This window comes from Enterococcus sp. E4-223, from assembly GCF_035727065.1.
Taxonomy (GTDB): domain Bacteria; phylum Bacillota; class Bacilli; order Lactobacillales; family Enterococcaceae; genus Enterococcus_B; species Enterococcus_B faecium.
This window is the reverse complement of sequence record NZ_JAPMLH010000001.1, coordinates 230,687-346,029: the sequence shown is the minus strand read 5'-3', so window position 1 is coordinate 346,029 and position 115,343 is coordinate 230,687. Positions and strand designations below refer to the sequence as shown.

The window sequence follows — 115,343 nt, the reverse complement described above, 5'->3', positions numbered from 1 at the left end:
CGATGTTCGTCAATCCAATCATTATCGCTACTTTTGCCGGCCTTTTCATTTGGCTGTTCCAAGGGTATCTGCCACAAGTGTCAGTTACAGGTGCAGAAGGAGAGATAAGCCAAGTAGCGTTTTTGCGAATTGACCAGACTGCACCGTGGCTATTTCAGCCGATGGATTATTTAGCTGGTTTAAGTTCACCATTGGCGTGGCTAGCAATCGGCGCAACATTAGGTGAAGTAAGCTTCAAAAAAGCTGCATCTGAAAAAACTTCATGGTATTACAGTCTAGTCAAAGTGGTATTTGTACCTGCATTGAATATCGTGATTCTAGCAGTTTTGACGGCAACGAATATTCTACCAGTCAATTTTGAAGCACTGGCAACAATCGTTATCATGATGGCTACACCAGCTGCAACAGTGGCAGCAGCCTATGCTATCAGTTTTGATAGGGAGGCACTTTTAGCCTCCAATGCATCCTTACTGTCAACTATTTTTGCTGTGGTACTGACACCTGTATGGATCGTTGTATTACAAATGATTCATGGCATAGGTTTATTTTCATAAGAAATGGAGGAAGAAAGTATGAGAATCGCATGTTACGGTGTTCGTCCGAACGAGATAGATTTTTTTGAAAAATTGAATATTTACCATTATGATCTCAGTCTTTATGAAGAACTGTTGACACATGACAATATCGTGTCAGCAAAGGACCATGATGCTGTATTGTTGAGGGGAAATTGTATAGCAGATGAGACCAATCTTGCAAAAATGCAGGAATATGGGATTTGTTATGTTTTTACACGGACTGTGGGAGTCAATCATATCGATCTACAAGCGGCAGCTGATTTTGGTATGACAGTAGCCCGTGTACCATCGTATTCGCCAAATGCGATAGCAGAGTTATCTTTGACTTTTGCCATGATGCTTTTGAGAAATACTGCGTATACGACGATCCGAACATCTTTCAAAGATTTTCGAGTGGATGAGCAAATGTTTAGTCGTGAAATCAGAAATTGCACAGTAGGGATCATAGGAACAGGCAGGATAGGGTTGACGGAAGCTGTTTTGTTTAAGGGACTAGGAGCCAAAGTTATCGGCTACGATATTCATCAGACAGAAGCTGCTAAAAAAGTATTGACGTTCCACTCGCTTGAAGAGTTATTAGCCAAAAGCGATATCGTCAGTATTCATGTACCTCATATCCCAGGTGAAAACGATCAAATGATCAATGAAGGATTTTTAGCTCAAATGAAAAAAGGCAGCATCTTGATCAATACAGCCCGTGGAGAGCTTCAAGATAATGAAGCTATTTTAAGAGCTTTGAAAAGCAATCATTTAGCTGGTTTTGCAACCGATGTTTTTGCAAATGAAACAGAGGTTTTTTTCCGATCCTTCAAGCCATGGGAGACGATTCCAGACCCTGCTATCCAGCAATTAGTAGAAATGTACCCTAGAGTTCTTGTAACCCCGCATGTAGGTTCAAATACAGATGAGGCATTATCAAATATGATTTCGACAAGTTTCGAGAACTTTCGTGAAATAATAGAAACTGGAAAAACGAAAAATGAGGTATCTCTTCCTAAAGCCCGTCAATTAAGATAAGAAAACATGGATATTCGTCAATAAAATGTTTAAAAATAGTCCAAGTAAACAGTTGTTACTTCTGTATACTTGGACTATTTTGTATGGGATAATTCGATGACTCAACAGTAATCTGTGAGCTTTTTCCGCCCATTCTTTGTCAATTCATAACAGGTTAGCGGCCGGCCGATTTCCAAATATTTGATTCTTTCGTTCAATATATCTTGCTCTACCAAAAAATTCAAATATTTCTTGACTGATATACGTGACAGTGAGCTTTTTTGAGCCAGTTCTTTTGTTGAAAAAATAGTATCTTCTTTTAGAATAAATGCACTTATTTTTTTAAAGTCAGTTTTGACAGACCTTTAGGCAAATCGATGAATGATGGTATTTCGTGAATGGGAGTGGTGTGGTTGAATACTTGATCGATCAATTTCTGATCGGCTTTTTCAGTCGTTTGGATTGTCTGAGAGAAAGCAAGATACTTTTCGATCGCCAGCTGAAAACGTTGCAAAGTGAACGGTTTGATCAAATAATCTAAGGCACCGTAGCGGATCACATTCTTTATGGTTTCGATATCATCTGCAGCAGTGATCAAAATCACTGGGATATCATTTCCTTGCTGTCTAAGCCAAGATAAAAAATGGATACCACTTTCGCCAGGCATGTATACATCAAGCAGCAGCAGATCTGCGTTTTTTTGTCTGAAATATTTTTTTCCTTCTTCTACATTTCTGAAACTTTCGATTACGTTCATATTAGGGATGCTTTCCACAAAAGTACGATTCAATTCTGCAACCATTGGATCATCTTCGATTATCAGGACATTTGTCATCATTTTGATCTTCCTTTTTTGGTAATTCTAGATAGACGATTGTACCGCCATTTGTTTGTTTAGAAAATTCTAAAAATCCACCGTGGCGTTTGACGATTGAATGGATGAGATTCAACCCAAACCCACGATTGATTCCCTTCGTCGAAAAACCTAGCGTAAATATTTTTTCTGAGATTTCTTCTGATATCCCGACACCGTCATCGCAGACGGTCACGATGAATACTTCAGCTTCTGTGTCATAGTTTAAATGAATCCGGACCTGTCCGTTTCTTTCATGTTTTTGTAGCACGGCTTCTTTTGCATTATCAAGTAAGTTCCCTAACACTTGCAAAAGTGAATGGATGGAGTCATCCATCTCCATTTTAGGGATAAAAGAATCGCTTTCTAACAGCATTTCAACAGATTGTTCTTTGGCTTCGTTTATTTTGCCTAATAAAAAACCGGCAATTGCAGGAACTTTGATCAGACTTGAGACTTGGCCAATCTCTTTTTTATAATTTTGATTTAGCTGCTGGATAAAATGGGTGACTTCTTCATACTTCTTCAAATCAATCAAACCAGAAATGACATGAAGTTTATTCATGAATTCATGGGTTTGAGCTCTCATGGAGTTTATATATTGTTTCGTCCCCCCAAGCTCCTCCATTAATTTCATTACTTCTGATCGATTTCGTAAAGTTGCGACTGCTCCTAAAAAACGGTCATTGCTAAAAAGAGGTGTAACGCTAGAAATAGTTTCTATCCCATTTAAATACATGGATTGAGTCCGAACGCTCGTTTGATGCTCAATCGTCTCTTTAAACAAAACGTCATATAGATTATCACTGATTTTTTTTCCTACTTCGAAATCCAATAGCTGCTCTGTTTGGTAGAAAATGTTTTTTGCAGGTGTATTGATCAAGAGGATAGTTTTATCAGAAGAGATGGCTAAGATTCCTTCATCTACTTCATTTTCGATAATCGTTTTTTCACTTAACTGTTCTGCTATTTCTTGTGGTTCAAGTCCAAGCAGTACTTTTTTCATTTTTTGGGCAAGAAAAACGGCGCCTATGATGCCTACGCTAAGTCCGATAATCAATGAAAAAACAATCATTTTTTGTCCATCTTTGACTTGATTGTCAATCGTGTTGTTTGTTAAGCCAACACAAACTGCACCAATAATCTCTTGATCATAATAAATAGGGACGAAATAGCGGAAGCCGAACCCTAACATTCCTTCTTTTTCAGAGAAAAATTCTTGTCCTCCAATCACTTTTTTCACATCTTCATGACTTGAGAAAGAAAGACCGATGTAACTTGGGTCTGCGTGAGAATATCGAATGCCTTCAGGGTCCATGACAACGATAAAATCTAAATTCGATGCAATCATGATTTCATTTGTTATTCCTTGAATCGCATGTGTCGGGTCACCAGTCTGCAGCTTTTTTTGGATGAGTTTATCATTGGCAACGATTTTAGCAATGCTAGAGATTTTATCTGACACACTAGATCGGTTCATCGAAAGAATAAAATTCCTGATCAATATGGCAGAAACAATCAAAGAAACGAATGTGGAGAAACAAACGACAAGGATGATCGTGTTCTGGAGCTTTAATGGTTTTTTCTTAAAAAAAGGAAACATAGGCTACCTCGAAAGAATTTATTGTGAAAATTTTAACATGAAAACAAAAATTTAACAAATTGTCAACGATAAACACAACCTTCCTATAAAAAACACCACTGAGTCGGTAAAAGAAGCTATACAGAGTTTTCAAACATTGGTATGATAGACGTAGAAATGGAAGGAGGCGTGTATATGATAGGGGGAATCGCACTTGAGACGATTTATTGGTATACATTGCTGATTTGTGCAGGATTGGCAGTCCTATTGATTATTTTTGGAGATGTATTCGATTTTGATGGCCCGCTTGATCCGATGCTTATTATCCCTTGGTTAACTTTCACAAGCTTGTTTGGTTTTCTAGGTGAGCGTTTAACAGATCAATCATCTTTATTTTTATTTATTGCTAGTGGAGGCATATCGATAGTGTTGGTATTTTTGCTTAATTTCTATATATTGATGCCGATGAAACATGCCGAATCAACGATGTCGTCTTCTGAAAAAACTCTGGAAGGACAAGTAGCTGTTGTGATCACACCGATCCCTATACGAGGTATGGGAGAAATTCAGTTGAAAAGTGTTACCGGTTCCATTAGTCGTCCAGCTTGTTTTTACAGCCCCCAAGAACAGACAGCTGAGCGGGGAACGAAAGTATTGATCATTGAGATCAAGGAAAGAATCTGTTATGTCATGCCTTATGAAAGCATGATAAAAGCTTAAAGGAGCGTGTGTTAAATGGAAATACCAGTTGTTTTTATCGCGATCGCAATTGCAGCTTTGATTTTACTGATGTTGCTGATCGTCTTTGTAGCGAAGTACCAGACAGCAAAACCGGATGAAGCGTTGATCATCAGTGGAAGTTATTTAGGAAGCAAAAATGTGCACATTGATGAAAGCAATAACAAAATCAAAATTGTGCGTGGAGGTGGCGCATTCGTCTTGCCGGTTTTTCAACGTTCGAATCGGATCAGTCTATTATCGAGTAAATTGGACGTCTCCACCCCTGAAGTGTATACGGAACAAGGCGTACCGGTGATGTGTGATGGTACTTCGATCATCAAAATCGGTTCATCTGTAGAAGAGATTGCTACAGCAGCAGAACAGTTTTTAGGCAAGACAAGAGAAGAACTGGAAAATGAAGCAAGAGAAGTATTAGAAGGACACTTGCGCTCGATTCTTGGTTCTATGACTGTAGAAGAAATCTATCAAAATCGCGATAAGTTCAGTCAAAGCGTACAAGAAGTCGCTTCTGTAGACCTTGCAAAAATGGGGTTGATCATCGTTTCTTTCACTATCAAAGAGGTCAGAGACAAAAACGGTTATCTTGACTCTTTAGGGAAACCAAGAATCGCCCAAGTCAAAAGAGATGCAGATATAGCAGAAGCGGAAGCTCTAAAAGAAACGCGTATCAAAAAAGCTCAAGCAGAAAAAGAATCACAAGCAGCTGAATTACAGCGACAAACAGAGATCGCAGAATCATTAAAAGAAAAAGAACTGAAATTAGCAACCTACAAACAAGAACAAGATGTTGCTAAAGCAAAAGCAGACCAAGCCTACAATTTAGAAAGTGCCCGAGCACAACAACAAGTAATCGAACAGGAAATGCAGATTAAAATCGTAGAACGTCAAAAACAAATCGAACTGGAAGAAAAAGAAATCACACGTCGTGAAAAGCAATATGATTCGGAAGTGAAGAAAAAAGCAGATGCCGATCGGTACGCTAAAGAACAAGAAGCACAAGCTCAAAAAGTCAAAGAAGTGACTGAAGCCGAAGCAGAACGATTCCGTGTGGAAGCACTGGCAGAAGCGGAAGCCAATAAGACACGTTTAGCTGGACAAGCAGAAGCCGAAGCAGCACTAGCAAAAGGAAAAGCCGAAGCCGAAGCAAAACAAAAGATCGCCAATGCCTTCAAGGAATATGGCGAAGCAGCTGTCTTGAGCATGGTTATCGATATGTTACCGCAATTGATGCGCGAAGCAGCACAGCCGCTAGGAAATATCGAAAAAATCTCTGTTGTCGATACAGGAAGCAGCTCAGGAGAAACCAGTGGAGCGAACCGAGTGACAAATTATGCTACAAACTTGCTTTCTACTACTCAAGAAACATTAAAAGCGACAACAGGACTTGACTTGAAGGAAATCGTAGAGAATTTGTCGACACGTGGGACTACTAGCCAAGTAAATATGTATGAAGCACCAAAAGAGGCAGAACAAAACTCGATGAAGGAAGAATAAAGTAGTACACTTCACCGTTCAATCAAAAATGGAGGAAGACTTTTTAAAGTTCTTCTCTCCATTTTTTTATTTTATTGCAAAAGAAAATTAGTCCTCGCTATTTTTCTTTTGTTTCTGGATCTTAGCTTCTATCTCTTGTAAATTTGTTCTTAGCAATCGTTCTTTCTTTTGGAGTTCGACCAAATCTTCTGATAGTTCTTCCTTCTTTTCTGTTTCAGGAGGACGAAGAAAGAAATTGATACCGATTGCAATGAATGTCCCTATAAAAATATCTAGTACACGTTGGATAGCATACAAAGCGGATTCGCCTTGAGGGATGCTCAACGCAATCAGCAACAACGTAGCGATTGCGGAAATGATACCGGAATTATTGTTAATACCATCTGACACGACGATCACAATAATAACTAGAATAGGAAGCAAGATCAATTCTACCAAAAAATCATTGTGAAAATAGCTTTTGACAAAAAAATAAATGATAGCTAATGTACCACCTAATGTATTGCCGATGATCCTAGACTTTCCAAAAGAAACGGTTGTAGTCAAGTCCTGACGCAAAGAAAAAACAGCAGATAATGCAGCAATCATCGGGATTCCTCGTTGAGTCAAATGAAAAAACAAGATACATAAAAAAACAGCTAAGGCACTTTTGATCGTACGCATACCTAGTCGAAAACGGCCAAATTGCATAGAGATTCTCCTTTTTGGTCTTTTTACTATCATACCTAAACTTTTGTCTGATAGCTAGTTTTTCATTATTCAAGTATAATTAAAATAAAAAAAGGGGGAAGTAAATGCGTATAGGAATGCGAACAGTCAAAACAGTGATCAGTGTCTTCTTTTCGATGGTCACAGCGGGTAGCTTATCGCTGTTGTATTGGCCAGCTGCAGGGATCATTGCATTATTAAGTATAGGAAATACCAAGCGCTCTACATTGCGTACGGGCATGAATCGAATCGCAGCTTTTATATTAGCTACGGCAACAGCACTGTTCAGTTTTTTTGCTGTTGGGTATACTATTTTTGGCTTCAGTCTTTTTTTATTCCTGTTCATCCCGCTTGCCTCTCGCTTCAAATTAACCGAAGGGATCGTAGTAAATTCGGTTTTGGTCACTCATTATTTAGTGGAGGAAAACATGTCTTGGCAGCTGATCGGCAATGAAGCGGGATTAATGGCGATTGGATTAGTATTTGCTTTGCTTGCAAATGTTTACATGCCAGATCGTACGAAGCAGCTGAAGGAAAACCAAATACAGATCGAAAAAGAATTTCGAAATATTTTGAGACAAATGGCAGAATTTCTTTTATCAGAAAATAAAGAAGATGTGCAGATCAAATGCGAACATTTACTGACATTCATTCGCGAAAGCCAAGAAGATGCCAGAGAACATCAAGAAAACTACTGGCTCAGACAGCCGCTATACTACGAAACTTACTTCTCTATGAGAAGAGCACAGGCCAATGTGATTAAAGACATGCTGGAAAATCTAGAGAGAATCCAGCAACCAGCTTATTATGGAAAACATATCTATGGTTTATTGATTTATACTGCAGAAACATTTTCAGAGTCAAATGATGGCAGACAAATTTTAGCACGTATTGAAGAAGTTTATGTATTGTATCGGCAAATGCCTCTGCCGACTAGTCGCCCTGAATTCGAGGATCGAGCAGAATTGTTCCAGTTTTTGCAGTCTTTTAAAAGTTTTATTGAAATCAAGGCAGAATTCTCCCAACAAAAAATCCAAAAATAGAGGTTGTGAATTCAGCTAATATTCAGGTCAAAAAGCTGATTTCACAACCTCTTCCTTAAACGGTGTTCTCCTGCCAACTCCTCGGTCACAAGTTACAATATTCAACAAACATGAGAAGCTGTTTTTTGAAATTGCTCCTTGTGACTCGGAGCTGAACGGCAGGCTCACGACCTCTTCCTTAAACGGTGTTCTCCTGTCAACTCCTCGGTCACAAGTTACAATATTCAACAAACATGAGAAGCTGTTTTTTGAAATTGCTCCTTGTGACTCGGAGCTGAACGGTAGGCTCACGACCTCTTCCTTAAACGGTGTTCTCCTGCCAACTCCTCGGTCACAAGTCACAATATTCAACAAACATGAGAAGCTGTTTTTTGAAATTGCTCCTTGTGACTCGGAGCTGAACGGCAGGCTCACAACCTCTTTCTTAAACGGTGTTCAAAAGCTTGCCTCTGCGGTAATAAGTCCAGCCAAACGAAAAATAGGAGGAGCTATTTTTGTTTGGCTGTTCTTATTACTTGATGCAGAACAGCTTTTTCACAACCTTTTAAAATTACATATTTTTCCATAGAACTTGCATTTGATCCAAGATTTCGATGACATCTTTTGTCAAGAAGAGAGAGCGATTGGGCAAGTCACCTTCAATCATGTGTACCATATTCTTTATTTCGTAATTCATTGCTTCAGATGTATTCCCGCTTTCGATGAATTCCTTTGTACCATCTGTAAATAAGATCTCCGCACGATCAGCACGCGGGTAATCTGCAATCGTCACATAACCGTTCTCAAAGGCAACGATACCGACTTTTGGCATTTTTGCCTGAAAAGTCAAGCTGACAGCAGCAAGTTCATTTTCTTTGTTACGCAAGATAGTGACGGATTGTTCGTCCACGCCTGTTTCAAAAGGAACCATTGTAGAGGCAACTACTTCAGGTTGAGAGCTCAAAAAGAAACGAGCGAAAGATACAGCATACGTACCGATATCCAACAGAGCTCCTCCAGCTAATTCTGGATTGAAGAACCGGTTTTTAGGGTCTGGTTCTTTGTAACTGCCGAAAGGTGCTTGGATCATTTTTAAAGCCCCCAGTTTTCCTGTATCCATTATTGAGCGTAACTGCTGATAAAGTGGCATGTTGAAGATTGTCATCGCTTCTGCTAAGATCAAATTCTTTTCTTCTGCTAAGCGCATAGCGTCAGCCAGTTCTTTTTTATTCATCGTGATGGCTTTTTCACATAGAACGTGTTTGCCTGCTTCCAATGCTGCCAAGATATGGTCGATATGCTGTCTATTTGGTACAGCAATGTACACGATGTCGATTTCAGCATCGTCTAACATTTCTTGATAGCTTCCGTAAGCTTTTGGAATGTTGTAACGGTGAGCGAAGTTTTCCGCTTTTTCTGAAGTTCTGGAAGCAACTGCTGTTAGTTCGCTCGTCTCTTGATTGAAGCTTTCGGCAAACTCATGTGCAATGGTACCGAGACCCACGATTCCCCATTGATATTTTTTCATCTGAAAACGCTCCTTCATAGTTGGATTGAGTTTCTTGTCTGTCTATTATTATAACAAAAATCACGAAGAATAAAGGGGAGAGGACTTGAAACATTAAAAAAAATGAAAGCAGCGATTTAAGAGGTGCTTTTTGATCAAAACTTAAGTAGAATAGTTAAAAGGAGGGGATAAACGTGCATCAAGTATATATTGATCTTATTATGAGTGTATTATTAGAACAGTTTGAAACTGAAAAAAATTTTTTAGATGAATACTTGCTGATCAGTCCAGAACAATGGCAAAAATGGAAAGATGGCGAGAAAAACCTGCCATCTGAAGCGATGCAGAAAGTAAAAAATCTTTTCACTGATTATGAATGGATGCTAACGCAAAAGATTTTGCGTCAAACGATTATTTTTCCCGAAAAACGAAACGTTGCCGTTGCAGAGTACAAGCAAATCAAAACACGCATCGCGCAAAAATGGCTTAGCAGCAAAGCAGCAAAAGTCGAGCTGATCCCTTTGAAAAATAATCAGCAGGCTGGTAGATACCTTGACTTGAAAGTAAGTATTCAATATGATGAATGGGGCTATGATGATATTTTGAATTTTCGTCTGCCAGCAGATGTTCAAAAACAGATCGAAGGAGAAAAAATCGAACTTCTCGATTGGGTGAATGAAAATCTGGAAGAAACTTACGTTCATGAGGCGAATGGGGAACGTGAAGAACAACGAAAGGATTTTTCAAGTGAATAAATTTTTAGGATTTGGAGCAGTTGTGATTATGATCGCAGCAATGGGCTATGTTATTTTTAGCGATGATGATTCGCATGTTCAAGCCGGCAATCAAGCAGTCGAACGAACAAGCACCAAAACAACTGCTAGTAAAGAAAAGAACAGTCAAACAACCAGCAGCAAGGTAAAGGACAAAGAAACAAAAGATCGTACGTCCAAACAATTGCCAGATGTTAAAACAGACGATTGGAAGCTAGTTTTGGTTGGTCCAGATCACAAATTAGAAAAAGAAATCGATGAGTCTACTCAATTGGCATCATTAAGTAACGGATACTTGATCGACAAACGCATTGCTCCAGAATATGAAGCATTTGCCAAGGCTGCTGAAGCAGCTGGATTTCCATTAGTGATGGTCTCAGCTTACCGGTCTGTATCATCCCAACAACAAGTTTTCGAACAAAATGTCCAAGATGTGATGAGTCGTCAAGGTGTATCAGAAGAGGAGGCGACAAAGATTACTAAAGAAACGATTACGGAGCCAGGATACAGCGAACACCACACAGGTCTGGCAGTCGATGTCGTCGATCAAAACTGGTACAACAGTTATCCTTCTACTGTATTGGATGCAAGTTACGGAGATCAGCCTGGAGCTAAATGGATCGCAGATAATGCTGCGCAGTATGGATTTATCGTTCGTTATCCAAAAGGACACGAAGATATAACTAAGATCACATATGAACCTTGGCACTTACGTTATGTCGGTAAAGAAAATGCTGAGTATATCACCAAACACCAATTGACGCTAGAAGAATATCTGAATGAATTAAATGAAAAGTAGGAATTGATCATGGCGAAAAAAAAGTGGAAAAAGCAAAAGCGCAAGAATATCCGTTGGCCAGCAGTGGTTGCCGGTGTAGCAGTGATACTCTTAGCCTTTGTTTTTTCCTTGAAGAATCTGTCTTCTCCTTTTACTGATAATCAGCAAGAAAATGAAGCGCAATCCCATCAGCAATTTATTGAACGGCTTGTTCCGCATGCCCAAGAACTACAAGATGGTTATGGAGTGCTTCCTAGTATCATTTTAGGACAAGCTATATTAGAATCAAATTGGGGAAAAAGTACCTTGGCTAGCAAATACAATAATCTTTTCGGGATCAAGGCTTATGGGGATCAGAAGAAAGTAAGCCTGGAAACAAAGGAATTTGTTAACGAAGAATGGATAACTATCCAAGGAGACTTCAAAGTGTATGATTCATGGGAACAGTCCATGGATGACCATACACAACTGTTCGTCCAAGGAGTAGATTGGAATCCTGCGCTGTATGAAAAAGTGATTACGGCCACCAACTATCAGGAAGCCGCACAAGCATTGCAAGATGCAGGTTATGCGACAGACCCCGGTTATGCGCAAAAAATCATCCAGGTCATCGAGACGTATCAATTGAATCAGTATGACCGGAGATAGCAAAGGAGAAGTGGCTGATGGCAGAACAATTTACGCCAGAAATCATGACGGAATTGAGAAAAGATATCGTAAGAGTACCGGAAATCATTTTAGAAGCAAGCGGGATCAAGATATTTGGAAAATTGATCCGTTCGATCATCTTTACTACGGATATTGCGATCATACGTAATACAAATGCGAATGCAGTAATTGCTGTGTATCCTTTTACACCTCATCCAGCGATTACTAAAAGCATTATTGAGGCAGCTGACATTCCAGTTTTCTCCGGTGTAGGTGGTGGTTTGACACAAGGTGCTCGTTCTTCCTACATGAGCATGTTCGCAGAAGCGCAAGGTTCGTTAGGGGTCGTTTTGAACGGTCCTACGCCTTTAGAGACAGTAAAAGAAGTTTGTCGAGTAGTTGATATTCCAGTTATCAGTACGGTAACGTCGAAATATACAGAAATAGATGAAAAGTTAGCAGCTGGTATTTCGATTATCAATATCAGTGCAGGTAAAGAAACTGCAGACGCAGTACGCCATTTTCGTAAAAAATATCCTGAACTTCCTATCATTGCGACAGGTGGTCCAACGGAAGAAAGTATTGCTGAGACCATTCAAGCAGGAGCAAATGCCATCACATATACGCCACCAAGTAGCGGAGAGCTTTTTAGTCGTAAAATGGAAAAATATCGGGAAACTGAGAAAAAGAATCATGAATAACAGGTGAGAATCAAAAGACGAGGAAGAGCAGATAGTGGCTCTTCCTCGTCTTTTGTACTCCAGTACTATTTGTTCAGAATTCAAAAAAAAGAGAAATTTTTTTGTTTTTTTATCTGTAATGTACATAAGAAGAGTTAAAACCTTTTGTTATTATTAGCATTCTAACAAAAAAATGTCTTGATTTATTGAAGCGCTTTCTATAGAATGAAAAACGAATAAAAACTAAAAAAGGCACCCGACAATTTAGTAGCAGCTAAATTGTCGGGGCTTGAAAAGTCAGCGGGAACTGACCAATCAAGTTGCCATAGTCAATGCTTGTGCATCGACGTGTATATTGTACCTAATTTCATACAGAATTACTAGTTATTTTTCTGTTTTTTAGGGAAGAGCGTACACGAAGAAGCATGCTTATTTAGCTATGTCAAGGATATTGGGCAGTTGTCTGATATCCTTTTTTCTTTGCGTAATTATCCTCCCATCATTGAAGCAAGAAGTGTTTTTAGCGATGAAAGAAGAATCAGCACTATCTAATTTTCCTTGAAAGTATTGAGTTGTTCATCCTAGGCAGAACGATAAGGCAAGTCTTGGTTTTTATTCCCCTTGAAAAAGATCGTTTAATAAATATGTTCTGTATAAAAATACAGTATATTGAAAAATAACAATGGAAGTAGAGGTGCAGAGAATGAAGAAAAGAATGAGAATCATCTTAGCTTTAAGTGTTATGTTATTCTTCTTGACGGCTTGTGGGCAAGAAGATGACAAAAAAATCACGCTGAACATGGCTTGGTGGGGTTCGCAAGTCCGACACGATGCAACAGTAAAAGTAATCGAGCTTTATGAAGAAAAAAATCCCCATGTGACGATCGATTATGAATTTTATGATTATGAAGGATATTACACAAAATTAAGTACACTAGCAGCATCAGATGATATCTGGGACATTTTCCAACTGAACAATCAATTTCCTCAATACATCAATCAGATTGAACCATTAGATGAATATGTGGAGCAAGGGATAATTGATATTTCTAATGCAGATGAATCCTATTTAGCAACGACGACTTACGATGGGCAATTAGTTGGACTGTCTAACGGGGTGAATTCGTTTGCGATTGCTTACAATAAAAATATATTTGAACAATTAAATATCCCTGAACCTGCTTCAAATTGGACATGGGATGAATTTGAACAAATCAGCTATCAAATCACTGAAGAATTAGGAATCTATGCTATTTCAAGATTCGAAGATTTTATAGCTGGCTGTATTATTCAAATACCACAAGTTGAGAAAGGATTGAATTTTTATAATCGGGAAGATCTATCTAACAGCTTGGGATTTGAAAATCCAGACTATCTAACAGATTTTTTCCAGCTGCGTAAAAATCTGGTAGACAAAGGTGCCCATCCGGAACCAGGTGGTGGAGCTGCAAGTACGACGGATCTGTCTTTTCAGGCGGTTAGGGATAGAGAAGCGGCAATGGTGTTTCTATCAAGTAACCAGTTGACAGAAATATTGTCAGGAGCGCCTGAAGATATGGAGATTCAGTTGATTAATCCACCTCGCAGAAAAGCAGATGGAGAATCTGGTATCCCTTTACGTTCTTCGCAAATGCTGAGTATGGCAAAAAGCTCAGCCCATAAAGAAGAAGCTGCTAAGTTTATTGATTTCTTTCAAAACAGTGAAGAAGCCAATGAAATTTTAAAAGGAGAACGTGGTGTGCCAATCATGTCGAATATTCGAGAACAGCTCGCTCGTGCAGATGATGCAACTTTGCAAGCGACATTTGACTATTTAGAAATGATTTCCGATATGGACAACGGCGAAGTGAATGTCTTTGATAGTGCTTTGAATCCGGAAATTCAAGACCAATACAATCTTTTAGTTGAAAAAGTCATTTATGAAGAAGTAACAGCAGAAGAAGCAGCAGAGAGTCTTTATGAGTTTGCGTCAAACATTCTAGGATAGCAGCAGGAGGAAGGCATGAAAAAAGAAAAACTAAAACGGTTCTTGGATCAAGACAATGTGGTCGGTTACGTATTTGCTTCTCCATTCATCCTAGGATTTCTATTGATAACAGTGATACCGATGATCTTGTCACTTTATTATTCGTTCACCGATTATCGTTTGGGAAATCCAGTCTCATGGATCGGCTTGGATAATTATATAAAGATGCTGAGTGATGCCCGTTTTTTGAACTCCATCCGAGTCACTTTTCTCTATGTATTTGCATCTGTACCTGTGAAACTGATCTTTGGTCTATTGATTGCTTATCTTTTAACGAGGAATATCAAAGGAACGACTTTCTTTCGTTCTTTGTATTATGTGCCTAGTTTGATCGGTGGCAGTATTTCTATCGCTCTAGTTTGGCGGGAGTTGTTTTCTAAAAACGGGTTAGTGAATATTTTTCTGGAACGATTAGGCGCACCTGCGCTTTCCTGGTTTAGCGATCAAAAACTGGTCATGATCCCTCTTGTTTTGATGTCTGCTTGGCAATTCGGTTCGGCAATGATCATCTTTGCTGCAGGTATCAAAGAGATCCCAGGCTCGTATTATGAAGCGGCAGAGATCGATGGAGCGAACAAATGGCAGACGTTTTACAAGATTACGTTACCTCTTCTTTCGCCGATCATTTTGTATAACTTGGTTATGCAGACAATCGCGGTGTTTATGACTTTTACGCAGGCATTTATCATTACCCAAGGTGGTCCGAATGATGCCACGAACTTTTATGCTCTTTATGTGTATAACCAAGCTTTTTCTTTTAATTCTATGGGGTATGCTAGTGCTATTTCGTGGATCATGCTGTTGATTATGGGAGCTGTCACCTTTCTGATTTTCAAATCATCAAAAAAATGGGTCGTTGTGTGAATGAGAGGAGGAAGAAATGAATAATACAGTAACGAAATGGTTTCAATACGGTTTTATTTTGCTATTAGGTCTAGTCATGATTTATCCGGTCTTATGGATGATCGCAGGTTCTTTTAAAACGGATCAAGAGATTCTGAGTGGTTCGCTGAATTTGATTCCAGAGACTTTTCAATGGGAAAATTACGCAAAAGGATGGGCGGGGTTTGCTGGAATTTCATTTTTTACTTTCTTTAGGAATTCGTTTGTCATCTCTGCAGTTTCGACGATAGGGACAGTTCTGAGCTCGACTTGTATTGCTTACGCATTATCGAGAATCGATTTCAAAGGAAAAAGATTCTGGTTCGTCGTCATGTTAGTAACGATGATGATTCCTGCACAAGTGATTTTGATTCCGCAGTTTATTATTTACAATCGGCTGAATTTGGTTGGGACGTATGTGCCGCTGATTTTACCACATTTTTTTGGACAAGCATTTTTCATTTACCAGATCATGCAATTCATGGTCAGCATCCCCAAAGAGTTAGATGAATCAGCGATTATTGACGGATGCAGCAAGTATAGTGTCTTTACCAAAATTATTTTTCCTTTGCTGAAACCTTCGATCATCACGACGATCATCATCCAGTTTTATTGGAAATGGGACGACTTCATGGGACCATTGATTTATTTAAACAAGCCGAGATCTTACACGGTATCGATTGCCATCAAATTATTTGCAGACGCTGGATCTAGTACGACTTACGCGAGTATGTTTGCGATGTCTACGTTGTCGCTGCTACCGGTTTTTCTGATTTTCTTATTCTTCAATAAATATCTTGTCCAGGGGATCAGTACAAGCGGTCTGAAGGGCTGAATATGAAAAAGCCAATAGAAGAGATGTTTCTTTACAAGCTCAACTACTATTTCTGTCGGATTTTTTTAACCAGTCTTATCAGTAATGCTCTTTTCGCTTTAGTTCTAGGATGTTTGTTCACTTTAGGATTAGTGCTGTCTGCTCGTGTTGTCTATCTGATTTATTTTTTGATGATGTATCCTTCTTATTATCTATCTGTCCATTACTTGGCAGAAAAAAAGGTATGTTGGAGGAAAGAAAAAATCAAACGGTTGTGTTTCATCATTACGTTGTTTCAGCTGTTTGTCATTATTTTTGCAGTTGATTGGTATTTATTAGTGGGAAAGATTGGAGCTTGGTATCTGATTCCTTTTCTATTGTGTCTGTTGCTTTTTGTATCCCATAGTTTTTTTAGTACGCTAATTGATATCTGCAAAGAAGATAAAGCAGATAGTCTTGTTTATTTGATCAAAAGGAATATCTGGCTGTTGTCAAAAAACGTCAAAGGGTTTCTGTGGTATTTATGCCTTTTGTATGGACTGTTCTGGTGTATACAGCATGATTTTTTACTCACTGCATTACTGTATCCAGGGCTGCCGTTTGTCACAGTATTTTGCTTAAAAGAAAAGGAGAATGACTTTAAATGAAGAAAAAATATGTACAAGTCGGACTTGGTGGGAGAGCGCGTTTTTTTTATGAGGCAATTGCCTCTACGTATCATCAAACTTGTGAACTAGTCGGTTTTTGTGATGTATCTCAAACAAGGATGGATTATGCAAATCGGATACTTGTGAACAAGTATGGACAGAAAAAAGTAAAGACATGTATGCCATCACAATTTGAGCAACTACTGGATGACGTACGGCCGGCTGAAGTCATTATTACGTCAGTAGATCGAACGCATCATGATTATATCATTCGTGCAATGAAAAAAGGATATGATGTTATTTGCGAAAAACCTCTGACTATCGATGAGGAAAAAGCTCAAGAAATAATAACGGTCCAAAAACAGACGGGAAGAAGCCTGCGAGTCACTTTCAATTATCGTTATGCACCGTATCACACGAAGATAAAGGAACTGATAGAAAGTGATGTGATTGGTGATGTGTTTTCTATTCACTTCGAATGGCTGTTAAATACGCAACACGGGGCAGATTATTTCAGAAGATGGCATCGAAATAAGCACAATAGCGGCGGGCTTCTTGTTCATAAATCTACCCATCATTTTGATCTAGTGAATTTTTGGTTGAACAGCCGTCCCCAAAAGGTATTTGCATTCGGTGGATTAAACTTTTATGGGATGCATAATGCGGAGAAACGCGGAGTAGAAACATTTTACAGTCGATGCTATGGAAGCGAACTAGCTAAAGCTGATCCATTTGCTATAGACCTGTCAGCCAATGAGGAATTGCGAGAAATGTATTTAGAAGCAGAAAAAGACAGTGGATATATTCGTGACCGCAGTGTATTTTCCGATGATATCTCTATTGAAGATACACTAGGCGTAACGGTCAAATATGAAACTGGTGCGATTTTGACGTATTCGCTAAACGCGTATATGCCGTGGGAAGGATTCAATGTTTCTTTCAATGGCAGCAAAGGACGGATCGAAATGAAAGTGATCGAAAAGTCTTACATCAATGCAGGTGGAGATAAAAAGGATGAAGGAGCAGCCGTTCTTCAGTCCATCCATGTCTATCCGATGTTCGGTGAGCCATATGAGGTAATCGTCGAACAAGAAGCGGGCGGACATGGCGGAGGAGATCCGCGTTTATTAGATGATCTATTTGGTGAAGAAAAAGAAGAAGATCCGTGGAATCGGGCAGCAACTCACGTAGATGGTATTTTGTCGATTTTGACAGGAATCGCAGCAAATCATTCTATTGCTTCAGGAAAAGCAGTAGTGATTGACGAGCTTGTCAGCTTAAAAGAATAAGAATAGATTTACGGAAATTACTTCCCGTAGTTTATAAAATCTTGCCTTATTGCCGATAGGCTGTCTTTTGAACACTATTTATTCGGAAAAAGGGGCTATGACATGCTTTTTGTCATGCCTTCTTTTTATGTGGGCTGCTTTTTTAGATAAGAGAAAATAAAAATAACTATTTAAACCCGAACAAAAAGGAATAATGCATTAAAAATCATTAGATTTTACAAAAAAATAAGTAAACCACGTTGTCAGTTTCAGAAAGTAGTGTTAGACTGTTTTCAATATTTGAAACAACATTTTTTATTCAAATATGGCAAACTGCCTTCACGTGCAAAACAGTTGCAAGAAAATGAATTTACACTATTATTAGTTTTACATACCTACTTATATATCGTCATAATATGGATGACAGTTTCTAGCCAGTACCGTAAATGCTGGACTATAAGTAAAAGATTGGCTATTTCACCCTTCTTTTCTTATGATAAAGTGGAGGGTGTTTTTCTTTAACAGAAACATAGTAGGTTTTTGCACAAAAGCGGTTATTTCGGTATTAATAAATGATAAAGGAGCAAATAAAGTGAAAGAATTAGTTGAACGTATTCAAAAAGACGGACGTATATTAGGCGAGGGCGTATTAAAAGTCGACAGCTTCGTCACTCACCAAGTAGACCCTGTATTGATGGAACAAATGGGAAAACGGTTTGCAGAAGTATTTAAAGAACAAGGAATCACGAAAGTTGTGACCATTGAAGCTTCTGGGATCGCACCAGCTTTATTTGCTGCAAGAGAATTAGATGTTCCAATGATCTTCGCTAGAAAAGCAAAAAGTTTGACGATGGATGAAGAATTATTGACAGCTTCTGTTTATTCTTTTACGAAACAAGTGACAAGTACGATTTCTATTTCTCGTAAATTTTTATCTTCAGAAGACAAAGTATTGATTATCGACGATTTCTTGGCAAACGGACAAGCGGCAAAAGGATTGATCGAATTATGCCAGCAAGCTGGAGCGCAAGTAGAAGGAATCGGGATCGTCATCGAAAAGTCTTTCCAAGATGGACGTCAGTTACTTGAAGAAATGGGATTGAGAGTCGTTTCTCTTGCGCGTATTGCTTCCTTGACGAATGGACAAGTTGAGTTTCTTGAGGAGGACGCATAATCGTGGAAAAAGAAACACAAAATGGAAAAGCTGCGGTTTTAGGGCTACAGCATCTGCTAGCGATGTATGCAGGAGCAGTAGCGGTGCCTCTTTTGATCGGTACAGGACTAGGCTTTAATCAAGAACAGATGACTTATTTGATTTCAATTGATATCTTTATGTGTGGATTAGCGACATTATTGCAATTGACAGTTAACCGACTTTTCGGAATTGGCTTGCCTGTCGTTTTAGGATGTGCGATCCAAGCAGTAGCTCCACTGATCTTGATCGGAACCAATGAAGGAGTAGGAGCTATCTACGGATCTATTATCGCTTCTGGGATCTTTGTTGTGTTAGTTTCTGGTGTCTTTTCTAAAATTAAAAAACTATTCCCTCCTATAGTAACAGGAACGGTTATCACCGTTATTGGTTTGACTTTGATTCCTGTAGCAATCGAGAAAATGGGTGGAGGTAATGCAACAGCAGCTGATTTTGGTGACAAAACAAATCTGCTACTTGCATTTGTGACGATTCTCCTAATTGTAGGCGTGCAAATGCTGGCAAAAGGGTTCATTCGTTCAATCGCGGTATTGATTGGTTTAGTCGGAGGAAGCATCTTAGCTGCTTTCATGGGAATGATTGATCTGAGCGCGATTGGAGATGCGCCGTTGTTCCATGTTCCACAACCCTTTTATTTTGGTAAACCAACTTTCGACGTATGGTCGATTTTACTAATGATCATCATTTCCATGGTCAGCATGGTAGAATCAACAGGTGTATATTTTGCACTTGGTGACATTACTGGGAAAAATGTTGGAGAAGAAGAATTGAAAAAGGGATATCGTGCAGAAGGACTTGCCGTTATCTTAGGCGGTATTTTCAATACATTCCCTTATACTGGCTTTTCTCAAAATGTCGGATTGGTTCAACTTTCGGGAATCAAAACAAGAAAACCCATCTATTTCTCTGCATTCTTCTTGATTGTTTTAGGATTATTCCCTAAAATCGGTGCGTTAGCACAAATCATCCCTGAGCCGGTACTTGGTGGAGGAATGTTAGTCATGTTCGGGATGGTGGCAGTCCAAGGAATCCGTATGCTGTTGGAAGTTGATTTCAGCAATGATAAAAATCTATTGATTGTTGCTGTTTCTGTTGGATTTGGGCTGGGTTTCAATGTTACGCCGACATTATTCAGTCAAATGCCGCAAACATTGCAAATGTTCACTGGAAATGGCATCGTAATGAGTAGCATTACGGCTATCATATTGAATTTGATCTTTAATGGATTGAAAAAAGATGAAGAAATATTGGAAGAAGCCTTCAAGAAGTAATAGAGCAAAAGAAAGGTTGTGAAATCAGCGTTTTGACCTGATTGTTAGAGAAACAAACGGAAAAATAGTTCCTCGTATTTTGCCGTTTGTTTGAGCTAATACCGAGGGTCAGCTGATTGAACACCGTTGAAGGAAGAGGTCGTGAGCCTGCCGTTCATCTCCGAGTCACAAGGAACAATTTCAAAAAAAGCTTCTCATGTTTGTTGAATATTGTTCCTTGTGACCGAGGAGTTGGCAGGAGAACACCGTTTATCCATAAAAAGGAATGTGACCTAACTTTTGTCACATTCCTTTTTTTCATCTTTAATAAACACGAACAATAAAATGTTTTTCTTTGTTAACATTCGAAATTTCTTTGACATCAAAAAAAGTGATTGTTAAAATATGAATGTAGAAAAACTGGGAGGAAAAACAATGACAGCAAAAATCTCTGTGATTATGGGGAGTACTTCAGATTGGGAAACAATGAAAGAAGCATGTCAAATATTGGATGAATTCGGTGTGTCTTATGAAAAAAAGGTCGTTTCTGCTCATCGAACCCCAGATTTGATGTTTGAATATGCACAAAACGCTCGAAAAAAAGGAATCAAAATCATTATTGCAGGAGCAGGGGGAGCCGCGCATCTGCCGGGTATGGTCGCATCAAAAACAACTTTGCCGGTTATCGGTGTACCGGTCCAATCACGAACATTAAATGGTTTGGATTCGCTTCTTTCGATTGTCCAAATGCCTGGAGGAGTACCTGTAGCTACTACAGCAATCGGAAAAGCGGGAGCAATTAATGCTGGACTACTTGCGATACAGATGCTTTCCATGTATGATTTAGAATTGGAGGCTAAATTGGCTGAAAGACGTTCAATGTTGGCTAAAACTGTTATAGAAAGTAGTGATCAACTTGGTTAAACCTTTGTTGCCTGGTTCAACGATCGGGATCGTCGGTGGCGGTCAATTAGGTCGTATGATGGCGATTAGTGCAAAAGAAATGGGCTTTAAAGTAGGTGTGCTGGATCCTGTGAGCGATTGTCCAGCCGCACAAGTTGCAGATTGGCACATTGAAAGTGTCTATGATGACACCTTTGCGCTGAAAGAGCTTGCCAGAAGAACAGATGTCATTACCTATGAATTCGAAAATGTCAGTGTAGAGGCGTTAAATGCGATTTTACCCATGTCATTTATTCCTCAAGGGACAGACTTGCTTGCGATTACGCAAGACCGCCTGTTAGAAAAATCTTTTTTGGAAACGAACAACATCGTGATTGCTCCTTATGCAACGATCGTCAGTCCGACGGATATCCAAGATGCGATTGACGGGATCGGCTATCCTTGTGTTTTGAAAACCACTCGAGGCGGCTATGATGGCAAGGGGCAGTATGTTTTGAAAAGTCGGGCGGATCTAGCTCCTGCCATGGACCTTTTAAGAGAAGGAACCTGTGTTTTAGAAGCATGGATCCCGTTTGAAAAAGAGATTTCGATCATGGTGGCAGGAAATGGTCAAGGAGATTTCACGACTTTTCCGGTCGTGGAAAACATCCACCACAACAATATTCTTCATGAAACGATTGCTCCAGCCGCGATTGATCAGGATGTGATCGAGGAGGCTGAGCGTATTGCCCGTGTGATTGCAGAAGCAGTGAGCCTTTCAGGTGTTTTAGGGGTAGAAATGTTTTTAACAAAAACAGGCGGGCTATATGTGAATGAATTAGCTCCTCGTCCTCACAATTCTGGACATTATTCTATCGAAGCTTGTTCTATGAGTCAGTTCGATGCCCATATTCGAGGTATTTGCGGATGGCCATTAGGAGAAAAAGTGCGTCTGACAAGCAATGCAGTGATGGTCAATGTTTTGGGAGAACAACTGCTGGAAAGCTATCGCTTGATTGAGAATAAGCCAGACTGGCAATTCCATTTCTATGGAAAAAAACAAGCGAAAAAAGGTCGCAAGATGGGACATATCACTATCTTGACAGAAGATATCCAGCAAACGCTGGAAGAAATCAAACAAACGAATATTTGGGATTAGAGGAGAAAAAACATGTTAGAACGTTATACACGCCCTGAAATGGGGAATATCTGGACGGAAGAGAACAAATACCGTGCGTGGCTTGAAGTCGAGATTTTAGCAGATGAAGCTTGGGCAGAACTTGGTGAAATCCCGCAAGAAGATGTGAAAAAAATTCGTGAGCATGCATCATTTGATATCGATCGGATCTTGGAAATCGAAAAATTAACACGCCATGATGTCGTTGCGTTTACACGAGCGGTTTCTGAAACATTGGGAGAAGAAAGAAAATGGGTCCATTATGGTCTAACAAGTACGGATGTCGTAGATACTGCTTATGGCTATCTCATCAAGCAAGCAAATGATATTTTACGGGAAGACTTGAAACGTTTTACGGAAATCATTGGCGAAAAAGCAAAAGAACACAAATATACAGTGATGATGGGTCGGACACACGGTGTCCATGCTGAACCAACTACTTTTGGATTGAAACTTGCCACATGGTATTCAGAAATGAAACGGAACATCGAACGATTTGAACATGCGGCAAAAGGAGTAGAAGCAGGAAAAATCTCAGGAGCAGTGGGGACGTTCGCAAATATCCCGCCATTTATTGAAGAGTATGTATGTAAACAATTGGGGATCCGTCCACAAGAAATCTCTACTCAAGTTCTCCCTCGGGATCTACATGCTGAATATTTCTCAGCGATGGCGCTTATTGCTACAAGTATTGAACGTTTTGCAACAGAGATACGCGGATTGCAAAAATCCGAAACACGTGAAGTAGAAGAATTTTTTGCGAAAGGTCAAAAAGGTTCTTCTGCTATGCCGCACAAAAGGAATCCGATCGGTTCAGAAAATATGGCTGGTCTAGCCAGAGTGGTGCGCGGACACATGGTCACTGCCTATGAAAATGTCACATTATGGCATGAAAGAGATATTTCTCATTCTTCAGCAGAACGAATCATCTTGCCTGATACCACGATTTTATTGAATTACATGTTAAATCGTTTTGGCAATATCGTTAAAAATCTAACGGTCTTTCCTGAAAACATGAAGCGGAATATGTCTGCAACATTTGGTTTGATTTATAGCCAGCGCGTTATGCTGAAATTGATCGATAAGGGAATGACAAGAGAAGAAGCTTATGATCTTGTTCAGCCAAAAACTGCGTACGCTTGGGATAACCAAGTGCAGTTCCGCCCGCTGTTAGAAGAAGATCCAACCATCACATCGGTATTATCTAAAGAAGAAATAGACGATGCCTTTGATTATCATCATCATTTGAAAAACGTTGACGTGATATTCAAACGAGTAGGTTTGGAATAAAGAAGAGTGAGTTGCAAAATTCAATTAAAATAGAATAGCAAAAATAACCAAAAAAGAAGCAGATCCGTTAGCGGTTCTGCTTCTTTTAGTTTATTATATTTTCTTATCAATAATAGGAACCTGATTTTAAAAGCGGCTACCTCTTTACCGTACCTCTTTACATACAAAAAATAGAGGAATTAAGCGTAAATGGCTTGGCTATTATAACTAAAATGCTGGTTATGGAGATGTTGCAGCAAGTTTTCGAGAAAAGCGTATTCCATCTCTTGTCCATTGAATAAGATCTGGATACGATAATGATTTTTGAAACGCTTCTGTTCATGAATCTGACTGATTGAAAGTTCGCCTTTGTGTTCTGTCTGATAAAGAAAAGTCCTTTTACGGCATTCAGCACAGCGCTTGGTTGCTCGGCGGATTTTTCGGAATGTATAAAAACTAGTATCTTTATTGCATAAATAAACGTCTTTGATCGACAGCAAATCATTATATAGACAGGAACGTTCTTCAGCTGTTAATTCTGATAAAAAAAGCTGACCTTGTTTTATTGCATCTTCCATCGGCAAGTGCCTCCTCGAACCCATTATCCAAATTTTTAGTTAATTCTAATATACCATCATTAAGTATAAATGTAAACGCTTGTTGATGGTATAAGATTTTCGTTTCTGATAAAACACGAACATTAAAAGAATCTAATGCCTTAAATGTACATATTTTTGTTGATTTATAAAAAGATGATTGCTAAAATTTAAAGTGAAAACACGAACAAAAAACGATGTATTTGCTTTTAATGTAAATAAAAAGGAGAGACGTACATGGAGAAGAAAGAACTTCTGTATGAAGGGAAAGCCAAAAAAATATATCTTACTTCTGATGAGAACTTGATTTGGATAGAATATTTAGATCAAGCAACTGCGTTGAATGGCGCGAGGAAAGACCAAATAAGTGGAAAAGGAGAATTGAATAATCAAATCACAAGTGCAATTTTCCGTTATCTGACTCAAAGAGGAATAAAAAATCATTTTATTGAACAATTGTCTAAAACCGAACAATTAGCAAAAAAAGTACAAATTATCCCTCTGGAAGTGGTTATCCGAAATATTGCAGCAGGAAGTTTCTCAAAACGTCTAGGTGTTCCCGAAGGTAAAGAATTCATCAAACCAATCATTGAATTCTACTATAAGGATGACCAGTTGGATGATCCATTTATCAATGAAGAGCATATCTATTTCTTACAACTTGCAAAACCGGAAGAAATCAGTGAGCTGAAAGCCCAAGCGTTGGCTATTAATGAAATTTTGACCGAATTATTTGCTAAGGTCGGTTTGGTTTTAGTAGATTTCAAGCTAGAGTTTGGCCGGTCGAATGGACAAATTTTGCTTGCGGATGAAGTAACACCGGATACTTGCCGATTATGGGATGAACGTACGAATGAACATATGGACAAAGACGTTTACCGCAGAGATCTAGGTGATTTGATCCCAGTCTATCAAGAAGTATATAACCGTCTATCGGAACTAACTGAAGAAAAGGAGCGAGTATGATGTATTTCGTAAAAGTATATGTAACCTATAAAGATTCAGTGTTAGATCCTCAAGGGGAGGCAGTAAAAAAAGCAGTCCATCGTATGGGATATGAAACAATCGAAGATATCCGAATAGGAAAATACTTTGAGATACAACTTGCTGATGCAGAAGAACCAATCGATACAGTGATTGAAACGATTTGTGACAAGCTGCTTGCAAATGTAAATATGGAAACATACCGATATGAAATCAAAAAAATGGAGGAAGTATAACATGAAATTTGCGGTCATCGTTTTTCCAGGTTCAAATTGTGACGCAGATATGTTATGGGCAGTTCGCGAGATCATGGGTGCTGATGCCGAATTCGTTCGGCATGATGAGTCCTCTTTAGAAGGATTTGATGGTGTTTTACTGCCAGGAGGATTCTCATATGGAGACTATTTAAGATGTGGTGCGATTGCCCGGTTTTCTACAATCATGGAAGAAGTGATTCGTTTTGCTGAAGAAGGGAAACCAGTATTCGGTACATGCAATGGATTCCAGATATTGACAGAAGCAGGACTTTTGCCAGGTGTACTGAGACGAAATGAGTCTTTGCATTTTATTTGCAAAACTGTACCATTGGAAGTCAACCCCAAGACGGCCTTTACTTCAGAGTATGAAGCCGACGAAATAATCTATCTTCCAGTTGCTCATGGGGAAGGAAATTATTTCTGTGACGAAGAAACACTTCAAGAACTAAAAAAAAATAATCAGATTGCCTTTACTTATAATGACAACATCAACGGCAGCGTGGAAAACATTGCAGGGATTACGAACAAAGCAGGGAATGTGTTAGGAATGATGCCTCATCCAGAACGTGCAGTAGAAGACTTGCTAGGATCAGAAGATGGGAAACGGTTCTTTGCTTCCATTTTAAAAAACTTCGGAAAGGTGACCGTATAGATGAAAACATTGAAAGAACCGACAGCTGAAGAGATCAAGAAAAAAAGAATCTATGCCGAATGGGGATTGACTGATGAAGAATATCGAATGATCGAAGAAGATATCTTAGGAAGAATGCCTAATTATACGGAAACTGGACTGTTCTCTGTTATGTGGAGCGAACATTGTTCCTATAAAAATTCTAAACCGGTTCTACGCAAATTTCCTACTAGTGGACCTCATGTGTTGCAAGGCCCTGGAGAAGGCGCAGGCATCGTCGACATCGGTGATGGACTAGCAGTTGTCTTCAAAGCAGAAAGTCACAATCATCCTTCAGCCGTGGAGCCTTATGAAGGAGCTGCGACAGGAGTTGGCGGAATCATCAGAGATATTTTCAGCATGGGGGCTCGTCCAATTGCGTTGCTAGATTCATTGAGGTTCGGCGAATTAGATAATCCAAGAACGAAATATTTACTAGAAGAAGTAGTTGCAGGTATCGGCGGATACGGCAATTGTATCGGCATACCGACTGTAGGCGGCGAAATTGCATTTGATCCTTGTTATGAAGGAAACCCATTAGTCAATGCAATGTGCGTAGGTTTGATTGAACACAAACATATCCAGAAAGGGCAAGCCGCTGGCGTCGGTAATTCGATCATGTATGTAGGTGCAAAAACAGGTCGCGACGGTATCCACGGAGCAACTTTTGCCTCAGAAGAATTTAATCAAGAAGAAGAACAGCAACGTTCTGCTGTACAAGTAGGCGATCCTTTTATGGAAAAGCTGCTGCTTGAAGCGTGTTTGGAATTAATCTTGCATCATTCGGATTCTCTAATAGGTATACAGGATATGGGAGCAGCAGGACTTGTTTCATCTAGTGCGGAAATGGCTTCAAAAGCTGGTTCAGGACTTATATTGACATTAGATGAAGTCCCACAAAGAGAAACTGGAATGACGCCTTATGAAATGATGCTATCGGAATCACAAGAACGGATGTTGATTTGTGTCAAATCAGGAGAGGAAGAAAAAATCCAAGAACTATTTCAGAAGTATGATCTAGATGCAGTCACTATCGGGAAAGTAACAGACGACGGGCAGTATCGGCTATATCATCAAGGAGAAGAAGTAGCAAATCTGCCAGTCGATGCATTAGCTGAAGATGCACCAGTTTATCATAAAGAAATGAAAGAACCAGCTCGAATCGCAGAATTTCAGCAGTTAGCTCCTTATCAGCCAGTTATCGAAGAACCTGGACAAGTATTGCTTGATCTGCTGCAGCAACCGACGATTGCTTCGAAACGTTCAATCTATGAAACTTATGATTCACAAGTACAAACCAATACAGTTGTCCGTCCAGGAAGCGATGCTGCTGTGATGAGGGTTAGAGGGACGAATAAAGCGTTAGCTATGACCACAGACTGCAACGCGCGCTATCTGTATTTGGATCCAAAAATCGGAGGACAAATAGCAGTGGCAGAAGCTGCTAGAAATATTATTGCTAGCGGTGGCAAGCCCTTGGCGATCACCGACTGCCTGAACTATGGTTCTCCTGATAAACCAGAAGTTTTTTGGGAATTATCGACTTCAGCTGACGGAATTGCTGCTGCGTGTGAAACGTTAGGAACTCCTGTTATTTCAGGAAATGTTTCTTTATATAATGAAACGGATGGTCAAGCAATCTATCCAACACCAATGATTGGTATGGTCGGATTGATTGAGGATCATAAACATATCACTACTCAGGAATTCAAAAAATCAGGGGATCTAATCTATATATTAGGTAAGACGTTTGCAGATTTTGATGGCAGTGAATTACAAAAGATGCAGCTTGGAAGAATCGAAGGTGTGATCCGAAACTTTGATCTATCCATTGAAAAGAGAAACCAAGAGTTAGTATTGACAGCCATCCAAAACGGATTGATTGAAAGTGCTCATGACTGTTCAGAAGGTGGCTTGGCAATTGCACTGGCAGAATCAGCTTTCAAACATCAGCTAGGGATATCTGTACAGTTTGAATTGTCCTCTGCTCAATTATTTGCAGAAACTCAATCAAGATTTGTGTTGACAGTCGCACCGGAAAATAAGACACGATTCGAAGAAATGATGGGTGATTCTGCTGTTTTAGCAGGTAAGGTGACGGATGAAGCGATAATCGAAATTTCAGCAACTGACGGTCAGATCAAAATAGAAACTGCAGTAGCAAGAAAGTGCTGGGAGGATGCAATCGTATGTCTTATGAAGTGAAGAGTTTAAATGAAGAATGCGGGATCTTCGGCGTTTGGGGTCATCCGGATGCCGCTAGTGTGGCATACTTCGGGCTCCATAGTCTTCAGCATCGAGGACAAGAAGGTGCGGGCATCGTGTCCAATGATCGAGGAAAGCTTATGGGTCATCGAGATCTGGGGCTGCTTTCTGAGGTATTCAAAGATCAAAGAAAATTGCAGCAGTTAACAGGAGAAGCTGCAATCGGACATGTACGTTATGCAACAGCAGGCAATGGAAGTGTGGACAATATTCAGCCTTTTCTATTCAAATTTCATGATCAGTCGATCGGCTTAGCGCATAACGGCAACTTGATCAATGCTCGTTCACTTAGAAAAGAGTTAGAGGAAAATGGGGCGATCTTCCATTCTAACTCCGATACGGAGATATTGATGCATTTGATCCGACGAAGTGAAGAAACAGATTTTTTAAATAAATTGAAAAGTGCTTTAAATGAAGTCAAAGGTGGATTTGCCTATTTATTAATGACAGAAACGGCAATGATTGCCGCTTTGGACCCAAATGGTTTTCGTCCATTAGCAATCGGACAAATGAAAAACGGAGCATACGTGATTGCCTCGGAAACTTGTGCATTAGAAGTTATCGGGGCACGTTTTATAAGAGATGTCCAGCCTGGAGAGATAGTGATCATCAATGACGAAGGAATCCAGATTGATTGCTTTACGAAGGACACGCAGCTTTCTATTTGTTCGATGGAATATATCTATTTTGCCAGACCAGATTCAAACATCGCAGGGATCAATGTGCATACTGCACGGAAAAATATGGGACGGAATTTAGCGAAAGAATCGCCAGTAAAAGCAGATATGGTCGTCGGCGTACCTAATTCTTCTTTGTCAGCCGCAAGCGGTTATGCGGAAGCTAGTGGAATCCCTTATGAAATCGGATTAGTAAAAAATCAATACATTGCCCGAACATTTATCCAGCCAACGCCTGAGCTAAGAGAGCAAGGTGTTCGAATGAAATTATCTGCTGTACGAGGAGTGGTGGAAGGTAAAAAGGTGATTATGGTCGATGATTCAATTGTTCGGGGTACGACAAGCAGACGGATCGTCCATCTTTTGAAAGAAGCAGGAGCAAAAGAAGTCCATGTGAGGATTGCTTCTCCTCCTTTGAAATATCCATGTTTTTACGGGATTGATATTCAAACGCGTAAAGAACTCATTGCGGCAAATCACACGATTGATGAAATCAAAGAATGTATCGGTGCAGATTCTTTAGGATTTTTAAGTGAAGAGGGTCTGATCGAATCGATTGGACTGAAAAAGGATGGCCCGTATTCAGGATTGTGTATGGCTTATTTCAACGGAGATTATCCAACGCCGTTATATGACTATGAAGAAAAGTATCAGGAATCGCTAAAAGAAAAAGTATCGTTCTTTTAAAAGCAGACCAAGAAGGGAGTATATGAATTCAATGGCAAATGCATACGCAAAAGCTGGCGTAGATGTCGAAGCTGGATATGAAGTAGTAGAACGGATCAAGAAGCATGTCAAAAAAACGGAACGTTTAGGTATGATGGGCGCTATAGGAGGATTCGGCGGTTGTTTTGATTTATCGGTCTTTCAATTAAAAGAGCCAGTCCTTGTCTCGGGGACCGATGGTGTGGGGACGAAATTAGCAGTGGCAATCGAAGCAGACAAACACGATACAATCGGGATCGACTGCGTAGCGATGTGTGTCAATGATATCTTAGCACAAGGCGCAGAGCCGTTATATTTCTTAGACTACTTAGCAACGGGGAAAAATGATCCGATACGTTTGGAAAATGTAGTAAAAGGTGTAGCAGATGGATGTGTTCAAGGAAATATGGCGCTGATTGGCGGAGAAACAGCTGAAATGCCTGGTATGTACTCAGGTAATGATTATGATCTAGCCGGATTTGCTGTAGGGATAGCTGAAAAATCTCAATTATTGACAGGAGAAACGATCAACCCAGGAGATATGTTGCTTGGAATAGCATCTAGCGGGATCCATTCAAATGGGTACTCTCTTGTTCGCAAAATTTTCTTTGAGCAGCAGCAGTTTTCTTTATCATCAAAACTGCCAGAATTGAAAAAAACACTTGGCGAAGAATTGCTTGAGCCAACGAAAATCTATGTTTCTTCCTTGCTTCCGCTGATCAAAGAAAAGAAAATAAAAGGAGCTGCACATATCACTGGTGGAGGGTTTGTAGAAAATATCCCGCGAATGTTACCAGAATCTATGGCTGCACAAATCAAACTTGGCTCATGGCCGATTCTTCCAATATTCGGCTGTTTACAAAAATATGGTGAAATTCCTGAGATGGAGATGTATGAAATCTTCAATATGGGCATCGGTATGGTCCTGGCAGTCGAAGAATCGAAAGTAAAAGAAATAGTACACGAAATTGAGCAAGCTGGCGAAAAAGTTTATGAAATCGGGAAAGTGATCGCCAAAGAAAAACATCGTGTGGTGTTTACAGGAGAAGAACGATGAGAATCGCTGTTTTTGCTTCTGGAAACGGAAGCAACTTTCAAGCGCTAGCCGATTATCTATCGAAAAAAGGATTGGAAGCTTCGATTGACTGGTTGTTTTGTGATCAGCCTGAAGCATATGTTTTGAAACGTGCAACTGCGTTGAGTGTACCGGCAGATTGTTTTTCACCTAAAGAATTTGATTCAAAAAAAGAGTATGAAGAAGCAATTTTGCATAAATTGAAAGAAAAAAAGATCGATTTGATTGTATTAGCTGGATACATGCGAATCATTGGACCAGTATTGCTGGAAAATTATGATAAAAGAATCATCAATATCCATCCATCTCTTTTACCTGCATTCCCTGGTTTGCATGGCATTCGTGATGCATTTGAAGCTGGAGTAAAAGAAACGGGTGTCACAATTCATTATATCGACCAAGGTGTAGATACTGGACCAATCATCCGGCAGGAAAAAGTGAGAATTGAACAGGAGGACACGTTCGATTCTTTAGAAGAAAAAATCCATAGAGTAGAGCATCGTATCTATCCAGAAGTGATTAGTGAAATTATTGAAAATGGAGGCTATCTGAAATGACAAGAGCATTGATCAGTGTATCAGATAAAACTGGGATTGTAGCATTTGCCCAAGGTTTGATTGAACAAGGAGTAGAAATCATTTCCACAGGAGGAACAAAGCATGCGTTGGATAAAGCTGGGATCAATACGCTTTCGATCGAAGAAGTGACAGGGTTTCCTGAAATGATGGATGGCCGTGTCAAAACACTTCATCCTAAAATCCATGGTGGTCTTTTAGGAAGACGCGATCTCCCTAGCCATATGGAGGCAATGGAAACGGAAAATATCCAACCAATCGACTTTGTTTGTGTCAATTTATATCCTTTCAAAGAAACGATTATGAAACCAGATGTCGAAATAGCAGAAGCTATTGAAAACATTGATATCGGTGGTCCTAGTATGCTCCGTAGTGCAGCAAAAAACCATGAATTTGTCACCGCTGTTGTTGATCCATCTGACTATGAAGAAGTACTTTCAGAATTACGTCAGTATGGGCATACTTCACTTTCTTTCAGACAAAAACTAGCGGCAAAAGTCTTTCGTCATACTGCGGCATATGATGCACTGATCGCTCAATACTTAACGGATTGGGTGGAAGAAAAAGAACCGGAAAAATTGACACTTACGTATGAACGAAAACAAACGCTTCGTTACGGTGAAAACAGCCATCAAGCCGCTGCCTTTTATCAGTCCGCTCTTCTGGAAAAATATTCGATCGCAGCAGCAAAACAACTCCATGGGAAAGAACTTTCTTATAATAATATCCGAGATGCAGATGCTGCGCTACGGATCATGAAGGAATATGACGAGCCAACGGTAGTCGCCTTGAAACACATGAATCCTTGTGGTATTGGGACAGCATCTACGATTTTAGAAGCGTGGGAAGCAGCGTATGAAGCAGATCCTGTTTCAATCTTTGGTGGGATCATCGTTTTGAATCGAGAAGTAGATCTGCCAACAGCAGAACAGATGCATAAGCTGTTTCTAGAAATCATCATTGCCCCTTCTTATACACAAGAAGCTTTGGAATTACTGCAAAAAAAGAAAAACATCCGATTACTGACAATAGACTTTGCGCAGGAAGAAAATCAAAATCGAGAAGAAACGGTCTCAGTCTTAGGTGGACTTCTTGTACAAGATCAAGATCTGGCAATAGAAAATGAAGAAGAGTGGAAAGTCGTGACAAAACGTAAGCCGACTCCAGCAGAAGCAAAAGCATTGGCGTTTGCTTGGAAAGCTGTCAAACATGTGAAATCTAATGCGATCGTACTGGCAAACGAACGTCAGACAGTAGGAATCGGAGCCGGGCAGATGAATCGAGTCGGTTCAGTAAAAATTGCGATTGAACAAGCGCAAGAGAAAATGGAAGGTGCAGTTTTAGCTAGCGATGCTTATTTTCCAATGGATGATTCGGTTGAATATGCAGCCAAACATGGTATAAAAGCAATCATTCAGCCAGGAGGAAGCATCAAAGACCAAGATTCTATTGATATGGCGAATAAATACGATCTAGCAATGGTCTTTACTGATGTTCGGCATTTTAGACATTAGAGAGGAGTCGGATAAATGAACGTTTTGGTAATCGGTGCAGGTGGTCGTGAACATGCAATAAGTAAAAAACTTTTAGCCAGTCCGAAGGTGGATACGGTGTATTGTGCGCCAGGAAATCCTGGAATGGCAAAGGATGGCATCAATTGTGTCGCTATCAGTGAACAAGATCATTCAGCGTTAATCCATTTTGTTAAGAAAGAGGCTATTGATTGGAGTATCGTTGGTCCTGAAGTTCCTTTGTTAAATGGGATCGTCGATGATTTTATGGCGGAAGGATTGAAAATCTTCGGTCCGACAAAAGCAGCAGCTCTGATCGAAGGTTCGAAAAGTTTTGCTAAACAATTAATGGATACTTATCAAATCCCGACAGCTAAATCCAGAAGTTTTGAATGTTACGAAAAAGCAGCAGCGTATATCAAAGAAAATGGTGCGCCAATCGTAGTGAAAGCGGACGGTTTAGCAGCTGGGAAAGGTGTAGTCGTGGCTACCACAGTGAAGGAAGCGCTGGATGCGGCAGAACAAATGTTGAACCAGCATCGATTTGGGGATAGCAGCAAAAAAATCGTCGTAGAAGAGTTTTTGGCAGGAGAAGAATTCTCCCTTTTGGCGTTTGTCCGTGATACCAAGGTGTATCCGATGGTCATTTCGCAAGATCATAAGCGGGCATTTGATAACGATAAAGGGCCAAATACAGGCGGAATGGGTGCTTATTCACCAGTACCGCAAATTCCAAAAAAGATGATTGAAAAAGCTGTGGAAGAAGTTTTAAAACCAGCGGCTTTGGGAATGAAAGAACTAGGACGCTCTTTCACGGGTGTTTTATATGCGGGTTTGATTGCTACGAAGGAAGGACCAAAAGTGATCGAATTCAATGCGCGTTTCGGTGATCCTGAAACGCAAGTCGTTCTTTCTCGGTTGAAGAGTGACTTTGCGCAAGTAATCGATGATTTATTAGAGAATCGTGCAGTAGAGTTAAAGTGGCAGCAAGAAGGATACAATGTAGGCGTTGTGGTTGCAGCTGCCGGTTACCCCGAAGAATATGAGACAGGAATGGTTCTACCAGATTTTCCGGAAGAAGAGCTTTCTGTTTACTATGCTGGAGTTTCCTCAAATAACGGCAAATTAGTTGGAGCAGGAGGACGTCTTTATTTAGTAGAAGCATACGGTGAGACGATCAAAGAAGCACAGGAAAAAATCTACACCGCGTTAATGGATAAAACGACAGTTGGAACATTTTATCGTACAGATATTGGAGAAAAAGCTGCCAATAGCGAACTGGTCGTGAAGTAAATCAGCTGCTTCCATTTATAAAAAATACAACAAACATAATCGGAAGCGCCGATTTTAGTGAAGCCTTTTCATAAAGAGTGTGGTACACTTTTGTTGTGTATATAAATAAGGAGGAGTTCAGATGAAAAAAATTCAATTAGGTACTTCTGATCAGAAAGCAGCTGCAGTGATCTTAGGCTGTATGCGTATCAACAATGCGGAAGATCCAGTAAAAGTGATTGAGACAGCTTATGAAAACGGCATTGATTTTTTTGACCATGCAGATATTTATGGAAACGGTGAATGTGAAGAAATCTTTGCAGATGCTCTAGCAAAAACATCAATCAAACGAGAAGATCTTTTTATTCAAACAAAATGTGGAATCGTTCCAGGTGTGATGTTTGATTTTTCTAAAAAACATATCATTGAATCTGTGGAAAAAAGTTTGACCCGTCTGAAAATGGATTATGTGGATGCTTTACTTCTTCATCGTCCAGATACATTGGTAGAACCAGAGGAAGTAGCTGAAGCGTTTGATGAATTGGAACGGTCAGGAAAAGTTCGTTATTTTGGCGTCAGCAATCAAAAACCAATGCAAATCGAATTGCTGAAAAAATATGTTCGTCAACCATTAGTAGCTAATCAGCTGCAATTTGGCTTGAAACATACTGGAATGATCGATCAAGGGATTCATGTCAATATGACAGATGAAGCAAGTATCGATCATGACGGTAGTGTACTTGATTATTCCCGATTGCATGATATGACGATCCAAGCATGGTCACCATACCAGTATGGATTTTTTGAAGGTGTATTTATCGGGAACGAAAAATTCCCTGAATTAAACCAAACATTAGAAGAACTAGCAGCTAAATATCAAACGACACCAACTGGCTTGGCTTCTGCTTGGATTTTACGCCATCCAGCCAATATGCAAGTGATCGCCGGTACGATGAACGTAGGGCGAATCAAGGAAATCGCTCAAGCTTCAGAAATTAATATGTCTCGGGAAGATTGGTACGAATTGTACCGTGCTGCTGGAAACATTTTACCTTAAAGATTGTCATAAGCAGGTCAAAAGGGCTATAAATTAAAAAGACAGAATAACTTGAAAGCTGTTTTCAGCTTCGAGATATTCTGTCTTTTTTAATTGCAAATGGAAAGAGTATCATTGTACGGATTTCGTTTATTAGTTATTTTTGTTTTTAAGGAAAAGCTGTGTCCGATATTCTTTTGGAGAAATCCCTTGTTTTTTCTTAAATAAATAACTGAAATAGTTAGGGTCATTATAACCAATTTCAAAAGCAATATCTGAGATACGATAGTCTGATTGCTGCAATAATTTTTTTGCTAATTCGATTCTTTGTTCTGTCAGATAATCGATGAATGTTTGGTTAAACGATTGAGAAAAAATCGTACTGAAATGAGAGGGACTTAATGCAACTTGTTGAGCGACCCAAGTTAAGGACATATCTGGATCGGTAAAATTTTCTTTGATAAAATCCAATGCATGGTTCAAAATTGGCTGATATTTGTTCCTTGAAGGCTGTGAGGGCAGAGCAGTTAAGAAAGAAATGAACATATAAACTGTCGAACGGTAAAGCGAGTCGTCGGCGCTGATTGCTAAGCGTTGACTGGTGGATGTGCAGTGAACCATTTCTTGCGGGATTTCCTTTTATTTCAGGCAGACATGCTGGAGTAGCTTAGTCAAGACAAATAAACGATATAATCGTGTTCGAGTTGGTGTGCCTTGTGGTTTCGTCAAGTGTTCGATGTACTTGGATACTTCGTTTTTCGATAATGAAGACAAATCAAGTGAGAGATCAAAGTAAAAGACAGAATCAACTGGAAGTTTCGCTTCTTGAATCAAATCCTCATAGCTGATAATTTGATCTTTAATGGAACTGGCGGTTTCAAGTATCATCTGCGTGATCTCAAAAGATGCAGGTAATTCGCTGATTCTTTCTGCGACAGGACCAATGGCGACAGAAAAATTATTTTTTTGTCCCTTTTCTAATTCATGGACCAACGTTTGGGCTACCTGATAACTGGTCTCGATCACATTTTCTTCAAGAGAATCAACTATTAAATATTTGATGAATCGAGAGGAAACAGCAGAGAAGATCACTTGTTGATTCTCCCTAAATAAAAACTTCAAATAATCACTGAGATGAGCGTAATCTTCAAAGTCTGTACTGACTTGGTTTGCTGCTAATAATACGGTCATTTTTTTCCCTGCTAAAGAGCGATTGAAAGATTCAGCAAGTTTCAATGTTTCACTGATCGTAAGTGAGCCTTTGAACAAACCGTTCAAGAAATGATTTTTTTTCAATTCGAAAACAAGATCAGAAGAAGTGTGCGTTTCTTTTTGCTGCAAATCTAAAGCAGTTACTGCTTTTTCTATTGCTTGTTTCAATTCGTTACTTTTAATCGGTTTAAGCAGATAATCATCTGCCTGTACCTGGATTGCTCCTTTCATATAATCGAAATCGTCGAATCCACTAATAAATATGAGACGAGTCCAAGGAAGTAGTTTCCTTGCTTCTTTTGAAAAAGTCAACCCGTCCATGAAAGGCATTTGGATATCAGTCAGAATGATGTCGGGCTGTAAGTCGATAATTGAAGACAGTGCCATCTCACCATCTCCAGCTTCGCCGACATAAGTGATTGGATAATAAGAACCAAGGACAGTTATTTGTTCCCGCAAGTTATTGCGAATGAGGTATTCGTCTTCGATGATAAAAACTTTATACATGTTTGTTTCCTCCAATTGTTTTGGGAGATAGAGGGATCATCAGTGTGACAGTTGTTCCTTCTCGGTATTTGCTGTCAATCGTGATAGGTTTTTGATCATTTCCGTAATAAAGAAGGAGACGCTTGTTTACGTTGTAAAGTCCGTAGCCGATACTGAAATCTGAATCAATACCTTTGGCTAACTCTTTACGTATTTCTGCCAGTTTTTCTGCAGGGATGCCAATCCCGTTGTCTGTGACTTTGAATTGGATCATCTCATCGATTTTGCATGCGGTAATACGAATAAATCCTTTGTGACGGACGTACTTCGTTCCATGGTATACAGCATTTTCAATCAATGGCTGCAAGATCATTTTTAAAATAGAAACAGGAAAAAGTGTTTCTGGTATATCGATCTTATAGTCAAGCATATGGCCGTATCTTATTTTTAAGATGACTAGATAATCATTGATATGGCTAATTTCTTTTTCAAGAGGAATCCAGTCTTGTCCTTTGCTTAAAGACGTACGAAAAAAGCCGGAAAGTGCATGGGTCATAGTCAGAGCTTCTTCAAAGCAGTCTTGTTCGATCAAAGAAATAATGGCATCCAAACTGTTATAAATAAAATGGGGAGTAATCTGAGCTTGCAATACACGAACTTCACTTTGTGCTAAATGGTATTGTTTCAAAGCGTTCTCCCGTAAAGACTGGTTTAGATCTTCCGCCATTTTATTCATGCTAGCGGTAAGTGTTTGTAATTCCAGTGTTTCCGGCAGGGTTAAACGAAAGCCAAGGTTCCCTGAAGAAAGTTGTTCTGACATCTCGATCAGCTGATTGATCGGTTCTTGGACCTTTCTCTCTAAAAAGCGACGATTCTTTTTCGCATAGAAAAAAATGGTACTAAGAACTCCAAGTTCCACTATTGTTAATAGAATGAGCGAGCGGACAAGTGTCGTATTTTTTTTGCTTGCTAAGTCGATCTCCACACGAACAAAATCTTGTAAGATATCTGACAGCAGTTGAGTGACAGAATCTACCTGATTGATGATCTCTTCATTGGTATCCATAAAATCTTTTGCCAAGATATTATTGATCAGCTCGTTTTGATAATCTTCCAGTGTATCGATCGTACGCAAAGACACATCTAACGTACTGATTTCTTTAAGCGTATTCGTATTACTTTTGATCTGTCGAATATCATTTCTAAGTTCTTCTAGGATATTTTCTTTTTTAAACTCATCCACGCTTACTTGGCCAGAAATCAGGTCCCACATACTTTCCAAAACTCTCTGGTCAACCTTTAAAGTAATTGCATCCGCTTTTTGAATATTTGCGATCGTCTGTTGATAAATCAAAAGCTGTTGCGAATATAACAATATGCTCATTAGCAAAGGGATAACAGCAAATAGAAGCATGGCTTTGTTTGCTTGGGCAAAAATCTGTTTTATGCTTAAACTTTTCGTCATGATACTTCTCCAGTCAATAATTTCTGGTTGGAATATTAGTCATATTCTGTTGGGAAAAGACAGTCTCGGAAATAAAAATATCTTTAGGTAATGTTTTTCCTGTTTGAAGATTTCCAAAATAACGAGTAACGGTATTGGCTACATACCAGCCGACATCAGGTTTACACTCGACTACGCAATTGACGATTCCTGAGCGTAGCTTCTCGATCATATCTTCTTGTCCATCAATCGTTACAATGATCAAATCTTCTCCAGGTTTGATTGATGTTTCTTTTATCGCAGCTAAAGCACCGTGAGTCATTTCATCACTATGGCTGTATAATACATCGATTTCGGATAAATCATTTGTTTCTAAATATCGTTTCATCTGGTCTTTTCCTTTCATCCGAATAAAATCACCGACAATTCGGTGAACAATAGTCATCGGAGGTTTATGGTCGATGGTTCCATCTTTTTTTAGGGTTGGTTTACGATTGATTGATTCCAAAAATCCTTCGGAGCGTAGCTTGGTCGGTGTGGAGTTCTCTGAACCAGCAAGTTCTAGGATTCTGATTTCCTGTTTCTTTGAATTTGTGAAGTGATTGCTGACAAATAAACCCGCCCGATTTCCTTCTGCTTTGAAACTGGGACCGATGTGGGTGACGAAAAGCTCGGGATCATTCGTTTGAATATGTCTGTCGACAAGTATGACAGGGATCCCTGCTCGCTTGGCTTCTTTTAATACAGAGTCCCACCCGGATTCTTGCAAAGGAGTAAAAATGATCATATCTACTTTATAGGCAATGAACGTCCGTATATCTTGGATTTGCCGTTCCTGATTCATGTAACCATTTCGGTAGAGAACTTGGTAATCTTCTTTTTCAAGCGCAGTGATAATTGATTCAGTATGCTTTTTCCGCCAGCTACTCTCCGTTCCTGATTGCGAAAAACCAACGACTAGTGGGTCAGGTGCTTCCTTTGTACTAGGTGTACACCCTATCATTTGGTAAGCGATTACAATAAGGGCTAAAAAAAATAAAACACGTTTCACTTTAGATCACTCCATCTGGATTTGTTAGTACTATCTTATCAGATAAAAGGGAAAATCAAAGTCAAAAGGAATCAATCGAAAAAAATCCAAGAAACTTAAAAAAATCCAAGACAAAAAAAGTACACCTAAAAAATTTAAAGTAAATCCCATAAAAAAATCAATGTTAACGCTTTCTTTATTAGCTATACTCGGTGTATCAATCGGAATGGGGGATAAAAAATGAAAAACAAATTTAGAAAGATTCTTGGGAGTATCGCTATTTTGACCGCAAGCATTCTATTAAGTGCGTGTGGCAATTCAGGATCTGCAGATGATAGTACGGGGTATGTAGGAATCGCTATGCCGACCAAATCAGCAGAAAGATGGATCGCTGATGGGAACAACATGGTCTCGGAATTAGAAAAACTGGGTTATAAAACAGATCTTCAATATGGAGAAGATAAAGTAGAAAATCAAGTAGCACAAATCGAAAATATGATTACAAAAGGGGTAGATACACTTGTGATTGCTTCTATCGATGGTTCGGCTTTAACTGATGTGTTAGCTAAAGCAAAAGAAGCAGATATCAAGGTGATCGCCTATGATCGTTTACTAATGAATTCAGAAAATGTCGATTATTACGCGACTTTTGATAATTTTGGAGTAGGTGTATCGCAAGCAGCTTATATTGAAGAGCACTTAGGATTGAAAGAAGGAAAAGGACCATTCACGATTGAATTATTTGGTGGCTCGCCTGACGACAACAATGCACTAATTAATTACAACGGAGTGATGTCTGTTTTACAACCATATATGGACAACGGTCAGTTGGTCGTGCCATCTGGACAGACGAGTTTCAGTCAAATCGCTACGCTTCGCTGGGATGGTTCTACGGCGCAAGCAAGGATGGATAATCTGTTAAGCGCAAATTATACTGACCAAACATTGGATGCTGTTTTGTCGCCATATGATCCAATAAGTTTAGGGATCATTTCGTCATTAAAAGGCGTGGGGTATGGGAGTGAAAGTAAACCTTTACCTGTGATTACTGGACAAGATGCGACAGTTGCTGGCGTTAAATCGATCATTGCCGGGGAACAAACACAAACGATCTTTAAAGACACACGTATCTTAGCAAAAAATACGATTGAAATGATCAAAGCAATCAGTGATGGAGAAGAGGTTCCGGTTAATGATACTGAAACTTATGATAATGGGGTGAAAACTGTCCCTACGTATTTAGCAAATACAGTATCTGTCGATAAAGATAATTATCAAGCAGAGCTGATCGACACCGATTATTATAAAGAATCCGATCTGAAAAATTAAGAGGAACCAAACAAGGTACTAAAGAGATCTAAGTCAGAGAGAGGATAAAAATTATGGCGGATTGTATTTTAAAAATGGCAGATATCACCAAAAAATTTTCTGGAATCCGAGCGTTAGATTGCGTGAATCTGATGATTGAACGTGGGGAAATCCATGCATTGTGCGGAGAAAACGGAGCGGGAAAATCAACATTGATGAATGTCTTGAGCGGCTTGTATCCATATGGCTCCTATGACGGGGAAATCTTTTATGATGGAAAGCTGTGTCAATTCAAAGATTTGAAAGATAGTGAAGAAAAAGGCATCGTCATCATTCATCAAGAATTAGCACTAAGTCCTTATCTTTCAATAAAAGAGAATATTTTTCTCGGAAATGAACAAGCAGAAAGAGGCGTGATTGATTGGGAACTGACAGAAAAGAAAACGTATGAACTGCTGAATAAAGTCGGTTTGTCTATCGACCCGAATCTTCTAGTATCCCAGATTGGCGTAGGGCAACAGCAATTAGTTGAAATAGCTAAAGCATTATCAAAATCCGTCCGTCTGTTGATTTTGGATGAGCCTACCGCTGCATTGAATGAAGAAGAAAGCGCGAATTTGCTGAGATTGATCCGAGAGTTGAAAGAGCAAGGTGTAACCTCCATCATTATTTCACATAAGCTGAATGAAATCGTGGATATCGCAGATCGAATCACCATTTTACGGGATGGACAGACGATTGAGACACTAGAAAATGAAATGATCAGCGAAGAGCATATTATTCGCGGGATGGTGGGCAGAGATTTAGTTGATCGTTATCCTGAAAGAAAACCGGATATTGGAGAAGTTTATTTTAAAGTAGAAGACTGGACGGTCTATCACCCTCTTGATCATGAGCGAATCATAAATGACCACATCAACTTGCATTTGAAAAAAGGAGAGATTGTAGGAATAGCTGGACTGATGGGAGCGGGCAGAACTGAATTCGCTATGAGTCTATTTGGACATTCTTATGGAAGCAAGATATCCGGACGTATATTAAAGGATGGGGCAGAGATATCAGTTAAGACCGTTCCTTCAGCCATTGCAAACGGACTCGCTTATGTCTCGGAGGACCGAAAATCTTTAGGACTGAATCTGCTGATGGATATTCGGGAAAACGTGACGCTGAGCAGTTTGGATAAAATAAGTCAAAAAGGAGTATTAGATAAAGAAAAAGAAGTAACTGAGGCAGAAAATTTCCGGAAAAAGATGCGTATAAAAACAAACTCCATCCATCAAATTGTCAGTAGTCTTAGTGGTGGGAATCAGCAAAAAGTCGTTTTATCCAAGTGGCTGATGACACAACCCGATATTCTTTTTTTGGATGAGCCAACCCGTGGGATAGATGTTGGGGCAAAATATGAGATCTACACGATTATCGAAGAAATGGCAGCAAATGGCAAAGCTGTCTGTCTTATCTCTTCTGAACTTCCTGAAATATTAGGGATGTGTGATCGAATCTATACGATGAACGAAGGACGTATTACAGGAGAAGTCTCGCGAGAAGAGGCAGATCAGGAAGTCTTGATGAAATTAATGACGAAAGAAGAGGTGGGTTAAGTTGGAACAAGCAAAAAATCTTACGGATAAAAAAGAGAAAAAACTAAATTTGAAAAGTAGAGCAGCTGATCTTTTTGGTCGCTACAGCATGGTGATCATTTTAGCGGGACTACTTATTGCGTTTCAATTGATGACGAATGGTATTTTCTGGCGTCCGTTGAATATAACTAACCTTGTTTTGCAAAATAGTCATATATTAGTACTAGCTGCAGGGATGTTATTAGTTGTGCTCTTAGGTCATGTGGATTTGTCGGTAGGGTCAGTGATGGCGTTTGTTGGTGCAATTGCGGGCATGATGATGGTCAATCGCCAAATGAACCCGTGGGTGACAGTCATCGCTTGTCTTGCAGTAGGCGGGCTGATCGGCGCATGGCAAGGTTTTTGGGTAGCTTATGCTGGGATACCGGCGTTTATCGTGACTTTAGCAGGATTGCTGATGTTTCGTGGACTGACACAAGTTGTTCTAGGCGGTCAATCTCTAGCACCTTTTCCAGCTGTTTTTCAAAAAATGTCTACGGGTTATTTACCAGACTTAAGCAAAGGAAGCAACCTTCACTTCTTGACATTGATTTTAGGAATGATCATCACCATCGTGTTAGTTGTTGGACAATGGCGAACAAGAAATCGTCGGAAAAATCATTTATTTGAAGTGGAATCTCCAGCAGCTTTCTTGGTAAAGGCGGTATTTACAGCAGTCGTTGTACTAGGAATAACTTATATCTTTGCCTCTTATCAAGGGTATCCGATTATTTTGATCATTCTTGGTTTGATCGTTGCAGCATATGGGTTTTTGACAAATAAAACAGTAGCAGGTCGACAGATTTATGCGACGGGCGGAAATCGAAAAGCGGCTGAACTATCAGGGATCAAAACAAAGCGAATCACGTTCTGGGTATTCGTCAACATGGGAGTCATGGCAGCTTCAGCTGGATTAGTTTTAGCTGCTCGATTGAATGCGGCAACACCTCAAGCAGGTACATCGATGGAACTGGATGCAATGGCGGCAGTATATTTTGGTGGTGCTTCGACTTCCGGCGGCATTGGAACAATCATGGGTGCGATTGTCGGTGGCTTGGTCATGGGTGTATTGAACAATGGCATGTCGATTTTAGGCGTCGGGGTAGACTGGCAGCAGGCAATCAAAGGATTGATCTTGCTTTTAGCCGTTGTGCTAGACTTGTATAATAAGAAAAAACGAACAACGTAGGAGAACGCCGGTTATTCAGAAAAAAGACTGTGACAAGACATTTGTCACAGTCTTTTTTTGCTAAAAGCGAACATTCATTTTTCGTTTGTATAGACTAAAAATAATATATGTTTTTTTACCATTCGTATAAATTCTCTTTTTGCTCTTGATTTTTTTGCTTAATTGAGTTAAATTACATAGGGCGCTAAAAAAAGCCTTGATTAAATTAATAATGTTCGTGTTTTGCTGGATGTGAACATCAGGAGGATAATGTAATGAAAGTATTTGATTACGAAGATATTCAATTAATTCCTAATAAATGTATCGTAAATAGCCGTTCTGAATGTGATACAACGGTCACATTAGGTAAACATACATTCAAAATGCCAGTAGTGCCTGCCAACATGCAGACGATTATTGATGAAACAATCGCAGAATTCTTAGCGGAAAATGGTTATTTCTATATCATGCATCGGTTTGATGAAGCAGCTCGAATTCCGTTTATCAAAAAAATGAAAAAGCGTGGATTGATTACCTCAATCAGTGTTGGCGTCAAGAAAGAGGAATATTCCTTTATAGAGAAGTTGGCAGAAGAATCGCTAAATCCTGATTATATCACTATCGACATCGCACATGGACATGCTAACTCAGTTATTGATATGATTCAGCATATTAAAAAATATTTGCCTGAAACTTTTGTGATTGCCGGTAATGTTGGTACACCGGAAGCCGTCCGTGAATTGGAAAATGCGGGCGCAGATGCAACAAAAGTCGGGATTGGTCCAGGAAAAGTATGTATTACAAAAATCAAGACAGGCTTTGGGACTGGAGGCTGGCAACTGGCAGCTCTTAGATGGTGTGCGAAAGCAGCTCGCAAGCCGATCATCGCTGACGGTGGGATCAGAACACATGGCGATATTGCAAAATCTGTCCGTTTTGGTGCGACAATGGTCATGATTGGTTCATTGTTTGCCGGTCACGAGGAATCTCCTGGCGAAACAAAAGTCGAAAATGGAATCGTGTATAAAGAATACTTTGGTTCTGCTTCAGAATTCCAAAAAGGCGAAAAACGAAATGTTGAAGGAAAGAAAATCTGGATCCAGCATAAAGGATCTTTGAAAGATACACTAGTGGAAATGCAACAAGACCTTCAATCATCTATTTCTTATGCTGGAGGAAGAGATCTGGAAGCCATTCGAAAAGTTGACTATGTCATCGTGAAAAATTCGATTTTTAATGGAGACACAATCTAAAAAATAAATAAAATATTAGAATGTTGTGAAAAAGTTGTCCTGCATTAAGTAATAAGAACAGCCAAACAAAAATAGTTCTTTATATGTTTTGTTTGGCTGGACTTATTATCGCAGATACAAGCTTTTGAACATCATTATTCAGAATAAGGGACTGTGATAAGACTTTTGTCACAGTCCCTTATGTTTTGCAAAAAAAGTTTTTCTTTTTTCTCGTAAATTCGGTAAAATCAAAAGAAAAAATAGACAATAGAAAAGAGAAGCTTATGTGGGAAAAAGTAGAGAAAAAACAAGGACCGATTTATCGTCAAATCATGGAACAGATTATGAGAGAAATCGAAAACGGAAGGATCAATCCTGGAAGTCAACTTGAATCAGAACGAAAACTAGGGCAACTTTTTGGTGTGAATCGTTCCACCGTTGTCCATGCATTGGAAGAGCTTAGGGAGCTTGGGGTACTAACGAGCAAACGTGGCAGCGGATGGTTTGTTAATCAGACTGAATGGGGGAAATTCGCTGTTCCAAGAATCGATTGGCGGCAAATGATCTCTCCTCGTTATGAGCAGACGGACTGGTATGAGCAAAAAATAAGAGAAGCAAAGCAGATCCAAAAAACATCGTTTCTTGATTTATACGCTAGCGAGATGCCAGATGAGCTTTTGCCGAATTTTGAGTTTCCTTCTTATTCTCTTGAAGAAATCTTAGCGGAAGAAAAAGAAATGGATCTTTTAGGCTATACTCCGTTACGTAACAAAATCAAACGGTATTTGGAAAGTAAATTTGAATTGGCATTTTCCCCCAACCAGCTTCTTGTGACTGGTGGCGGTCAGCAAGCAATCTTTTTGATTTTACAAACGATTCTTTCAGCTGGAGAGGGGATAGCTGTAGAGTCACCTTCTTTTTTTTACCGATTACCTCTTTTCAAAGCTTCAGGAACGCGTTTATTTGGGATACCGATGGATGAAGAAGGGATCGACTTAGAAAAACTGAAAGAATCGATCCATAAAAATAAATTGAAAGCAGTGCTTATCAACCCGAATTTTCAAAACCCTACAGGAAAAGTGATGAGTCAAAAACGACGAGAAAAGCTAGTAGAATTGTGTCGACAGTATCGGCTTCCAATTATTGAAGACGATGTATTTACGGATCTTTCATTTCTAAACCAAGAAGAAGTCCTTCCTATACGAACGATTGATCCGGATAATGTGTTATACGTCGGTTCGTTATCTAGGGTTTTAGGAAAAACAACGAAAATCGGTTGGGTGATAGGACCTGAGACTTTTATCTCGCAACTAGCTCAAGCGCAAGAAATGATGGAGTTTTCGATGAATATCCTTACACAAATCACAGTGGCTAATGTATTTAATGAAGCAATTGATTTGAAAATGCAAGATGTAAGAAAAAAGTTGAAAGAAAAAAGCCGACTGATAAGCGCTTGGGGAGATTCACAATCGTTTTTCAAGCTTCATTCAATTTTAGGTGGTTACTATGCCTGGATTACTTGGGATGGGAAAAAACTAGACCCCGAACTAGCAGAAAAAGTAGTAGATATGGGTCTTGGAATTGCACCAAGTCTACTTTTTGGGCAAGATATAAATGGAGTCAGAATCAATTACAGTAGGCTGGATGAAAACCAAATACCGTTGTTTTATTCAAAGATGAAAATTCTAGAAAAGTGGTTAACAGAATAATTTCACAAAGTAAATAGATTAAAGAATATAACAGCTTGGATTTAAATTTCAAGCTGTTTCTTTTTTTTCGGAAAAAGAATACGATATAAAGAAACTAAGAAAAAACCATTATTTGTACGTCCGTTCACGATGTGTAAATAAAATAAATATTTGCAACAAAACTGTATAACACCAACGTTTCTAAATAGAAACAGATGGTTGTAAGTTTGATTAGAAAATAGAAAAAATGCAGATGAAATATAAAACGCTTTCCTTATTGTGATTTTATTCACTAATGCTGTTAATATGCGGATTGGCATAATTTCCTTTCATCGTGAAAATTTGTGCTTTTAGCTTGTATTTCTCATAAATCCATGATAATTTATTAATGAAGACGGTTAAATAGTGATACAGTTTTATTCACTGTTTCAATCGCAGAATGAAGAGATTTTCTTATAGATGAGAGAGGAATGTGTGACAAATGGCAAACAAAAAAGCACCGATCGACTTCCAAGCACTGCTAGATGAAGTCAATGCAGATTTCCCAGTATATCAAGCACTTGATCAAGATGGAAACGTAGTTAACAAAGATTTAGTACCTGATTTATCCGATGATGAACTCGTTGAATTAATGACTCATATGGTATGGTCTCGTGTATTAGACCAACGTTCAACAGCGCTGAACCGCCAAGGACGCCTAGGCTTTTTCGCACCAACTGCTGGACAAGAGGCAAGTCAGCTGGCTAGTGCTTACGCATTTGATAAAGAAGATGTTCTTCTTCCAGGTTATCGGGATGTACCTCAACTAGTAAAACATGGTTTACCTTTATCTCAAGCTTTTTTATGGTCTAGAGGACATGCTGCAGGTAATTCTTATCCGGAAGAATTGAAAGCTCTACCACCACAAATCATCATCGGTGCACAATATGTACAAGCAGCCGGTGTTGCATTAGGTTTGAAGAAACGAAACAAGAAAAATGTCGTCTTCACTTATACTGGTGATGGCGGTTCATCACAAGGTGATTTTTACGAAGCAATCAATTTCGCTGGCGCTTACCATGCAAATGCCGTATTTTATATCCAAAACAACGGGTATGCGATCTCTACACCTCGTGAAAAACAAACTGCAGCAAAAACACTTGCACAAAAAGCTGTCGCAGCTGGGATTCCTGGTATTCAAGTCGATGGAATGGATCCGCTTGCAGTATATACTGTATCTAAAATGGCACGGGAATGGGCGATCAGTGGAAATGGACCAGTCCTAATCGAAACACTGACTTATCGTTATGGACCACATACACTATCTGGTGACGATCCAACCCGCTACCGTACAAAAGACACAGATGACGATTGGCAGAAAAAAGATCCATTGATCCGCTTCCGTAAATATTTGACGGAAAAAGGACTTTGGTCTGAAGAAAAAGAAGAACAAGTCATCGAAGCAACTAAAGAAGAAATCAAAGCAGCTATTGCTGAAGCCGACAAAGTACCAAAACAAAAGGTTTCAGATTTCTTGAAAAACATGTTCGAAGTATCTCCACAATCAATCAAAGAACAAATTGCAATTTATGAAGCGAAGGAGTCGAAATAATCATGGCACAAAAAACAATGATCCAAGCAATCACAGATGCCTTAGCACTTGAACTAGAAAATGACGAGAATGTCGTTGTTTTTGGTGAAGATGTTGGGAAAAACGGAGGAGTTTTCCGGGCAACTGAAGGATTGCAGGAAAAGTTCGGAGAAGACCGAGTATTCGATACTCCTTTAGCTGAATCTGGAATCGCAGGATTGAGTTTCGGTCTTGCGTTAGAAGGATTTCGTCCAGTTCCTGAAATCCAATTCTTTGGTTTTATTTTCGAAGCAATGGACGAAGTAGTAGCTCAAATGGCTCGTACAAGATATCGAATGAGCGGCACTAGAAATCTACCAATCACGATTCGTTCACCATTTGGTGGCGGTGTTCATACACCAGAATTGCATTCGGATAATTTAGAAGGTTTGATCGCTCAGTCTCCTGGTATTCGAGTAGTGATTCCTTCCAACCCTTATGATGCAAAAGGACTATTGATTTCTTCTATTAGAAGTAACGATCCGGTTGTTTTCCTAGAACACATGAAACTATATCGCTCATTCCGAGAAGAAGTGCCGGATGAAGCTTACGAAGTTCCTTTGGATAAAGCAGCAGTTACTCGTGAGGGAACAGATGTATCTATTATCACATACGGAGCAATGGTGCGTGAAGCAATCAAAGCAGCAGACAATCTTGCAAAAGAAAATATCTCTGTTGAAATCATTGATCTTCGTACTGTTGCGCCATTAGATGTAGAAACGATCATTCAATCCGTGGAAAAAACTGGTCGCGTAGTTGTTGTCCAAGAAGCACAACGACAAGCGGGCGTTGCCGCGCAAGTAGTTTCTGAGATCTCAGAACGCGCTATCCTTTCATTAGAAGCCCCAATCGGACGAGTTTCTGCACCTGATACAGTCTTCCCATTTGGACAAGCAGAAAATGTCTGGTTGCCAAATGCAAAAGATATCGAAGACAAAGTAAAAGAAATCGCGGAATTTTAAGAAAAGAAGGGACGAAACAAAGTCATGGCTTATCAATTTAAATTGCCGGATATCGGTGAAGGAATCGCAGAAGGTGAAATCGTCAAATGGTTCGTCAAACCAGGAGATACGATCAATGAAGATGATACATTACTAGAAGTTCAAAATGACAAATCAGTAGAAGAAATCCCGTCACCTGTTACAGGAACGGTTAAAAATGTGATTGTTCCAGAAGGTACCGTAGCAAATGTTGGGGATGTATTAGTAGAAATCGATGCACCAGGACACGAAGACAATGAAGGGGACAGTGGTGTAGCCGCAGAATCCCAAACTCCAGCTAAACCGGCTGCTGAACCCACTGTTGATACAGAATCAGCTGGATCGTCAAGCGAAGGAGTCTTCCAATTTAAGTTACCGGATATCGGTGAAGGAATCGCAGAAGGTGAAATCGTCAAATGGTTCGTCAAACCAGGAGATACGATCAATGAAGATGATACATTACTAGAAGTTCAAAATGACAAATCAGTAGAAGAAATTCCGTCACCTGTCACAGGGACAGTTAAAAACGTGATTGTTCCAGAAGGCACTGTAGCAAATGTTGGGGATGTATTAGTAGAAATCGATGCTCCTGGACACAATAGTGCACCGTCAACTAGTGCGCCATCAGCTGAAGCACCAAAAGAAAAAGTGGAAACATCAGGTTCAGCAAGTGTCGTTGAAGCTGCCGATCCAAATAAACGTGTATTGGCTATGCCATCTGTTCGTCAATTTGCCCGTGAAAAAGATGTAGATATCTCACAAGTAACTGCAACTGGAAAAGGTGGCAGAGTAACAAAAGAGGACATCGAAAACTTCTTGGCAGGAGCTCCAAGCAGCGCACCAGCGAAATCAGAAGCGCCAGAAGCGGCAACTCCGAAAGAAGCAGCTCCTGCAGCAGAAAGCAAACCCGCTGAACCAGCAAAACCATTCAAGTCCAACTTAGGAGATTTGGAAGAGCGTGTAGCAATGACACCAACACGTAAAGCTATTGCTAAAGCAATGGTCAATAGTAAGCATACAGCTCCACACGTGACATTGCATGATGAAGTAGAAGTGTCTAAACTATGGGATAATCGGAAACGATTTAAAGAAGTTGCTGCTGCAAATGGTACGAAACTAACTTTCTTGCCATATGTCGTGAAAGCTTTAACAGCGACTGTTAAGAAATACCCAGTATTGAATGCATCTATCGACGATGCAAACCAAGAAATCGTTTATAAACATTACTACAATATCGGTATTGCAACAGATACGGATCACGGATTATATGTACCAAATGTAAAAGATGCAGACCGCAAAGGAATGTTTGCTATTGCAGACGAAATCAATGAGAAAGCAAAATTAGCTCATGACGGCAAACTATCTGCAGAAGATATGCGCAATGGAACAATTACGATCAGCAATATCGGATCTGTAGGTGGCGGTTGGTTTACACCAGTCATCAACTATCCAGAAGTAGCTATTTTAGGTGTAGGAACGATTGCGCAACAACCAATCGTAAACGCTGAAGGCGAAATCGTTGTCGGTCGTGTGATGAAACTATCACTAAGTTTTGATCACCGTATCGTAGATGGAGCAACTGCGCAACAAGCAATGAACAATATCAAACGTCTTTTAGCTGATCCAGAGCTATTAATGATGGAAGGATGATAAACAAATGGTAGTTGGAGATTTTGCTGTAGAATTAGATACAGTTGTAATCGGTGCGGGACCTGGCGGCTATGTAGCTGCCATCCGTGCTGCTGAAATGGGACAAAAAGTAGCAATCATTGAAAGAGAGTATATTGGCGGTGTTTGTTTGAACGTCGGCTGTATTCCTTCAAAAGCATTGATAGCTGCGGGACACCATTATCAAGAGTCACTAGATTCCGAAATGTTTGGAGTAACTAGCGAAAATGTCAAACTAGATTTTGCGAAAACACAAGAATGGAAAGAAAACAAAGTTGTCCATACGTTGACTTCTGGTGTTGGTTTTCTATTAAAAAAACATAAGGTTGAAACAATCGAAGGCGAAGCGTTCTTCGTAGATGATCACACACTACGCGTCATTCATCCAGATTCAGCTCAAACTTATTCGTTCAATAACGCAATCATCGCAACAGGTTCCCGTCCAATCGAGATTCCAGGATTTAAATTCGGCGGACGTGTGTTAGATTCTACTGGCGGATTAGCATTGAAAGAAGTACCTAAGAAATTTGTGATCATCGGTGGCGGTGTGATTGGTGCCGAATTGGGCGGAGCGTACGCAAACTTAGGAGCAGAAGTAACGATTCTTGAAGGCTCACCACAAATTTTACCAACTTACGAAAAAGATCTCGTAAAATTAGTAGAAGATGATTTCAAGAAAAAAGGTGTAACAGTCGTAACGAATGCGATGGCAAAAGAAGCAGTCGATAACGGTGACAGTGTGACAGTGAAATATGCAGTGGACGGGAAAGAAGAATCTGTTACTGCTGACTATGTGATGGTCACTGTAGGACGTCGTCCAAATACGGATGATATGGGCTTAGAACAAGCGGGTGTCGAAGTAGGAGAACGTGGATTGATCACAGTAGATAAACAAGGACGTACGAACGTACCTAATATCTATGCCATCGGTGATATCGTTCCAGGGGCGGCATTAGCGCATAAAGCTAGTTACGAAGCAAAAATCGCTGCTGAAGCAATCTCTGGCAAAAAAGTAGCTGTAGATTATAAAGCAATGCCAGCAGTTGCCTTTACTGATCCGGAATTGGCTTCTGTAGGTATGACAATCAAAGAAGCAAAAGACGCAGGTATCGAAGCGAAAGCATATAAATTTCCATTCTCAGGGAACGGTCGAGCATTATCGCTAGGTAAAACGGAAGGATTCATCCGTTTAGTCACGACGATCGAAGATAACGTGCTTATTGGCGCGCAAATCGGTGGAGTCGGCGCAAGTGATATGGTCTCTGAATTAGCTTTAGCAATCGAATCAGGAATGAATGCTGAAGATATCGCCTTGACGATTCATCCTCATCCATCTCTTGGCGAAATCGTCATGGATGCTTCGGAATTAGCATTAGGTTTACCAATCCATATTTGATTTGAATAATACAGGCGAAACGCAACTGAAAAATCAGTTGCGTTTTGTTTTTTAGAATTATCAATAATATTATTATGTAAACTTAAAAATATGACAACTTCTTGGTTTATTACCACTTCCTATGCTACACTGAAGAGGAATATGAAATAGGAGAGTTGAAGATGCAAGAATATCAGTATCCACTTGATTTAGATTGGACAACAGACGAAATGGTCATTGTAATGAAGATGTGGGAAGATCTGGAACGTGCGAATGAAAAAGGGATAAACAATGAAGCTTTTTTGAAGACTTATCAGCAGTTTAAAACTGTTGTCAAATCCATCGGAGAAGAAAAACGATTGGGACGGGAATTTGAAAAAGCTTCCGGGTACTCCTTATATCGTACAGTGCAGCAAGCAAAAAAAAATCCAAACAAAACTTTGAGAATGAACGGGTGAGATAAATGGAACAGATGATTGATCATATCAAATCCTGGCTAGAAGAAGCTGGTGAGAAAATCAAATCTTCTCAACAAACATTAACGATCTCGCAAAAATCAAATCGAACGGATCTAGTGACAAATGTCGACCGAAACATCCAGAATTTTCTAATCGAAAAAATCCATTCCTTTGATCCAGAGGCAAAAATATTGGCAGAAGAAGAAGGGTGTAATCAATTATCGGATCTCGATGGAAGAGTCTTTATCATCGATCCTATTGATGGCACCTTGAATTTTGTGATTGAAGGGGAAAATTTTTGTATTATGCTCGCTGTTTATGAATCCGGCGTTGGAAAGCTTGGTTTCATTTATGACGTGATGAGAAATGAACTTTTTTGGGGTGGAAAAGGAATAGGCGTGTATAAAAATGATGAGCCATTGCCTAGACCAGCAAATAAATCCTTATCGGAAGGCTTACTTGGTGTGAATAGTTATCTTTTCGGTCATAATAAATATGGAATCCGAGAAATTGCGGAAAGCAGCATGGGGACACGTATGTACGGATGCGCTGGTCTTGAACTAGTGGCAATCTTGAAAGGAAACCACATTGCTTATATTTCAAACCTTAGCCCTTGGGATTATGCAGCGGGAAATGTCTTATTGGAAGAGTTTGGTATGGTAACAAGCGGTCTTTTTGGTTCTCCTTTGACATTTGAAAAAAGGGAATACTATTTAGCAGGGACTTCTTGTGCATATGCAGAAATCGCAGACCTTTTGAAAAAAGAAGGCTGAAAAAAAGGTAGAAATCATTCACAAAAATGATAAAAACGGGCAAAAGATTAATTTTCTCGAAAAAATGAAAACATTTTACTATATTTCATGAAAAAAGTCTGCTATAATTAGCAGTCGAGTAAAATTTGCCCTGTCATAAAGAACCAATAAAAAAGGAGTTAGTTACATTGAATTATAGAAACGATATCCGTAACGTCGCAATTATTGCCCACGTTGACCACGGAAAAACAACATTAGTTGATGAACTATTAAAACAATCAGATACATTAGACGCACATACGCAATTGCAAGAACGTGCGATGGACTCAAATGCGCTAGAAAAAGAACGTGGTATCACGATTTTAGCCAAAAACACAGCTGTAGACTATAAAGGAATTCGCGTAAACATCATGGATACTCCAGGACACGCGGACTTCGGTGGCGAAGTAGAACGGATCATGAAAATGGTTGACGGCGTTGTGTTGGTCGTAGATGCGTATGAAGGAACAATGCCTCAAACACGTTTTGTATTGAAAAAAGCACTGGAACAACATATCACACCAATCGTTGTCGTAAACAAGATTGACAAACCTTCTGCTCGTCCTGAGCATGTCGTAGATGAAGTTCTTGAACTATTCATCGAATTAGGAGCAGATGATGATCAGTTAGACTTTCCTGTGATTTATGCATCTGCACTAAATGGTACGTCAAGCTTGTCAGATGATCCAGCAGATCAAGAACCAACCATGGCACCTATTTTTGATACAATTATTGAAAAAATCCCTGCTCCTGTCGATAACAGCGACGAACCATTACAATTCCAAGTTTCATTACTTGACTACAACGATTATGTAGGTCGTATCGGAATCGGACGTGTATTTAGAGGAACAATCAAAGTAGGAGACCAAGTAGCATTAATTAAATTAGACGGAACAGTTAAGAAATTCCGTGTAACGAAATTATTTGGTTTCTTTGGACTAAAACGTCTAGAGATTCAAGAAGCAAAAGCTGGAGACTTGATTGCTGTCTCAGGTATGGAAGATATCTTTGTCGGTGAAACAGTTACTCCTGTGGATCATCAAGATGCGTTACCTATCCTTCACATTGACGAACCAACATTGCAAATGACTTTCTTAGTTAATAATTCACCATTTGCCGGTCGAGAAGGTAAATTCGTAACCGCTCGTAAGATTGAAGAACGTTTGATGGCAGAACTTCAAACAGATGTATCTTTACGAGTTGAACCAACAAACTCTCCAGATGCATGGACAGTTTCTGGTCGTGGAGAATTGCATTTGTCTATCTTGATTGAAAACATGCGCCGTGAGGGATACGAATTGCAAGTATCTCGTCCAGAAGTTATTGAAAAAGAAATCGACGGTGTAAAATGCGAACCGTTTGAACGCGTGCAAATCGATACACCAGAAGAATATATGGGTAGTGTTATCGAGTCCTTGAGCTTACGTAAAGGTGAAATGCAAGATATGGTTCATACAGGAAACGGACAAATCCGTTTGACATTCTTAACACCTGCCCGCGGTTTGATTGGTTATTCAACTGAATTCCTTTCAATGACACGTGGTTACGGAATCATGAACCATACTTTTGACCAATATCTGCCAATGCTTCCTGGTCAAATTGGCGGACGTCACCAAGGGGCGCTTGTTTCGATCGATACAGGAAAAGCAACGACTTATTCTATCATGAGTATCGAAGAACGCGGTACAGTCTTCGTAGAACCAGGTACAGAAGTATATGAAGGAATGATTATCGGGGAAAACAGCCGTGATAATGATTTGACTGTCAACATCACGAAAGCAAAACAAATGACAAACGTACGGTCTGCTACTAAAGACCAAACATCTGTCATCAAAAAACCAAAACAATTGACGTTGGAAGAATCTTTGGAATTCTTGAATGATGATGAATATTGCGAAGTAACACCAGAAAGCATTCGCTTGAGAAAACAAATTTTAGAGAAAAATGCTCGTGAAAAAGCATCTAAAAAGAAAAAATAATCTGTAAAAGGATGAAGAGAGAAACCAGCTTGTTATAAAAAATAGCTGGTTTCTTTTTTTGTCCAACTCTTTTCTGTGGAGAAGTCATCTTTGTCAATGAACATAAATTCAGAAAATACGCCAAAAGACGTTTAAAAGACTTTTAAAAAACTTATTTCTAGAGAGTTTTTGTTTCATAATAAGATGATGTTTCACGAAAGGAGATCAACTTGTCCTTCGAAGAAAATCGAAGTAAAATGGCAAGAGAAAGGAGCGGGAAGATGAACGACTTATTAAAACAATACTTTGGCTATGATGAGTTTAGACCTGGTCAAAAAGAAATTATCCAGAAAGTCATTGATCAGGAAAATGTATTAGGAATCATGCCTACCGGAAGTGGGAAATCAATCTGTTACCAGCTTCCAGCTTTACTATTAGATGGGCTTACTGTGGTTGTGTCCCCTTTAATCTCTTTGATGAAGGATCAGGTGGACGCGGCGAATCAATTAGGTATACCCGCCACTTTTATCAATAGCTCGTTAGATGGTTACGAAACAGCTAGACGCTTCCAAGAAATCGATATACAGCAGTACCGTTTACTTTATATCGCTCCTGAACGTTTTATCATGCCAGATTTTATCCAAGCAATGAAGCGATGGAACGTCCGTATGATCGCTATTGACGAGGCACATTGTATCTCTCAGTGGGGGCATGATTTCCGCCCAAGTTATTTACAGATGGCGAACCAGCTAGATCAACTGCCAAATCGTCCTGTAATTGTTGCTTTGACAGCTACAGCGACTGTGCAAGTAGCTGCTGACATAAAAAGACTTTTAAAAATTCCAGAAAACAACCATATTCAGACTGGTTTTGAACGAGAAAATCTACGATTTCAAGTAATTAAAGATCAAAAAAAAGAACAATATCTAATCGAATATTTAAAGATCAACAAAAATCAATCTGGTATCATTTATGCAGCAACGAGAAAAGAAGTAGACCGTCTCTATCATTTGCTTAAAAAATTCGATTTTTCCGTGGGTAGATATCATGGTGGTCTAAATGAGAATGAGCGAACAGAAATGCAAGAAGCCTTTTTATACGATCGCTTGCAGCTGATTGTAGCGACAAATGCATTTGGTATGGGTATAAATAAAAGCAATGTCCGTTTTGTTATCCATTATCAAATTCCTGGCTCTCTAGAAGCATACTATCAGGAAGCTGGTCGGGCGGGAAGAGATGGTCTTTCCAGTGAAGCCATCCTGCTTTTCTCTCCTCAAGATATCCAAGTCCAAAAGTTTTTTATCCAGCAATCCCAAAGAGAAGAAGGGCAAAAGCAAAAAGAATATGAAAAATTAAAAGCGATGACAGAATACGTGTATATTGAGTCCTGTCTTCAGCAATACATCCTAAACTATTTTGGCGAGACAAGCAGTCCGTGCAACCGTTGTGGTAACTGTTTAGATGACAGAGAAATAGTAGAAGTAACGACAGAAGCACAGATGGTTCTTTCTTGCTTAAAACGTATGGGAGAGAACTATGGTAAACAAATGCTGATGAAAGTCTTAGCAGGATCGAAAGAACAAAAGCTGCAAGCTTTAGGTTTTGGACATTTATCTACCTATGGACTGATGAAAAACCAATCGCAAAAAGAAACGATGCAGTTAATTGAATATTTGATATCGAATGGCTATCTTCTGACCATCAATGGTGAGTATCCTGTTTTGAAAGTAACAGAAAGAGGGATACAAGTATTGAAAGGACAAGAATCTGTTTATCGAAAGGAACCCAAGAAAGTCCAGCAGCTATCGGATGAAGAAACCGATACACTATTTGAAGTGCTGCGGGAACTGCGAACGGATCTAGCATCAGAAGCAGACGTTCCCCCGTATGTCGTATTTTCAGATTCCACATTGAAAGAAATGAGCCGAATACGTCCATCAAGCAGATTGGAGATGCTTCAGATAAAAGGAGTTGGCCAAAGCAAGCTTGATAAATATGGCGAAGCCTTTTTATCTCGGATAAAAAATGCGGACTCTAACGTTCTGGATAAGTAGAAAGAACGAATACGTAAAAATGAATAAAAACAACTGGTTAAATCTGTTTTTTTTGCTCCTTATGAAAATCAAATATGTTATAATTAAGGAATTAGAATGGGAGGTAAGCACAGATGGATTCTTTGTCGAAAAAACTTGCGATCCAAGTATTAAATGATGAAGCAGAACGGATCAAACGATTAATCCGAAATCAAAACAACAGTCTCTGTATCTCACAATGCAAAGCCTTCGAAGAAGTGGTAGATACACAGATGTACGGCTTTTCCCGGCAAGTCGGTTTTGCTGTCCGTATAGGAGTAATCGGAAAGAACGAGGGCCAGCTGATGTTAAGTGAGCTAGAACGAGAATTGAATCAGTTATACAGTGAGGTTTACCAAGAAAATTATGATAAAAAAGAAGTTGGCAAGGAGGAATAGACTTGCCTAAGAAAGTAAAAAAAAGGCATCTATTAGACTATAGTATCTTGATTCCCTATTTGATTTTATGTGTTTTGGGTTTGATCATGGTATATAGTTCTACGTCGTATCTATTATTAGAAAACGGACAAAATCCGTCCGCATCAGTCATTAACCAAAGTATTTTTTGGGTGCTCAGCTTGATTGCTATCGCACTACTCTACAAAATGAAAACAGATGTTTTGAAAAACCAGCGTTTGATTATGGCAGCCATCGCAGTTTTGACGATTTTGCTGCTGATCGTTGTGTTTTTCGGTAAAGAAATCAATGGTGCAAAAGGTTGGCTTCAAATTGCAGGATTTTCGATCCAACCTGCCGAATACCTAAAGATCATTTCTATCTGGTATCTGTCTCTGACTTTATCTAAAAGACAAAACAGTGTACAAAAAGATTTTCTTGGGACTGTGAAACGTCCACTTGCAATGGTTATCGGACTTACTGCATTAGTCGCTATTCTTCCCGATTTTGGGAATGCGGCAGTTATCTTTTTGATTATTTTGGTTCTGCTTTTAGCCAGCGGAGTCAATTATGTGTATACTTTGATTGTAGGAGTAGGAGGCTTTTGTCTAAGTACTTTTACGATCTGGCTGATCAATATCACAAACGGAAAGATCTTACCTGGACGTTTACAGTATATCTATAATCGATTTGCTATTTACCAAAATCCTTTCTCAGACGAATTAAATAAAGGGCATCAACTAGTCAACGGCTACTATGCCATGTTCAACGGAGGACTATTTGGCAGGGGATTAGGTAACAGTATCCAGAAAAAAGGATTTTTACAAGAAGCACAAACCGATTTTATTTATGCAATCGTAGTGGAAGAACTGGGAGTGATTATGGGGATTTTGATATTAGCGTTGCTATTCTTTATGATTGTGCGCATTGTCCTTGTAGGTATCCGTTCAAAAGATCCGTTCAATTCGCTTTTGTGCATTGGGATCGGCGCAATGTTTTTGATCCAAGTATTTGTCAATCTTGGAGGAATTACTGGTGTTATTCCTTTGACAGGGATCACGTTCCCATTTTTAAGTCAAGGAGGCTCCAGTTTGCTGATGCTTTCGATTTGTGTCGGCTTTGTCCTCAACATCAGTGCGGATGAAAAACGCAAGAGCTTAGGTTTATAATAAAAAAAGATGTAGGAGTGGTTCGATGAAAAAAGTTTTAGTTGCTAACAGGGGTGAAATCGCTGTACGTGTATTTCGTGCTTGTACAGAATTAGGAATTAAAACTGTTGGAATCTATGCAGAAGAAGATGAATATTCCGTACACCGTTTCAAAGCGGATGAAGCATATTTAGTAGGACAAGGAAAAAAACCGATTGATGCGTATCTAGATATTGAAGGGATCATTTCTATCGCAAAAGAATGCGGAGCTGACGCCATTCATCCGGGTTACGGTCTTTTGTCGGAAAACTTGAATTTTGCGCAACGGTGCGAAGAAGAAGGCATCACTTTTGTTGGACCCAAACTGCATCATTTAGATATTTTTGGAGATAAAATCAAAGCAAAAGCTGCAGCTATCGAATCAGGGATTGCTTCGATTCCAGGCACAGATGGACCAATCGCTTCTATAGACGATGCCTTGGAGTTTGCGAAACAATACGGTTATCCGATTATGATCAAGGCAGCTCTAGGTGGCGGCGGACGCGGCATGCGTGTAGCTCACGATGAAAAGAGTGCAAGAGAGGGCTACGAACGTGCGAAAAGCGAAGCAAAAGCAGCCTTTGGTAGTGATGAAGTGTATGTTGAAAAATACATCGCTAATCCTAAGCATATCGAAGTACAGATTCTCGGTGATATCCATGGAAACGTCATCCATCTTTTTGAAAGAGATTGTTCTGTTCAGCGCCGCCACCAAAAAGTAGTAGAAGTAGCGCCTTGTGTCTCTATGAATGAACAGCAACGTCAAAAAATCTGCCAGGCAGCTGTCCAATTGATGAAATATGTCGGGTATGTCAACGCAGGTACAGTAGAATTTCTTGTTGAAGGAGACGATTTTTACTTTATCGAAGTCAACCCTCGCGTCCAAGTGGAACATACGATCACAGAAATGATTACAGATATTGATATCGTAACAACGCAACTGTTGATTGCTCAAGGTTTGGATCTGCATAAAGAAATCGGATTGCCTCAGCAAGAAGGAATCAAATTAAATGGTTCAGCCATTCAATGCCGAATCACTACAGAAGACCCGTTGAATAACTTTTTACCAGACACAGGGAAAATCGATACGTATCGTTCACCTGGTGGTTTTGGCGTACGTCTGGATGTCGGAAATGCTTACGCGGGCTATGTAGTGACACCGTATTTTGATTCATTGCTAGTAAAAGTATGTACGCATGGTGCTACTTTTGAAACAGCTATTCAGAAAATGGAACGTTGCTTGAAAGAATTTAGAATCCGTGGAGTGAAAACAAACATTCCATTTATGCTCAATGTCATCACACATCCTGAATTCCAATCAGGAAATGCAAAAACAACCTTCATTGATAGTACAGCAACATTATTTGAATTTCCTCGACTACGAGACCGCGGAAATAAAACGATGAAATATATCGGTGAAATTACTGTGAATGGTTTTCCAGGTATCGAAAGTGGCGAAAAACCATTTTATGAAGAACCACGTATGCCTAAAGATCTAATCACAAGAACTGATTACGTAACGGCTAAGAATGTATTAGATGCGAAGGGTGCCGATGCTTTGGTCGAATGGATCAAAGGACAGGAAAATTTGTTGTTGACGGATACGACATTTAGAGACGCCCATCAAAGTCTGCTAGCAACTCGTGTTCGGACAAAGGATTTCAAGCAGATTGCACGTTTGACTGGAGAAGGTCTTCCTGAACTCTTTTCAAGTGAGATGTGGGGGGGAGCAACATTTGATGTGGCTTACCGCTTTTTGAATGAAGATCCTTGGCAACGGTTGAGAAAAATTCGTTCTTTAATGCCTAATACGTTGCTGCAAATGCTTTTCAGAGGTTCAAATGCCGTTGGGTATTCTAATTATCCTGACAATGTATTGGTGGAATTTGTCAAAGAAGCAGCAGCGCAAGGAATCGATGTATTTCGAATCTTTGATAGTTTGAACTGGACTCCACAAATGGAAAAAAGTATCCAAGCTGTACGGGATACTGGTAAAGTCGCAGAGGCAGCTATTTGCTATACTGGCGATATCAACGATCCAAGTCGGGCAAAATACAATGTTCAGTATTATAAAGACATGGCAAAGGAACTAGAACAACTAGGTGCGCATATCATTGCAATCAAAGATATGGCTGGGCTGCTTAAACCGCAGGCAGCTTATCGTTTGATTAGTGAATTGAAAGAAACGACAGATCTGCCAATCCATCTGCATACTCATGACACCAGCGGGAATGGAATCATCACTTATTCTGCTGCTTCAAAAGCAGGAGTAGACATCGTTGACGTGGCAATGAGTGCAATGAGTGGGAATACTAGTCAGCCTAGCATGAGCAGCTTGTATTATGCACTGGTCAATGGTCCACGGCTGCCAGAAATCACGATTGAAAATGCACAGAAATTAAACCATTATTGGGAAGATGTGCGCATGTATTACAAACCGTTTGAAAACGGCTTGAATGCTCCTGAAACAGAAGTATATATGCATGAAATGCCAGGAGGACAGTATTCGAATCTACAGCAACAGGCAAAAGCTGTCGGATTAGGTCATCGCTGGGATGAAATCAAACAAATGTATCATACTGTCAACTTGATGTTTGGCGATATCGTTAAAGTAACTCCATCATCTAAAGTAGTTGGAGATATGGCACTATTTATGGTCCAAAATGATCTTACAGAAGAAGATATTTATGAAAAAGGCGAAACACTAAGTTTCCCTGAATCTGTTGTGACTTTCTTCCAAGGAGAACTAGGGCAACCCGTTGGCGGATTTCCTAAAAAATTGCAAAAGATTATTCTTAAAGGCAGACCTGCATTGAATGAACGTCCAGGTCTTTTGGCTGAATCAGTCGACTTCAACGAAGTAAAAAAAGAATTGGCAGAAAAAATCGGCTATGAACCAAAACAAGACGAAGTATTAAGCTATTTGATGTATCCGCAAGTCTTTTTGGACTATCAAAAAGCATATAATCAATTTGGCGATGTTACATTACTGGACACACCAACATTTTTCCAAGGTATACGTTTGGGTGAAACAATCAATGTACAAATCGAACGCGGAAAAACGCTTATCATTCGTTTAGATGAAATCGGAGAACCCGATATCGAAGGGAATCGCGTACTGTTCTTCAATTTGAATGGACAAAGACGTGAAATCACTATCAAAGATAATTCGATCATCAGTACGGTCCAAACCCGATTGAAAGCTGAACCGACAAACCGAGAACAAATTGGAGCAACGATGTCTGGTTCTGTTTTGGATGTATTAGTGAAAAAAGGCGATAACGTTAAAAAAGGTGATACGTTGATGATTACTGAAGCGATGAAAATGGAAACGGCCATCGAAGCACGTTTTGACGGAGAAGTCGCACATGTATATGTGTCTTCAGGAGACACTATTTCGTCTGGTGACCTTTTGATTGAAGTGACTGAGAAATAATAAGCGAAAGGTGGGGAAACATGAAAAGACTGGGTTTGTTTTGGCTGATTCTGCTATTAGTTATTGTGGCATTCTACATGGAACCAGTCTTGTTTCCGCCAAAACTTGAAGTGAAGGAAAACTCTGATCAACAAATAGCAAACCAAATGACAACGTGGAAATACCAGGAGCTTAAAGCAACTGGTTTTTCTACTTATATCGGAAAACCGATCGATCAGCTGGAAAAGGATTTTGGCCAAGCCTATGATCGATTAACTAGCGGATTTGGTTTTGAAACAAGATATTATGAAAATAAAGCTAGTCATCTCACATTTGAAGCGAACATCCAAGACAGCAGAGTCACAACTGTTAAAGTACTGCAAACAGGGCCTGCTGATATCGCGCCGTTTTATTTAGGGATGACGATGCAAGATCTTACGAAAATCACTACTATCTATACTAATTTCACTTTTGAGTACCATGATACAGAAGTTGGAATCGAACTAATGGAAGAGGATATGAATTACCGTCCGCTAATTGCTTTTGATAACGACACTTTTGCTATTTTATTTTTTGATCAAACAACAAACAGCCTATTTTCAGTTGTGTATTTAGATAAAGATAGTCTTTTGAAACTATTGCCATATCAAGTGTTTGGTGAAGGCCTTCCACATTATCAAGCAGATAAATCGGCTGATTGGGAATCAATCAATCGTGTTAAAGAACGAAAAAGTACGACTTTATTAAATATGCTTAGAAGAGAAGACGAACTTCCCATATACAATCAAACACTTGCCTTTCAAAACCACAGTCAGCTGCTACTACATGATTTTTTGACAAGGCCTGAGGAAATATTGTCAGAGGAACGTATGGCTGATTGGCAAAAATCGCTAGGCAGTGCTCAAACGACAGTGAAATTCTCACTGACGAATGATGAATTGGAGAAGTTAATCAGTAAACAAAAATTAGAAAATACTAGTGGGCTATTTATTCATCCGGCGATCGACGCTACTTTTTCGTTTTTATATTGGTACAGCGATCCTTACAACCATGACCGTTTCATGGACCCGGGAACGGATTCTGTAGGCATTGCTTTTTCTAAAGAAAATATGTTAGTCTTATTGCAAGAAGAAAACGGAGAAAGTAGTGATAGCAGTGATCGTTAACGAAGAGCTGTTTCAACTGGAGGATCAATGCCTCCAAGTCGCTGAAATGATAAAAAAGAGTAAAACGATGGCTTCTTATCTCGAACATAAACAGTCAATGGAAGAATCTGCAAAAGTTTGCCAGTTGAAAGAAGCGTTCTTGTCTAAGAAAGAAGCATTTGAAAATGTAGCGGCATATGGTGAGTATGCACCTGATTATCGTGAAAAAAAACGAGCTGTTCGAAAAGCAAAAAGACAGCTTGATATGGATGAGCATGTTGCAGCTTTCCGATATAGTGAAACACAGCTGCAAAGTCTGTTGGATCAAATTGTCCAAGTACTTGCCGAAGAAGTTTCTAATGAAATCAAAGTAGATGCAGGTAGCCCGTTTTTTGAAACGAAAAAACACTTTGGATGCGGAGGTAATTGTCATGCAATTAGACAATAGTGAATTTGAAATAACAAAACGACGCGGGCTGATCGTATGGGTCTACAGCTTAAAACAATTAAAGAATCTGAAAAAGTTCGGCTTGTTGCATTATGTCTCAAGAAGAATGAAATATGTCGTGCTTTACTTAAATGAAGAGACATTTGAAGAAACAGAAGAACGAATCCGTAAATTACATTTTGTTCGAAACGTAGAACGTTCTTACCGACCGGATATCGAAATGAATTTTGCCGAAAAAATAGGAAACAAAACAGTATTAAAAGACGAAGGTTTCGAAATCGAAGAGCTAAATACAGAAATCCGATTAGCTGAACATCTTTAAAAATCTCTTATGAGCAGTTTTTAAATAAAAAATAACTTGGATAACGATCGATTTTTGATCATTGTCCAAGTATTTTTTTGTCTTTTTTTTGGTATACTAGTACCAGTACCATTTCTAAGGAGTGAGTAGATGCGGATAATATCAGGAAATTATGGCGGGCGCCGTTTAAAAAGTTTAGCAGGGGCGAACACCAGACCAACTACAGATAAAGTAAAAGAATCCATATTCAATATGATTGGACCATATTTTGATGGAGAGACAGTATTGGATCTGTTTGCAGGAAGCGGTGGTTTAGCTATCGAAGCAGTATCTAGAGGCTGCAGTCATGCGGTATGCGTAGACAAAAATTACCAAGCGCTAAAAATCATCAAAGAAAACATCGAAATTACGAAAGAACCAGAGAAATTTACCACAATAAAACTTGATGCGGACAAAGCAATCGAACGGCTAGCAGCGGAGAAACAACAATTCGACTACTTGTTTCTTGACCCGCCATATGCAAAACAAAAAATAATCGATCAAATCCATAAAATGGAAGAACTGGGACTTTTTTCTAAAACCGCAGTTATCGTATGCGAAACGGATAAAACAGTCGAATTGCCAGAAACTGTGGCTGGATTCCATCAAATAAGAAAACAGATTTATGGCATAACGGCCGTAACTATCTATAGAAAAGAGGGAAATCAATGAAACGTGCATTATTCCCAGGAAGTTTTGATCCTTTTACAAAAGGTCACTTAGATACGGTGGAACGTGCGGCTAAATTATTCGATGAGGTAGTAATTGGTGTTTTTATCAATACTTCAAAGAAAAGTTTGTTTCCCCCAGAAGAAAGAATGACATTGATCACAAAAGCTGTTTCTCATCTTCCTAATGTAAAAGTCATGCATCAAGAAAATCAATTGACGGTAGAAACAGCAAAAGAGATTGGTGCAGATGCGTTGATCAGAGGCATACGAAGTATCAAAGACTTTGAATATGAACGAGAGATTGCTCAGATGAATCATCATCTATATGATGAATTGGAAACTGTCTTCTTATTAGCAAAACCAGAATATAGTCACGTGAGTTCCAGTATTTTAAAAGAAGTACTGCACTTTGGCGGAGATGTGAGCAGCTACTTACCGCCAGTGATTAACGAAGCTTTAGCTGGAAAGCGTGAATCAAATGAAAGCTAAACAATGGTTGAAAACAGTACTAATTATCATATTTGGAATGTTGATCATTGGATTTGTAGTAGTTCCCTTGCCGTATTATGTAGAATCACCGGGAGCCACGATCGATCTGAAAGAACTAATTACGGTCAATGATAAGGAAGATAAAGGTTCTGGGTCTTTCTCTCTTACCTCTGTTGGTATCAGGCAAGCTACAGGTTTCTTAGCTTTAAAAGCTAAAATGACCCCTTTTGAAGAATTGATCAGTGAAGAAGAATTGACTGGTGGGGCGACAAATGAAGAATATAATCAAATGCAGCAGTATTATATGGATTCTTCCCAAAATGCAGCAATCGAACAAGCGTTAAAACTTGCAGACAAGCCTTATAAAATGGAATTCAAAGGCGTATATGTCATGAGTGTAGAGAAAACATCGAATTTCTTTGGCAAGCTTTCAGTTGGAGATACAGTAACAAAAGTAGACGGGAAAAGCTTTCAAAGTACAGAAGCATTTATGGATTATGTAAAAAGCCAAAAAGTTGGACAAACAATCGAAATCAGTTATTTGCATAATGGTGAAGAAAAAACAGCTTCTGGTGATCTGATCGAGTTACCAACAGATAAAAAGGCAGGAATAGGTATCACACTTACTGACCATACCGAGATCGAATCAGATACAGATGTTCGTATTAATTCTGGCTCTATCGGTGGGCCATCAGCGGGATTGATGTTCACTTTAGAAATCTATGAACAAGTCACTGGTAAAAACTTGCGACATGGTAAGCAAATTGCAGGAACTGGAACGATCAACAGTGAAGGAGAAGTTGGCCGAATCGGAGGAATCGATAAAAAAGTGGCAAGTGCGGATAAAGCTGGCGTAGAGATTTTCTTTGCACCAGATGATACGATTTCAGTCGATGTTAAGAAAGAATATCCTGAAATAAAAACCAACTACGAAGAAGCAAAAGCTGCCGCTAAAAAATTGAATTCCTCAATGAAAATCGTACCAGTAAAAACAGTACAAGAAGCGCTTGACTATCTAGAGAAAATGAAATGAAACTAAATAATTAAAGAGGGGTTGTGACACGAGTTCTGTCACAACCCCTCTTTTTCGTCAAAAATCTTCACGATAAAAATAAAAACAAAAGAAAAAATTGACGTAATTAGATGTTGAAGGGACGATTTTGCCAGAGCTCACTGTTTCTTCAATTTTAAATGAAAGGAGTAATGAATGATTTTTACTGGTCATTCTTTGGAAAAAGAACAATGATAGAAAAAATCAGCAAGAAAATACTAGCTTCACCCAAATTGATCATTTGGATGTCTATGATAGTTCTTATCTTTTGTATCGCAAGTAGTTTTTTATTATCAAATTTGCTATTTTATAGAGAACCAGAAGAGACTGCTGCAAAAGAAATACTTTCTCCGTTTAGTTCCAGTGGAGAAGATCCATCAGCTGAAGGAAACGATGTAGAAGAGGATGCTCGTCCAAAGGTCATGTACACTGATATCAAAGGAAGTGTGAAGGAGCCTGGTATCTATTCCTTTTCTTCAGAAGAACGGGTCTATGATGTACTAAAGCGTGCAGGTGGATTATTAGAAGAAGCGGATAGCGATCGAATCAACTTTTCTGCGAAGATAGAAGATCAGCAAGTCCTATATATCCCTGCTGTAGGTGAAGAGCTGCCAGAACATCTTGATCAGTTGGCATCCTCGGAAGGAAAACAGCCTACAGCAGATTCCGAGCCTCCCAAAATAAATATCAATACAGCCACTCCATCAGAACTTCAGCAGATTCCTGGGATCGGATCAGTCAAAGCGCAAGAAATCATTCGATTTAGAGAAGAAAACGGATCCTTCCAGAAAGTGGAAGACCTGCAGGAGATTTCTGGTATCGGTGAAAAGACAGTTGAAAAACTAAAAAACTTCGTTACAATTAAATAGAATGACTCAAAATCGACTGGCACGAGCAATAAATGGACGCTAATGGATACTAAGAATAATCCAATTCTAAGAGCTTGGCAGGACGAGGAGGTAGTATTTTTGGATAGGAAATAGCTTGATTGTTCGCAAAGAAACATTAAAAAAACCAATGCTGAATGTCTATCTCCAAAATAAAATATCTGGGATTCATATTATGAATACGGCTGTCAGCGGCAATAACAGTCAAGCTCTACGAGAACGCTTTGCCAAAGATGTACTTAGCTATACAGCAGATAAAGTATTTATTCTCATTGGGACGAATGATCTAGCAGAGCATAAACAACTTTCTAAAGAAACGTACCAAAAAATCTGCAGTGGATGATAGTTCAGCTGAAAAAAGACTATAGTTCTGATCATGCTTTCTTTATCACGCCACCAGCAGTCGATGAGACAAAACAAAAATATCGGAATAACAAGTTGATCAAAGAATATATCTCTGTTCTCACAGAAGTAGCAAAACGCCATGATTGTGAAGTATCGATTTTTATACGGAATTTCTTGAACAAATGGATTCGAAGAATTTTTATAATGGGCTAATGGATGACGGACTTCATTTCGGCAGTGAAGGTTAGGATCTTTTGTCAGACAGGATGATTCGTTATATTTAAAGAATATTTTGTTTAAGCAATGAGTACTTTTTAATCAACTTGAAAAAACGGAGGAATATAAAACATGTTAGAAAAATCTTCAAAAGCATGCGATACGAATAAAGAAAAAGTTACTGATAAGTCACATAATGAACGCATTCCTTGGGACCAGTACTTTATGGCTCAGGCAGTACTGTTATCTTTACGTAGTACGTGTACACGTTTAGAAGTAGGAGCGACACTCGTTCGAGAAAAAAGGATCATTGCTGGCGGCTATAATGGAGCAGTCAGTGGAGATGTCCACTGCATAGATGAAGGGTGTTACGTCGTGGATGGACACTGCTTGCGAACGATCCATGCAGAGATGAATGCACTCCTACAGTGTGCAAAACTTGGTATCCCGACGGAAGGTTCAGAAATCTATGTCACACATTTTCCATGTTTGGCCTGTACAAAGGCTTTGTTGCAAGCTGGTGTGAAAGGGATCAATTATCTCCATGACTATCGAAATGATCCTTATGCCCAAGCGTTGATCGAACAATTAGGTGTATCTGTACACCAAGTTGCTTTAGACTCACAGCATTTTTCAAAACTTCAAAATGAATTAACAGGAAAACATGTCTAGCGTTTTAGAAAGGCATGTTCGAAATCGGTTGATTTTTCCGGCAATTACGTCGATGATTATCTGTTTGTTGTATTACACTGACAATTGGGGTTATCGTTTGCTTCTTGCCGGAATTTTTTTATGGTTTTCGCTAAAAGAAGGACGTTTTATCGCGTACTTGTGTATTTTGTGTAGCATAACGGTATCCATTTCTTATAGGCTACAAGAGTATTCATTTTTAGAGGAAAAAACAACATCTGCGCAAATTACTGTATTTACAGATACGATTCGTGCAAATGGTAATTTTTTGACAATGGAAGGAAGGTTATCAGAGAATAAACAAAAGCTCCAGCTTTCTTATCAAGTAAGCACAGAAGCAGAATTGAAAACATGGCTTAACTTCCGAGGAAAGGGAATAGAATTGACTGCTGAAGGCGAGTTCATCTCTCCAGCAAAAAAGCGGAATCTTTATAATTTTGACCAAGAAGCTTACTTCAGGAACCATAGAATTTCTGGACGGTTCCAAATTCAAAAGATTGAACAGATCACCATGCAAAATCACTGGCGAAACTGGCTTCAGAGAAAAAGAGGATCTTTTATCTCCTTTGTCCAATCTGAATTTCCGCAAAAAACAAGTGTATATATTAATTCTTTATTATGGGGCTATAAAGATGCAGGATTCAGAGAATCAGAAGAAATTTTTAGGGAGAGTGGTTTGCTGCATCTGTTCAGTCTATCGGGTCTACACATCCAATTTTATTTAGGGTGGCTGTATTATTTATTTCGACGTATCGGATGGCCACTACACGTCAGTATTATTCCGTTGAGTCTACTAACTATCTGTTATGTTTCTATTGCAGGAAGTTCTATTTCTGTTTTGCGTGCTAGTTTGCTGTTTTTATTGCGATTGCTAGTCAAATTGCTGAATAAGCATTATTCCACCATGGACTTATTTGCAGTTGTCTTTTGGCTTCTTTTACTATTTGATCCTCGATTTCTTTTTCATGCGGGTGGACAGCTTAGTTTTTTCATGAGTTTTTTGTTTATCCTGATTTCTTTTGATGGAGATTGGTTGAAAAAAACGGCCTCTCACGTCCTGTTTACTATGATCACGATGCCGTTGATTGTATGGCATTTTTATGAGTGGCCTATTTTAGGTAGTCTTTTTACATTACTGATTGCACCGGTATTCAAGTTTCTTTTTCTTCCTGGTGTGTTATTTCTCACACTCTTCAATCGCTGGCTGCCGGAAACTTTACTTTTGCTGATAGAAGAGGGATTAATCTTATTTGAGCGAATAATCGATTTTTCTTCAGGGTCGTCTCTCATTATAGGACGTTTGCCCCTTGTACTATCTGGGATGTATATTTTCGGATTACTGATTTGTACGGATAGGTTGAAAGAACAACCTGTGAAACACTTGTTTTATGTTGGTCTTTTTTCTTTTATTTTTTTGACTTTGCCATTTTTACGCTTTTCTTCAACGATCGCTTTTATCGATGTCGGTCAAGGAGACAGTATCTTTTTGCAAAGTCCTTTTCGAAAAGAAACGATTTTGATCGATACTGGAGGTCAGTTACACTTTGAAAGAGAAAAGTGGGCGCAAGGTATGATACGTCCTCCTGCTGAAAGAAATATCGTTCCATATCTAAAAGGTCAGGGGATAAGTGTAATCGATAAACTCATCTTGACACATGACGATACGGATCATGTGGGAGAATTACCCACGTTATCTCAGCATTTTACTATCAAAAAAATTTATATCGGTTGGGGCGCTGGACGAAATGAGCCATTACAAAGGCATTTATCTGAAGCTCAAAAAAATGGTACTGAGATCATTGAAATCAAACATGGGGACAGGATCAGCGGTTATTATGATCTTTATGTATTGACTCCTTTTGAAAAGGGAGAGGGAAGAAATGAAGATTCGATTGGTCTATGGATGGAATATAACAATAGGCGCTTTTTATTTTTAGGAGATTTGAATCAAGCAATGGAAAAACAATTGCTTTTGATTTATCCTAATCTGAAAGCCGATGTAGTCAAATTAGGTCATCACGGTAGCCGTACGTCAAGTAACACAGATTTTCTTTCCCATATTGAAGCAAAACATGGGATTATATCCTGCGGCGTAAATAATCGTTATGGTCACCCGCACAGCGAAGTATTGGAGACACTAGAAGAAAATCAGATAAAAACATGGCGAACGGATCAACAAGGAATGATCACCTATCGCTGGCATCCAGTTTTTCATCCTCATGGGCTAGTGGAAACAATGATAGACTAGTAATTCTCATCTGCTCATGGTAGGATAATTTTTGAAAGTGGTGAGTAATTTGAGTATACAAGCAGAGTTACAAAAAATACGTAAAGAAAAACTTGCATCTTGTTACTTGATTTTAGGAACAGAAAAGTTTCTCCAAGATCAAGTTCGGACAGAAATTGTCAAAAAAATCCAATTAGAGGGCGAAGATGACTTAAATTTTTTAAGTTTTGACATGGAAAATGCAAGTTTAGATGAGGTAGTAGCTGAAGCAGAGACGTTGCCGTTTTTCGGAGATCAACGGTTAGTATTCGTAGAGAATCCTTATTTTTTAACAGGTGAAAAAGTAAACAATGGAATCAAACAAAATACTGATTTATTGACGGCTTATTTGAAAGAACCATTAGAATCGACTGTATTAGTATTCTTTGCGCCATATGAAAAGTTGGATGAACGGAAAAAAGTAACGAAACAATTGAAAAAAACAGCAATCATCATCAATGTCCAACAGTTGAATGAAAAAGAAGTACGTCAATATCTGATGAATACCTTAGAGAATTCCTCAATCAAAATGGAACGAAGTGCAATTGATTTATTCTTGAGGTTGACCGACTTAGATTTATCCAAAATGATGAGAGAGTTACAGAAATTGGTCCTTTATGGACAAAATCAACAGCAAATCACGGTAAGAGAAGTAGAAGAATTAGTTCCTAAAACGTTAGAACATAATATTTTTGACATGACCCAATATATTTTAAAAGGGAAGACGGAACAAGCTTTGCGTTTATACGAAGATTTAGTTATGCAAGGGGAAGAAACAATCAAAATTAATGCGATTTTGCTTTCTCAATTACGTTTATTTTTACAGACAAAATTTCTTGTAAAGATTGGTTATCAGCAGGCAAATATTGCTGAAACATTGAAAATCCATCCATATCGTGTAAAACTTGCCATGCAGGAAGTAAAAAAATTCGATGAACATTTGCTGGTACAGTTGTTTGATCAATTAGTTGAGATGGATTATCAAATCAAAACGGGACAAATCGAAAAAGAATTAAGTTTTCAACTATTCGTTTTGCGCACAGGGCAGTTGTTAAGAAATCGATAAGAAGAAAGACGAGGGCAAAGCATGCGGGAAGGTCGTTTGTTTTTGTCCTTTTTTTGACAAATAAAAAAATCGGCCGAAGCCGATTCTTTTATTTAGCGATTTTTTTGCTTAAACGAGATTTGTCGCGGTTAGCTTTGTTTTTGTGGATTAGACCTTTTGATTCAGCCATATCAATAGCTTTAACAGCTTCTTTATATAACGCATCTACGTTGTCAGCACCTGAAGCTACAGCATCTTCAAATTTTTTGATTGAAGTACGCATAGCGCTTGTTTGAGATGAATTTTTCACATTAGCGTTTTCGCTTGTACGAACACGTTTGATTGCAGATTCAATGTTTGGCATTAGTTTCACCTCCGATAACTTAAGTTCTTACGCGTGTTACCGCATAATTCAACATTCATTATTATACCTAAAGGCAGCGTGCTTTGCAATATGAACATGACAAGTTTTTTTCCTTAACAGTCTTTTATTAGGATTTTTTTTCAGTAAAAACGGATAGTACAAGCTGAAAAAAATCAAAAAGACGCTATTGTGGGAGGCAATAGCGTCAAACCAAACTAGATTTTTATTTATCTATTTAAACAAAGTTTGAATGGGAATGTTTGGTACTAAGTTATTATATAACAAAGAGAACCGTTTGCAAAGTTTTTTTTGAAAAGGGATACGATTCCCTGTTGTTCTTTGTTTTTCTATTAAGAAGCTGCAGTTATTTTATAACCAGTATCCTTTGATCAGTAAAGGCTATTCTGGTGTACCGATTATTTTAATGTATTCATCGATATTTTTTATCAACATTTTTTTTATGACCAACTGGTTCCGACGGTTCCATTTGCCACTTACTTCCAGCACATATTTATTTAGGGGCAAACGTAAGATATATTTTGCCAAATAGCGATCTTTAAGCAGGCCATTGATCACACGGTCCTCAAGCTGCAAGTTGATCCCAGTCAGCATCATTGGCTGTTCTTGTAAAACGTACGTATCAATTAAAAGACCTTCAAAAGTTTCCACAAGCGTCTTCCTTTCTTTTCAAAGTAACCTGAAAACAGGCACTAATTCTTCCATTTTGATATTCGTTGAAGTGGATGCGATCATTCTTTCTTTTGTCCACTGTAATCTAGTATAACAAAAAAGAGCAGAAGAGCCAAAAAGAAAAAAGAGCATCGAATTCTATAGGAAGTCTCATTGGCATGGCCTAAATTATTACAAAACATTGATTAAAAAAAGCCCCTGCATCGCAGGAGCATCCCCTATATCGTTTTAATAGGTCAATCAAAAAGCAGTATCAAACACATTTTGTATCAAATCAGGAAATAATAGATAAGCTAAGCCCAGAATCAAAAGTACCGCTAGAAGAAACCAGCCGATTGTTCCTATGAAATACTTTAATTTTTCGAACATTGTATCACCTCGTTGTCAGTATATCACGGATCAGTAAATTGGGGGTGTTAAGAATCTCCTAAAATAGACAAAATTTGTTCTATTTTCCTAAAGCAAATACTTGTAAGATACAGTAAGTGATACCAGAAGCAATGACCGGTCCGGCGGCGATTCCTCTTAAGAAGACAACACCTAAAATCGTGCCGAAAACAAGTGCAACAGTGATTTGTGGATCAGAAGCAATCAATCCTACACCCTTGGAAGATAAGACAGCCACTAGCCCACCGCAAAAAACAGCTACCCAGCCAATAGGGGATTTAAAGGCTTCTAATAGATCACGTAGACCGATTTCTCCTGTTGCGATAGGGATTAGAATAGCCGCTGTGATGATCGTCACCCCAATATTGATTCCTTTGCCTTGCAGCCAAGGGAAAAAGGAACGGGAGGCTGGTATGAGCTTCATAATCAAAACAAAAGCTGCCGCTATCATCAGACTTTGATTTTTAGCTAAAATTGCTACAAGTAAAATAATTCCTAAAAAAAGCCAACTTTCCATGAAATATATTCCTCACTTTCTTCGAAACAATCATAACATGTTTTTAGAAAGTTGCAAAAGTAGGAATTCATCCTTCAAGACCTATTCATAAGCTGTTTTTTTCATAAAATAAACAAAATCATAAAAAAACACTTTGCTTATTTGACAGAAGACAGCCGCGCTTTGTATAGTGGACAAGACTTACATTTTTTTGAAGAATCAGAAAGATCAGGTAAAGGTCTTAGTAAACGCAAGCCATTCAGAATAACCAATATTGTGCTTCCTTCGTGTCCTACAACTCCAAGAGGTAGATTTAAAAATTGCAGGAAGTTAGAAGCAATCAACAAGAGAATAACAAGAATCGAAAAAATAATATTTTGTTTGATGATCCGCCGCATTTTTAAAGATAGCAGATGACTGTAGACAAATTTATTTAAGTCGCTTTTCATTAAGACGATGTCTGCGATATCCATAGCGGCATCTGTCCCTTGCCCCATAGCGACACCTAAAGAAGCGGCTGCTAAAGCAGGCGCATCATTGACTCCATCACCAACCATCGCATTTACTTGGTAAAGTTCATTCTCTTTTTTGACTAGTTGTGTTTTTTCTTCCGGAGTACAGCTTGCATAGTAATGTTCAATCCCTACTTGTTCAGCAATGGCCTTTGCTGTGCCAGAATGGTCGCCGGTTATCATACTTGTGTGGATGTTTTGGGATTTAAAGTAGGAAATTACTTGTTGGGTATTTGCTTTTGGAATATCTAGCAGACCTAAAACAGCAATTAACTGCTGATCTTTAGAAAGATAAATCACGGTTTTGCCTTGATTTTCCAAACGTTCGATCATTTCCGCAATCTCTTTGCTGATTATCATCGTCTCAGGATCATATGCGTGCTTGCCAACTTTCCATTGCGCACCTAAATAGGTAGTTTGTAATCCAAAACCAGTAATTTCTTCTATTGGTAAGTATTGGATTTCTTCAGGTATTGTGCAATCGAAATATTGCAAAATCGCATGAGCAAGTGGATGCGTCGTTTTTTGTTCCATAGCAACAAGAAGTTGTTGTGCCAAATCCTTTTCATCAAAGAAAAAGCTGTCAGTTACAACTGGTTTTCCTTTAGTGAGCGTTCCTGTTTTATCAAAGGCAATCGCTTTTAATTCAGAAAGCTTTTCTAAATGGATACCGCCTTTGATTAAAATCCCATTTTTTGCAGAATTTGAAAGAGCAGCTAGAGAAGCTGGTGTAGCAGATGCGACAAGCGCACAAGGAGAAGCCACAACTAATAATACCATTCCTCGATAAAAGCTTTCATCCCAACTCCAACCTAGGAAAAAGTGGGGGAGAAGGATCATTAGAGGAACAGCAAGCAAAATCAATTTTACATAATTATTTTCGATTCGTTCGATAAATGAAGCTGTTTGAGTTGGCGTATTCTGCGCTTCTTCTACTAATTGGATAATCTTAGCAAAGACAGTTTCGGAACTCGTTTTTGTTACTCGAATCGTGATGGGATTTCCTTGATTCAGCGTTCCTGCATACATCTCATCGCCTAAATATTTTTCTACAGGCACAGATTCACCGCTTAATGCAGACTCATCGATCGTTGCCTGTGTGCTTTCTAAAAAGCCATCTATCGGAACAGCTGCTCCTTTAGCGACAAATACCAAGTTATCCACCTTTAGTTGAGAAACATCTACTTCTTGCATTTGTCCATTTTCTTTTAATAATTGGGCTTTTTGTGGTTGAAGATTCATCAAAGCAGTAATTTCTTTTTGACTTTTATTAGTTGTGTATTCCTCTAATGCACCGCTTAAACAAAAGATGAATGTCAACATTGCTCCTTCAAAGTAATTACCGATCAAACAGGCACCAATAGCAGCTAAAGCCATCAATAAATCCACATTCAGTGTCCGATCATTCCACAATTCTTTCAAGCCTTCCGATGTTTGTTTATATCCACCGATGATAATGGCACTGATATAAAAAAGTGGGGTGATGGTAAGAGAGAATCGGTCGAAGATAAAACCGAAGATCATAAATAAAAGGCAGCCGATTGTTGCTGCAAAAGCTTTTTTCTGATTAGTCATCGTTATTAGACCTCCTTGTCAAAACAAGGATAGCATAATAAAAATGTAATTGATAATAATAACAGCTAAATGAGAACGATAATGGTTATCATTTGGTGATTAAGCTTGATGTTGTTTTTATTATTTATAATGATTATTATTAAAGAAAATAAAAAACCAGAACATTTCTCAAATAAGAGAAGTGTTCTGGTTTTTTCTACATTGCAATAAACCAATAACCAATCAAAATGATACCAAGGATAATACGATACCAGCCAAAAGCGGTAAAGTCGTTTTTCTTCAAATAGCTTAGTAAGAATTTGATAGCTAAGACGGAAACCACAAAAGATACGAATGTTCCTACAAGAAGAACAACAGTTTCTTCCATTTTGAATGAATTCCCTTCAGCTAAATATTTGACGATCTTCAAGCCGCTTGCGCCAAACATGACAGGAATCCCTAAGAAAAATGAAAACTCTGTAGCGACAAAACGCGAAGCACCAATCAAGATAGCTCCTAGGATCGTTGCGCCAGAACGGGATGTTCCGGGAACAAGTGCCAAGACTTGGAATAACCCAACAAGAAGAGCTGCTTGGTACGTAAAGTCATTCAGAGAAGTCCAACGAGGTGTTTTGTTTTTGTTGCGTTTTTCGACAATAATAAAGGCAATACCGTAAACGATCAAAACAATGGCAACTGGTAAGAACTTGTGGAAATTTGCTTCTAACCAATCATCCAAAGGCAAACCAATGATGATGGCTGGTATGCAAGCAACGATCACTTTAAACCAAAGTGTCCACGTATCTTTTTTTTCTACCGTTGATTTACTTGGAGAAAATGGGTTTAACTTGTGAAAATAAAGAACGACGACAGCCAAGATCGCCCCTAATTGGATAACGACATTGAACATCGACATAAATTGTGAACTGGCATCCAGTTTGATGAATTCATCTGCTAGGATCAAATGACCAGTACTACTGATGGGCAGCCATTCCGTTATTCCTTCAATAATACCGAGAATCACTGCTTTGATAATATTTGCAAAAAACATAAATTCCTTCCTTCCCAATTAAGATACATCTTATAGTATACCGTTATTTTTTGAGAAACCCAATCTGTTTTTTAATATTAAGAAAAACTTGAGAAATAAAGCAGATAAGTACACGAAGAGAAAAAAGAAGACAAAGCCCTCGTTCAGACTTTGCCTTTTATGATTCTCTAGTAAAAAATAAAATATCCCCATTATAGAAACGAGTCGCGACTATGTGTTTTCCCGTTATCGATATAAGACGTATCATTGATGCCGTGGATAGAAAATCGACCGTTTGCATAAGTGACCTTTGTTACGCTGCCATTTAAAAGCCCAGCACGAACAGGCTGTTTAGGATCGATCAGATTAAGCAAAAAGGCGATCGTCAAACCATGAGATACGACTAAAACATTTCCACCACCATTTTTTTCGCAGTGATGGGCGATATCTTCAAATCCTGTCCATATACGGTCTCGCAATGTTTCATAAGTTTCCGCCCACCCAGCGGTATCTAAGTTGTATACAGCATTAGCAATTTGTTCAAAAGAAACTTCTGTTGTAAACATTTCATCATATGTTTTAAAATTCAATACACGAGGGATCACACCCCACATTTCCATGTCATATCCACCTTCAAGAGACCCGAAACACCATTCTCTAATCCTTTTTTCAATAAAATAAGGAATTTCTTTTCCTTTAGAATGTTCTCCTAAAATAATACGGGCAGTTTCGATCGCACGACCACTGTCACTAGAATAAGCAAATGAAAAGTCGACATCTTTTAACCCGCGACCTAAATAATGAATGCCTTCTTGTCCTTGCTTTGTGAGGGGTGTATCACACCAGCCTTGCACTCGTTCAATTGTATTGAACATCGTTTTTCCATGTCGTACGATGTAAAGTGTAGTTTCTGTCATTTTATTCTCCTCCTAAGTCGTTTTAACGATTGAAAAAAGGATTTGTCCTTTTTTCCTGTTCAATCGTCGTTGCATCGCCATGTCCTGGATAGACTGCAAATTCATCAGGTAATACAAACAGCTGGGTCCGAATACTATGAAGTAATTGTTCTAAATTCCCTGTATACAGATCGGTTCTACCGATACTTCCTCTAAACAGGGCGTCGCCAGAAACGACAAAATCATCAAAAATAAAGCTGACGCTTCCTATAGAGTGCCCTGGGGTAGGGACGACGCGAAAAGACATGTTTCCTAAAGTATAAGTTTTCATTTCAAATTCATATTCTGCAGGCGAGACAATAACATCAGCAATATCATCATGTCTACCGAGTCCAGAAAGATTCAAAATCGGATCACCTAGCCATTTTTGCTCTAGTGGGCTGACATAAACTGGGATTTGATAATACGCGCGTAAAGGTTCCACTGCACCGATATGATCGTAGTGAGTATGGGTAAGCAAAATCGCTACCGGCTGTTGGTTTGTTTTTTTGATTTCTTGTTTGATTCGTTCCGCATCTTCTCCAGGGTCAATGATCAAAAGTGCTTCTTCGTTGTAGACCAAATAACAGTTTTCTTCAATCATTCCTGTTTTTAATCTTTCGATATGCATGTGCATTCCTCCTTGATAGCCAAAACTTCTTTCATCCATTAGTATAACGCATTCATTGCTAGGAAACAAAAACAGGTACTTATTTCTCTTTACTTATCTGAATTATCAGACTATATGAAAAGTATTTGGATATTCTAAAGAGAAGGAAAGTAAGTTTTCATAGCATTTTAATATGTCCTTGTTACATTAGATTCATCCAAAAATCCAAATTCTATATCCTATATCCCTGCCTAATCAGCAGGGTGTTTTTTTATGTTTGGAAAGAGAGCTCTTTTTGCTAAACTAGGTTTTTTCAGGTAATCTTAGAGAGAAAGAGGTGGTGGAAATGATCAAACAGTCAAAAATATCTGTGCGGCACTTAGTAGAATTTATTTTGCGACGTGGAAGTATCGACAATCGTAAAAAAAGTAACCATACTGCATTAGAAGGAGCGAGAATCCACCGTAAGCTCCAAAAAGATGCGGGAGAAAACTATGAAAAAGAAGTCTTTTTAAAAACAACAGTTCAATTAGATGAATATCACCTGATCGTTGAAGGCCGTGCAGACGGTATTTTCAAAAGAGACGGTATTTATTATATAGATGAAATCAAAACCTCCGAACCACGATTTGAAGATTTAGAACCAGAACAAGTGGAACTTTTCTTTCATCAAGCAAGGGTGTATGCCTATATCTATAGTCAAGAACATGATTTACAAGAAATAAATCTGCAATTGACTTACTTCCAGACGGCAGAAGAAGTGATCACGAGAAAGGTTGAACATCAGACAAGAGAGCAGTTAGAAACTTTTTTTAAAAAGCTGACTGAAGATTATAAAGAATGGCTTGTTTTTCAAGAAAACTGGCGCACTGTACGCAATGCCTCTTTGATGGCTTTGAAATTCCCCCATGATGAGTATAGGAAAGGTCAGCGTGAACTAGCGGTAGCTGCTTATAAAACGATCCGTACGAAACAGAAATTGTTTGTAGAAGCACCTACCGGAACAGGAAAAACAATCTCTACGTTATTCCCCGCTTTGAAAGCTGTAGGGGAAGAAGAGGGAGAAAAGATCTTTTATCTAACGGCTAAAACAATAACTAGACAAGTAGCTGAAGATGCTATGACAGCATTAAAAGATACAGGAGCTGAAGTAAAAAGTGTCACTTTGACGGCGAAAGACAAGATCTGCTTTTTAGATGAGACGACCTGTAATCCAGATCAGTGCCCATATGCCAATGGTTATTACAATCGGATTAATGAAGGTTTATGGGATCTTTTGAATCATGAGAATCAGATCACTCGAGAAGTCATCGAAACTTATGCAAGAAAGCATACACTTTGTCCTTTCGAACTATCATTAGATGTCAGTATCTGGTGTGACGTAATCATTGGGGATTACAATTATTTATTTGATCCAACTGTTTATTTAAGACGTTTTTTTGAAGATGAAAAAAACGAGGACTATCTGTTTTTGATTGACGAAGCACATAATTTGGTAAATCGTTCCCGAGAGATGTATTCGGCAGAACTATCTTATGAAAAAACGAAACGAAGTAAGGAAGCTATACCAAAGGAATTCAAAAAACTTCATCGCCGTTTCAACAAACTATTAAAAGAATTTGATTCGATCCGAGAAATAGCAAAAGAAGATCATTGGGATTATCATCATCAAAAAGCACCGGCTGAATCTTTAGTAAAGGCAGGTTATCAATTAAGCGAAAAAATTAAAGAATGGCTGGCAGAATTTCCTGAGCACCCATCACAAGAACAATTGCTTCCTTATTATTTTGATTTGCTTCATTTTTTGAAGGTCAGTGAATTTTATGATGATCACTACGAAACAACAGTCGAAAAAACGTATCGCGATCTGATAGTAAAAGAGTTTTGTATTGATCCAAGCTTGTTTCTTGAGCAGTCGTTGGATAAAGGAAAAAGCAGTATTCTTTTTTCTGCTAGTTTTTCACCACTCTCTTATTATCAGGAAACACTGGGGGGACAAAAAAGTCTGGCTTACAAACTGCCGAGTCCTTTCCCAGAAGGAAACCAGCAAGTTTTCATCGCAAATTACCTAGAGACGACTTATCGAAAAAGGGAACACAGTCTGGCAAAATTAGTAGAGACGATTCATGCTTTTGCTGATGGAAAGGTCGGGAATTATTTCGTTTTCTTTCCTTCTTATCAATATTTAGATCTTGCGGTGGAAGCATTCAGACAGCAATATCCCGACAGCAATGTGCTAATCCAAGAAACGGACATGAATGAGGAAGAACGCGAACGATTTTTAACAAAATTTCAAACAAATCCCGCTGAAACATTGATTGGATTTTGCGTACTTGGCGGGATTTTTTCAGAAGGAATCGATTTGAGAGGAGACCGATTGATCGGCAGTATGATCGTAGGTGTAGGTTTGCCGCAGATGAATCATGAGCAGGAACTGATCAAATCATATTATGATGAGAAGGAACACCTTGGATTTGCTTACGCTTATCAGCTTCCTGGAATGAACAAAGTCTTGCAAGCTGGTGGTCGAGTGATTCGTGGCATGGCGGATCAAGGAATTGTTGTATTGGCAGATCAACGATTTTCTAGTTTTTCTTATCGACGTTTATTCCCACAACATTGGCAAACAGCAAGAGAAGTACGAAGTGTTGGGGAATTGGAAGAAGGAATACAGCGTTTTTGGTTATCAAAAGAAGCAGTAAATAAAAAAAACGAGGAATGACAGATGTCAGCCTCGTTTTTTGATTAACGATAGTTAGTGAATTGCAACTCGATTGGTAAGTCAAGTTTACGTAATAAAGCAATTACAGCTTGTAGATCATCACGGTTCTTACCTGTCACTCTAATCTGATCTTCTTGGATTTGTGCTTTTACTTTCAGTTTTTCATTTTTGATAGCTGTAGTGATTTTCTTCGCGTTTTCACGATCGATTCCGTTGACCAAATCGGCAGTTTGTCGAGCTTTGCCACCTAGAGCGTGTTCCGATTCAGAAAAATGGATATTTTTGATTGGCACATTTCTTTTGATCAGCTTACCAAATAATACATCTTTGATCTGTTCGATTTTGAAATCATCATCGCTCAATACAACTAGATTGCTGTTCTCTAATTTGATTTCTACTGTAGAATCCTTGAAGTCAAAGCGATTGGACAATTCTTTTGTTGTTTGCTGAATCGCATTTTTTACTTCTTCTGTATTGACTTCTGATACAATGTCGAAGCTAGCATCTTTTGCCATAGGAACCCTCCTGATATACATATAAATATTTACCATACATCTATCTTATCATAGGATTAGGGCAGATTCTTACCTGTTTGCTAAAATTCTTCTCATTTGAGTTCGAAGTATTTTATTTTAATAGATAAACTGTTATTCTTACATTTGGAATACCAAAGTAGGGGAGAGGTGCTTGTGAGTAAAATTATGACTGCGTATCATAAAAATGAAAGATTAAAGAAAATAGTGGTTATTTTGATAACCGGATTGACCGCTGCGGTCGCTTTAAATTATTTTTTGATTCCAGCCAATGTCTTTTCTGCAGGGATGAATGGGATCGCTCAAATCATTTCCTCGCTTTTATATGAATGGTTTCATATCAAGATAGACACAGGAACATTTATTTTTCTTTTGAATATCCCTGTGTTTGTATTAGGGTTTCTCAAAGTAGGAAAACGAGCAACGATCCTTAGTTTTGTGAATGTTGTATGTGTATCGGTGATGACGATGCTGCTTCCAGTCGGACAGATCACTGATAATATTTTGATGAATGCCCTAGTAGGCGGTGTTTTATTAGGTCTTGGCGTAGGATTATCTTTAAAAATGGGCTTTACAACTGGTGGGATGGATATCATCTCTCTTGTACTTTCACAAACAACTGGAAAAACAGTCGGAAATTACATGCTGATTCTAAATGGTATCATTGTAGTCATCGCAGGCTTCTTCTTTAACTGGGAAAGTGCCTTGTATACGATTATTTCCATTTATGCAATGACTCAAGTAATTGATGCCATCCACACGAGTCATCAAAAAGTAACAGCAATGATCGTTACCGTCAAGCCAGAAGAGGTAACAGAAGAACTAGCAAAACGGATGGTACGTGGAATGACATTACTGCCGTCTGTCGGTGGCTATTCAAAAAAGCAAGGGAACATGATCATGATGGTCATCACCCGCTACGAAATGTATGATCTTGATCAGATCGTCCATGAAATCGACGACGATGCATTTATCAATATTTTACCAACTCATTCAGTATTTGGCCGGTTTGCAAATGAAAACGAACAAAAAATGTATCGAACAACTGGCGTATTGCCAGAAATAAAAAATCGTTCACAAAAAAAATGAGGAATCAGGTTTATTTTAGAATAAATTTAATCTATTACATCTAATAAGAACATTTTTATAAATTTAAACGAGAATCTTCCTTCTAAATTCTCATTTACAAGCAGCTAAAAAAAGAGTATGATAAATAAAAATCGTGTTAAGGAGTGTCGTACGATGAGCGAAGCAAACCAAGAACGGTCTGGACAAGAAATAGAACTAATCAAAGAACGTATTCTTGCTGCCTTGGAAATGGTGATTGATCCTGAATTAGGAATCGACATCGTCAATTTAGGCTTGATTTATGATATAGAATTCAATCCTGAAAATGGAGAAACAGTCATTAAGATGACTTTAACAACTATGGGCTGTCCATTAGCAGATATTTTAACAGAATCTATCCATGACGCATTAAAAGAAGTGCCAGAAGTAACGAAAGCAGAAGTCAAACTAGTCTGGTATCCAGCATGGACGACAGATAAGATGAGCCGTTATGCACGGATTGCGTTGGGGATACGATAGAAATCTTGGCTGACTAGCTATGAGGAGCAAATAGGAAAAACAAAAAAGCCTTTTATCCTTTCTAGAAGAAAAGAGATAAAAGGTTTCTTTGTTTATAAAATTTTGTCTGCTATATTATAAGTTAATTAAATAAATGTGTTCTATTGATAAAGGACATTCAAATCCCTTTCCTTTTGGAATCCTTCTTTTTTACATCAGTTTGATTTTCGTATAGTATTCTTTCTCATCTTCACGATAAATCGCAGCCCCATTTTTTTGTTGTGCTTTAAGACTGCCAAGATTTTTTTTATTTACAGACAAAAGTGCCTCATCAATGCCGATTTTTTTTGCCTCTTGTAGTACTAATGCTAATCCCTGTGTGGCATATCCTTTTTTACGATAATTAGGGGAGATGCCGTAACCAATATGGCCAGCGCCGTTTCTTAATGTTTCGTTCAGTTTATGGCGCAAATTAAAAATTCCTACATACTCATGTTCATCACTTTCTAAAATAAAGACGGTTGCGGGAACGTAACTCTCAGGAAGATCGATTCCTAAAGACGTTTTTTCGCATTTTTTTACATAATCTAAAAATTCAGCAAATGTATAGCCATAAGCATTGTTGATAAATCCATTCTCATTTGGTCCAAAGCTAGTTTGTAGCAGATAAGCTTTCTTTAAATCTGCTTCCCATAGTTTGATCAGTTTCATCGTATTCACCTCTTTAAGTAACCTTATTCATTTGTTTTCTACTATAGCACTATTGTTGTAAATAGCCATGCCTATTTTTATTTATTGTGTCATATCGTATTAAGAATCATCGAACAATACAATTATGAATTACAATAAAAAAATTATTTGAAGTTCGTTCATTCGTTACTTATGACCTCTAGAAGAAAGAAAACGTGAATTACTTCAGCGTCTAGAATTCCAGAAGGATAGTAACCAACAGAAGAAATAATCAATATCTAAATGAAAGAAGATAGCTGAATCGAGAAAAAGAGGAAAAAAGAAATGAAGAAAAAAATAAAATAGTTACTAATCCCAGAGTCGTTCGTTTAACATTGAAATCGATCATATGGATAAAACAGATTTTTTCACCAACCCTCAATAGATGATGGAGTTGCTCGGATGAATTATTTGTGTAGATGGCATAAGGGAGGGCGTATAGAAATGAAAAAGAACAAAAATATGTTCTTGACAAAAAACACATGTAATCCTAAACTAAAAGATGTGATGCGGCTATGGCGGAATTGGCAGACGCGCTAGCTTCAGGCGCTAGTGAGGGTGACCTCGTGGAAGTTCGAGTCTTCTTAGCCGCATAATTTGTTTTTTTGAGAAGGAAAAAAGATATCGACGGAGTTTCTCTGTTGATATCTTTTTTTATAAAGAGAAGGTACACCTGGAGCGATGAGAAAGAAAATAACATATTATCTAAAAGAATATAGGAAAAATTTTAAACAACGGAACCAGATTCAAATAAATCAAAAAAATTTGTGTGAAGGTGGGACAGTTTAAAACCTAATAGATTGATTCAAATAGTAGATTTATAGATTCTGATACAAGAAATACTGGCAAACGATAGTTAAGGAATAAAGGCTAAACTTAAACTCAAAAAGAGGTCATGCGAAAGAATAAATCGCATGACCTCTTACTATATTTTGAATGTGTTTAAACGTTCAAATAATGAATCTTAGTACCAACCGTTTGCTTCCCAGAATGCTTTCGCCGCTTCCCAAGAACCATAACGTGAAGTAACATATTGTTCTGCCACTCTTTCTTGGTTCGCAGCAGAGTAGTCACCATTTAAGTAAGAAGAATCTAATTGGTAACGGCCGATGTAACGTCCGTTCGTTGCTGTGTAAGAACCGCTTGATTCTTTTTGTGCGATCCATTCTTTTGCAGAGCTTGTGCTTGCTGGAGTAGCAGTAGTTTCTGTTACAGCAGGAGCAGCTTGTGTTTCAGCAACAGGCGCTGCTTGTGTTTCCGTTTGAACCGTTTCTTGTACAACAGGTTGTTCAGCTTGAACAGGTTCAGCTTGGACTGGTGCTTCTTGAACGGTTGCTTGTGCAGAGCCTTCTGTTGGGATTGTTAATTGTTGTCCTGAGTAAATCAGGTTAATATCAGAAATTGAATTTGATTCTGCAATGGCATTGATCAAGGAGTTATCACCAACGTATTTTTGAGAAATCGTTGATAGAGTATCACCTGATTGAACGGTATAAGCTTCGTCCGCATGAGCAGTCGTTCCCATGAAGAATGCAGCGCCGGCAGCCAAAGTTGTTCCAAAAAGTAAAGTTTTAAGTGATGTCATGAAAAATCTCCTTTATTCGTTAAAAAGTTTTATTTGTTGTGTTCAACGAGGAATACTTTAACACGTGAAAATATTTCATAGGTAAAAGAAGCATGACAATTTATGACAAATCCACGTTTTTTGTAACAGAATGATGTTCGCTCGATGTGAAAAATGATGAGGAATTTCACATAATGCAGTAATAATGGGATTAGAACAGGTGTTCTGATGAGAAAAGAAATGTATAAATAACTCGAAAGAAATTGCTTTTGTTCATCATTTTATTTACATATTGCGTATATTTTTTGTATTTTTGCTTGAGATGTTACAATAAAAGAAAAAGGAGGCGGTTCCAATGAGTAAAAGATACCAGAACATCATGGTAGCAGTTGACGGATCAAGACAATCGATCAAAGCGTTCGCTGAAGCCCTTGACTTAGCAAAGGACAATGAAGCCCACTTATTTATCGTGTCAATCATCAACAAAGTTGAGCTGACCCATAGTGCCTATGCCTTTTCAAAAATCTATGCAGATGAAAAACAAAGAACAGAAGTAGCCATGCTTAAAAAAATCAATGATGCCAAAGAGTTCGGCATTGCTGAGATCCACGCAATAGTTGAAACTGGAGATCCAAGAAATTTGATTGCCAATGTCATCCCTGGACAAGAAAATATTGATTTGATCGTTATGGGAGCGACAGGAAAAGGTGCTATACAACAAGCATTAGTTGGATCGACCGCTTCTTATGTCGTATCACATGCCCCTTGCAGTGTGTTGGTCGTGAAGTAATGAGATAAGGGAGGAATAGAAAATGGTTCGTCCTCAAGAAGTCCGTGCGCCAAAAGAAAAATTAGAAATTTTAGCAATTATTGAAGACGGCACACAAACAAAAAAGGGATACTCGATCGCTTTAGTAAAGTGGAAAGGAAAAAAAGGTGTCGCTCTGAGATGGGATGGAGATAATCAACAAGATAAAGGATTCCCTGTCACAGCTAACGGTTATCATCCAGCGTGGTTTGTTCTGCCTGATAAATTTATGGAATTATACAGCTATGATTATGCAAGAGCCGCAGCATCAATCAAAGCATTAGATAAATTAACAGAAGAGCAGAATGAAATGGAGGAAAAATAAAAAAGACGAACCAATCAGCATTTAGAAAACTGATTAGTTCGAGGAGTAAAAATGAAAAAAGGTTATTTGGGATGAAACTAGAATAATGCGTATAACTTAAATAAAACTTAAAGCAATAAAATGGCAAGAGGGTGAGGCAAATGGAAGCAGGAAAAGTATTACAGGAAGTAAAAGCACTATGTGCAGATAAAAAATATGAAGAAGCGAAAAGCCTGATCGAAAAGAACAAAGAAAATTTGGAAGAAAAGTACCCGATCGCACAAGAATTTATAGAATTAAAACAAGGAACGATCCTTCACCGATTCAAACATTTTTTTGGTATAACAGAATAGAAAAAACGATTAAAGATCGGCAGAAATTTGCTGCATCTTTAATCGTTTTCTTTTTAAACATGCGAGGGATTCAATTCTGATTCTTATATAAAAAATAGATCCAAATAATAAGAAAAATTACTGAAAGCGTCAATTCGATGATGTGTGTTATTAATACAGACGTTGTTTCTCAATGCCTAAAAGAAAAAATTTGATAAGTAAAATATACAGCAGGTAAAGAGGCCAGTAAAACTGAAAACTTCTTTTTTGTCCATTTTATGTAATAGAAAAGAATGCTTATCATAATAAAAAAAGGAATATAAAAAACAAATTGACCGATCGCGATCATACTATTGCCTCCAATAAATAAAGTCCATGATACAAAATAACACTTTGTGCGAAATGGCGCAAGCAGTTTTGTGGATTTATCCGGTAAAATCTGTATCGATTTTGAAATTAGAGGAGAAACTTGCTATAATCAAAGTGAAAGAAGGAGTGGGATTTTCATGGATCATGTAGTGTTAGAAATCGATTTGCATTTAATCAATAATATTCGGGTGATTTACTATGTTGTAAGTAACAGTGTCGAACAACGTGTACTGACGAATAAAATAAATGGTATTTTAGCAAAGAAAGACGTTCACCGATTCAATAATGGTGAAGGAAGTTATTATAGTATCCCAGTAGAAAAAATTATTTATACGACAGTCAAAGTCAGAGAAGATCTAGATACCAAAAAAGCATATGAACCTATTTTTACAACTTATTGATTGACAGCAGATGGAGGAAAAAAATGAATCCATATGAACAACTTATTCAAGATTTGATCGATGGAAAAATCGAAAAGATCGATGTAAAAAGAGAAGAATTAATGGCTTTTCGAGAAGCGTGGCTGAAGTTGGAGAATCGTAAATATGTGGTGGGAAAAGCCTCACTGAACGGCAATGTGACTTATCATTACGATCCGACACGTTTATTTTAGTATGAAGTATTCAGAAAAGAACCAAAGGAGGACGATGCAGTAGCATTATCCTCCTTTGATTTTACAAAAGTGAAAGTTTTACTTATTTGAATAGATTTTTAAATTTGTTTTTGACACTGTCGATATTTACATCTTTTAAAAGATTTTGGGCTTTCTCTTTATAAGGTCCTAATTGTTCTTTATGTTCTTCGATAAATCGTTTTGCGCCATCGAAATTGCCGTTCTTAATCATTTCCTTGACTTTTTGAAATAATTCTTCTTGATTCATTTTGAACACATCCTTTGCTATCAACATGATTTTTTACATGGACAAAACGAGAAAAACTGATTTATCCACACGTCAATAATATCAAATAACGATCATTTTTACTAAAAAAACACTCGATTCTCGCTTCTAAAGTAGGAGAAAAATCTCCAACTTGGGACGGATGGAATTTCTTTAACTGATCCATATACTGAATATATAACAAGGAGGTAGAAAGATGAAAGTGATTAAATATTTGATTGGACTGGCGGCGATTAGTGGTATTTTGCTATTTGGACTGAAATATTATACTGAAGGAAGTTATGGAGAAATCCCTGGTATACTTGATCAGCTAAATCCATTAGTTGAAAAAGGAGAGGTCTATGTAAAGACACAAAAACCAGAGGAAGTAAATGAATATGGTACAGCAAGGTATGTGCAGAAAGCTGCTGATGCCAATGGGAAAGAACGAACGGTTGAATTTAATGGTCTTTCTGTGTTAAAAGAAAATCATTATTTGAAAATTAGCAATAAAGGAGCACACATAGAAACGTATGAGGAAGTTCCTAGAGAAAAAGTTCCGGAGAAAGCATTAGCAATTATTGGGTAAATCAGTTTTTGTATTAAGAATACGCCCGATTTTATTATTCATAATTTAATTATGTAAACTAAATAGAAGTAGTAAAAATAATACAATAATCCCCCTGCAAAAAGATTGTTCTTTTACAGGGGGTTCATTTTTTCAGCAAGCACATCAAATTGGGATGGCAGGGTTCGAACCTACAATTGCTTGATTCAGAGTCAAGTGCCTTACCAGTTTGGCTACATCCCATTTATTCAACAAAATAATCATAGCACTTTCCTAAAAAAACGCAAGTTATTTTTCTTGATCGGATAGTTGTTGCTTTACTCGTAAAAGGCGGCGTACTAGTTTCTTTTCTAATCCAGCAGGAAGGGCAATCAGTTCTGCTACTGACAAGACGGTGTCCAGTAACTGATATTCTTTGACAGGTTCATTCATAATATGATAAATGTTTGCTAAACGTTCAATATATTCAAAGCGAGTATACTCTGTTCGAGCAATCAGAAATTTCAATAAATCGGTGGCTTTCTCGTACTCTTGATCTGCGTAATAAACAAGAGATTGACGATACAATTTGATTTCCAGTTCATTGAGGGTAGCAGGTCTGCGACGCTCGTTCCACTCATTAATAGAGACTTTACCTTGAACATTTCCCTTGCAGTCACGGACAAAAATAATCGGAATTTCATTTGGATCCATTTTTTTATGTGTGAATTTTTCCATTATCTACGCTCCCTTCAAAGGTTTGGTATCTTGAGTATAAGGGATTTTTGTTTGAATTACTAGCTTTTCTCCAAAGTTAGCATCTGTCCACCCATTGCAGTGAAAATCGCCGAAAAATCGTTGATCGGTACTGCTCGATTTTTTACACCATAGGGATCGTTGACATAAATATTTTCTTTGTCATATCCAGTGACTACACAAGCATGAACAAGAGGAGTGACTCTTACTTCTCCATTATTTGTGGTCCAAGTCATAAAATCAGTTTCATCTGGGACTTCAAAATTGATAGTCACAGAAGTCCAGACAGGATTTCCTTTAGATAGTGCTTTTTTGATATCATCGAGTTGAGCATCGGTTTTTGGAAAAGTGTGATAATCCGTTTGGACGATTTGCTGAGCAAGGGAGGCAACTGGGGGAACATAGACGCCCATAGCCCAGTCTCCGCCACTGATATCACCAACAAATCCTTCATTAGGATCGCCATGAGTCCCATCTGCATTGAAAACAGGGATGTAATCCAATTGCTCAGCCAACTGGTTTTTAGTTGTTTCATAACCATAAAAAGATAAAAGCATAGAAAGCGAAGTGACTTCACAGCCATTTTCTAAAGAAGGAGAATCAAACTGGCTCTCTAATGGAACATCTAGTAAAACTTCTGCTTTCTCTTTTGTCTTTTTTGTTTTTTGTGTTGAACTTTTTTGTGCAGTGTTCATTGTATGTTCTGGAGAATGGATATGTAGGTAATAACTTGTACCGCTTAATAAAAGAGCAGCTGTGCCCCCTAGAAACAATAGTTTTTTGAACGTTTTTTTCTTCATTTGAAATCTCCCTTTTCAGCTGTTTATCTTTCCTATTATAAATGTATTTTTATTGGAAATGGAAGTATTATATTTTAATATGTAGGAAATAATTAGTTTTTAAGGAATATGTTTTAATTTTTTGAAAAAAATTCTTCTAAATACAACAGCTGTTTTAATTGTGAAAACGAAAACAGTACGCTATAATGCCTGTAAGGTTGATTTTTAACTGTAAATAAAAATCAATGAGTTAAATCTCCAAAGAAATAGCAGTGGTAATGTGGAGAAAAGTTCCAGCAGTTTAGGAGGATTTTGATGACGGAAGAAAAGATTAATTTAGGAGAACAATATGCATGCAAACCAATTGGTTTTACAAAAACGGTCATTGGTGAAGTTGTATCAAAAATGACAAACTGCGCCGTGGTCAAAGTTGCCCAATGTGCTGCAGAGGACCAAGAATTATTAGATGAAAAAGCAAGCATGGTTGTTGCAAAATATGATACATTTGAATAAAGAAAACAATTGGACGTGCGGCGTGCTGCAAGTCCAATTTCTTTGAGAAGGTAAATCAGTATTCTTTTCCTATTTTCTGGGGAGAAGAAAAAGCGAGGCGAGTTGTCATGGTAACATTCTTTACGGTTCTATTGTTTTTATTCGTTGTTGTGATGTTTTTATTTCTTTGGCTGGTTCGAAAAGAAATTATTTATCGGACTGTGCGAAATCGATGGGTCTACTTGGTGATACCCTTCTTAGTGTCACTAGTCATTTGGTATACACTCATCAGTCATCCTACAGCAGATGAATTGGCAAAAGGGATCTTGTCAGCAATGATTTTTATTAGTTTTTTGTTGGACAGTAGAGGAATCACAGAAGAAGGACTTGTTTTGAATAGCTTTGACAAAAAAGGTGTTCCTTTTTCTGAGATCAATAAAATTGTATTATATCAGCCAAAAGGTTCAAAAATCGTAAAAATGAATTTTTTCCGAAACGGATGGCGAGGACCGATGCTGAAATTTTCTGCATCATTAGAAGAATTAGTTCCATTTTTGTCCCAACGCTTAAACGATGAGGCAGAGATTGATATTATGATTGATCCAGAATAAAAACAGAGGTTGCGACAAGATGTTTGTCACAACCTCTGTTTTTTATTTCAAATAAAATTATCCAAATACGCGGAAGCGATCGGCATCGTTCATGTATTCTTTTTCCCCAGCCGGTGTTTCTGGTGAACCGAATACTAATTGCGAACGTAGTTTCCAGTTTGAAGGGATATTCCATTCTTTTGCAACTGCTTCGTCAATAACTGGGTTGTAATGTTGCAAGTTTGCGCCCAATCCTTTATCAACTAATGCTACCCAAGTATTAGCTGTTGCGATTCCGTTTGATTGTTCTGACCAATCTGGGAAGTTGTCTGCATATAATTCAAATTGTTCTTGTAGACCTTTTACCACGTCAGTATCTTTGAAGAATAATACTGTACCATAACCATTTTTGAAACCAGCTAATTTGTTTTGTGTATTTGGGAAAGCTTCTGCTGGAGTCAATGGGCGAAGTGCTTCTTCAGTGATTTCCCAAAGTTTTTCATGTGCATCTCCGAAAAGGATAACAGCGCGTGTTGATTGAGCATTGAAAGCAGTTGGGCTTTCTTTAATTGCTTCTTTGATCAAAGTTGTTAATTCTTCATTAGAAAGTGAAACATTACGTCCTAGATGATAGATTGAACGGCGGTTTTTCAAAGTGTCAGTAAAAGTTGTCATAATAAAATTTCTCCTTTGATTTGCGTTTTGCATTTTTTTAATTGATTACGAAATGAAGTATAGCACCTTACAAAAAGTAAGTAAACAGATATGCTCACAAAAAATAAGCGAAGTTCAAAAAACAATTTTAATAAGAAAAATCGTTATGTAAGGATTTTTCTTAGTTATCGCTTTCATTGTTGTGTTTTAGGAATTTTTGCTTATTTGAAAAAAACAGCTGATATATAATTATTAAATCTCTATCTTCTTTTTTTTATGATATTGCCATTAAAAATTACTTGTTTTTATAGAAAATTAGTTTATATTTCTTAAATAAGTTTTTTAGTTAAATTTTTCGGTAAAGATGTATAATATTTTCTGAAAATTTAAAGAATTGGGGTATAGATTATGGAAAAACAGCAAGACAAGGGCTTCTTCGGGCAGCCGAAGGGATTGTCAACTTTGTTCTTCACTGAGATGTGGGAACGATTTAGTTATTACGGTATGCGTGCATTACTTATCTATTATATGTACGATACAGTTGCCAACGGGGGACTTGGATTACCACGAGCAACAGCATTAGCTATCATGTCGATCTACGGATCTTTGATCTACATGTCTAGTATCGTCGGCGGATGGGTATCTGACCGAGTGTTAGGAGCAAAACGCACTGTATTCTTCGGTGGAGTTTTCATTATGCTTGGCCACATCGTCTTGGCTTTACCATTTGGTGTAAGTACATTGTTTGTTTCGATGGCATTGATTATTATCGGAACCGCCTTTTTGAAACCAAATGTTTCTGGCATGGTCGGACATCTTTATTCAAAGACTGACTTGCGAAGAGATGCAGGATTTTCGATTTTTTACATGGGTGTCAACTTAGGGGCATTATTAGCACCACTAATCGTTGGTACAATCGGTCAAGAATATAACTATCATTTAGGGTTCTCTTTAGCTGCTATTGGGATGTTCTTTGGATTATTACAATACATCATCCAAGGACGCAAGACATTAGACGGAGTGGGTACAACACCGCCGAATCCTTTGACAACTGAAGAACGTAAAGGATTCATCCGTAACTTGATCATCGCACTTGTTGTTATCGCTGCAGTATTCGGCGGGGCACAACTAACTGGTCATCTGACAATTGACTTTTTTGTCAATACAATCAGTGTATTGGGGATTATCTTACCGTTGTATTACTTTATCAAAATGCTGACTTCAAAAGATGTAACTGCTGAAGAAAAACCAAGAGTATGGGCTTATATCCCATTATTCCTTGCAGCAATCATTTTCTGGTCATTACAAGAACAAGGTTCATCTATCTTAGCTTTATTTGCTAGTGAACGTACACAATCTACGCTATTTGGTGTAACGATCCAAGCAAGCTGGTATCAATCATTGAATCCAATTTTCATCTTTATTCTGACACCAGTATTCGTAACGATATGGACGAAACTTGGTGAACGTCAACCATCTACAGTAGTGAAATTCTCTCTTGGACTTTTATTTGCAGGATTATCGTACTTGCTATTGATGTTGCCGGGTATGCTTTATGGAACAAGTGGAAAAGTAAGTCCATTGTGGTTGTTGGGAAGTTTCTTCATCGTGGTTATTGCTGAATTGTGTCTTTCACCAGTTGGTTTGTCTGTGACAACAAAATTAGCACCACGAGCATTTGAATCACAAACAATCGCTATTTGGTTCTTAGCTGATGCTTCTTCACAAGCAATCAATGCACAAATTGCACGCTTCTACACACCGGGAACAGAATCTGCCTACTTCGGTATTATCGGTGCAGTAGCAATCGTCGGTGGTATCTTGCTATTTACTGTGAAAGAACCAATCAAAAAACTAATGGGCTCTATTCATTAATCAATGAACATAAAAACAGGAATTGCTTATTTGCAGCAGTTCCTGTTTTTTGCGTATACTTAAAAAAGTAGAAATATCAGAACCTTAAAAGGATATAATTTGAAGAATATAGAACAAATGTTCAGTATTTTTTGATATAATAAAGGAGCACCGTATCATGTGTTGAAGGAGGAAAAGCATGTCTTTACAATTTATTCTTGGAAACGGGAAAAAAGATCACCGTCAAGTCTTGATCGACGAAGCATCCGCTTGGCTCGACCAGGATGCAAGTAACCAAGTATTTTTCCTTGTTCCCAACTACAGCAAATTCGAACAGGAACAAGAAATTTTAGCGGAGATGCGAAGAAGAAGCGGAAAAAAAGCTTTCAGCACAACAAACGTTCAAGTATTTAGTTTTTATCGTCTGGCTTGGTATTTGCTGCAACAGACAACTCTTCTTACAGGAAATGAATTATCAGAATCAGGATCTGCAATGATCTTGCGACAGATTTTAGAAAAAAATGAGGAAGAATTAACAATCTTTCGCGGAGAAATCAATAAAAGAGGGTTTATTCGTCAATTACAAGAACTCTACAGTGAATTGCGTACAGGAAATATTCAACCAGAAGACCTGATGCTTTTATTTGGTGATTCACCTAATGCAGAAGACCAGCAACTTAAAATGAAAGACTTGAAGCTGATTTTTTCAGCTTATGACAGCGAATTGACTCAACGTGCACTAACAAATGAAGATGCACTATCTATACTAGCAAATTATATGCAGACACAAGATTTCAACAACGTCAAATTTATTGTCAGTGGTTTTTCTCGAATCAATGGTCAAGAGTATCAATTACTGCAGGCAATGATGGAAAAGGGGCAATTGGTTGTCGATTTATTGCTGGATCGTCCTTATACAGCGGATCTTCCAGAAGTACTTACGCTCTTTCATGAGACTGGAAAGCTTTATTTCCGTCTTTTTCAAAGTGCAAGAGAACGGAAAGTCCCTATATTAGTGGACCGATTTGCACCAGAGCAGACTCGTCCGACAGAGCTTCAACTGCTGCAAACAATGTGGGAAGAGACATCTAGCCAAAAGAAAGCGGCAGTACACAAATTAGGGGGACAAGAGCATCTCCATTTGTGGGAAGCTGAAAATCCAACTGAAGAAGTCCGACAATTAGCTGTTGAAATCAGACGACTAGTCAGTGAAGAAAACTACCGTTATCGTGATATCCAAGTGCTGACAAAAAATATGTCTTTATATGGAAATATCCTTCGGCCGATCTTTCAAGAAATGGCAATTCCTTTTTATATCGATGAAGAACAAATGATGGAAAATCATCCGCTGATCGAATGGATCAACAGTCTGTTCGCTCTTGACCGCTATTCTTATCGGCTAAGTGATATTATGCGTTTTTTCAAAACTGAATTATTTCTGTCGACGGAAGCAGAAACCGAACTTGATGAATGGAAACAAGAGCGAGATGAATTCAGGAAAAAACTGGACATCACTGAAAATGTAGCACTTGCTTACAATTATCAAGGAACTTATTGGACTCGTGAAAAAGACTGGCAGTTTGTGGCGTATGATTTTGAAGCAGAACAGATTGAAGACGTACAGTATTTGGAAGAACAGTCAAATACGATTAGACGATTATTTCAGAAAGCTGTACCAGTATTTTTGAAAAAAATAAAGAAAAGCAAAACAGGACAAGAGGCCGCAAATGTTTTTTATCAATTTTTGATCCAAAGTGGCGTACAGCAACAATTATTGTTTTGGCGTAATCAGGAAGTAGACAGAGGAAACTTAGAAGCGGCAAGAAACCATGAGCAGACATGGGGAGCGCTGATTGATCTGTTGGATGAATATGTAGTAATTTATGGTGAATCGGCTTTTGACTGGTCACTGTTCCAAGAAATCATTACGAGTGGTCTAGAAAATCTAAGTTATGGTAAAATCCCTACCGCAATCGACCAAGTGCGAATCAATCGTTTGGAATTAGTTCGACCAAATCAAGCTGCCGTCACTTTTGCATTAGGGTTGAATGATCAAGTGTTTCCAGACCGAAAAGAGACAAAAGGATTGTTGTCCAGTGAAGAACGAGAAGTATTAAATCAGGCCTTGCCAGATGGACAGTTTTTATTCGACCCATCAAAGGAAAGTATCTCTTTTGAGCCTTTCCAAGCCTATCTTGTTTTTCTTTCCGGAACAGATCGATTATATCTTAGTTATGCACAAAGCTATGACACAGATGGCTCGCTGAAGATGTCTCCTTATTTGCGTAGAATCACAGAATATTTATCTGTTCCCGTCGAGAGAAAAGAGCATTTGACGATCGAAAGCGACCCTAATTGTTATGTAGGGACTTACAGAAGCGGAATCAATACAGTCAATAGGATTTATCGATTAGCTTTAGATGAAAAAAAACCTGTACCAAAGCACTGGCAAAAGCTCAAAGAATTAGTACTGAATTCGTCATGGCGAAATTTTGCTTTACAGATTTTTGAAAGTCAGGAACATTTAAATGTTCCTGTTTCGATGCCAGAAAAAATGGCGGAAGAGCTTTATGGAAAAGAAATTTATACTTCAATTTCACGTATGGAGAATTTTTATAATTGTGAATACAAATACTTCATGCAATTTGGTTTGAAATTGAAAGAACGAACTGTTTATGGTCTAACTCCAGCAGCAACTGGTGATTTTTATCATGAATCATTGGATCGTTTCTTCAAGCTACTGTTTTCAAACCAATTATCCTTAGTGAATATGTCCGATACGCAGCGTAGAGACTTTACTGAAAAAGTGCTGCAGGAAGTATTCGGAGAACTTCGGTTTGAGATATTGGATAGTTCTGCAAGAATGAACTATATCCGCTACCAGTTAGGACAGACGATTCAAAAAGTGGCATGGGCTTTGCAAAAACAGAGCAAAAATACAGGCATGCATCCTCTTCAGACAGAGATTCTATTTGGTCAGATTGCTGGAGCAAAAGGTATCACAGGTCTGGAATTACCGTTGAGTAATGGTGGAAAACTCCATGTTCGAGGGAAAATCGATCGAATCGATGTAGCTTCTGAACAAGAAGATACTTGGCTAAGCGTCGTTGATTACAAATCTAGCGGACGTTCATTCGATGTCACAGAAGCTTATTATGGCATGGCTATGCAATTATTGACGTATCTGGACGTAGCATTGATGGATGCGGTACGTTTGACTGGAAAGGCGGCTGTTAAACCAGCAGGATCATATTATTTACATGTTCATAATCCTGTATTGACGGAGACAGATGATGTAGAGAAGAATACATTGAAAAAATTTAGTTATGATGGCGTTTTTGTCGATGATCCCGCTCTTTTAGAAGTACTAGATCATTCACTGGAAGCAAAAGAACAATCACTGATCTATCCAGTGAAAAAAAATGCGAAAGATGAATACCAAAAAGGTAGTTTCAGTAAAGACAAATTTTTCACGGAAGAAGAACTGCAACTATTCATGGCGCATAATCGGGAAAATATGCGGTTAGCTGGAGATGCGATTACTTCCGGAGAAATCAAACTAAATCCAGCTTATAAAGATAAACAGCGGATTGCCTGCGAATTTTGTCCATTCAGAAGCATCTGTACGTTTGATGTGATGCTGAAAGAAAATAATTACCACCGTCTGGAGAAAATAGATAAGGAAGAAGCACTGCGTAGAATATTGAAAAGGAGTGAAGAAGAGTGAATCAAATTCCTTTAAAACCGCAAAATGAACGATTCACAGATGATCAGTGGCAAGCGATTTTTGATCAAGGAGATAATCTATTAGTCTCTGCGTCTGCCGGATCAGGTAAAACTACAGTGCTTGTTCGAAGAGTGATTGAAAAACTAAAAATGGGTTTTGATATCGATGAATTATTGATTGTGACATTTACTGAAGCTGCCGCAAGAGAAATGAAAGAAAGAATTCAAGAGGCATTACAAGAATCCGTCAATAGCGAAAGTGACCCTGTACGTAGACAGCATTTTACTAAGCAGTTAGTTTTATTGCCCACAGCGAATATCTCAACCTTACATGCTTTTTGCCTGACAGTTATTCGACGTTATTATTACTTAATTGATATTGATCCAGTCTTTCGCATGTTAACAGATGAAACAGAAACGATCTTGATGAAGGAGGATGTGTGGGACGAGCTGAGAGAAGCACTTTATGCAGAAAATAATGAACGATTTTTCCAATTAACAATGAATTTTTCTAATGATCGTTCAGATGACGGCTTGACGAATCTGGTGTTTTCTCTTTATGAGTTTGCCCGTGCCAACCCTGACCCCCAAAAATGGCTAGAACAGTTAAGCGATAATTATCGTTTGCCTGAGGGGCTAGCGAAATCTCGATTATATCAAGAACAAATCCGTCCTTTAGTTTTGGCAGATATATACCAATGTGTACAATTATATGAACAGATGACTCAGTTAGCACAAGGTGAAGGATTAGAAAAAATGCATGAGCAAGTAGCTGGAGAACAACAGCAGATCAAGAATATCTATGAAGCGTTCTCGCAAGATCGGTTAGAAGAAGCTTATGCTGGTTTGGAACAACTAACTTTTTCAACTTTTAAGAGCAGTCGGAAAGCAGAATTGAAAGAAATTTCCAATGAAGTCAAGGGCATGAGGGATAAAGCAAAAAAACTGATTCAGCAGATAAGTAAAAGTTATTTTCCTGTTTCCCCAAGCCAAATGGAAGAATTAACGGACAAAGCACTACCGATAGTCGAAGAAATGACAAAAGTCACGCAAAGCTTCATGGACGGTTTCAGTATGCGTAAACGGGAAAAAGGTGTGCTGGATTTCAATGATCTGGAACATTTAGCGTTGCAGATTCTCACAGAAAAAACGAAAGATGCATGGCTGCCAAGTGAAGCTTCAAAACATTATCGAAAAAAATTCAAAGAAGTAATGGTAGATGAATATCAAGACGTGAACCAATTACAAGAAGCCATTTTATACTGGCTAAGAGAACCTGATGATACAAAAGGAAATATGTTCATGGTTGGGGATGTCAAACAATCCATCTATTCTTTCCGTTTAGCAGATCCTAGTTTATTTATCGGGAAATACGAGAATTTCTCAAAGAAAGAAGGCGGACGTCGAATCGTTTTGGCTGAGAACTTCCGCTCTAGAAAAGAAGTCCTTTCTTTTACGAATCTTATTTTTGAACAACTAATGGATCCAGCAGTGGGTCAAATCAATTATGACGAAGCAGCCAAACTGATCCAAGGATTTTCAGACTTTCCAGAGAATGAACAGTTTGAGCCGGAAATCATGATCTATGAAAAAGAACAGGAAGAATCAGAGATTGAGATTCCGACGGATGATATACTGGAAGACAAAACAGAAGGCGAACTTTTTATGACAGGACTAAAAATTCGTCAATTAATTGATTCCTCCTTTATGATTTATGATAAAAAATCAAAAAAAAGTCGTCCGATAGAGTACAAAGACATTGTTCTCTTGACACCTACAAAGAAGAACAACTTAACGATTTTAGAGATTTTCAAAACATTGGATATTCCATTAGAGATGAATGATGCTCAAAACTATTTTCAAGCGACAGAAATTCGCACGATGATCTCGCTGCTACAATTAATCGATAATCCCTATCAAGATATTCCGCTTGCGGCTGTATTGCGCTCACCGATCGTGGGTCTGATTGAACCAGAATTAGCCAGCATTCGATTAGCTGACCGTGCACATACTTACTATGATGCTGTGCTTGCTTATCAAGCATCAAACGAAGATGAATTAGCAGCTAAGCTGGAACATTTTGGCAAGCAACTAGAGCATTGGCGAGAACTTGCTCGCCGTTCTTCGATCACTGACTTGTTATGGGATATCTATTATGAGACGGGATATCTAGAGTATGTGGTGGGTCTGCCAGCAGGGGCACAGAGACAAGCCAATCTTTATGCATTGGTTGATCGTGCCAAAGCTTACGAGCAAAGTTCTTTCAGAGGATTATACCAGTTCGTGCGTTTCATTGAAAAAATGCAAGAAAAAGATAAAGACTTAGCAGAACCAGTCATTTCAATAGAAGATAATGCTGTTCGCGTTATGACGATCCATGCAAGTAAAGGCTTGGAATTCCCAGTTGTATTTTTGTTAGATATGACAAAGGAGTTCAACTTACAAGACTTGCGCAATCGGTATGCTTTTGAAGAAAAACTTGGAGCAGGAATTCGCTATATGGATCCTGAAACACGAGTGTTATATGATACGTTACCGTTTCAAGCCATCAAATTGGCAAAGCAAAACAAATTGTTGTCGGAAGAAATGCGTAAATTGTATGTAGGATTGACTCGGGCAGAACAAAAGCTTTTCATTGTCGGTTCCTATAAAAATAAAGAGCAAATGATCCAAACGTGGTCTGAAGCAGCTGATCATGAGGAGTTGGTTTTTGATCCTGCGCTACGTTTGAAGGGCAGAAGCAGCTTGATGAATTGGATTGGTTACGGATTGATCCGTCATCCTGAAATGCAGAAATACTTAGAGGAAGAAATTTCGACTTCTCTTCTTCAACATTCAAATGCACAGTTTTCTATTTCATGGATGAATCAGCAATCGATCATTGAACAAAGACAGTTGCTTGCTGAAAAAGAACTGGTTAACTTAGATCAGCAGATGAAAGAAGATGAAACTTTATTAGCAGATTCGTTACAAAAACGTCTGGCATATGAATATCCTTATCAAGCTTCTTCACAAACCACAAGTTATCAATCTGTATCTGAAATCAAACGATTATTCGAAGATCCAGATGATACACAAGAATCACGTTTGACTCTGGAAAGCAGTCAGAACAAAGCAGCATCCCGTCAATTTCGTTATACGCAAGAACAACTAGCAGAACCAAAATTTTTGCAAAAAGATCGGCAAGTGTCAGCAGCTGCTGTTGGAACTGCTACGCATGCTTTGTTACAATTACTGCCATTAGAGATGCCAACTACAGAGAGTATCCATCAAAAATTACAGGAATTGGTAAGGAAACGGTTAGTAGACGAAAAAGTCGCGAAAAAAGTAGATGTTTCTTCTATTATATGGTTCTTTCAAACAGAACTTGGTCAACAGCTGATTGCCAACAAAGAAAACGTAAAACGAGAACAACCTTTTTCCATGCTGCTTCCTGCTGACGAAGTATTTCAAGACTATCCAAATCAAGAAGATGAACTATTAATCCACGGAATCGTCGATGGATACCTAGAAGAAAAAGATCATCTCAATATCTATGATTTTAAAACAGATTTTATTTTACATCCGGATAATCCAGCAGAAATAGATGCAATCGTCCAAAAATATCAAGGACAGCTAAGACTTTACCAACAAGCAATGTCAGAAGCTTTGAATAAGCCAGTAGAAAATGTTTTCCTAATTTTGCTTCGAGTGAAACAAATTATAAACATTAACAAATAATTATAATTGAGCAAACTTGACTTATGTTTTGTAAGGATTATGCTATACTCTGGGAAGAGGTGAGTATGATGGAGCTAACACAGACAGAATTCGTTTTATGCCCTAAATTTGAAAAAACATTCTCTATTTTAGGAAAAAAATGGAACGGATTGATTATCGATGTACTACTTGAAAACGGTCCGCAACGCTTTGTTGAGCTTGCGGCAAAAATCCCGATGGTCAGTGATCGAGTATTAGTCGAACGCTTGAAGGAATTAGAAAAAGAAGGAATAGTCACTCGAAACTTTGCCTGTAGCGAAAAGAGCCGTTCAGAATATCTCTTGACTGAAAAAGGAGCAGACTTGCAAAAAGCGATGCGTCAAATACAAGTTTGGAGCGAAAAATGGGTCACAGAGGAAGAATGCGGTTGATTTTGTAAAAAAAATCTTGTAAACTATAGTCCATACGAATAAGTAAAGAACGATGACGAAAAAGAGTAGTTTGGCTAAACCAGTTCAGGGAGATCTGTCGCAGACTGAAAGCAGATCCTGTGTTTGAAAAATGAAGTTCACTTTCCGAGTTCGTCTGATAAAATCAGACCGGCAATTGTCGTTAACGAAGTAAGAGTGCGGTGTAAGTCATTTATCCGCAAATTAGGATGGTAACGCGAAGACCTCGTTCCTTAACAGGAATGAGGTCTTTTTGTTTTGTATTTGGAATTTAAAGGAGGAACAAGCACATGTCTCTACAAGCACAATTAGAGAGCTTGAAAGAAGCAACGCTCGTCAAAATCACAGCGGCACAAGATTTAAATGAATTAAATCAAATACGTGTTGAAACGTTAGGAAAAAAAGGACCGATCACAGAAGTATTACGTGGGATGAAAGATCTAAGTCCAGAAGAGCGACCAAAAGTCGGAAGTTTCGCAAATGAGATCCGAGATCTTTTGACAGAAGAGATCGAGCGAAAAAAACAAGTATTAGAAGAAGAAGCGTTAAATGCAGCTTTGGCAAAAGAAACAATAGACGTGACACTACCTGGTAGAAAAGTAAAACATGGTACACGTCATATCGTGACACAAATCATGGAAGAAATTGAAGATATTTTTGTGGGTATGGGGTATCAGATCGTAGAAGGTTACGAAGTAGAGTCTGACCATTACAATTTCGAACGGATGAACCTGCCAAAAGACCATCCGGCAAGGGACATGCAAGATACTTTCTATATTTCAGACGAGATACTCATTCGGACACATACTTCACCAGTCCAAGCACGGACAATGGAAAAACATGATTTCTCTAAGGGTGCTCTACGAATGATCTCGCCAGGGAAAGTCTTCCGCAGAGATACAGATGATGCGACCCACAGTCATCAGTTCCATCAAATTGAAGGGCTAGTTGTTGATAAAAACATCACGATGGGCGACCTTAAAGGAACATTAGAAGTCGTAATGAAAAAAATGTTTGGGGAAGATCGTGAAATTCGTTTGCGTCCAAGTTATTTCCCATTTACGGAGCCATCAGTAGAAGTAGATGTCAGCTGTTTCAAATGTGGTGGTGCCGGTTGTAACGTATGTAAATACACTGGATGGATCGAGATTTTAGGAGCTGGCATGGTGCACCCGAATGTGTTGAAGATGTCAGGAATCGATCCAGAAGAATATTCAGGCTTTGCTTTCGGCCTTGGACCAGACCGCGTAGCTATGTTGCGGTATGGAGTGAATGATATCCGTAATTTCTATCAAAATGACTTACGTTTCTTAAGTCAGTTCAAGGGGGAGTAAGAAGATGTTAGTTTCATATAAGTGGCTCAATCGTTATGTAGATTTATCGAATGTAACACCAAAAGAATTAGCGGATAAGATGTCTGTGACAGGAATCGAAGTAGAGGGAGTAACGGTTCCAGAAGAAGGCTTGAAAAAAATCGTTGTCGGTGAAGTCAAGGAATGCGTACCACATCCAGATTCTGATCACCTTTCTATTTGTCAAGTCGATATTGGCGAAGACGAGCTGTCTCAAATCGTTTGTGGAGCGCCTAATGTGAAGGTTGGAATCAAAGTGATTGTTGCACTTCCTAACTCACGTATCGCTGGTAATGTAAAAATCAAAAAAGGAAAAATGCGTGGCCAAGTATCAAATGGCATGATTTGCTCATTACAAGAAATTGGCTATTCAGATAGTGTTATACCGAAAGAGTACGCTGAAGGTATCTATTATATGCCACAAGAAGCTGTAAATGGCGATCCAGTTTTTCCTTATTTGGATATGGATGATTCGATTATTGAATTATCTATCACACCGAATCGTGCGGATGCATTGTCAATGCGTGGCGTAGCTTATGAAGTTGGGGCAATTTATCGTCAGACTCCTACATTCGATGACGAAAAGCTGGTAGAATCCTCACGTCCTGCTAGCGATAAAATTCAAGTGGAAGTTGAAGATAAAGAAGCAGTTCCTGCTTATCAAATCAGAATCATTGAAGGAGTAAGAATCCAGCCAAGTCCTCAATGGCTGCAAAATCTTTTGATGAACGAAGGCATTCGTCCAATCAACAATGTAGTAGATGTGACGAACTATATTTTGCTTTTATTCGGACAACCACTACATGCATTTGACTACGACAAATTGAAATCAAAAGAGATCTTTGTCCGCCGTGCAAAAGAAAATGAAACATTAGTAACACTAGATGGAGAATCTCGGGAATTGACAACTGACAATCTCGTCATTACTAACGGCAAAGAACCAGTTGCTTTAGCTGGTGTCATGGGAGGGTTAGACTCAGAGATCACGAATGAAACAACAACAGTTGCACTAGAATCTGCTTTATTTGATCCAATTTCGATTCGTCGTACAGCAAAACAATTTAATTTGCGTAGTGAATCCTCTGCACGTTTTGAAAAAGGAATCAACCATGCGACTGTTGGAGAAGCCAGTGAGGTTGCTGCAGCAATGATCGTTTCTCTTGCGGGTGGGGAAGTTCTACAAGGCGCGGTCAAAGGCTCAGAGATCAAAGCAGAAGACGTATCAGTGAAGATTTCACTTGAACGCATCAATCAATATTTAGGAACATCTCTTGTCGTTAAAGAAGTAAATGAGATTTTTGAAGCACTTGGATTTAGCTATGAAGAAAAGGAGCATGTTTATTCCGTAGTAGTACCACCAAGACGCTGGGATATCCAAATCGAAGCAGATATTATCGAAGAAGTTGCTCGTATTTATGGATACGACCAGTTGCCATCTACACTTCCAAGTGGAGAAACGGTTGCTGGAAGCTTGTCAAAAGAACAAGAAACTACTCGTAAAATTCGTACGATCTTTGAAGGAAGCGGATTGAGCGAAGCAATCAGTTATTCATTGACAACAGAAGAAAAATCAAGACAGTTTGTTATAAAAGAAAGCAATATTACACGTTTGGACTGGCCAATGAGTGAAGAGCGTTCTGTATTGCGAATGAATTTGATCAGCGGATTATTAGATGATATCAGTTATAACACTGCCCGAAAAAATACAGAGATTGCTTTATATGAAATTGGTCGGGTGTTCTTCCAAGAAAATGATCCACGTACACATCTGCCGCAAGAAGTAAAACATGCAGCAATCGCTATTTCTGGTATTTGGGAAGAAAAAGATTGGCAGACGAAAGCTCAAAATGTAGACTTTTTCACCATCAAGGGTCTTTTAGAAAACTTATTTGAACAACTAGGCATCACTGAAGATATCCATTATCAAACAGTGACAGAAATGAAGGAAATGCATCCTGGAAGAACTGCTGCGATTTACCTTGGCGAAAAATTTATTGGTTTTGTCGGTCAAGTGCATCCAACGATTGCAAAAATTTATGATATTCCAGAAACATATGTTGCTGAGTTTGATTTATCTGCTGTAGTGGAAGCTGCTCAAAAAGGGATCGTTTTCGAAGCAGTGACAAAATTCCCAGCAGTCAGCCGGGACATCGCTTTGCTTGTAAAAGAAACTGTGACAAATCAGGAATTAACAGAAGTTATCCGTTCTGCTGCCGGAAGATTTTTAACAGATATTCAATTATTTGATGTCTATCAAGGAGAAAACATTGAAAAAGGACATAAATCCATGGCGTATAGCCTGACATTTGTCAACCCAGAAGCAACATTGACAGATGAAGAAATCAATAAAGGAATGGAAAAAGTCGAAAAAGCGTTGGTAGAAAACCTAGAGGCAAGTATTCGCTAAGAGGGAAAATATAGTAAGTAACGATCAAGTAGCTTTTGAAGACCATGCATTTGAAAAAGAGATGTGACACAACTTCGTCACATCTCTTTTTTTGATTTTAAAAAAGGAATAGCACAGAGACGAGATAAAAAAACAGGCCTTTACAGCCTGTTTTTTTAGAGTAAATGAATTAATGGAAGTAATTGATTCCCATTGCTGATTTTACTTCAGAAAGTGTTTGTGCAGCTACTTTAGCAGCTTCTTCACTACCTTTACGTAAGATTTCCATAACAGCTGAAGGATCTTTTTCCAATTCTTCTCGGCGCGCACGGATCGGTGCAAATTCAGCTTCCAATACATCAATGAGGTATCGTTTGATCTTTACATCACCAAGTCCGCCGCGGCGGTAATGAGCTTTCATTTCTTCAATTGCTTCTTTATCTGTTCCGAATACATCCAAGTAGGTGAAGACCATATTCCCTTCTACTTGTCCAGGATCTTGTACATGGATGTGGTTTGGATCAGTATACATACTCATGACTTTTTTCTGTAAGACATCGGCAGGATCGGAGATATAAATACCGTTTCCTAACGATTTACTCATTTTGCCATTTCCATCGATTCCAGGTAATCTACCCATTCCTTTTGGTGGGAATACGCCTTTTGGTTCCACCAAGACTTCACCATATGTATGATTGAAGCTTTGTACGATTTCCTGTGTCTGCTCTAGCATTGGTTTTTGATCCTCACCAACAGGTACAAGATTCGCTTTGAATGCAGTGATATCTGCTGCTTGAGAAACAGGATAGATAAAGAATCCTGTAGGCACGCTTTCACCGAATTTTTTTTGTTCGATTTCTGTTTTGACAGTCGGATTGCGCCGAACGCGTCCTACGCTGACTAAGTTCAAATAATACATGGTTAATTCAGCTAATTCCGGAATTTGTGATTGGATAAATAAAGTAGATTTTGCAGGATCTAATCCCACGGCTAAATAGTCTAAAGCAACTTGCAAGACATTTGATGAAACCTTCTCAGGATTTTTAGCATTATCTGTCAGTGCTTGCATGTCAGCAATCATGACAAACAGTTGGTTGTCTTCATCTGCCTGCATAACCACTCGGGTTTTTAGAGAACCGACGTAATGCCCTAAATGCAGCTTCCCAGTTGGTCGATCTCCCGTTAAAATAATATTTTTCAAAAAAGACACCTCTTTACGATTTGTAAGTCTGAGCACTTAATATCTTACCGTTTTTCCTGAAAAGAAACAACAGTTCCTAATGAAAAAACAAGGAAAGAGGATAAAATAACTAATAGATTAGAAATGGAAGAAATATTTATGGGAGAATAAACGTTCTAAGAAACTTTACAAATTACTAAACTATCAGATATAATGTATTTTATTATACATCTTTAAAAGAAATCTTACTAAATAATAATGGGAGTGTAATTCTATGGCAATGATTAAATTTGATCACGTGGATAAATATTATGGCAAGTTCCACGCATTAAAAAATATCAATCTCGAATTCGAGAAAGGAGAAGTTGTCGTTGTCATTGGTCCTTCTGGTTCAGGAAAGAGCACGATGCTTCGCTGTATCAATGGATTAGAGACGATTTCTTCAGGCAAGCTACTAATTAATGATACTGACTTGCATGATAAAAAGACAAAGTTGACAGAAGTCCGAAAGAATATCGGCATGGTTTTCCAGCATTTCAATTTGTATCCTAATAAAACCGTTCTGGAAAATATTACATTAGCACCAATCAAAGTGTTAAAGCAAGACCAGGCAACTGCAGTCAAAAACGCTGAGAAATTTCTGAAAACTGTCAATATGTTAGATAAGAAAGATTCTTATCCTTCCATGTTATCCGGGGGACAACAGCAACGGGTGGCAATCGCCAGAGGTTTAGCGATGAATCCTGAGATGCTGCTGTTTGATGAACCTACTTCTGCTTTGGATCCGGAAATGATTGGTGATGTATTAGACGTTATGAAAAAATTGGCTCATGACGGTATGTCAATGATTGTCGTGACACATGAAATGGGCTTTGCCAAAGAAGTGGCGGATCGTGTTATCTTCATGGCTGATGGAGAAGTATTGGAAGACAGCAGAAATGTGAGAGACTTTTTCGAAAATCCAAATGAAGTCCGAGCACAGCAATTTATCAGTAAAGTTATCAATCATTGATAGGAGGAAAAAGATGCGCAGGTTAAAAAAAATACGCCTGATTTTCCTTTTAGGCATTGCTTTTCTTGCACTAGCCGGATGTAAAGGAAATGGGTTGGCAAATGAAGATATTTTAGAGCGAAGCAAATCTACCAATGAAATCATCTGGGGTGTCAAGTATGATACTCGATTATTTGGAATGATGGATATTGAGAGCAGAACTGTACAAGGATTTGATGTAGATATTGCAAAAGCAATCACTAAAAAGATCCTTGGTGACAATGGAAAAACAGAATTTGTTGAAGTCACTTCTAAAACTCGGATTCCATTATTGAAAAACGGAAATATCGATGCAATTATTGCAACGATGACGATCACAGATGAACGAAAAAAACAGGTCGACTTTTCAGATGTCTATTTCGATGCTGGCCAAGCTTTGTTGGTAAAGAAAGGAAGCCAAATCAAAAGTGTAGATGATTTGAATGCTTCTACAACGGTTCTAGCAGTCAAGGGTTCTACATCGGCTGCGAATATCCGACAGCATGCACCAGATGCAAAAATTTTAGAATTAGAAAACTATGCAGAAGCATTTACTGCTTTACAATCTGGTCAGGGAGACGCGATGACTACGGATAATGCGATTTTGTTAGGGATTGCAGATGAAAATCCAGAGTATGAGTTAGTTGGTGGAACGTTTACTAATGAGCCTTACGGGATTGCGATCAACAAAGGGCAAGAAAACTTCTTGAAAGCTGTTAACCAAGCGCTAGAGGAAATGCATGCAGATGGCACATATGATAAAATCTATCAAAAATGGTTTCCAAATGAAACTGAAGGAAAAGTAGAGTAAGGGGGAGAGGCAATGAGCGAATTGATACAGACTTATGGACCAATCTTTGTCGACGGGTTCAAGATCACATTGTTTTCGAGTGTCTTAGCACTTGTGTTTAGTTTGATTATCGGAACGTTAATGGCAATCTTCCAATTATCAAAGAATAAAGTAGTGAGCGCCTTAGCAAAGGCATATGTAGAATTTTTTAGAAACATTCCATTATTAATCATCGTGATGTTTTTTTATGTTGTCGTACCGATTTATTGGTTTAATCTAGATGGATTCCAAGCAGGTACGATTGGATTAACGATCTATACATCTGCTTTTATTGCTGAAACAGTACGTTCAGGGATTCAAACCGTACCAAAAGGTCAAACAGAAGCAGGACTATCTTCTGGTTTTACCTATTCAGAAATCATGCGTTATATTGTTTTACCGCAAGCATTCAAAATCGTTATTCCGCCATTAGGCAACCAATTTATCAACCTCGTAAAAAATTCATCTATTTTAGCAATCGTAGCTGGTTTAGATTTGATGTATCAAGGAGACTTGATCGCCAGTGAAACATTCAATACCTTCGATACGTATATCATCGTTGGGTTATTTTACTTAGTTATCACGCTACCGTTATCTTACTTAATGGTTTATCTTGAGAAAAAATGGGCGGTTCGTTCATAGAAGGAGGGGAAATACATGGATTTTAGCGGCGCTTTTTCATGGATGAATATCCGTTTTTTATTGGAAGGATTAAAGGTTACTGTTGAAGTTTCATTGTTTTCGATCATTTTTAGTTTCTTGATCGGTGGTCTGACAGGTGTGATTCGTTTTGCGAATATCCCTTTCTTTTCCAAAATCCTTGGTGTAGTGATTGATATTATACGGAATCTTCCATTATTATTGATCATTTTCTTCACTTACTTTGCCTTACCTCAAATCGGCATTCAGATGAACATCTTCTGGTCCGCTGTCGCAGCATTAACGATTTTTGAGTCAGCTATGTTGTCGGAAATTTTCCGAGCTGGACTCAATGCTGTTCCAAAAGGACAGATGGAAGCAGGATTATCAACGGGACTGACTTATGTAGAATCGATGCGAACGATCGTGTTACCGCAAGCATTTAAATCAATGATCCCGGCAATTGTGAGCCAATTGATTTCACTGATCAAAGATACTTCATTAGCAGTAATCATTTCTTTACCTGAACTTTCTCATCAGGCACGTATTATTTATGGACAGAACACCAATTATGTGCTTCCGATGTTCATCATCATGACACTTATGTACTTCGTGGTATGTTACGCGCTTTCTCTGCTTTCCGGTTACTTGGAAAAGAGACGGTACAGTTATTAATAGATGATTCTTTTAGCGGTTGTGGCAAACTAAAGTCACAACCGGCTTTTTTTCTTTAAAATTAGAAAAGCAGAGGTTTTGATTATTTTAAAAAAGGGAGAGCACTTGAAAAATCACGCTAAAAAGTACACAATAGGGAGGATAGAATTTATTGAAAAAAAGGATGATACGATTGACAGATAATCGCCCTATCGGATTTATTGATTCAGGTGTCGGCGGCTTGACTGTAGTAAAAGAAGCCCTGAAACAATTACCGAATGAAAATATTTTATTTGTAGGAGACACAGCACGCTGCCCATATGGCCCTAGACCCGCGGAACAGGTAATCCAGTATACTTGGGAAATGACGGATTATCTAGTGGATCAAGGAATCAAGATGCTGGTGATCGCCTGCAATACCGCAACTGCGGTGGCTTTAGAAGAAATCAAAGCTGCTCTTTCTATTCCAGTCATCGGTGTGATCCTTCCCGGTACAAGAGCGGCAGTAAAAAAAACACAAAATAAACAAGTTGGCATTATCGGTACGATTGGTACGGTAAAAAGTCAAGCTTATGAAAAAGCACTGAAAGAGAAAGTGCCAGAATTGACTGTGACAAGTCTTGCTTGTCCAAAATTTGTCTCAGTTGTCGAAAGTAATGAATACCATTCATCGGTGGCGAAAAAAATTGTGGCAGAAACATTAGCTCCTTTAACCACTAAAAAAATCGATACATTGATTTTGGGATGCACCCATTATCCATTATTACGCCCCATCATTCAAAATGTAGTGGGAGAAAATGTTCAACTGATCGATTCTGGAGCAGAAACAGTAGGTGAAGTATCTATGCTGTTAGATTATTTCAATCTGAGCAATTCACCGCAAAATGGTCGGACATTATGCCAGTTTTATACAACTGGCTCTGCCAAACTTTTCGAGGAAATAGCTGAAGACTGGCTTGGAATCGGACACCTAAATGTAGATCATATTGAATTGGGGGGGAAATAAGGATGCGTCATGACGGGAGAAAAGCCCAAGAGCTTCGCAAACTGGAGCTTCAAACAAATGTTTTCAAATATCCAGAAGGATCGGTTGTGATCCGTTTTGGTGATACAACAGTTATTTGTTCTGCAACAATAGAAGATTCTGTACCTCCCTTTTTGAGAGAAACAGGAACAGGATGGGTGACAGCAGAATATAGTATGCTGCCTCGAGCAACGAGTACGAGAAATCGTAGAGAAAGCAGCAAAGGGAAACTTTCTGGTAGAACAATGGAAATCCAGCGTCTTATTGGTCGTTCCTTGCGTGCAGTAGTAGACTTGGAAAAATTAGGAGAACGTAGTATCATCGTAGACTGCGATGTGATCCAAGCGGATGGCGGTACTAGAACAGCAAGTATCACTGGGGCATTCGTGGCATTGAAATTAGCCATTGAAAAACTTTTAAGAGAAAAAGAATTGTCAGAAGATCCAATCAAAGAACATCTTGCTGCAGTTAGCGTAGGAATCTTACCAGATGGGACTTGCGTCACAGATTTGGATTACCAAGAGGATTCCGCAGCACTTGTGGACATGAATCTTGTAATGACAGAATCTGGAAAATTCGTGGAGATTCAAGGAACTGGAGAAGAAGCAACGTTTGATGGTGAACAGTTGAATGAAATGCTCTTTTTTGGAAAAAACGCGATTGAAGATTTGATCAAAGAGCAAAAACATGCTTTGCTAACAGAGTTTGCTCAAAATGATGAGCGGATAGAAGAAACAAAAACAATCATCATTGCGACAAGAAATCCAGGAAAAGCAGAAGAGTTTCGAAATATGTTCAAAGAAGCGGGATATCATGTAAAAACATTACTTGACTATCCTGAATTGCCAGATGTGGAAGAAACTGGCAGCACATTTGAAGAAAATGCCCGATTAAAAGCAGAAACGATTGCACAATTGCTTGATCAGCCAGTCTTAGCAGATGATTCAGGTTTGAAAGTCGATGCTTTAGGCGGTATGCCAGGAATCTATTCTGCACGTTTTGCAGGGGAACAAAAAAGTGATGCGGGGAATAACGCCAAATTATTATATGAATTGACAGATGTGCCGGATGAAAAAAGAACAGCACAATTCCATTGTACATTAGTATTCGCGGCACCCAAAAAAGACAGCCTTGTAGTAGAAGCGGAATGGCCCGGTCGAGTAGCCCGTATACCATCTGGCGAAAATGGCTTTGGGTATGATCCTTTATTTATCCCAGAAGGTAAGAAACAAACAGCAGCAGAATTATCGAGCGAAGAAAAAAACAAGATCAGTCATCGGGCTCAAGCAATGAAAAAATTGAGTGCCGAGTGGAAACAATGGCTGGAAGGAGAGAGATAGATGCGGTATTTAGTAGTAAGTGATAATCATGGAGACAGAGATATCCTCGTTGACTTAGTAGATCGTTATCGTTCTGAAGTGGATATCTTTTTCCATTGTGGTGATTCGGAATTAGAAGCTTCTGACCCATTATGGGATACATTCCAAGTGGTTCAAGGTAATTGTGATTATGGACCAGGATTCGAACAGAAAAAAGTGATCCAAACTGGTCAGGATACAGTATTCATGACTCACGGTCATTTATCGAATGTCCGATTTGGTTTGACACAGTTAGCAATCGAAGCTCGAGCTGCAACTGCCGATATGGTGTTTTTTGGTCATACCCATCAAATAGGCTGTGAGATGGATCAGAAAATCCTGTTTTTGAATCCTGGTAGCATTTCTCATCCTAGAGGCCCGATCCAAATCCCATCATATGCTCTTATCGAAAGTTTAGATGACCAAATTTCTGTTCAATACTATAACCGTGCCCATCAGGCAGTTGAAGAGTTGGCCTTTTCTTTTTCGAGAGAGCGCTGAATAAAAAAACTCTAATTTTTAATAAAAATAAGCTTTATTTTATGAATTTTGCATCCGGTTTCGGTAAAATAGTAGTGTTGAATGAAATAGAAATGGAGGCCATCAGATGATTGGACCTATAGTAAGAGAAATGCTGCTGGAAAATCAGGAAACGTTTTTGATTCCTGCAGAAAATGTGGCAAATGTTATGTATCATCATCCATTATCCCATGGTTTACTTGTGTTATCGAAGGTCGGTTATTCCAAAATTCCTGTATTAGGAAAAGATGATCACTTTGTAGGACTAGTAAGTTTATCAGATGTGGTCAATAAAATGATTGACTTGCAAACAATCAGCATGGACCCGTTAGAAGGACTAACGGTTGCTGATGTGACAGAAACAGATGTTCCGACAATTGATGAAAATTGGGAACTAGAAGAAGTACTCCATTTGTTAGTCGATTCGCCTTTTTTACCGGTTGTCACAGAAGATCGGATTTTCAAAGGAATCATTACAAGAAAAGAGCTGCTTAAAGCCGTAAACTTCATGGTGCATGAATTAGAACGTCGTAATATATTGTCTCCGAAAATCGAAGAATTAAAAGAACAAATCGATGTACCAGTTTTGACTTTATCTTGAAAAAGAGGCTGGGACAAAAGCGTTTAACTCCAAGAAATAAGAAGGAATTCACTAAAATTGCTTTTCAAATTTTTGTGAATTTCAGCTTATTTCCGAAGGAGTTGCTTCTGCTTCCGCCGTTTATACGTGTTTAGAGCGTGGGACAAAAGTGTTCTTTACTTTTGTCCCACGCTCTTTTTAGTGAGATTCGTTGCATCGTTTGTCCAAATTATTTTCCGACAGCAATTGGACTGTTCGGAATCGTGAAACCAGAAGCTGTCAATTCTTTGACATAGGAGCTCAAGAACTCTTCTTTTAAGGCATATTGTTTTCCGTTCAATGCGTAGCAGACCGTACGAATCGCAAAATTGCTGTTTCCAAGATCCACTAATCCAAAGATAGAAGGTTCAGTTTGGAGCTCTTCTTGGTATTTTTCAGCTAATGTACGATTTACTCGATCAATGATCTCATAGATTTTGTCATATCCTTCTTCAGGAACAATCCGGATATCTAAAAGTACTTGCATATTTGCACGAGAGAGATTGCTGATCGTGGTGATGTTTCGATTCGGGATGAAATGGACAGTACCATCCGTTGCTTTCAGCTGAAGGGTACGGATACCAACAGATACGACGGTTCCTTCAATCGTTAAGTTTGCTAGCTTGATGTAGTCCCCAACATCCATCTGTTGTTCCATGATAATAAAAAATCCGGTAATAACATCACTCATGAACCCTTGGGCACCAAGACCGATTGCCACACCTGCAATTCCGGCACCAGCCAAAAGTGATCCGATCGGCACACCGATAGCAGATAAAATTGCATAGATAAAAAAGAAACCAAGGGTATAATGAAAAATAGTATTTAAAAGACTATGTAAAGTCTTTAAGCGGCTCTCGTTTAGAATGGCTTTTTTAGAATACTGATTAAAAGACTTATCAATCAGATATTTTCCCACACGGTGAAGAATCCAAAAAAGGACGATCAAAAAAATCAGATATAAACTTTTTTGGATAAAGGCAGCCAAAATGGCGTCCCAATCAATCCCGTCCCAAAACCGCTGAAACGCATTTACTTTGCTGACAGCTTGATCTGTCAATGTCTCGCCAGAAGAGTCTGTCGTACCGGCAGTTGCTAATAATGAAAACATAAAATCCTCTTTTCTAAAATTTGATTCTTTCTGTATTGTACCAAGAAGTTTTCAAAAAAGGAAATAGCAAAAATAACTATAATGAAGGAAAAAAGCTGAAAATAAAATGACAAATAATATGGATAATGATAAAATGTGGAGAAAATAACGAAGGTGGTAAGTATATGCAAATCGATTGGAACAATCTAGGTTTTTCTTATATCAAAACTCCTTGGCGTTTTATTGCCAAATGGAAAGACGGACAATGGGAAGAAGGAGAATTGACAGAAGATAATTACCTGACGATTCATGAAGGCTCTCCAGCGCTTCATTATGGTCAGCAATGTTTTGAAGGTCTAAAAGCTTATCGTCGAAAAGACGGCAAGGTCAATCTCTTTCGACCTGAACAAAATAGTCGACGGATGAATCAAAGTGCTAGACGATTGCTGATGCCAATGGTCCCTGAAAAGATGTTCGTTGATGCTGTCAAGCAAGTGGTAAAAGCAAATGAAGATTTTGTGCCGCCCTATGGAACAGGCGCTACATTATACTTGCGCCCTTTACTGATTGGGGTCGGTGAAAACATTGGTGTCCATCCAGCTCCAGAATATTTATTTGTCGTCTTCTGTACGCCAGTA

Annotated in this window: 107 protein-coding genes, 2 tRNA genes, 3 pseudogenes, 1 riboswitch and 1 other annotated feature (2 of these 114 running past the window's edge); of the genes and pseudogenes, 84 read left to right on the top strand and 28 right to left on the bottom strand. The window is 38.6% G+C overall.

Going from position 1 to position 115,343, the window contains the following annotated elements:
• Both OS139_RS01735 and OS139_RS01730 read left to right on the top strand, forming a co-directional pair.
• On the top strand, nt 1-554 hold the 3' portion of the coding sequence (locus OS139_RS01735; protein WP_079291926.1) for an AEC family transporter. 448 nt of this gene lie to the left of the window's left edge; only the last 554 of its 1,002 coding nucleotides appear in the window; its start codon lies beyond the left edge, outside the window; its stop codon occupies nt 552-554.
• Between the two features lie 18 nt (nt 555-572).
• Nucleotides 573-1,592 (top strand): 2-hydroxyacid dehydrogenase, encoded by a 1,020-nt coding sequence (locus OS139_RS01730; protein ID WP_002299757.1) that lies wholly within the window; start codon nt 573-575, stop codon nt 1,590-1,592.
• A 101-nt stretch (nt 1,593-1,693) separates the two neighbouring features.
• On the opposite strand, the pseudogene OS139_RS01725 reads toward OS139_RS01730, so the two are convergent.
• Nucleotides 1,694-2,409 (bottom strand): annotated as a pseudogene (locus OS139_RS01725) (response regulator).
• Nucleotides 2,378-4,027, bottom strand: a complete 1,650-nt coding sequence (locus OS139_RS01720; protein WP_325066777.1) for an ATP-binding protein — start codon at nt 4,025-4,027, stop codon at nt 2,378-2,380. The pseudogene OS139_RS01725 and the gene OS139_RS01720 overlap by 32 nt, the downstream one beginning before the upstream one ends.
• Before the next feature lie 174 nt (nt 4,028-4,201).
• Here OS139_RS01720 and OS139_RS01715 point away from each other — a divergent pair, with 174 nt between their 5' ends.
• The gene (locus OS139_RS01715; protein ID WP_002331842.1) at nt 4,202-4,726 is read left to right on the top strand and encodes an NfeD family protein; all 525 of its coding nucleotides are present in this window, start codon (nt 4,202-4,204) and stop codon (nt 4,724-4,726) included.
• 15 nt (nt 4,727-4,741) lie between these two features.
• Nucleotides 4,742-6,241, top strand: a complete 1,500-nt coding sequence (locus tag OS139_RS01710) for a flotillin family protein (protein WP_002306891.1) — start codon at nt 4,742-4,744, stop codon at nt 6,239-6,241.
• A gap of 87 nt (nt 6,242-6,328) precedes the next feature.
• Here the strand turns inward: OS139_RS01710 and OS139_RS01705 are convergent, their stop codons facing one another.
• On the bottom strand, nt 6,329-6,931 hold the full coding sequence (locus OS139_RS01705) for an FUSC family protein (RefSeq protein ID WP_442784197.1): 603 nt from the start codon (nt 6,929-6,931) through the stop codon (nt 6,329-6,331).
• 104 nt (nt 6,932-7,035) lie between these two features.
• On the opposite strand from OS139_RS01705, the gene OS139_RS01700 reads away from it, so the two are divergent.
• Nucleotides 7,036-7,992, top strand: coding sequence for an aromatic acid exporter family protein (locus OS139_RS01700; protein ID WP_002331841.1), 957 nt, complete (start codon nt 7,036-7,038; stop codon nt 7,990-7,992).
• Nucleotides 7,993-8,542: 550 nt separating this feature from the next.
• On the opposite strand, the gene OS139_RS01695 is transcribed toward OS139_RS01700, so the two are convergent.
• A complete protein-coding gene (locus OS139_RS01695; RefSeq protein ID WP_002297120.1) occupies nt 8,543-9,499 on the bottom strand; it encodes a Gfo/Idh/MocA family protein in 957 nt (318 codons plus the stop codon).
• Nucleotides 9,500-9,672: 173 nt separating this feature from the next.
• On the opposite strand from OS139_RS01695, the gene OS139_RS01690 reads away from it, so the two are divergent.
• The 14 genes from OS139_RS01690 to purB all read left to right on the top strand — a co-directional run bounded on the left by OS139_RS01690 (nt 9,673) and on the right by purB (nt 23,806).
• On the top strand, nt 9,673-10,233 hold the full coding sequence (locus OS139_RS01690; protein ID WP_002295457.1) for a hypothetical protein: 561 nt from the start codon (nt 9,673-9,675) through the stop codon (nt 10,231-10,233).
• Nucleotides 10,226-11,050, top strand: coding sequence for a M15 family metallopeptidase (locus tag OS139_RS01685; RefSeq protein ID WP_002321179.1), 825 nt, complete (start codon nt 10,226-10,228; stop codon nt 11,048-11,050). The genes OS139_RS01690 and OS139_RS01685 overlap by 8 nt, the downstream gene beginning before the upstream one ends.
• Before the next feature lie 9 nt (nt 11,051-11,059).
• Entirely contained in the window at nt 11,060-11,677 is a 618-nt protein-coding gene (locus OS139_RS01680) for a glycoside hydrolase family 73 protein (RefSeq protein ID WP_002295461.1), read from the top strand.
• 17 nt (nt 11,678-11,694) lie between these two features.
• Nucleotides 11,695-12,378 carry a hydrolase gene (locus OS139_RS01675; RefSeq protein ID WP_002331840.1) on the top strand — a complete coding sequence of 228 codons (684 nt, stop codon included), beginning with the start codon at nt 11,695-11,697 and terminating at the stop codon, nt 12,376-12,378.
• Nucleotides 12,379-13,060: 682 nt separating this feature from the next.
• Nucleotides 13,061-14,344, top strand: a complete 1,284-nt coding sequence (locus OS139_RS01670) for an ABC transporter substrate-binding protein (protein ID WP_002331839.1) — start codon at nt 13,061-13,063, stop codon at nt 14,342-14,344.
• A gap of 15 nt (nt 14,345-14,359) precedes the next feature.
• Nucleotides 14,360-15,247, top strand: coding sequence for a carbohydrate ABC transporter permease (locus tag OS139_RS01665; RefSeq protein WP_002331838.1), 888 nt, complete (start codon nt 14,360-14,362; stop codon nt 15,245-15,247).
• 16 nt (nt 15,248-15,263) lie between these two features.
• Nucleotides 15,264-16,100, top strand: a complete 837-nt coding sequence (locus OS139_RS01660) for a carbohydrate ABC transporter permease (protein ID WP_002300540.1) — start codon at nt 15,264-15,266, stop codon at nt 16,098-16,100.
• 2 nt (nt 16,101-16,102) lie between these two features.
• Complete coding sequence (locus tag OS139_RS01655; protein WP_002331836.1) at nt 16,103-16,726, top strand: hypothetical protein; 624 nt, start codon at nt 16,103-16,105, stop codon at nt 16,724-16,726.
• Nucleotides 16,723-18,015 (top strand): Gfo/Idh/MocA family protein, encoded by a 1,293-nt coding sequence (locus OS139_RS01650; protein ID WP_002306874.1) that lies wholly within the window; start codon nt 16,723-16,725, stop codon nt 18,013-18,015. The genes OS139_RS01655 and OS139_RS01650 overlap by 4 nt, the downstream gene beginning before the upstream one ends.
• 358 nt (nt 18,016-18,373) lie before the next feature.
• Nucleotides 18,374-18,471: riboswitch (purine riboswitch) on the top strand.
• 115 nt (nt 18,472-18,586) lie between these two features.
• Entirely contained in the window at nt 18,587-19,168 is a 582-nt protein-coding gene (locus tag OS139_RS01645) for a xanthine phosphoribosyltransferase (protein ID WP_002295469.1), read from the top strand.
• A 2-nt stretch (nt 19,169-19,170) separates the two neighbouring features.
• Complete coding sequence (locus OS139_RS01640; RefSeq protein WP_002306869.1) at nt 19,171-20,478, top strand: nucleobase:cation symporter-2 family protein; 1,308 nt, start codon at nt 19,171-19,173, stop codon at nt 20,476-20,478.
• Nucleotides 20,479-20,892: 414 nt separating this feature from the next.
• Nucleotides 20,893-21,381 carry a 5-(carboxyamino)imidazole ribonucleotide mutase gene (purE, locus tag OS139_RS01635; RefSeq protein ID WP_002303771.1) on the top strand — a complete coding sequence of 163 codons (489 nt, stop codon included), beginning with the start codon at nt 20,893-20,895 and terminating at the stop codon, nt 21,379-21,381.
• The gene (gene purK / locus OS139_RS01630; RefSeq protein ID WP_002306867.1) at nt 21,374-22,498 is read left to right on the top strand and encodes a 5-(carboxyamino)imidazole ribonucleotide synthase; all 1,125 of its coding nucleotides are present in this window, start codon (nt 21,374-21,376) and stop codon (nt 22,496-22,498) included. The genes purE and purK overlap by 8 nt, the downstream gene beginning before the upstream one ends.
• 12 nt (nt 22,499-22,510) lie before the next feature.
• Nucleotides 22,511-23,806: an adenylosuccinate lyase gene (gene purB, locus OS139_RS01625; RefSeq protein WP_002288023.1), complete on the top strand. Its 1,296-nt coding sequence runs from the start codon at nt 22,511-22,513 to the stop codon at nt 23,804-23,806.
• 179 nt (nt 23,807-23,985) lie between these two features.
• Here purB and OS139_RS01620 read toward each other — a convergent pair whose 3' ends face one another.
• Complete coding sequence (locus OS139_RS01620; protein WP_002297115.1) at nt 23,986-24,363, bottom strand: hypothetical protein; 378 nt, start codon at nt 24,361-24,363, stop codon at nt 23,986-23,988.
• Between the two features lie 255 nt (nt 24,364-24,618).
• On the opposite strand from OS139_RS01620, the gene purC reads away from it, so the two are divergent.
• The 10 genes from purC to OS139_RS01570 all read left to right on the top strand — a co-directional run bounded on the left by purC (nt 24,619) and on the right by OS139_RS01570 (nt 35,429).
• A complete protein-coding gene (gene purC, locus OS139_RS01615; protein ID WP_002288021.1) occupies nt 24,619-25,347 on the top strand; it encodes a phosphoribosylaminoimidazolesuccinocarboxamide synthase in 729 nt (242 codons plus the stop codon).
• A complete protein-coding gene (gene purS, locus OS139_RS01610; protein WP_002295474.1) occupies nt 25,347-25,601 on the top strand; it encodes a phosphoribosylformylglycinamidine synthase subunit PurS in 255 nt (84 codons plus the stop codon). Before purC ends, purS begins: the two co-directional genes overlap by 1 nt.
• Nucleotide 25,602: 1 nt before the next feature.
• On the top strand, nt 25,603-26,274 hold the full coding sequence (gene purQ, locus OS139_RS01605) for a phosphoribosylformylglycinamidine synthase subunit PurQ (RefSeq protein WP_002331835.1): 672 nt from the start codon (nt 25,603-25,605) through the stop codon (nt 26,272-26,274).
• On the top strand, nt 26,275-28,497 hold the full coding sequence (gene purL / locus OS139_RS01600; protein ID WP_016628361.1) for a phosphoribosylformylglycinamidine synthase subunit PurL: 2,223 nt from the start codon (nt 26,275-26,277) through the stop codon (nt 28,495-28,497).
• Complete coding sequence (purF, locus tag OS139_RS01595; protein ID WP_002306860.1) at nt 28,482-29,921, top strand: amidophosphoribosyltransferase; 1,440 nt, start codon at nt 28,482-28,484, stop codon at nt 29,919-29,921. The genes purL and purF overlap by 16 nt, the downstream gene beginning before the upstream one ends.
• 22 nt (nt 29,922-29,943) lie before the next feature.
• The gene (gene purM, locus OS139_RS01590; protein ID WP_325066775.1) at nt 29,944-30,996 is read left to right on the top strand and encodes a phosphoribosylformylglycinamidine cyclo-ligase; all 1,053 of its coding nucleotides are present in this window, start codon (nt 29,944-29,946) and stop codon (nt 30,994-30,996) included.
• A complete protein-coding gene (gene purN / locus OS139_RS01585; RefSeq protein WP_002331832.1) occupies nt 30,993-31,571 on the top strand; it encodes a phosphoribosylglycinamide formyltransferase in 579 nt (192 codons plus the stop codon). The genes purM and purN overlap by 4 nt, the downstream gene beginning before the upstream one ends.
• Nucleotides 31,568-33,103, top strand: a complete 1,536-nt coding sequence (purH, locus tag OS139_RS01580) for a bifunctional phosphoribosylaminoimidazolecarboxamide formyltransferase/IMP cyclohydrolase (RefSeq protein WP_002331831.1) — start codon at nt 31,568-31,570, stop codon at nt 33,101-33,103. Before purN ends, purH begins: the two co-directional genes overlap by 4 nt.
• A gap of 15 nt (nt 33,104-33,118) precedes the next feature.
• Complete coding sequence (gene purD / locus OS139_RS01575) at nt 33,119-34,393, top strand: phosphoribosylamine--glycine ligase (RefSeq protein WP_002331830.1); 1,275 nt, start codon at nt 33,119-33,121, stop codon at nt 34,391-34,393.
• A gap of 121 nt (nt 34,394-34,514) precedes the next feature.
• Complete coding sequence (locus OS139_RS01570; protein ID WP_002288005.1) at nt 34,515-35,429, top strand: aldo/keto reductase; 915 nt, start codon at nt 34,515-34,517, stop codon at nt 35,427-35,429.
• A gap of 132 nt (nt 35,430-35,561) precedes the next feature.
• On the opposite strand, the pseudogene OS139_RS01565 reads toward OS139_RS01570, so the two are convergent.
• The 3 genes and pseudogenes from OS139_RS01565 to OS139_RS01555 form a co-directional block, all read right to left on the bottom strand.
• Nucleotides 35,562-37,127 (bottom strand): annotated as a pseudogene (locus OS139_RS01565) (response regulator transcription factor).
• Nucleotides 37,120-38,571: a sensor histidine kinase gene (locus OS139_RS01560; protein WP_016628358.1), complete on the bottom strand. Its 1,452-nt coding sequence runs from the start codon at nt 38,569-38,571 to the stop codon at nt 37,120-37,122. The pseudogene OS139_RS01565 and the gene OS139_RS01560 overlap by 8 nt, the downstream one beginning before the upstream one ends.
• Before the next feature lie 13 nt (nt 38,572-38,584).
• Nucleotides 38,585-39,601 (bottom strand): ABC transporter substrate-binding protein, encoded by a 1,017-nt coding sequence (locus OS139_RS01555; protein WP_061605212.1) that lies wholly within the window; start codon nt 39,599-39,601, stop codon nt 38,585-38,587.
• Between the two features lie 219 nt (nt 39,602-39,820).
• Between OS139_RS01555 and chvE the strand changes: the two genes are divergently transcribed.
• The 5 genes from chvE (at nt 39,821) to OS139_RS01530 (ending at nt 46,616) form a co-directional block, all read left to right on the top strand.
• Entirely contained in the window at nt 39,821-40,909 is a 1,089-nt protein-coding gene (chvE, locus tag OS139_RS01550) for a multiple monosaccharide ABC transporter substrate-binding protein (protein ID WP_002306852.1), read from the top strand.
• A 53-nt stretch (nt 40,910-40,962) separates the two neighbouring features.
• Nucleotides 40,963-42,489 carry a multiple monosaccharide ABC transporter ATP-binding protein gene (gene mmsA, locus OS139_RS01545; RefSeq protein WP_325066774.1) on the top strand — a complete coding sequence of 509 codons (1,527 nt, stop codon included), beginning with the start codon at nt 40,963-40,965 and terminating at the stop codon, nt 42,487-42,489.
• Nucleotide 42,490: 1 nt separating this feature from the next.
• Complete coding sequence (mmsB, locus tag OS139_RS01540; protein ID WP_002331825.1) at nt 42,491-43,696, top strand: multiple monosaccharide ABC transporter permease; 1,206 nt, start codon at nt 42,491-42,493, stop codon at nt 43,694-43,696.
• Nucleotides 43,697-43,950: 254 nt separating this feature from the next.
• On the top strand, nt 43,951-44,928 hold the full coding sequence (gene guaC / locus OS139_RS01535; RefSeq protein WP_002287992.1) for a GMP reductase: 978 nt from the start codon (nt 43,951-43,953) through the stop codon (nt 44,926-44,928).
• 263 nt (nt 44,929-45,191) lie between these two features.
• The gene (locus tag OS139_RS01530) at nt 45,192-46,616 is read left to right on the top strand and encodes an aminotransferase-like domain-containing protein (protein ID WP_325066773.1); all 1,425 of its coding nucleotides are present in this window, start codon (nt 45,192-45,194) and stop codon (nt 46,614-46,616) included.
• 41 nt (nt 46,617-46,657) lie between these two features.
• Here the strand turns inward: OS139_RS01530 and OS139_RS01525 are convergent, their stop codons facing one another.
• Nucleotides 46,658-46,915: a hypothetical protein gene (locus OS139_RS01525; protein ID WP_016628355.1), complete on the bottom strand. Its 258-nt coding sequence runs from the start codon at nt 46,913-46,915 to the stop codon at nt 46,658-46,660.
• 161 nt (nt 46,916-47,076) lie between these two features.
• Between OS139_RS01525 and pdhA the strand changes: the two genes are divergently transcribed.
• The 23 genes from pdhA (at nt 47,077) to holA (ending at nt 72,117) form a co-directional block, all read left to right on the top strand.
• Complete coding sequence (gene pdhA / locus OS139_RS01520; RefSeq protein ID WP_002289692.1) at nt 47,077-48,186, top strand: pyruvate dehydrogenase (acetyl-transferring) E1 component subunit alpha; 1,110 nt, start codon at nt 47,077-47,079, stop codon at nt 48,184-48,186.
• Nucleotides 48,187-48,188: 2 nt separating this feature from the next.
• Entirely contained in the window at nt 48,189-49,166 is a 978-nt protein-coding gene (locus OS139_RS01515) for an alpha-ketoacid dehydrogenase subunit beta (protein ID WP_002289688.1), read from the top strand.
• 24 nt (nt 49,167-49,190) lie between these two features.
• The gene (locus OS139_RS01510; protein WP_002300399.1) at nt 49,191-50,834 is read left to right on the top strand and encodes a dihydrolipoyllysine-residue acetyltransferase; all 1,644 of its coding nucleotides are present in this window, start codon (nt 49,191-49,193) and stop codon (nt 50,832-50,834) included.
• A gap of 7 nt (nt 50,835-50,841) precedes the next feature.
• Entirely contained in the window at nt 50,842-52,248 is a 1,407-nt protein-coding gene (gene lpdA / locus OS139_RS01505) for a dihydrolipoyl dehydrogenase (protein WP_002289686.1), read from the top strand.
• A gap of 161 nt (nt 52,249-52,409) precedes the next feature.
• Nucleotides 52,410-52,685: a UPF0223 family protein gene (locus OS139_RS01500; protein ID WP_002292206.1), complete on the top strand. Its 276-nt coding sequence runs from the start codon at nt 52,410-52,412 to the stop codon at nt 52,683-52,685.
• Nucleotides 52,686-52,690: 5 nt separating this feature from the next.
• Entirely contained in the window at nt 52,691-53,458 is a 768-nt protein-coding gene (locus OS139_RS01495; RefSeq protein WP_002331823.1) for an inositol monophosphatase family protein, read from the top strand.
• A gap of 167 nt (nt 53,459-53,625) precedes the next feature.
• A complete protein-coding gene (gene typA, locus OS139_RS01490) occupies nt 53,626-55,455 on the top strand; it encodes a translational GTPase TypA (RefSeq protein ID WP_002288735.1) in 1,830 nt (609 codons plus the stop codon).
• Between the two features lie 260 nt (nt 55,456-55,715).
• Nucleotides 55,716-57,488 (top strand): DNA helicase RecQ, encoded by a 1,773-nt coding sequence (gene recQ / locus OS139_RS01485; protein WP_002331822.1) that lies wholly within the window; start codon nt 55,716-55,718, stop codon nt 57,486-57,488.
• Between the two features lie 113 nt (nt 57,489-57,601).
• A complete protein-coding gene (locus OS139_RS01480) occupies nt 57,602-57,904 on the top strand; it encodes a YlaN family protein (RefSeq protein ID WP_002298990.1) in 303 nt (100 codons plus the stop codon).
• A gap of 2 nt (nt 57,905-57,906) precedes the next feature.
• The gene (locus OS139_RS01475) at nt 57,907-59,070 is read left to right on the top strand and encodes an FtsW/RodA/SpoVE family cell cycle protein (RefSeq protein WP_002288740.1); all 1,164 of its coding nucleotides are present in this window, start codon (nt 57,907-57,909) and stop codon (nt 59,068-59,070) included.
• A gap of 25 nt (nt 59,071-59,095) precedes the next feature.
• Entirely contained in the window at nt 59,096-62,524 is a 3,429-nt protein-coding gene (locus OS139_RS01470) for a pyruvate carboxylase (protein ID WP_002331821.1), read from the top strand.
• Between the two features lie 20 nt (nt 62,525-62,544).
• The gene (locus OS139_RS01465) at nt 62,545-63,669 is read left to right on the top strand and encodes a CAP-associated domain-containing protein (protein WP_002331820.1); all 1,125 of its coding nucleotides are present in this window, start codon (nt 62,545-62,547) and stop codon (nt 63,667-63,669) included.
• Nucleotides 63,650-64,096, top strand: a complete 447-nt coding sequence (locus OS139_RS01460) for a YlbF family regulator (protein ID WP_002295488.1) — start codon at nt 63,650-63,652, stop codon at nt 64,094-64,096. The genes OS139_RS01465 and OS139_RS01460 overlap by 20 nt, the downstream gene beginning before the upstream one ends.
• Nucleotides 64,080-64,418: a YlbG family protein gene (locus OS139_RS01455; protein WP_002295490.1), complete on the top strand. Its 339-nt coding sequence runs from the start codon at nt 64,080-64,082 to the stop codon at nt 64,416-64,418. The genes OS139_RS01460 and OS139_RS01455 overlap by 17 nt, the downstream gene beginning before the upstream one ends.
• A 129-nt stretch (nt 64,419-64,547) precedes the next feature.
• Nucleotides 64,548-65,108, top strand: a complete 561-nt coding sequence (gene rsmD, locus OS139_RS01450; protein WP_002295491.1) for a 16S rRNA (guanine(966)-N(2))-methyltransferase RsmD — start codon at nt 64,548-64,550, stop codon at nt 65,106-65,108.
• Nucleotides 65,105-65,596 (top strand): pantetheine-phosphate adenylyltransferase, encoded by a 492-nt coding sequence (gene coaD / locus OS139_RS01445; protein ID WP_002295492.1) that lies wholly within the window; start codon nt 65,105-65,107, stop codon nt 65,594-65,596. The genes rsmD and coaD overlap by 4 nt, the downstream gene beginning before the upstream one ends.
• Nucleotides 65,586-66,629 carry a SepM family pheromone-processing serine protease gene (locus OS139_RS01440; RefSeq protein ID WP_002298980.1) on the top strand — a complete coding sequence of 348 codons (1,044 nt, stop codon included), beginning with the start codon at nt 65,586-65,588 and terminating at the stop codon, nt 66,627-66,629. Before coaD ends, OS139_RS01440 begins: the two co-directional genes overlap by 11 nt.
• Nucleotides 66,630-66,787: 158 nt before the next feature.
• A complete protein-coding gene (locus OS139_RS01435; protein ID WP_325066772.1) occupies nt 66,788-67,516 on the top strand; it encodes a helix-hairpin-helix domain-containing protein in 729 nt (242 codons plus the stop codon).
• Between the two features lie 115 nt (nt 67,517-67,631).
• On the top strand, nt 67,632-67,877 hold the full coding sequence (locus tag OS139_RS01430; RefSeq protein WP_002297231.1) for an SGNH/GDSL hydrolase family protein: 246 nt from the start codon (nt 67,632-67,634) through the stop codon (nt 67,875-67,877).
• Nucleotides 67,874-68,092 carry an esterase gene (locus OS139_RS01425; protein WP_002295502.1) on the top strand — a complete coding sequence of 73 codons (219 nt, stop codon included), beginning with the start codon at nt 67,874-67,876 and terminating at the stop codon, nt 68,090-68,092. The genes OS139_RS01430 and OS139_RS01425 overlap by 4 nt, the downstream gene beginning before the upstream one ends.
• 135 nt (nt 68,093-68,227) lie before the next feature.
• The gene (locus OS139_RS01420) at nt 68,228-68,767 is read left to right on the top strand and encodes a ComE operon protein 2 (protein ID WP_002295503.1); all 540 of its coding nucleotides are present in this window, start codon (nt 68,228-68,230) and stop codon (nt 68,765-68,767) included.
• Entirely contained in the window at nt 68,760-71,033 is a 2,274-nt protein-coding gene (locus OS139_RS01415; protein ID WP_002331819.1) for a DNA internalization-related competence protein ComEC/Rec2, read from the top strand. The genes OS139_RS01420 and OS139_RS01415 overlap by 8 nt, the downstream gene beginning before the upstream one ends.
• 37 nt (nt 71,034-71,070) lie before the next feature.
• Nucleotides 71,071-72,117: a DNA polymerase III subunit delta gene (gene holA, locus OS139_RS01410; RefSeq protein ID WP_016628351.1), complete on the top strand. Its 1,047-nt coding sequence runs from the start codon at nt 71,071-71,073 to the stop codon at nt 72,115-72,117.
• Between the two features lie 88 nt (nt 72,118-72,205).
• Here holA and rpsT read toward each other — a convergent pair whose 3' ends face one another.
• The 8 genes from rpsT to OS139_RS01370 form a co-directional block, all read right to left on the bottom strand.
• Nucleotides 72,206-72,460, bottom strand: coding sequence for a 30S ribosomal protein S20 (gene rpsT / locus OS139_RS01405; protein ID WP_325066771.1), 255 nt, complete (start codon nt 72,458-72,460; stop codon nt 72,206-72,208).
• Between the two features lie 399 nt (nt 72,461-72,859).
• Nucleotides 72,860-73,129, bottom strand: a complete 270-nt coding sequence (locus OS139_RS01400) for a hypothetical protein (RefSeq protein WP_002289125.1) — start codon at nt 73,127-73,129, stop codon at nt 72,860-72,862.
• Nucleotides 73,130-73,390: 261 nt separating this feature from the next.
• Nucleotides 73,391-73,519, bottom strand: coding sequence for a hypothetical protein (locus OS139_RS01395; RefSeq protein ID WP_002295511.1), 129 nt, complete (start codon nt 73,517-73,519; stop codon nt 73,391-73,393).
• Nucleotides 73,520-73,598: 79 nt separating this feature from the next.
• A complete protein-coding gene (locus tag OS139_RS01390) occupies nt 73,599-74,054 on the bottom strand; it encodes a DUF441 domain-containing protein (RefSeq protein ID WP_002289123.1) in 456 nt (151 codons plus the stop codon).
• Nucleotides 74,055-74,191: 137 nt separating this feature from the next.
• Nucleotides 74,192-76,120, bottom strand: coding sequence for a heavy metal translocating P-type ATPase (locus OS139_RS01385; protein ID WP_325066770.1), 1,929 nt, complete (start codon nt 76,118-76,120; stop codon nt 74,192-74,194).
• Between the two features lie 196 nt (nt 76,121-76,316).
• On the bottom strand, nt 76,317-77,150 hold the full coding sequence (locus OS139_RS01380; protein WP_002298973.1) for an undecaprenyl-diphosphate phosphatase: 834 nt from the start codon (nt 77,148-77,150) through the stop codon (nt 76,317-76,319).
• Between the two features lie 191 nt (nt 77,151-77,341).
• Nucleotides 77,342-78,046 (bottom strand): histidine phosphatase family protein, encoded by a 705-nt coding sequence (locus OS139_RS01375; RefSeq protein WP_002331816.1) that lies wholly within the window; start codon nt 78,044-78,046, stop codon nt 77,342-77,344.
• Between the two features lie 22 nt (nt 78,047-78,068).
• A complete protein-coding gene (locus OS139_RS01370; RefSeq protein WP_002289118.1) occupies nt 78,069-78,695 on the bottom strand; it encodes an MBL fold metallo-hydrolase in 627 nt (208 codons plus the stop codon).
• Nucleotides 78,696-79,020: 325 nt separating this feature from the next.
• On the opposite strand from OS139_RS01370, the gene OS139_RS01365 reads away from it, so the two are divergent.
• A complete protein-coding gene (locus OS139_RS01365) occupies nt 79,021-81,396 on the top strand; it encodes an ATP-dependent DNA helicase (protein ID WP_002331815.1) in 2,376 nt (791 codons plus the stop codon).
• A gap of 23 nt (nt 81,397-81,419) precedes the next feature.
• Here the strand turns inward: OS139_RS01365 and OS139_RS01360 are convergent, their stop codons facing one another.
• Nucleotides 81,420-81,911 (bottom strand): YajQ family cyclic di-GMP-binding protein, encoded by a 492-nt coding sequence (locus OS139_RS01360; protein WP_002289115.1) that lies wholly within the window; start codon nt 81,909-81,911, stop codon nt 81,420-81,422.
• Between the two features lie 186 nt (nt 81,912-82,097).
• Here OS139_RS01360 and OS139_RS01355 point away from each other — a divergent pair, with 186 nt between their 5' ends.
• Complete coding sequence (locus OS139_RS01355; RefSeq protein WP_002289114.1) at nt 82,098-83,018, top strand: YitT family protein; 921 nt, start codon at nt 82,098-82,100, stop codon at nt 83,016-83,018.
• 153 nt (nt 83,019-83,171) lie between these two features.
• The gene (locus tag OS139_RS01350) at nt 83,172-83,516 is read left to right on the top strand and encodes a metal-sulfur cluster assembly factor (RefSeq protein ID WP_002289113.1); all 345 of its coding nucleotides are present in this window, start codon (nt 83,172-83,174) and stop codon (nt 83,514-83,516) included.
• Between the two features lie 189 nt (nt 83,517-83,705).
• Here the strand turns inward: OS139_RS01350 and OS139_RS01345 are convergent, their stop codons facing one another.
• Nucleotides 83,706-84,206, bottom strand: a complete 501-nt coding sequence (locus OS139_RS01345) for a GNAT family N-acetyltransferase (RefSeq protein WP_002331814.1) — start codon at nt 84,204-84,206, stop codon at nt 83,706-83,708.
• Between the two features lie 527 nt (nt 84,207-84,733).
• Between OS139_RS01345 and OS139_RS01340 the strand changes: the two genes are divergently transcribed.
• A tRNA-Leu gene (locus OS139_RS01340) sits at nt 84,734-84,817 on the top strand.
• A 371-nt stretch (nt 84,818-85,188) separates the two neighbouring features.
• On the opposite strand, the gene OS139_RS01335 is transcribed toward OS139_RS01340, so the two are convergent.
• On the bottom strand, nt 85,189-85,809 hold the full coding sequence (locus tag OS139_RS01335) for a LysM peptidoglycan-binding domain-containing protein (RefSeq protein ID WP_002331845.1): 621 nt from the start codon (nt 85,807-85,809) through the stop codon (nt 85,189-85,191).
• Nucleotides 85,810-86,143: 334 nt separating this feature from the next.
• Between OS139_RS01335 and OS139_RS01330 the strand changes: the two genes are divergently transcribed.
• From OS139_RS01330 to OS139_RS01320, 3 genes are all read left to right on the top strand, one after another.
• Nucleotides 86,144-86,578, top strand: a complete 435-nt coding sequence (locus tag OS139_RS01330; RefSeq protein ID WP_002292929.1) for a universal stress protein — start codon at nt 86,144-86,146, stop codon at nt 86,576-86,578.
• A 22-nt stretch (nt 86,579-86,600) separates the two neighbouring features.
• A complete protein-coding gene (locus OS139_RS01325; protein WP_002331812.1) occupies nt 86,601-86,921 on the top strand; it encodes a hypothetical protein in 321 nt (106 codons plus the stop codon).
• A gap of 140 nt (nt 86,922-87,061) precedes the next feature.
• Entirely contained in the window at nt 87,062-87,253 is a 192-nt protein-coding gene (locus tag OS139_RS01320) for a hypothetical protein (RefSeq protein WP_002296424.1), read from the top strand.
• Between the two features lie 70 nt (nt 87,254-87,323).
• Here OS139_RS01320 and OS139_RS01315 read toward each other — a convergent pair.
• Nucleotides 87,324-87,581, bottom strand: a pseudogene (locus OS139_RS01315) (glucose uptake protein).
• Between the two features lie 157 nt (nt 87,582-87,738).
• On the opposite strand from OS139_RS01315, the gene OS139_RS01310 reads away from it, so the two are divergent.
• Together OS139_RS01310 and OS139_RS01305 are read left to right on the top strand one after the other, a co-directional pair.
• Entirely contained in the window at nt 87,739-88,002 is a 264-nt protein-coding gene (locus OS139_RS01310; protein ID WP_002292935.1) for a hypothetical protein, read from the top strand.
• A 23-nt stretch (nt 88,003-88,025) separates the two neighbouring features.
• Entirely contained in the window at nt 88,026-88,214 is a 189-nt protein-coding gene (locus OS139_RS01305) for a hypothetical protein (RefSeq protein WP_002288067.1), read from the top strand.
• 82 nt (nt 88,215-88,296) lie between these two features.
• On the opposite strand, the gene OS139_RS01300 is transcribed toward OS139_RS01305, so the two are convergent.
• A complete protein-coding gene (locus OS139_RS01300; RefSeq protein WP_002288064.1) occupies nt 88,297-88,482 on the bottom strand; it encodes a hypothetical protein in 186 nt (61 codons plus the stop codon).
• Between the two features lie 214 nt (nt 88,483-88,696).
• Between OS139_RS01300 and OS139_RS01295 the strand changes: the two genes are divergently transcribed.
• Nucleotides 88,697-89,068 carry a YxeA family protein gene (locus tag OS139_RS01295; RefSeq protein ID WP_002288062.1) on the top strand — a complete coding sequence of 124 codons (372 nt, stop codon included), beginning with the start codon at nt 88,697-88,699 and terminating at the stop codon, nt 89,066-89,068.
• 149 nt (nt 89,069-89,217) lie between these two features.
• On the opposite strand, the gene OS139_RS01290 is transcribed toward OS139_RS01295, so the two are convergent.
• The 3 genes from OS139_RS01290 to OS139_RS01280 form a co-directional block, all read right to left on the bottom strand.
• Nucleotides 89,218-89,290 (bottom strand) — tRNA-Gln (locus OS139_RS01290).
• Between the two features lie 45 nt (nt 89,291-89,335).
• A complete protein-coding gene (locus tag OS139_RS01285) occupies nt 89,336-89,764 on the bottom strand; it encodes a hypothetical protein (protein WP_002295776.1) in 429 nt (142 codons plus the stop codon).
• Nucleotides 89,765-89,823: 59 nt separating this feature from the next.
• A complete protein-coding gene (locus OS139_RS01280; RefSeq protein WP_002331810.1) occupies nt 89,824-90,582 on the bottom strand; it encodes a C39 family peptidase in 759 nt (252 codons plus the stop codon).
• A gap of 294 nt (nt 90,583-90,876) precedes the next feature.
• Between OS139_RS01280 and OS139_RS01275 the strand changes: the two genes are divergently transcribed.
• Nucleotides 90,877-91,074: a hypothetical protein gene (locus OS139_RS01275; RefSeq protein WP_002306822.1), complete on the top strand. Its 198-nt coding sequence runs from the start codon at nt 90,877-90,879 to the stop codon at nt 91,072-91,074.
• 107 nt (nt 91,075-91,181) lie between these two features.
• On the top strand, nt 91,182-91,664 hold the full coding sequence (locus tag OS139_RS01270) for a hypothetical protein (RefSeq protein WP_002288056.1): 483 nt from the start codon (nt 91,182-91,184) through the stop codon (nt 91,662-91,664).
• A 57-nt stretch (nt 91,665-91,721) separates the two neighbouring features.
• Here the strand turns inward: OS139_RS01270 and OS139_RS01265 are convergent, their stop codons facing one another.
• Nucleotides 91,722-92,318, bottom strand: coding sequence for a nitroreductase family protein (locus OS139_RS01265; protein ID WP_002288054.1), 597 nt, complete (start codon nt 92,316-92,318; stop codon nt 91,722-91,724).
• A gap of 387 nt (nt 92,319-92,705) precedes the next feature.
• Here OS139_RS01265 and OS139_RS01260 point away from each other — a divergent pair, with 387 nt between their 5' ends.
• From OS139_RS01260 to pheT, 6 genes are all read left to right on the top strand, one after another.
• Nucleotides 92,706-94,172 (top strand): peptide MFS transporter, encoded by a 1,467-nt coding sequence (locus OS139_RS01260; RefSeq protein ID WP_002331809.1) that lies wholly within the window; start codon nt 92,706-92,708, stop codon nt 94,170-94,172.
• 178 nt (nt 94,173-94,350) lie between these two features.
• The gene (locus OS139_RS01255; RefSeq protein ID WP_002288051.1) at nt 94,351-97,878 is read left to right on the top strand and encodes a PD-(D/E)XK nuclease family protein; all 3,528 of its coding nucleotides are present in this window, start codon (nt 94,351-94,353) and stop codon (nt 97,876-97,878) included.
• Nucleotides 97,875-101,597, top strand: a complete 3,723-nt coding sequence (gene addA / locus OS139_RS01250) for a helicase-exonuclease AddAB subunit AddA (protein ID WP_002331808.1) — start codon at nt 97,875-97,877, stop codon at nt 101,595-101,597. The genes OS139_RS01255 and addA overlap by 4 nt, the downstream gene beginning before the upstream one ends.
• Before the next feature lie 68 nt (nt 101,598-101,665).
• Nucleotides 101,666-102,007, top strand: coding sequence for a winged helix-turn-helix transcriptional regulator (locus OS139_RS01245; protein ID WP_002295781.1), 342 nt, complete (start codon nt 101,666-101,668; stop codon nt 102,005-102,007).
• 43 nt (nt 102,008-102,050) lie between these two features.
• Nucleotides 102,051-102,262, top strand: a binding site (T-box leader).
• Nucleotides 102,263-102,315: 53 nt separating this feature from the next.
• Nucleotides 102,316-103,359: a phenylalanine--tRNA ligase subunit alpha gene (pheS, locus tag OS139_RS01240; protein WP_002295783.1), complete on the top strand. Its 1,044-nt coding sequence runs from the start codon at nt 102,316-102,318 to the stop codon at nt 103,357-103,359.
• Between the two features lie 4 nt (nt 103,360-103,363).
• Nucleotides 103,364-105,784 (top strand): phenylalanine--tRNA ligase subunit beta, encoded by a 2,421-nt coding sequence (gene pheT, locus OS139_RS01235; protein WP_002331807.1) that lies wholly within the window; start codon nt 103,364-103,366, stop codon nt 105,782-105,784.
• A gap of 169 nt (nt 105,785-105,953) precedes the next feature.
• Here the strand turns inward: pheT and trpS are convergent, their stop codons facing one another.
• Nucleotides 105,954-106,964, bottom strand: coding sequence for a tryptophan--tRNA ligase (trpS, locus tag OS139_RS01230; protein ID WP_002306810.1), 1,011 nt, complete (start codon nt 106,962-106,964; stop codon nt 105,954-105,956).
• Nucleotides 106,965-107,217: 253 nt separating this feature from the next.
• On the opposite strand from trpS, the gene OS139_RS01225 reads away from it, so the two are divergent.
• From OS139_RS01225 to cbpB, 8 genes are all read left to right on the top strand, one after another.
• Nucleotides 107,218-107,955 (top strand): amino acid ABC transporter ATP-binding protein, encoded by a 738-nt coding sequence (locus OS139_RS01225; RefSeq protein WP_002288042.1) that lies wholly within the window; start codon nt 107,218-107,220, stop codon nt 107,953-107,955.
• 13 nt (nt 107,956-107,968) lie between these two features.
• The gene (locus OS139_RS01220) at nt 107,969-108,784 is read left to right on the top strand and encodes a transporter substrate-binding domain-containing protein (protein ID WP_002288041.1); all 816 of its coding nucleotides are present in this window, start codon (nt 107,969-107,971) and stop codon (nt 108,782-108,784) included.
• 12 nt (nt 108,785-108,796) lie between these two features.
• Nucleotides 108,797-109,444 carry an amino acid ABC transporter permease gene (locus tag OS139_RS01215; protein WP_002288038.1) on the top strand — a complete coding sequence of 216 codons (648 nt, stop codon included), beginning with the start codon at nt 108,797-108,799 and terminating at the stop codon, nt 109,442-109,444.
• Nucleotides 109,445-109,459: 15 nt separating this feature from the next.
• Nucleotides 109,460-110,116 carry an amino acid ABC transporter permease gene (locus OS139_RS01210; protein ID WP_002296876.1) on the top strand — a complete coding sequence of 219 codons (657 nt, stop codon included), beginning with the start codon at nt 109,460-109,462 and terminating at the stop codon, nt 110,114-110,116.
• Between the two features lie 163 nt (nt 110,117-110,279).
• On the top strand, nt 110,280-111,101 hold the full coding sequence (racE, locus tag OS139_RS01205) for a glutamate racemase (protein WP_033655702.1): 822 nt from the start codon (nt 110,280-110,282) through the stop codon (nt 111,099-111,101).
• Nucleotides 111,102-111,103: 2 nt separating this feature from the next.
• Complete coding sequence (rph, locus tag OS139_RS01200; protein WP_002319030.1) at nt 111,104-112,459, top strand: ribonuclease PH; 1,356 nt, start codon at nt 111,104-111,106, stop codon at nt 112,457-112,459.
• Nucleotides 112,460-112,978 carry a metallophosphoesterase gene (locus OS139_RS01195; protein WP_002331805.1) on the top strand — a complete coding sequence of 173 codons (519 nt, stop codon included), beginning with the start codon at nt 112,460-112,462 and terminating at the stop codon, nt 112,976-112,978.
• A gap of 106 nt (nt 112,979-113,084) precedes the next feature.
• Nucleotides 113,085-113,597 carry a cyclic-di-AMP-binding protein CbpB gene (gene cbpB / locus OS139_RS01190; RefSeq protein WP_325066769.1) on the top strand — a complete coding sequence of 171 codons (513 nt, stop codon included), beginning with the start codon at nt 113,085-113,087 and terminating at the stop codon, nt 113,595-113,597.
• A 208-nt stretch (nt 113,598-113,805) separates the two neighbouring features.
• Here the strand turns inward: cbpB and OS139_RS01185 are convergent, their stop codons facing one another.
• Nucleotides 113,806-114,726: a mechanosensitive ion channel family protein gene (locus OS139_RS01185; protein ID WP_002295791.1), complete on the bottom strand. Its 921-nt coding sequence runs from the start codon at nt 114,724-114,726 to the stop codon at nt 113,806-113,808.
• A gap of 125 nt (nt 114,727-114,851) precedes the next feature.
• Between OS139_RS01185 and OS139_RS01180 the strand changes: the two genes are divergently transcribed.
• A protein-coding gene (locus tag OS139_RS01180; protein WP_002321517.1) for a branched-chain amino acid aminotransferase crosses the window boundary here: on the top strand, nt 114,852-115,343 show its start. 561 nt of this gene lie beyond the right edge of the window; 492 of the gene's 1,053 nt are visible here — the first part of the coding sequence; it begins with the start codon at nt 114,852-114,854; its stop codon lies off the right edge, out of view.

Coding starts and splice junctions, on each gene's coding strand:
- OS139_RS01270 (WP_002288056.1), top strand. CDS start 91,182: ATGGTAACATTCTTTACGGTTCTATTGTTTTTATTCGTTGTTGTGATG.
- OS139_RS01355 (WP_002289114.1), top strand. CDS start 82,098: ATGACTGCGTATCATAAAAATGAAAGATTAAAGAAAATAGTGGTTATT.
- OS139_RS01560 (WP_016628358.1), bottom strand. CDS start 38,571: ATGACGAAAAGTTTAAGCATAAAACAGATTTTTGCCCAAGCAAACAAA.
- OS139_RS01390 (WP_002289123.1), bottom strand. CDS start 74,054: ATGGAAAGTTGGCTTTTTTTAGGAATTATTTTACTTGTAGCAATTTTA.
- rph (WP_002319030.1), top strand. CDS start 111,104: ATGCGTCATGACGGGAGAAAAGCCCAAGAGCTTCGCAAACTGGAGCTT.
- OS139_RS01525 (WP_016628355.1), bottom strand. CDS start 46,915: ATGCCAATCCGCATATTAACAGCATTAGTGAATAAAATCACAATAAGG.
- purE (WP_002303771.1), top strand. CDS start 20,893: ATGACAGCAAAAATCTCTGTGATTATGGGGAGTACTTCAGATTGGGAA.
- OS139_RS01280 (WP_002331810.1), bottom strand. CDS start 90,582: ATGAAGAAAAAAACGTTCAAAAAACTATTGTTTCTAGGGGGCACAGCT.
- OS139_RS01470 (WP_002331821.1), top strand. CDS start 59,096: ATGAAAAAAGTTTTAGTTGCTAACAGGGGTGAAATCGCTGTACGTGTA.
- purD (WP_002331830.1), top strand. CDS start 33,119: ATGAACGTTTTGGTAATCGGTGCAGGTGGTCGTGAACATGCAATAAGT.
- OS139_RS01515 (WP_002289688.1), top strand. CDS start 48,189: ATGGCACAAAAAACAATGATCCAAGCAATCACAGATGCCTTAGCACTT.
- OS139_RS01650 (WP_002306874.1), top strand. CDS start 16,723: ATGAAGAAAAAATATGTACAAGTCGGACTTGGTGGGAGAGCGCGTTTT.
- OS139_RS01510 (WP_002300399.1), top strand. CDS start 49,191: ATGGCTTATCAATTTAAATTGCCGGATATCGGTGAAGGAATCGCAGAA.
- purL (WP_016628361.1), top strand. CDS start 26,275: ATGAAAACATTGAAAGAACCGACAGCTGAAGAGATCAAGAAAAAAAGA.
- OS139_RS01325 (WP_002331812.1), top strand. CDS start 86,601: ATGGTTCGTCCTCAAGAAGTCCGTGCGCCAAAAGAAAAATTAGAAATT.
- coaD (WP_002295492.1), top strand. CDS start 65,105: ATGAAACGTGCATTATTCCCAGGAAGTTTTGATCCTTTTACAAAAGGT.
- lpdA (WP_002289686.1), top strand. CDS start 50,842: ATGGTAGTTGGAGATTTTGCTGTAGAATTAGATACAGTTGTAATCGGT.
- OS139_RS01305 (WP_002288067.1), top strand. CDS start 88,026: ATGAATCCATATGAACAACTTATTCAAGATTTGATCGATGGAAAAATC.
- OS139_RS01385 (WP_325066770.1), bottom strand. CDS start 76,120: ATGACTAATCAGAAAAAAGCTTTTGCAGCAACAATCGGCTGCCTTTTA.
- OS139_RS01665 (WP_002331838.1), top strand. CDS start 14,360: ATGAAAAAAGAAAAACTAAAACGGTTCTTGGATCAAGACAATGTGGTC.
- OS139_RS01670 (WP_002331839.1), top strand. CDS start 13,061: ATGAAGAAAAGAATGAGAATCATCTTAGCTTTAAGTGTTATGTTATTC.
- OS139_RS01255 (WP_002288051.1), top strand. CDS start 94,351: ATGTCTTTACAATTTATTCTTGGAAACGGGAAAAAAGATCACCGTCAA.
- OS139_RS01530 (WP_325066773.1), top strand. CDS start 45,192: ATGTGGGAAAAAGTAGAGAAAAAACAAGGACCGATTTATCGTCAAATC.
- guaC (WP_002287992.1), top strand. CDS start 43,951: ATGAAAGTATTTGATTACGAAGATATTCAATTAATTCCTAATAAATGT.
- cbpB (WP_325066769.1), top strand. CDS start 113,085: ATGATTGGACCTATAGTAAGAGAAATGCTGCTGGAAAATCAGGAAACG.
- OS139_RS01440 (WP_002298980.1), top strand. CDS start 65,586: ATGAAAGCTAAACAATGGTTGAAAACAGTACTAATTATCATATTTGGA.
- purH (WP_002331831.1), top strand. CDS start 31,568: ATGACAAGAGCATTGATCAGTGTATCAGATAAAACTGGGATTGTAGCA.
- OS139_RS01415 (WP_002331819.1), top strand. CDS start 68,760: ATGTCTAGCGTTTTAGAAAGGCATGTTCGAAATCGGTTGATTTTTCCG.
- OS139_RS01220 (WP_002288041.1), top strand. CDS start 107,969: ATGCGCAGGTTAAAAAAAATACGCCTGATTTTCCTTTTAGGCATTGCT.
- OS139_RS01195 (WP_002331805.1), top strand. CDS start 112,460: ATGCGGTATTTAGTAGTAAGTGATAATCATGGAGACAGAGATATCCTC.
- chvE (WP_002306852.1), top strand. CDS start 39,821: ATGAAAAACAAATTTAGAAAGATTCTTGGGAGTATCGCTATTTTGACC.
- pheT (WP_002331807.1), top strand. CDS start 103,364: ATGTTAGTTTCATATAAGTGGCTCAATCGTTATGTAGATTTATCGAAT.
- OS139_RS01500 (WP_002292206.1), top strand. CDS start 52,410: ATGCAAGAATATCAGTATCCACTTGATTTAGATTGGACAACAGACGAA.
- OS139_RS01360 (WP_002289115.1), bottom strand. CDS start 81,911: ATGGCAAAAGATGCTAGCTTCGACATTGTATCAGAAGTCAATACAGAA.
- purC (WP_002288021.1), top strand. CDS start 24,619: ATGGAGAAGAAAGAACTTCTGTATGAAGGGAAAGCCAAAAAAATATAT.
- OS139_RS01380 (WP_002298973.1), bottom strand. CDS start 77,150: ATGTTTTTTGCAAATATTATCAAAGCAGTGATTCTCGGTATTATTGAA.
- OS139_RS01730 (WP_002299757.1), top strand. CDS start 573: ATGAGAATCGCATGTTACGGTGTTCGTCCGAACGAGATAGATTTTTTT.
- OS139_RS01480 (WP_002298990.1), top strand. CDS start 57,602: ATGGATTCTTTGTCGAAAAAACTTGCGATCCAAGTATTAAATGATGAA.
- OS139_RS01455 (WP_002295490.1), top strand. CDS start 64,080: ATGCAATTAGACAATAGTGAATTTGAAATAACAAAACGACGCGGGCTG.
- OS139_RS01310 (WP_002292935.1), top strand. CDS start 87,739: ATGGATCATGTAGTGTTAGAAATCGATTTGCATTTAATCAATAATATT.
- purB (WP_002288023.1), top strand. CDS start 22,511: ATGTTAGAACGTTATACACGCCCTGAAATGGGGAATATCTGGACGGAA.
- racE (WP_033655702.1), top strand. CDS start 110,280: ATGATACGATTGACAGATAATCGCCCTATCGGATTTATTGATTCAGGT.
- OS139_RS01675 (WP_002331840.1), top strand. CDS start 11,695: ATGGCAGAACAATTTACGCCAGAAATCATGACGGAATTGAGAAAAGAT.
- OS139_RS01210 (WP_002296876.1), top strand. CDS start 109,460: ATGGATTTTAGCGGCGCTTTTTCATGGATGAATATCCGTTTTTTATTG.
- OS139_RS01295 (WP_002288062.1), top strand. CDS start 88,697: ATGAAAGTGATTAAATATTTGATTGGACTGGCGGCGATTAGTGGTATT.
- OS139_RS01680 (WP_002295461.1), top strand. CDS start 11,060: ATGGCGAAAAAAAAGTGGAAAAAGCAAAAGCGCAAGAATATCCGTTGG.
- OS139_RS01300 (WP_002288064.1), bottom strand. CDS start 88,482: ATGAATCAAGAAGAATTATTTCAAAAAGTCAAGGAAATGATTAAGAAC.
- OS139_RS01320 (WP_002296424.1), top strand. CDS start 87,062: ATGGAAGCAGGAAAAGTATTACAGGAAGTAAAAGCACTATGTGCAGAT.
- OS139_RS01715 (WP_002331842.1), top strand. CDS start 4,202: ATGATAGGGGGAATCGCACTTGAGACGATTTATTGGTATACATTGCTG.
- OS139_RS01720 (WP_325066777.1), bottom strand. CDS start 4,027: ATGTTTCCTTTTTTTAAGAAAAAACCATTAAAGCTCCAGAACACGATC.
- purS (WP_002295474.1), top strand. CDS start 25,347: ATGTATTTCGTAAAAGTATATGTAACCTATAAAGATTCAGTGTTAGAT.
- OS139_RS01345 (WP_002331814.1), bottom strand. CDS start 84,206: ATGAAACTGATCAAACTATGGGAAGCAGATTTAAAGAAAGCTTATCTG.
- OS139_RS01465 (WP_002331820.1), top strand. CDS start 62,545: ATGAAAAGACTGGGTTTGTTTTGGCTGATTCTGCTATTAGTTATTGTG.
- OS139_RS01285 (WP_002295776.1), bottom strand. CDS start 89,764: ATGGAAAAATTCACACATAAAAAAATGGATCCAAATGAAATTCCGATT.
- OS139_RS01335 (WP_002331845.1), bottom strand. CDS start 85,809: ATGACATCACTTAAAACTTTACTTTTTGGAACAACTTTGGCTGCCGGC.
- OS139_RS01655 (WP_002331836.1), top strand. CDS start 16,103: ATGAAAAAGCCAATAGAAGAGATGTTTCTTTACAAGCTCAACTACTAT.
- pdhA (WP_002289692.1), top strand. CDS start 47,077: ATGGCAAACAAAAAAGCACCGATCGACTTCCAAGCACTGCTAGATGAA.
- rsmD (WP_002295491.1), top strand. CDS start 64,548: ATGCGGATAATATCAGGAAATTATGGCGGGCGCCGTTTAAAAAGTTTA.
- OS139_RS01570 (WP_002288005.1), top strand. CDS start 34,515: ATGAAAAAAATTCAATTAGGTACTTCTGATCAGAAAGCAGCTGCAGTG.
- OS139_RS01700 (WP_002331841.1), top strand. CDS start 7,036: ATGCGTATAGGAATGCGAACAGTCAAAACAGTGATCAGTGTCTTCTTT.
- OS139_RS01225 (WP_002288042.1), top strand. CDS start 107,218: ATGGCAATGATTAAATTTGATCACGTGGATAAATATTATGGCAAGTTC.
- OS139_RS01245 (WP_002295781.1), top strand. CDS start 101,666: ATGGAGCTAACACAGACAGAATTCGTTTTATGCCCTAAATTTGAAAAA.
- OS139_RS01420 (WP_002295503.1), top strand. CDS start 68,228: ATGTTAGAAAAATCTTCAAAAGCATGCGATACGAATAAAGAAAAAGTT.
- OS139_RS01695 (WP_002297120.1), bottom strand. CDS start 9,499: ATGAAAAAATATCAATGGGGAATCGTGGGTCTCGGTACCATTGCACAT.
- recQ (WP_002331822.1), top strand. CDS start 55,716: ATGAACGACTTATTAAAACAATACTTTGGCTATGATGAGTTTAGACCT.
- OS139_RS01395 (WP_002295511.1), bottom strand. CDS start 73,519: ATGTTCGAAAAATTAAAGTATTTCATAGGAACAATCGGCTGGTTTCTT.
- OS139_RS01425 (WP_002295502.1), top strand. CDS start 67,874: ATGATAGTTCAGCTGAAAAAAGACTATAGTTCTGATCATGCTTTCTTT.
- purM (WP_325066775.1), top strand. CDS start 29,944: ATGAATTCAATGGCAAATGCATACGCAAAAGCTGGCGTAGATGTCGAA.
- OS139_RS01710 (WP_002306891.1), top strand. CDS start 4,742: ATGGAAATACCAGTTGTTTTTATCGCGATCGCAATTGCAGCTTTGATT.
- OS139_RS01495 (WP_002331823.1), top strand. CDS start 52,691: ATGGAACAGATGATTGATCATATCAAATCCTGGCTAGAAGAAGCTGGT.
- OS139_RS01265 (WP_002288054.1), bottom strand. CDS start 92,318: ATGACAACTTTTACTGACACTTTGAAAAACCGCCGTTCAATCTATCAT.
- OS139_RS01370 (WP_002289118.1), bottom strand. CDS start 78,695: ATGCATATCGAAAGATTAAAAACAGGAATGATTGAAGAAAACTGTTAT.
- OS139_RS01435 (WP_325066772.1), top strand. CDS start 66,788: ATGAAAGGAGTAATGAATGATTTTTACTGGTCATTCTTTGGAAAAAGA.
- OS139_RS01260 (WP_002331809.1), top strand. CDS start 92,706: ATGGAAAAACAGCAAGACAAGGGCTTCTTCGGGCAGCCGAAGGGATTG.
- purQ (WP_002331835.1), top strand. CDS start 25,603: ATGAAATTTGCGGTCATCGTTTTTCCAGGTTCAAATTGTGACGCAGAT.
- purN (WP_002331832.1), top strand. CDS start 30,993: ATGAGAATCGCTGTTTTTGCTTCTGGAAACGGAAGCAACTTTCAAGCG.
- mmsA (WP_325066774.1), top strand. CDS start 40,963: ATGGCGGATTGTATTTTAAAAATGGCAGATATCACCAAAAAATTTTCT.
- OS139_RS01660 (WP_002300540.1), top strand. CDS start 15,264: ATGAATAATACAGTAACGAAATGGTTTCAATACGGTTTTATTTTGCTA.
- OS139_RS01275 (WP_002306822.1), top strand. CDS start 90,877: ATGACGGAAGAAAAGATTAATTTAGGAGAACAATATGCATGCAAACCA.
- purF (WP_002306860.1), top strand. CDS start 28,482: ATGTCTTATGAAGTGAAGAGTTTAAATGAAGAATGCGGGATCTTCGGC.
- OS139_RS01330 (WP_002292929.1), top strand. CDS start 86,144: ATGAGTAAAAGATACCAGAACATCATGGTAGCAGTTGACGGATCAAGA.
- pheS (WP_002295783.1), top strand. CDS start 102,316: ATGTCTCTACAAGCACAATTAGAGAGCTTGAAAGAAGCAACGCTCGTC.
- OS139_RS01375 (WP_002331816.1), bottom strand. CDS start 78,046: ATGACAGAAACTACACTTTACATCGTACGACATGGAAAAACGATGTTC.
- OS139_RS01350 (WP_002289113.1), top strand. CDS start 83,172: ATGAGCGAAGCAAACCAAGAACGGTCTGGACAAGAAATAGAACTAATC.
- rpsT (WP_325066771.1), bottom strand. CDS start 72,460: ATGCCAAACATTGAATCTGCAATCAAACGTGTTCGTACAAGCGAAAAC.
- OS139_RS01365 (WP_002331815.1), top strand. CDS start 79,021: ATGATCAAACAGTCAAAAATATCTGTGCGGCACTTAGTAGAATTTATT.
- OS139_RS01215 (WP_002288038.1), top strand. CDS start 108,797: ATGAGCGAATTGATACAGACTTATGGACCAATCTTTGTCGACGGGTTC.
- OS139_RS01185 (WP_002295791.1), bottom strand. CDS start 114,726: ATGTTTTCATTATTAGCAACTGCCGGTACGACAGACTCTTCTGGCGAG.
- OS139_RS01620 (WP_002297115.1), bottom strand. CDS start 24,363: ATGGAAGATGCAATAAAACAAGGTCAGCTTTTTTTATCAGAATTAACA.
- OS139_RS01705 (WP_442784197.1), bottom strand. CDS start 6,931: ATGCAATTTGGCCGTTTTCGACTAGGTATGCGTACGATCAAAAGTGCC.